This is a genomic window from Mesorhizobium sp. BHbdii (assembly GCF_053848045.1).
This window is the reverse complement of sequence record NZ_JBSPKX010000004.1, coordinates 452,501-565,493: the sequence shown is the minus strand read 5'-3', so window position 1 is coordinate 565,493 and position 112,993 is coordinate 452,501. Positions and strand designations below refer to the sequence as shown.

The following is a 112,993-nucleotide window of genomic DNA, read 5'->3' as shown; positions in this document are numbered from 1 at the left end:
GCGTCGGCGCCGAAGGCTTTGACCCAGGCGCAAGGACCGGCGCTTCGACCACGCCGAGGGTAATCATCAGACTGTCGATCGCGCGAGCGGTAATCGCCATCGTGTCGACTGTGGCGGTGCCGCCGCCGCCGAACTCGCCGCTGACGCCAATGGCACCGGCCCGGCGGGCTGCGCCCATGGAGGTCGGCGAGGCCCGGCCATTGTCGGCCACGAACCCATACGGCATGCCGAGCGCCCGCATCAGCTCAACCCCGCGCCCCTGCCGGTCGGGATCGGTATTGCGCTCGACAAGCGCCGTGGGAAGATGCTCCATCGAGGTGCCGCCCGAATGAATATCGAAGATCACGTCTTGGCGGGGAAACAGTTCCGTCTCCAGGAAATTGGCAAGCCGGCTTGTCGGGGTACCCAACGGATCGCCGGGAAAGGCGCGGTTGAGATTGCCGCCGTCAAGCGGCGAACAGCGTTTGGCGGCCATGACCGCCGGTGCGTTCGCCATCGGCAGAATGGTGACACGGCCCTTGATCCGCTTGGGATCGAGCCGGCGGATCAGCTTTGCCAGCGACAGCTCGCCCTCATATTCGTCGCCGTGATTGCCGGCCATCAGAAGCAGCGATGGGCCTTCACCGTTGCGAATGAGGCAGATCGGGACTTTGACCTGGAAATAGGGCGAACGGTCTGTCGAGAAGGGAATGCTGAGATGGCCTGATGTCTTGCCGTCCCGGTCGAAGTCGAGCGTATGGGTGAGGCCGGTGTGCATGGCGACAACTCAGACGGCGGCAACCGCGGTGACCTCGATACGGAGATCGGGGTCGGCGAGACGAGCCTCGACGCAAGCCCGCGCCGGCAGGCGTTGAGGATCCACCCAGGCATCGTAGATGCTGTTCATGGCGTCGAAGTCGCCGATCTGCGGCAGGAAAATGTTGACCGCCACAAGCTTCGACTTGCTGCTGCCGGCCTCGACTAAGAGCGCCTCGATCTTTGAGAGCACATCGCTGGTCTGGCCTTCGATACCGGCCTTGCGATTGTCAGCCACTTGGCCTGCGATGTGGACGAGGCCACCATAGACGACCGCCTGCGACATGCGGGAGCCGGACTGGAAATACTTGATCATATTGGATCCTTTCGAGGTTCTCTTGGGGCCGCCGCAAGATCCGGTCAGCCGAAATAGGTGGGAAAGGCGTGGCGGACATGGCCGGCCGCGTCGACGCCGAAGATCACGCGATAGCGATCGAGGCAGGTGCAGGGATGGGAGATGCCGAATTCAATGATGTCGCCAACGGCAATGTCGTCGCTGGGTGCAATCGACAGGAAGGCGTGCTGGTCGTTGAGCTTGAAGACCTCGGCGTGCGGTACCGGCAGCGGCTTGCCGGTCCGGAAGACCGCGAGCACCATCGGAAACCCCTGATCGAACGACACGTCGCGCATGCCCATGCCGCATATCGCGAGGCCGGGCTCCGGCCGCGACAGCACTTCGGCCCATAGGCGCAAAGCCGGACGAAACGAGTTTCGTGCGGAAACACCAACGCCGCCGACTGCAAAGCCCTTGCGGGCATCGAGTGCGCTAAGCGAGCGATCATAGATGCCATGGTCGTGGAAGAAGATGGCGCCGCTGCGCAACACCAGCGTTGCATTGCCGTCCCTGGAAACGGCGGGCGAAAGCGCGGCGACCACTTTGTCGAAGAACACCGAGCCGCCGGCCGTGACGACCAGCGGCGCAGCGCCGCCGACGCGGGCGCGAAGCCGCAGCAACATGTCGGCGGTCATCGCCAACAAGTCGGAGATCACCTCCTCGGCGCGGCCGGAGTCGGGTTGCGCCGCGGCACCTTCGTAGGTTGCGACACCGGCAATCAGCAGCCGTCCGCCGGCTGCATCAACTGCATCGGCGATCGCCTCAGCTTCGCCAGTAGTCCGCGCGCCTGCCCTCCCCGCACCGAGTTCGACGAGCACGCGCAACGGCGGCAGCATCGCATTGGACCGCCAGGCTTCGGCGAGCGCATTCACGGCGACGGCAGAGTCGGCGAAGACGAAGAGCTCGACGCTTGGCCAGGCGCCAACCAGCGCGGCGAGCCGGTTCGCACCGCCTGATCCACCAACCTCGTTGGCGATGATCAGCCGTGTGAGGCCGGCCCTGAGCATCACCGCGGCTTGTCTGATATCCGCGACGGTCGTGCCCCATGCTCCGGCCTCTACCAACGATCGAGCAAGGTCCGGCGCCATCGGGGTCTTGGCATGCGGCGCGATCATGGCACCATGTTCACCTGCATAGCGCAGAAACAGGTCACGATTGGCGATGAAGGCCTCCTCGTCGAGGGTCAGCACCGGCAGCGACATGTGCCCATCAGCCGGGTGCCAGCGCTCAGATGCGACAAGGCTGCTGTCCAGCCCGAAGGTGCCGGGCGGCACGCCGCGGATGCAATCATCGAGCAGGAACTTTTCACGGGTCGCGAGCGACGGTACGGGTGAGTTTTCGGTCATCCGATGCTATTCCTTCCGCCTTCGCACGATGAAGTCCGGATCGATTTCCGATGCCGGCCACAGCATGAGAGAGATGCGTGCCAAAGCTTTACTCCGGACCGATCATCGATGCCCACCATCATCTTTGGGATCTCGGCCTCGGCCGGCACCCCTGGCTCGCTAGAACGGCTGGCGAACGCGGCGGCCTGGGCGAGGTTGGCCCCTTGCGGCGAAACTATCTTCCAGAGGATTATTTGCGCGACGCCAGCCGGCACAATGTCGTCGCCACCATCCATGTCGAAGCCGGTTGGGCCGGGGATGACTGCGTCGGCGAAACGCGGTGGCTTGAAACGCTCGACAAGTCGCGTGGCGTGGCCGCCCGCTACGTCGTTCACGTCCCGCTGGCGAACCGCCATGCGCCGGCGCTGGTCGAGGCGCAGGCGGCATTCGACCGTGTCGTCGGCGTGCGCGACATACTGAGCTGGGATCCTGACCCCGCCCGCCGTTTCGCTGCCCGTGACGGCATCATGGACGATCCGGGCTGGCGGGCCGGCCTGTCCCTGCTTGCCGGCCATCGGCTGGTTTTCGATCTGATGGTGTTTCCGCGCCAGCTCGCCGGTTCGGCGCGCCTTGCAGCGGCCTATCCGGACCAGTTCTTTGTCCTCAACCACTGCGGCAGCCCGATCGATCGCAATTCCGACGGAATGCGGGCGTGGCGCGAAGGAGTTCGGCGTTTGTCCCAGTGTGACAACGTCGCCATCAAGATATCGGATCTGGTCGCCTACGATCATGACTGGACGCTCGACAGCCTGAAGCCGGTTGTCATGCATTGCATAGACTGTTTCGGCACGCGGCGCGCGATGTTCGGCAGTGACTTCCCGGTGGCCGGTCTGCACGCGTCGTTCGATGCGGTATATGACAGCTTCAAGGCCATTGCCTGCGAGCTTTCCGCAGACGAGCAGACGGCGCTGTTCTTCGGCAATGCAAGGCGCATCTACCGGCTGGACGGTATGTCATCGGCGGGCCTGCTCCCTGCCTGAGAGAAGCAGCAGCCCAAGGATCAGCGAACCGAACAGAATGCTGCGCCAGCCGGGCGATGCGTTGACGACGGTGATCAGAGCCGTGATTGTGACCAGCAGGATGGCGCCGGGGATGGTGCCGGCATAGGTGCCGAGCCCGCCAAGGATCGAGGTGCCGCCGAGAACCACGGCGGCAATCGAGGCGAGGAGATAGGGATCGCCGATCCCGACATAGCCCTGTCCGTTCATGCCGAGCACCAGCACGCCCGCAAGCCCTGAAGTGAAGCCGCTGATGCCGTAGACCGCCAGGGTGGTCGAGGCGACGGGAACGCCGGAGAGTGCCGCGGCGAGTGGGTTGGCGCCCATGGCGAAGAGCCGTGCTCCAAAGGATGTGGCATGCATTGCGGTCAGTACGATCACGGAGACGGCCAACCACAAGAGCACACCTGCGGGAATACCGGCCGGCCGCGCATTGCCGAGCCATCGAACCAGCGGGTTTTCGGCGGTCACGGCGCTGCCGCCGGCGATGATGATCAGCAGACCCTGCAGGAATGTCGCCATTGCCAGGGTCATGATCATCGGATGAACGCGCAACAGCGCCACGCCTAGCCCGTTCACCAGACCGATGGTCGTCGTCAACGCAAGGACGGCAAGGACGGCGGTGAGCCCGGTCGGATCCGCCTGCCACGACAGCAGCGGCAGGCTGACGGCGCTCACTGTGACGATCGCCGCGACGGAAAGGTCGATGCCGCCGGCGATGACTACAAAGGTCTGGCCCGCCGCAACCAGGCCGATGACCGCGGCCAGTTCGACCAGATAGCGCAAATGGCCATAGGCGCCGAAGCCACGCGAAGCGAAGCTCGCCGCGATCCACACCCCTGCTACGATGGCGACCGTGAGGAAGGGCCGGCTGCGCAGGATTGTCAGGGCGCGTCTGCCGCCAACGGTCTCTTTCCATGCTGTCATTGCTGCACCTTGCGGAATTGCGGGATGGCGACCGCCCCGATGATGATGAGGCCCTGGGCGACATACTGGGCGACCGGCGTGAAGCCGAGGAAGAACATGACACTGATCATCAGGCTGAGCAGCAGGCTGCCGGCAAGAGCGCCGCGCATCGTGCCTTGCCCGCCGAGGAAACCGATGCCGCCGAGCACGGCGGCGGCGATGGAATTCAGCGTGAACGCCGTGCCGATGACCGGATCGCCCGAACCCGTTTGCGCGGCGACGAACAGGCCGGCGCCTGTGCAAAGCAGACCGCTGATCGCGTATGCGGCGATCCGGGCACCGTCGACCGGCACGCCGGAGCGGTAGGCGCCGACCGGATTCTCGCCGGCGGCATAGAGGCTCAAACCAAGCGGCATGGCGAGGTAGAGCTTCCACAGAAGGACGATGAGCACCAGCAGCACGAAGGCCGCGGGCGTGTTGCCGGCAAGCAGGTCCGACAGCCACTCCGGAATGGCGCCGCCGGGTCTCGGCAGGATGAGCAGCGCAGCACCGCCGATGATGAAGGAGCCGGCGAGCGTCACCACGATCGCCGGCAACCGAAGTTTTACGACGATCAACCCGGTCGCGGCACCGATGCCGAGACCGGTCAGCGCCACCGCAGCGGCACCGCCGGCTACGCCCAGCGGCCCAGTCATTATCGTCGCGGCGATCACCGCGCCCAGGCTGACCATTGCGCCGATGGCTAGGCTGATGCCGCCGGTAAGCATGAGGATCGCCTGGGCCATGGCGACCAGCGCCAGCGGAAACCAGCTCTGGGTGAATTTGGCGAAGCCGGAACCGGTCAAGAGGCCGGGAAAGAGGACGCCATAGGCGATGAGGAATGCCATGACCACGGCGAACAGGCCCCGCACGCCGACATTGCGGCGCAGCTGAACCGGCCAGTAGAGAGCGCCGGTTTGCCTTGAGGAGCCCACCGTACTCATGCCGCCACCTTGCGCTGTTCGGCGCCCATCGCGGCGGAAACGATCGCTTCCTCGCTCAGTGCGCCGCGCTCGAGCATGGCCACGATATGGCCCTCCCGGACCACCGCGACGCGGTCGCAAAGGTGCACCAGTTCGGGTGTGTCGGAACTGAGCAGCACGACCGCCTTGCCGGCGGCGGCGAAGTTGCGAAGCATCATATAAATTTCGCGCTTGGTCTCGACATCGACGCCGCGTGTCGGGTCATTGAGGAGAAGCACAAGCGGGTTGTGCGGCATCCATTTCGCCAGCGCGACCTTCTGCTGGTTGCCGCCCGACAGGGCCTGTGCCGGCCGGCCGAGGTCGCCCTTGATGGCAAGCTGGACGGCGAGACCTCTTGCCGTCTCACGCTCGGCACGGCGGCTGCGCAGCTTCAGCGCCGGCAGTCTTGCGAAAGCGGGCAGCATCATGTTGGTGATGATGGAATGGATCAGGTGCAGGCCTTCGCGCTTGCGGTCGGCCGGGACATAGGCGAGGCCAAGCGCGTTGGCCTTCGGCACACCGGCGGGCAGACCCGAAGCACCGTTGACGGTCGCGGATGCCGTCCTCGCCGGAATGGCACCGTAGAGGCCGAGCAGCAAATCTTCTTGCCCTTGCCCAACCAGGCCTCCGATGCCGAGCACCTCGCCCGTCCTGATGTCGAGATCGACATCGCGCATCAGGCCGGCCGAAAAATTGCGAACCGAGATGGCGCTGGCAGCCGATGCCGAAGGCTGCCAATGCGGAAAGAGGTCGCCGGGGTCGCGGCCGACCATCAGCCGTACCAGTCCGCTGGCGTCGGTTCCTTCCAGCGTGCGGTCCGCCGTGCAGGTGCCGTCCTTCAGGACAGTGACATGCTGGCACAGCGCCATGACTTCGTTCAGCCGGTGCGAAATGTAGAGAATAGCGATGCCCTCGCCGCGCAGCCTCTCCAGCAACTGCGTCAGGACTTTCGTTTCGGTTGCCGAAAGCGACGAAGTGGGTTCGTCGAGAATGAGCACGCGCGGCCGGCGGTAAAGCGCCTTGGCTATCTCCACCATCTGCCGGCGGCCAAGCGACAAATGTCCGACCGGTATCGAGAGCGGTTCGTGAAGCCCGACAAGATCGCATGCTGCCCTGGCCCGCACGGCGAGTTCGGGATAGTCGAGCAAACCGAACCGGCGCGGATAAGCGCCAAGGCCGATGTTCTCGGCGATGGAGAGGCTGGCCGTCAGGCTGAGTTCCTGCTGGACAACCGCGATCCCCGCCTGTTGCGCATAGGCGGGAGTCATGCGCGACACCGGGCGCCCATCGACCTCGATCGCCCCCCCGTCCGGGCGCAAGGCACCGGACAAGAGGTTGATCAGCGTCGACTTTCCGGCGCCGTTCTCGCCGAGCAGCGCATGCACGCGGCCCGGCTGGAGAGCGATGGACACGTCGCGCAGGACGGGGTTGCCGAAGAAGGACTTCGACACCCCCCGCGCGGCAAGAAGCGGAGCCGTGGCCACCAATTTCTGCGACCTTTCAGGCTTATTGTTCAGCCAGCAGCTTCTTGAACAGTTCCTCGTCGTAGGGCGAATAGATGTAGCCGTCGGCCGGAAAATCGGCCGCCCGGCCGAGGTACTGATCGATGTTGGAATTGTCGATCACCGGCAGCGGGATCTTGACGAAAGCCGGCACATCCTTGCCCTCCAGCGCCTGGACGGCGGTGTAGGCGGCGAAGGCGCCGAGCCAGTTCGGCTGCATAGTCGCCCAGCTCTTGAGGTCCTTTTCCTTCCAGAGTTCGAGGAACTGACGGGCATTCTCGCCGGTGATCGGCACCTGTTCGCGGCCCTGCTTGTCGAGGGCGAGTACCGCACCCGCCGACAAGGCGCCGCCGAGCGACAGAATTCCGTCGATCTCGGAATTGGCGAACAGCAGGCTGGTGACGGCTTCCTGTGCAGGCGCGACGTTGTAGGGCGTGTTGGTCTCGGCAAGGACCGTCACGTCAGGATGGGCCTTAAGCGCCGCGTCAGCGCCTTTGCGACGATCGTCGCTAACCGAAACGCCGGCCGGGCCGTTGAGGATCAGAATCTTGCCCTTGCCGCCGATCGCGTCGATCAGGAACTTGGCCGCCTGATCGCCCCACTGGGCGGAATCGGTGTTGACCTTGGCGGTCACCTGGTCGGTGTCGACGAGGCTATCGAAGTTGATGATGGCGATGCCCTTGGCGCAAGCGTCCGCCAGCACACGCGCCGGCGCGGTCGACGAGCCGGCAATCAGGATGATGGCGTCGACGTCGGAATCGATCATCGACTGGATCTGCTGGATCTGAACGTTGGCGTCGCCCTGGGCGTCGGTCACGACAAGCTTGTCGACCAGTCCTTGCTTCTTCAACGCCTCGACTTCGGCTTCGATAGTGCCCTGTGTCTGCTTCATCCAGGTCGGCACTGAATAAATATTGGCCCAGCCGATCGTGTACGGCGCCTTGCGGTCGCCCTTGATGCATTTGGCGGCCGCATTGGCCTGCGAGCCGGCGCCGAGGCTCAGGAGGAGACCGAAGCAAAGGGCGCTGGCGGATGCGAAAAACGATAATTTCGTCATGATTGTTCCCTTCTGAGGTTAGGCCTGGACGTGCGGGGTCCGGACGAAAAAGCTCGCCGGTTGCCGCATCCGGAAACCGCCTGTTTTTTTCGTCAGAATTTTCTGCGCCTGGCTCGTTATTGTCTGATATTTCAGACAGCATGTCTGTATATCGGACAAATCGGATGCTAGACTGAGCCTTGACATCTTTCAAGCGTCTTGAGACGAGGGCCGAATTGATTTTTACGCGGATGCGGCCGACATGAGCGATAGCGCCACTGGTCTGATCGAAACGGAAGCCGGCGCCGAGCCGCGTAATGGCGAACGGCGCCGCGGCATCGACCGCGTCATCATGCTGCTGGAAGCGCTTTTACGACACCGCGCGCCGATGCGCGTTGGCGACATCGCCAAGATGATCGGCGCACCGCGTTCGACCACCTACGAAATCGTCAACAGCCTGCTCGAAGCCGAAATGCTCGAAAATGTCGGGACGGAAGGCTGCGTCTATTTCGGGCGGGCTATGCATCTGTTCGGCTGGGCCTACTCGCATCACAACGCCCACTACCGGCGCATCATCGAGACGCTGGACAAGATGGCCGCTGAGACAGGCGAGACCGTGCAGCTGTGCGGCCTGCGCGGGAACAAATACATCGTTCTCGATTGTCGTGACTCTTCCGGCCCTTTCCGGATTTCAAGCGATGTCGGGGTCGAGGTGCCGATCCCGTGGACGGCATCCGGGCGGCTCTTGCTTGGCCATATGAGTGAGGAAGAGGTGAAGGACTTCATCCCGCCTGGCGACTACAAGCTGCCCGACGGCCGCGTCATTGCGCCAGCCGAATTCTTCAGCGATGTCGCCCTGGCCCGCCAGCAAGGTTTCAGCGAGACCGCTGCTCTGGCCGACCGCTTCACGTGGTGCATGGCCGCGCCTATCCGCGACGGCCACGGCGCCATCAACAAGACCCTTTGCTTCGTATTGCCGGTCGATACAGCGGAAACGCGGCGCAGCGAGTTGCTTGCCCTGCTGTGCGAACGCGCCCGTGGATTGTCGTTGGCGGGAAGCTAATTTTTGAAGAATCGGCCCTGACGCATTCGCCAAGAGAGCGCGGAAAAAAGGCCGGGCTCGAATCGGCCCGGCCAAAATGAAGGTTACAACCTTCAGAGGGGAACGCCGTTCAGCGGAATGGGAGGAAACCGTCGAACGGTCTTACCTGTTTGAGCTTGTTTGGGCGTGTTGGCGACGAACAAAATTCCAAAAGCCGGCGGGATGACGAAAATTCCTGTTCTATTTGCTCTGACGTTTTCAGACAGATGACGCCCTCGTCTCAAGGAGATCGGCATAATACCGGCGCGCCACGTCGGGGTGCGAGCGCAGGCGACTTTTCAGCACGTTGGTTCCGGCGTCGCGAAACAGCGGGTTGTCCGGATCGCTCGCCGGTCCGCGCGCCTCGGCAGCCAGTTCTTCAGGCAGTGTGAGCAGCGGGATCGTCGCATCGAGCCGGGCGCTGAAGAAGAAAGGAACGGATACTCGCTCGACACCGGCCGGCGGTGTGACGACACGATGGACGGTCGCCCTGAGATAACCGTTCGATGCCAGTTCGAGGAGCTCGCCGATGTTGACCACCAGCGTTCCGGGAATGGGATCCACATTCACCCAGCTTTCGTCATATTCGACCTGCAGCCCCCTGTTGTCGTCCTGGAGCAGGAGCGTCAGGAAGCCGCCGTCCTTGTGCGCGCCGACGCCCTGGTCACCACCGGTTGCGTCGCGTCCGGGATAGCGCACGATCTTCATGCGATGGTTGGGCTCACCGCAATAGATCGGATCGAAAGCGTCCTCGGCCTGGTTGAGCGACAGCGCGAAAGCCTTCAGCAGGCGGATCGCCACCGCCGTCGCCTTGGCCTGCCATGCCAGCAGCGCCGGCTCGAGTTCCGGCAGGGCCGAAGGCCATTGGTTCGGCCCTTGCAGCCGCGTCCAGGCAGGAATGCCCGGCCCCTGTGGTATGGGTCGACGCTCGACGCCGATGTCGAGTTGTTCGCGCCAATCGGCCTTGCCCTTGGTCAGTTCGCCACCGCTGCGCGTGTAGCCGCGGAATTGCGGGGATTTGACCATTTCGATGGCCAGCTTGTCGGCTTCCGGCAAGGCAAAGAACCGACGCGAGGCGTCGAGCACCTCGTCGATCTCAACAGCCGAAATTCCATGCCCGCTGAGATAGAAGAAGCCGACATCGCGGGCCGCCGTGCGCAGGTCGAACAGAAAGGTCCGACGCTCCAACGCGCCCTGTTCGAGACGGCTGAGATCGAGCACGGGTACAATCCTGGCCATGGTCAACCTCCTCCTGCCTCAAGGCTTGGATCAGGCCTTACGGTGACACGCAGGTCGTTGCGGTCAAAGCAATGGTCGATCCAATCTCGACGCCAATGGAAGAAAGTCAGCGCTGCGTTTGGCGGCCGGCAGGCAAATAACGTCCGAACGGGTATTCCATGGCACGAAGGCATCACGGCAACCATATACGCGAATTGCAGTGCGGCCGACGCTCAGAAATTCTCGAGCCATGGCCTGAGTTCGAGCTCCCAAGTCCAGGCGCTGCGATGCTGCCGGTGGGTTGCGAGATAGGTTTCGGCGATCGCGTCCGGAGATAGCCGGCGATCCTGCCGGTCGGGTTCGCTGGCCTGTCCGGGCCTATTCTGTCCGGGCTCGTTCGGCGCGATCACACCGTCGATGATGAAATGCGCGACATGGATGTTTTTCGGGGCAAGTTCGCGGGCCATGGATTGGGCCAGTCCGCGCAGGCCGAACTTTGGCATGGCAAAGCCGGCCGAACCCGGAAACCCCTTGACGCTGGCGGTGGCGCCGGTGAACAGGATCGAGCCGGAGCCACGGGAAAGCAACCGGCGCGCAGCCTGCTGGCCGACCAGGAACCCGCCATAGGCGCCGACCAGCAACGCCTGCCTAACCGATTCGGGATCGAGGTCGGCGATCGGTCCTCGGGCGCGGCCGCTGGCGTTGAAAACCACAAGCGACAGAGGACCGGCTTTGTCGGCGACGTCGAACAGGTTTTCGACTGACGCGACATCGGCAACGTCCGTTTCGACCGCCAGCGCGCCGGTCTCGTCGACCAGCGTGCTCAGCTTGCCGAGGTGGCGGGCAGCCAGGACCACGCGAAAGCCCTCCTTGGTGAGAAGACGTGCAAGCGAGGCGCTCAGCCCCAGCCCTGCTCCTGCGATAACTGCCACGTCTGATGTCATGGAGCTTCTCCCTTAGGATTCTGGTGTGGTACGGATTCTAGTGCGGCGGATTGGCGATTCAGGCCCTACCATTCGTGTTCTGAGGCAGACCGTCGGTCAGATCGTAAAAGTCCGATTGGCCCGCATGCCATGGGACGCATCAGTCATGGAGTTCCCTCGAGATCGCCGGGCCGACCGAAAAATCGCTGAATGTGACTTCGAAACCTTCACGTTGCGGCGAACAGCACATCATGCCGATATCGACTGTTTTCGAGGGCGGGAAATAGGCGAGCCGCACCGGCTTCCAGTGATGGTCGGAGGCATCAAGATACTGAACACGGATTGTCTCGGCATGGCGGGTCAGCCGGATCCTGACGCCGTCCGGACCAGCCGGGATGCTGACCAACGACCAGTCGGAAGCATCATTGGTGACGACGACAGAAAAATACGCCAGCCCGTCGGTGAACTCGATGCCGGCCTTGACCCAGTGCGTCTCGCTCAGCCGGACCATCAAACCGGCCTGATCATAGAGCACCTTGTAGTCCCCCTTGACGGTGACCTCGGCGCTGAAGTCGCCCTCGACCTGCTGGTACAGGAGGTGGCCATTGTCGCGCCAGAAGCCGTAGAACGTCTCACGCCAGAAATCGGTTTCCTTGCCGGTGCGCACATGCACGGTGCCGTCGGCAAAAGCATGATGCGGTGGCGGGTTGAGCCAGGTCAGTTCTGCATCCTGAGATGTCATCGTTGCTCGCCTCTCCGGTTCGTGTTGCGTTATCCGTCGAGGCGGCTACGCCCTCATCTGGACCATTGTACGCGGGTTCAACCGTTTCATTTCGGCATTTGGTAAAGCTCGGACGCGGCCTCTCTCAGCGCGCGCCGGCTCTCTGGCCTGAAATACATCATGTGGCCGCCTTCCAGCAGGTCAATGCGGATCGGCTTTGCGCCAGGAAGCGAAGGAATCTGGCCGACAAGGTAGCGGGATGCCAAATAGGGTGTCACCAGGTCGGTGTAGCCGTTAACGATCAAAACGCCGAGGCCGGGGTTCAGCGCTCGCGCCTGCTGAAGGTCATCCATCACGCCGACATAGCCCTGACGCGTCGGGCTCGTCCCGTAATCCCAATTGCCGCTGACTTCACGGTTGAGAAGCCGGTAGCTTATATCGGTGCGGAATTTCAATTCCTCACGCACATAGCTGACAAAGGCGGAAGTGAGCACCGGCACGCTTCGGTCGAGGACCGGATCAGGACCGCGAGGCCTTGGACTTTCCGGGGCGATGTCCGCCGTTTCGATCGTGCCGTCATAGGCGCTGAGAACATTGCCCCTTGCCCGCGCAAACTCCTTCGCGAAGAGTTCGGTGGGAATGCGTGCAAAGTTTCGTTTGACGAGTTCGAGCGGCAGGCCGGTGATTTCGGCCACGCGCGGGCTCGCCAGGCGCCCACCCTGTTCCAGCCCGCTGGCAAGCGCGACAAGATAGTCGCCGAGGGCATAGCGTTCGACATCGGCCAACCGCTCCTGCAGCTCGGAACCGGTGACGCCTTCGCTGCGCAGGCGCACCGCCGCCAACGACGGGAGCTCAAGCGCCCAGTGGAGCGGCTGGAACTCGTCTGGGCGCACGAGCGTGAATTCGAGCGCCGGCGAGATGAGCACGATGCCGCGAGGACTGACGCCGATATCATCCTGAAGCGTCTTGGCGAGCAGTGCAGCCCGAAACCCGCCATAGCTTTCGCCAGCAAGAAACACCGGTGACGCCATGCGGCCCGCCTGTGCCAGATAGAAGCGAATAAAGGCGCCCATCGAGGCGGCGTCCTGGTTGACGCCCCAGAAGCTGCGCGCCTCGGTCCCGGATGCTTCGCGGCTGTAACCCGTTCCGACGGGGTCGACAAAGACCAGGTCGGTCATGTCGAGCCATGTGTTCGGGTTGTCCAAAAGCCTCTGCGGCGATGGGAGAAAACTTCCATTATCCGCCGTCGCCATCACGCGGGGACCGAGCGCGCCGAGATGCAGATAGGCGGAAGCCGCTCCTGGACCGCCATTGAATACGAAGGTAACGGGACGCCGGGGGTCAGGTTCCCGGCTTGGCTCGGGACGTAGCGTGTAGGCGACATGAAAAATTTCCGCCGTGACGTCGCCCTTACCGGATAGCAACGAGAGAGTGCCGGCCTTTGCCTGATAGTTCAGCGTACGTCCCGCGATCACGATCGAATGATCAGAGATCTGGGGAGGCGGAAGCAGAGACAGAACTCCACCCGAAGGCGACGGCCGCCCGGCCACTTCCGCATGGCCGGCTGGAAGGCCGCCAGCCAGCAGCAACATAGCAAGGGTGATTTCTAGCAGCTTGGTACGCATGGCCACTCCGCAGCGGAAACAACTCGAAGCTATCACGCTGATGGCTCAGCCGAAATCACAGGATCGTGCAGCCCTTCGCTGCTGGAACGAGACCGATGGCTTTCAACGCACGATCTTCACACACATGGGCTTGCCGATATCGATGGATCGCCCGGTGTCGGCCAGCCGGCCCGTGGCGGCGTCGCGGGCAAAAATATTGATGCGATCGGCATTTTGGTTGGCGGAGAGAAGGTGGCGGCCCGAGGGCGTCAGCGCCAGATTGCGCGGCGTGGCACCCCCACAGGGCGTGTGATCGACTAGCGCAAGCGTGCCTGTTTCCTGGTCAACCGAAAACACCGCAACGCTGACATGGCCGCGGTTGAACCGTAGAGGAAGCGGCCGTCGGGCGAGATCTGGATGTCGGCGCAATGATTGCCGCGCGCGCCGCGGCCGGCACGGCCGGTTTCGCGTCGATGACCGAGAGCCTTTCCTGGCACATCGTCGAGCTCAAGCGACACCATCGTTGAATCCAGTTCGTTCATGACGAACACGAAGCGCCCGCCCGGATTCAGCGCCACATGGCGCGGGCCGGCGCCGGGCGCAAGCGCCTGCTCCGCCAGTCTGGTCAGACTGCCATCAGGCCCGATGCGGTACGAGACAAGCCGATCGATGCCGAGATCGGCGACGATCGCCACGCCACCGGCGATCGTCTCGGTGACGCTGTGAGCATGAGGGCGTTCTTGGCGGGCTGTGTCAGGCCCGTTTCCCTTGTGCGCGACGCTCGACAACGGCGCGGTCAGGCGGCCATCCTCGCGCAGCCCATAGACCACGACCGAGCGATCGGGACCGCCTTCGCCTATGCCGCAATTGGCGACCAGGAGCCTCGTCCCGTCGCGCGTGATCGGTGTTGTGCGCCGTGATGCTGCCGAGGGTCGGCTGCTTATTGATGTAGGAAAGCGCGGCGGTTTGCCTGTCGAAGCGGTAGGCCGAGACCACGCCCTCGCGCCAGGCGAACACTTCGGAGTTGGCATAGATATGGGAGCCTCCGGCGTTACCGACGGAAAGGTCGGATTGTCGACGTCCCCGTCTCGGCCAGTTCCTCGTCTCCAGCGTCTCCTCGTCGGAACTGTAGACACCAAGCCCGACGCCGCGCGCCTTGAAAATAAGGCACCTCGCGGTTGAGGCTGCCAACAAAAACCAGACAGGCATTCTGCGCCTGTTCACGCTTGCAACATAAGCCCATATGTGAAAATACTATTCACAAAAGAAGATTGACGGGAGGATTGCGAGCACCTGCAGACGGTGAAGTACAGCAATCCGGCCGATTTCGCCGGGAAGACGGAGAAATAGGCGATGGCCGCCACTGCCGAATTGCCGCTGACCGGGCTCGTCGTCGTCGACATGAGCCAGTTCCTGTCCGGACCCTACTGCTCGCTGCGGCTGCTCGACCTCGGCGCCCGCGTCATCAAGATCGAGCGGCCGGATGGCGGTGACCTGTCGCGCCGGCTTTATCTCAGCGACACCGAGATCGGCGGCGATTCCACCATCTTCCATGCGATCAACCGGGCCAAGGAAAGTCTTGCCATCGACCTCAAGGAGGCGGCCGACGTTGCGGCGCTGCGCGGCCTGCTGGCCAAGGCCGACGTACTGATCCAGAATTTTCGGCCCGGCGTCATCGAGCGCCTGGGTCTCGATTACGAGGCGGTGCGCAAGATCAATCCGCGCCTGGTCTACGCCTCGATCAGTGGCTATGGCGAGGAAGGCCCCTGGGTCAAGCGGCCCGGGCAGGATCTGCTGGCGCAAGCCCGTTCCGGCGTGATGTGGCTGAACGGCGACGAGGACCAGGGTCCGGTGCCCTTCGGCCTGGCGATCGCCGACATGCTGGCGGGCTCCGCCGCCGCGCAGGGGATTCTTGCCGCACTGGTGCGGCGCGGCGTGACCGGCACGGGCAGCCATGTCGAAACCAGCCTGCTGGAGGCGCTGGTCGATTTTCAGTTCGAGGTGCTGACCACGCATCTTAATGACGGGCGCCGCCTGCCGCGGCGATCAGCCTTCCGTAGCGCCCACGCCTATCTGTCGGCGCCCTACGGCGTCTATCCGGCGAAGGACGGCTATTTGGCGATGGCGATGACGCCGATCTCGAAGCTCGCCGATCTGCTGGGGCTCGAAGAACTTGCGCCGTATCGCGATCAGCCGTCGACCTGGTTCACGGCCCGCGACGAGATCAAGGCGATCATCGCGCAAAAAATCGCGACGAAGACGGTCGAGGAATGGCTTGCCATCCTCGAGCCTGCCGACATCTGGTGCGCCAAGGTGCTGGCCTGGCCGGAGATGATGGCCAGCGAGGGCTTCCAGGTTCTCGACATGCTGCAGACGGTGACTCGCGAGGATAACGTTTCAATCCTCACCACGCGCTCTCCGCTCAGGGTCGATGGCGTCCGCGCGAAAGTCGAACGGGCCGCGCCGCGCATCGGCGAGCACAGCGCAAAAATCCGCAAGGAATTCGGGCTGTGAGCGACGTGACGCTCAAAGGCATGACCTGGAGCCATCCGCGCGGCTACGACCCGATGGTTGCCTGTTCGGCGCTGTGGAAGCAGCGCACCGGCGTCGCAATAGAGTGGGACAAGCGCTCGCTGCAGGATTTCGAATCCTTTCCGGTCGAGGAACTGGCCCGTGCCTATGATCTGATCGTCATCGATCATCCGCATGTAGGCCAGATCACCGCCGAGAATTGTCTGGCGCCGCTCGACGTCGTGGGCCGGGAAGCGGAACGTGCGGCGCTGGCGGCGGGCAGCGTCGGCCGCTCCTATCCGAGTTACAACTGGCACGGCCGGCAGTGGGCGTTTCCGATCGACACGGCGAGCCAGGTGCAGGCGTGGCGGCCCGACATGCTTTCTGCCGCCCCGGCGAACTGGGCCGATATGCTCGAGTTGGCGCGACAAGGCCGTGTGCTGTTGCCGCTCAGGCCGCCGCATTCGCTGATGGTGTTCTACACGCTTGCCGGCAATCTCGGCCGGCCCGCCGCCGAGGAGCCTGGCGACCACGTAAACCCTGACATCGGCAGCCGCGTTTTCGAGATGATGCGCGAGATCGCGGCTTTCGTCGATCCGGCCTGCCTTGGTATGGACCCGATCGACGTCCTGGAGGAAATGGCCAGGCCCGGCTCGCGGATCGCCTGTGCGCCGCTGATCTATGGCTATGTCTCCTATGCCATTGCCGGATTCCGGACCAACCGCCTTGCCTTCGCGGACATTCCGGCTGCGGGCGATGCCGGTCCCGCCGGCTCGGCGCTCGGAGGAACCGGTATTGCCGTGTCGGCCTTTTCGAAGGCCAAGCAGGCGGCCACCGACTTTGCTTACTGGATCGCAAGCGGCGACGTGCAGCGCGGCCCCTATGCTGCGGCCGGCGGCCAGCCCGGCCATGCCGCAGCCTGGGACGATGCAGCCGTCAACTCAGCCGCCGGTAATTTCTACATGAACACCCGCGCCACCCTCGAAGGTTCCTGGGTCAGGCCACGGCACGACGGCTACATGGCCTTCCAGCAGGCCGCGTCCGATCGCATCAATCTCGGCCTGGCCGAAAAGCACCATGCCGGCCGTGTCGTCGCCGATCTCAATCGCCTGTTTCCGGAGAGTTTCCCGGCACCCGGCGCTGCCGGTTGAGGAGCCTGAAACAGCTTAAATGGAGGAGAACATGAACAGCCTGATCCGCGGCAACTCACGCTGCTGATCGGCCTCGGCTTCCGGCCCTCGACCGTGCAGACGGCACTTGGCCTGGTCATCGTGCTGCTGGTTCGCTCTACGGCCGCGAGCGGCACGAGTCGGCTACTATCTGAGGCGGCTTACAAACGCCAAAGCCGCTTCGCGTTGGCGGAAAGCAGCTTTTCCCGCTCGTCGACGCTGGCACCGGCAAGCAGCGTATGCGTTGCCGCCACCCAGGTCGCTAGTCCGCCGCCAAGCGTGCAGACCGGCCAGTCGCTGCCCCACACGACGCGATCCCAGCCGAAGCATTCGATGGTGTGCTCCACATAGGAACGCAGCGTTTCGACAGTCCACGATCCAGCCTCCGCATAGGCGACCACACCGGAAATTTTGCCGACGACATTCGGGCGCCGCGCAATCTCCGCCATATGCTCGCGCCAGGGATGCTCACTGCTGCCCTTGATGTCGGGCACGCCGCAATGGTCGAGCACGAACTGGACGCCAGGCGCGAGATCGGCGAGTGCGATCGCTTTAGGGATTTGATGCGGCAGGACAACGAGATCGAATGTCAGCCCGGTGCCAGCAAGCCGCTTGATGTTTTCGCGAAACAGCGCGCCTTCCGAAAGTTCGTCCGGCATGACGTGGAGTACGCGCCGAAAACCCTTGACGAAGGGATTGGCTTTCTGACGCTCGAGATAGGCGGCAAAGTCCGGCGCTTCCGGACGGCACGATGCGATCGCCCCTCTCAGCAAACTGTCCTTCTGTTGTGACAGCGCCTTCACATGGCTGGTCTCAGCCTCGATATCGGCCGGATCGACATCGACTTCCATATGCAATGCGCCCTCTATGCCGGCCCGGCGAGCTTGGACTGCATATTCGTCGTGGGAAAAATCGCGGTTTAGTGCCGGCACGCCGGAGAGCCAGGGATAGCGCAGCGCCGACTGGTCGATCAGGTGTAGATGGGTGTCGAAGATCATGACAAGGCTCTCCTCCTCCGGCGTTTTCGAATCATCTCACGGAGAAATTTTTCATTCAAATAAGAATTTACTTCGCCTGCTTGACCGTTGATCCCGCCAGTTGCGACAGCTTTTCGGTCGCCGCCAGCAACAGCTCTATCGTCCTGGTGATATCGGGCGCCTTGGGTGCGTTGACCAGGGTTATGTAGGGGATCGATAGTGCTGCGATTGCCTTGCCGTCGGATCCGAGAACGGGGGTCGACAGGTTGAATACGCCGGCGGTCTGCATTGACGCCATCATTTCGTAGCCGCGTTCACGTATCTGGTCGAGGCGGGCAAAGAATTCCGGCGATTGAGGTGGCTTGTCGGTGCTGCGCAGATGCTCGGAGATCATCATCTGCCGCTCTTCCGGCGAGCGGAACGCCAGCAGCACATGTCCGGATCCAGTGTCGAACAGGCTGATATGCGAGCCGACGCGTATCGAAATGCCCCAGTAGTCCGGCGCTTCCTGCTGTGCGATCACCACTGCGGAACCGCGGTCGAAGACGACAAGCTGGTTTGCCTGCTGCGAGGTTTCGGCAAGTTCACGCATCAGCGGCGTCGCATAGGAAACCAGCCGCCGCACCGGCGCGTGCAGCTGCGCTAGGCCAAACAGCTTGAGGGTCAGCGAATAACGGTCGCCGTCTGGCCGCGTGACGTAGCCGCGTCGCACCAGCCGGTCGAGCATGCGATAGAATTCGTTGGGGCTGCGATCGAGTTTCTTGGCGATTTCCGCCTGCGTCAGGCCGCCGTCGACGCCGGCCAGAAGCTCGAGGATGTCGAGCCCCTTGTCGAGCGCCGGGGCGCGATAACGGTCGTCGTCCTCGTCGCCTGCCATAGTCACTTCCCGGTGAATTTCGCCTTTCATATATGCACAATCACCTGCTTCCGGAAGAACTTTCAACTTGACGCCTCTATGAATACTTTGTTTATAAATGAATAACGCTGAACTGGATCGATACGAGTCCCGGACGCACCCTTGAGAGGAATCAAATGACAGGCTGTTACGGCTTATCAGCCGGCGTGGCGCTGCTTGCACTTGATGCAGGCGATTCTTCTGCTGCCGATCTGTCAAGCAAGTTCGATGACGTCATCAGCCGGAGTTGCCGATGATGGTCACCGAACCGCTCGGCAACGAGACGCTGGTGTTCGCCGAATTCAACGGCGGTGTCTGGGTATCGCGTATGGTCAATCCAAAACAGCTAAAGGCGGGCGACCGCGTGAAAATGAGCCTGGACCTGTCGCAGGCCCATCTGTTTTCTGCCGATACCGGCAGGACATTGCGAGGTTAACGTCATGGCAAAGATCGAAAAAGCCGAACTGGGGATGGTCGACCTGGTGCCGAAGGTCAAGCGCACTGATGCGATCCAGAGTTTTGTCAGCCAAGAAACGCCGATCGTTACCATCACCGACGCCGACGGCGCGGTCGGCACCGGCTACAGCTACACGATCGGACCGGCGGCTCCTCGGTGATGCGGCTCCTGGCCGATCACCTTGCGCCGCGGCTGATCGGCCGCGACGCCGACATGATCGAGGCGATCTGGCACGAGCTCGAATTCGCCACCCACGCGACGACGATCGGTGCCATCACGGCAATCGCGCTGGCGGCCATCGACACGGCGCTGTGGGATCTCAGGGCAAAGAAGCTCGGCCTGCCGCTGTGGAAGCTGGCCGGCGGCGCCAAGGACCGCTGCCCGCTCTACACCACAGAGGGCGGCTGGCTGCATATCGAGACCGAGGCGCTGGTCGAGGACGCGCTCGCCGCCAAGGCAAAGGGTTTTCGCGGTTCTAAGGTCAAGATCGGCAGGCCGCACGGCTCCGAGGATCTCGCCCGGCTGACCGCGGTGCGCCAAGCAGTCGGCTCATCCTACGAGATCATGACCGACTGCAACCAGGGCTTTTCTGTCGACGAGGCGATCCGCCGGGCTGAGCGGCTGCGCGATCTCGACCTCGCCTGGATCGAGGAGCCGCTGCCGGCCGACGACATCGATGGCCATGTGCGGCTGTCGAATGCGACGTCGACGCCGATCGCCATCGGCGAGTCGCTCTATTCGATCCGGCATTTCCGCGAATACATGCAAAAAGGCGGCTGCTCGATCGTGCAGGTCGATGTCGGCCGCATCGGCGGCATCACGCCGTGGCTCAAGGTCGCGCATGCGGCCGAGGCATTCGATATCCCGGTCTGCCCGCATTTCCTGATGGAACTGCATGTCAGCCTGACCTGCGCCATTCAGAACGGCCGATATGTCGAGTATATTCCCCAACTCGATGAACTAACTGGCAAGAAAATGCGCATCGAGGACGGCCAAGCACTGGCACCGGACGAGCCCGGCATCGGCATCGACTGGGATTGGAATGCCGTCAAGGCGAAGAGCATTGCGGAATTCACCACCGAAATAACAAAATAGGGAGCCGGACATGCAGCGGATGGGAATGGTGCTCGGCCTCAAGCCGGAAAAGGTCACCGAGTATGTGCGGCTTCACGCTGCCGTATGGCCTGACGTGCTTGCCATGATTTCCGCCTGCAACATCAGGAATTATTCGATCTATCTTAAGGAGCCGGAGCACCTTTTGTTCAGCACTTTCGAATACCACGGCACCGATTATGCCGCCGACATGGCGAAGATGGCCGCCGATCCCAAGACGCAGGAATGGTGGGCGCTGTGCATGCCTTGCCAGGAGCCGCTGCCGACCCGCAAGGAGGGCGAGTGGTGGGCATCGATGGACGAAGTCTTCCATCATGACTGACGGCGTTTTCGATCCTGACTCGCTCTCCCAGTCCTGGGCGAAGCCATCGAAGCCGAGGCCGATCGTGATTTTCGGCGCCGGCTCGATCGCCGGCGATGCGCATTTCCCGGCCTATGGAAAAGCCGGCTTTCCGGTCGCCGGGCTTTTCGATCCCGACCATACCAAGGCGGAAAGACTGGCGCAGAAATGGGGCGTCGCCACTTACCGGTCGGTCGGGGAAGCCGCAGCGATCAAGGACGCCGTCTTCGACCTGGCGACGCCGCCGGCTCATCATGCCGGCGTGCTCAGGGCGTTGCCAGATGGTGCAGTGGCGCTGATCCAGAAGCCGATGGGCAGCGATCTCAGCGAGGCGACCGAAATCCTCGAAATCTGCCGCTCCAAAAAACTGAAGGCGGCGGTGAACTTCCAGCTCCGCTTCGCGCCGATGATGCTGGCGCTGAAGGATGCGATCGCCAAGGGTTGGCTGGGCGACGTGGTCGATTTCGATGCATGGCTGGCATTGGCGACGCCGTGGCAACTCTGGGAGTTTCTGGTGAAGGCGCCGCGCGTCGAGATCGCCATGCATTCGATCCATTATCTCGACCTGATCCGGCAATTGCTCGGCGATCCCCGGGGCGTTCACGCCAAGACGCTCGGCCATCCCGGCCACAAGGTCGCGCAGACGCGCACCAGCGCGATCCTCGACTATGGCGACACTGTGCGATGCGCACTGTCGATCAACCACGATCACAAATTCGGCCGAAAACATCAGGCCTGCGAATTCCGCATCTGCGGCACCGAGGGCGCCGCCTATCTCAAACTCGGGCTCAATCTCGACTATCCGCGCGGCGAGCCTGACATCCTTGAAATCTATCCGAAGGGCGGCTCCGACTGGGTTGCTGTGCCACTCATCGGCGAATGGTTTCCCGACGCCTTCGTCGGCCGCATGGCCAATGTGCAGCGCTATGCATCAGGCGAGGACACCGAGCTCGTCAGTTCCGTCGAAGACGGCTGGAACACGATGGCGCTGGTCGAGGCCGCCTACCAATCGAGCGCGGCGCCGGCAACACCAATCGCGGCGAGGCCCTGACATGGAGCAGACTGTCTATTTCGAAGACTATCAGATCGGTTCGTCGCGCATGACCAGCGGGCGCACCATCACCGAGACCGACTTCGTCGTTCATGCCGGCCATACCGGCGATTTTTTTCCCCATCACATGGACGCCGAGTTCATGAAGACGACGCCGTTCGGTCAGCGCATCGCCCACGGCACGCTGGTCTTCTCGGTCGGCGTAGGGCTGACGGCAAGCGTCATCAACCCGGTCGCCTTCTCCTATGGCTACGACAGGTTGCGCTTCATCAAGCCGGTGTTCATTGGCGACACGATCAAGACCCGCACCACCATTTCGGCCAAGGAGGACGACCCGAAGCGGCCAGATTCGGGCCGGGTCATCGAGCGCTGCGAGGTGATCAACCAGCATGGCGATGTGGTTCTGGCGGCCGACCACATCTACATCGTAGAGCGCCGCGACAAGCCGAAGCCGGGCTGAGCTATTTGCAGAGCAGTCATATCCGGTTGACTGGATATAGCGGCTTCCCGCCGCGCAGGACGGATGCGACATCGGCAAACACCTTGTTGCGAACCTCGGCGTAAGACTGGGTCGAGTAGTGCGCCGCGTGTGGACTGACCAGGACGGCCGTCGCCGTGATGCCGCAAAAGCCCATCTCGTCATGCTCCGACGCGAGGATGGCGACCGAGCCCGCCACCGCCCGCATAGCCTGCTTGAAGGCGCGCGGATTTATGGCGTGGTGCCCATGCAGCCCATGTCGTCGGAATGGCGGCCGCCGGCGTCAATTTACGCGAAGCCCGGCCTGGCGCATCAGCGGCAGCACGCGGTCACAGAAGAAGGGCAATTCGTAGGTGTAGTTGACGGAGGATGGCGACCGAGCCCGCCACCGCCCGCATAGCCTGCTTGAAGGCGCGCGGATTTATGGCGTGGTGCCCATGCACCCATGTCGTCGGAATGGCGGCCGCCGGCGTCAATTTACGCGAAGCCCGGCCTGGCGCATCAGCGGCAGCACGCGGTCACAGAAGAAGGGCAATTCGTAGGTGTAGTTGACGAATGTGAGGGCGGCGCCGGAATAACCCTGGTCCATGATTTCAGTGAGATCGTCGACGATTTTTTCCGGTGTGCCGATGAGCGGGAACGTTCCAGCACCACCGGCGAACCTTTGCCGATATTCGGTGAAGGCTTTTGCGTCATGCGAGTTGGCGAATTCCTTCTTCTTGCGCATATGCTCGTCGACCGCGCCTTCGTCCGCGCATTCCAGCGCGTAGTGCCGGTAATAATCCTCGGCTTCTTGCTGGGTCTCGCGGCAGACGACGTGGCAGACCGTATAGACGCCGACTTCGCGTCCAACTTCAGCCGCTCGGTTCGTGATGTCGACCACATGCGCGCGGCCATCGGCGATTTCGGAAAAAGTCGAAAACAAATAGTCGCAGTGGCGCGCCGCATAGTTGCGCCCCGGTGCGCCGAAGGCGGCGTTCATGGTCACCGGGCGCGGCGCCTGCAGGCTTGGCGGGCGGCTGACAACCCCCTTCAGATCATAGAACTCGCCGCCGAAGTCGAACGGCTCCCTGGATTGGTAGGCACGCTCGATGATGTTGATCCATTCTTCGGCCTGATGGTAGGTCCGGTCGCCGACCGTCTGCCCGAACATGGCGAACTCGTCCGGGTTCCAGCCGCAGACAATGTTCAAGCCGGCACGCCCGTTGGAGATGTGGTCGACGGTCGCCAGCGCCTTTGCAGCCTGCAGCGGATGAACCAGCGGCACATGCACCGTCATGAACAGACCGATGTTCTCCGTCGCGACGGCGAGACCCGCCGCCCAGGTGAAAGTCTCAAACGACCATTCCCGCACATGCGTCAAACCGCCGAAGCCGCGCCAGCGCGCGATCGGCAGCAGAAACTCCAGGCCGGCGCGATCGGCGATGCAGGCAGCATTGAGGTTGTCTTCCCAGCGGGCGCGCCAGCGCTCGGGAACGGTGGTCATTGCCAGGCCGCCATCGGCGTTCATCGAGAAGACGCCGAGCTTGAACCTGTTCGGTCCTTTCAGCGGATGCTTTCTGATCATGATTTTCCCTGCCGCGGGACGCTCTCAGCTTCATCGTCGAACTGTTGCAACGGTGGGCTCAGCTTCATGAACGCTCCTCGGAGCCTCGCCTTGGCCGGCGGATGGCTCTCACCTTGCCGCTGTTTCCGCCGCCGCAGAAGAACTGATCGCCACCATCGGACTCGAGCCCCGACACGCCTGTTCCAGGGGGCATATCAAGCTTCTCCAGGACCTTTCCGGTTTCAGGATCTATCCGCCTGACGTCGCTCTCGTCACCTTCCCAGGTGCCGTGCCAGAGTTCGCCGTCGATCCAGGTGACCCCTGTGACGATCCGGTTGGAATCGATTGTGCGAAGAACTGCCCCTGTCTGCGGGTCGATCTGATGGATTTTGCGACCGCGATTCTGCCCCACCCAAAGTGAGCCTTCGGCCCAGGCGAGCCCGGAGTCGCCGCCGCCACCTGGCGCCGGAATCGTGGCGAGCACGCGGCCTGTGTTGGGATCGATCTTCTGGATGCGATCTTCGGCGATCTGGAACAGGTGCTGACCGTCGAAGGCCGTTCCTGCGTGCGAGGCGACCTCAATCGCGCGAACCACTTTCCCGCTCGCAGGATCCAAGGCGTTCAGCCTGTCTCCGGACGCAAACCAGACATGCTGACCGTCGAACGTAACCCCAGCCACCTGGTCGACACCCGGAAAGGGTCCATATTCGCGGAGGACTTCGGCTGCAGATCGTTTCATGCTTTTCCTCCAGGCTCAGATCTGTTGAATTATCCCGACACTAGTAGCCAGATAGTGAGCCGGGGAGTAACAAGATTGTCGGGAATCCCGGCACGGGCGGGGTCATCCAACGGCGCGCTCGCCCGCGACCGAACGATTGCACCTTGCCTGCTGCCGCAAGCTGCTCGAGCGATCGCTGCACGGTGCGCGAGCTGGCTCCGAGCGCAATTGCGAGCGCCGAGCTCGACCACGACTCGCCATCAGCGAGGAAGGCGAGCACCGCTGCATGCTGCTCGTCGACGGGCGGTGCCAGAACCACCACATCGCGTGGGCGGCGCGGCTTAAGCGCAAAGCCTCGCTTGGTCGCGCTCACATCCGCCAGTGACCGCAGCTCCACGCGAAGCCGACCGACTTCGACCCGCAACCGGGCGCGATGCGATTCATCGGCGTGCTTGCCGCCGAACGCGCGGGCGACGAGCGTGCTCCGCGGCACGTCCGCGGGCCAGGCTTCGCCCAGCGTGCGGGCAAGCGCGAACAAGACCGGGCGCGTCGCGAGCGGGACGATCATGCCGGCGGCCCGCACGACATTGCGGCAGGCGTCGACGACGAGCGCTCCCGACGCCAGCAGCGCTTCGACCTCCTCAAGCAGGAGCGGGTGCTCCTCACCACGCGCGATCAGGCGCGCCGCGGGCGTGTTCATCACGAGGGATGCGCTTTCGACCTCTGCCGTCAGCGCCGGGATGTCCGCCTCGCGGGCGGCATGCTCGGCCCGAGCGAGCGCAGCGCGCGCCGCCTTGGTCCGGAGGCGTCGAATCGCGATCCCCGCAATCACCAGCTCGTGGGCGGCCCTCGACGCGGGTGGGAGCGGTGTGGGATCGAACCCGGCCAGCCTGCGCTCGGCCTCGTCGAGGCGTCCGATCAGGAGCAGGCGCCGGACTTCGAGATTGCGCGCATGCGCGGCATTAAAGCGGTCGCCGTGGTTTTCAAGCGTCGACCGCGCGGCGTCGAGTGCCTTCGCCGGCCAGCCCAGGTCGCGCGAGACGAGTGCGATCTCGGCTTCGGCGACGACGCACCTAGCGCGGGCCACGGCCTCTTTCGGACCGAAGGCGCGCGCAGCACTTTTGAGGAGAGCCTTTGCTCGAACGAGATCGCCGAGCTGCGCCATGGCGATGCCGCGCAGCGCAAGCGCAGGCGCATCGTCACGCAGGGCGACCCGCTTCAAAGCGCCGAGGGGATCACCCGTTGCGAGGGCGCGCGCCGCAGCGGTGATCAGCGAGTCCATCGGAATCCCGTCACGTTTGTAACTCTCACCATTCGATGTCCGGTCCTAATCTATCTCAGGACCAACAGCCAGCGCGCTGTATCGAAACGCGCCGTATCGAAAACGGTGCGAACATCGAGGAAGGAGACGAACGATGCCGACACACAGAACCGGAAGACGTGAGGAGTGGCTGGCGGCGCGACGTGATCTGCTCAAGGCGGAGAAGGAGCTCACGCGCCAAAGCGATGAGGTGGCGCGGCGGCGGCAGGCATTGCCTTGGGTTCGGATCGACAAGGATTACCGATTCGAGACCGATGAAGGCAGCGCCTCACTGGCAGACCTTTTCAGGGGACGCTCGCAGCTCCTCGTCTACCACTTCATGTTCGGGCCCGATTACACGGCGGGCTGTCCGGCCTGCTCAGCGATCGCGGATGGATTCGACGGCTTCGTCCTCCACCTGGCCAACCACGACGTCACGCTTTCGGCGGTATCGCGGGCACCGCTCGCGAAGCTGCAGGCGTACAAGCGGCGAATGGGATGGACGTTCCCGTGGGCGTCCTCACACGGCAGCGACTTCAATTTCGACTTCGACGTTTCGTTCACCGAAGAGCAGCAGCGCGAGGAAGGCATCGAATACAACTATGTCCGCGAGGCACCTCTCGCCGAGATACCCTCGCGTACGACTGCCGACGGCTCCGAGACGTTCGCTGCAATGAGCGGAACAGACATTGCCACGTACACGCGCGAGAGGCCAGGCATGAGCGCGTTCGTGATCGAGGACGGCGTCGTCTATCACGCTTATTCCACCTATGCGCGCGGATTGGACGGCCTCTGGGGCATGTATCAGTGGCTCGACCGCGCGCCCCGAGGGCGTAACGAAACGGGCGTGTGGTGGCGCCGCCACGACGAGTACGGCCAGGGCTGACGTCCGATGACACTGCACTCCAACCACACGCAGAAGATGCCGCCCGCAGGCAGCGGATCTGCCGATTTCCCAAGCGACAATGTCGCCGCCCGCGGCGCGGCCGACTGGCTATCCCTGGCAGCCGCGCCAACCTTCGCAATGATGGCGCTGCTGACGGCCGTCACCGGTGATGCGGACATGATCTGCTCGGCGGCGCAAGATGCGTCGCCGCTGAGCGGAATGGTCATGATGTACTTGCTGATGAGCGCCTTCCATTTGGCGCCTTGGCTGAAGCTGGTCGCCAGCCGACGAAGCGCTGTCCGCCGGTCGTGATCCAGCGTTCGCAAAGCCTCTGGGATTGGATTGCTGACACCGCGTGTAGGAAAAGGACCTGGGCCCGAACGCTCCCCTAGGCGGCGCTCCACGGTCTTGCCCCGTCGATAATCTCTTGAGCGCGTACGGCAAAGCGGCCGGCTAGAGGCGACGTGCTGGCGGCATCGGCCGACGCCGCGCTGCCTTCCCGCGCCCGGTCGGCGATGCCGACGAAGATCACGGCAAAACGGAACAGCGAAAAAACCAGGTGGAAGCGTTGCAGGGGCGCGGTGGGCACGGCATGGGCGAAATAATGGTCGAGGAATTCGGGCTGGCTGGGGATGCCGAGTGCCTCGTGATCGAGGCCGAGGATACCGCCATATTCGTCCGGGGCCGAATGCCAAGTCATCGAGCAAAAGCCGAGATCGGCGAGCGGATGGCCGATCGTCGACAGCTCCCAATCGAGAATGCCGATCACCTGCGGCTTGTCGGGATGGAACAGCAGATTTCCGAGGCGGAAGTCGCCATGGGCGATCGACACGCGCCCATCATCCACGGGCATATGCTGCGGTAGCCAGTCGGCGACCGCTTCGAGTGCCGGAATTCTGTCGCTCGGCGATTCCCTGAGCTGCCTGGTCCAGCGGCCAATTTGGCGCTCGAAATAGTTGCCGGGCCGGCCGTAGTCGCCGAGACCGACCTCGTCGGGACGGACGGCATGCAATTTGGCCATCGCTTCTGCCATGCCGAAATAGATGCCGCGTCGCTCGGCGGGCGAAAGGCCAGGCAGCGAACAATCGTGGAAGACGCGACCATCCAGCCGCTCCATCAGGTAGAAGGGCGTGCCGAGCAGCTCGGCACCGTCGTGATAGAGCACCGGCCCGGGCACCGGGACGTTGGTCGGTGCCAGCGCTTCAAGCACGCGGAATTCGCGATCGACGGCATGCGCCCCGCGCAGGATCGGCCCGGCCGGCTTCTTGCGCAGCACCATGCGATGCGCACCATAGTCCACGAAATAGGTAGGATTGGACTGTCCGCCGCCGATCCGCTCGAGCGACATTGCGGCATCGCCGAAGCGGCTCGCGAGAAAACCCTTCAATGCCGCAGGATCGAAGTCCGCATTCAACGGCTGCGCCATCTTTCCTCCTGAGCGCGCCCCTTATGCCTCGCCTTCGACAGTCCAGCGCCAGAAGCCCCTCTCTTCCTCATTGAGGAAACGGTTCAGCACCATCTTGTGGACCTCATCGGCACCGTCGACCAGCCGCGCCTGGCGAGCATAGCGGTAAATCCATTCGAGCACCGTGTCCTTCGAATAGCCCCGCGCGCCATTGATCTGGATCGCCACATCGGCCGCGTCATGCAGCACATTGGCGACCTGGACCTTGGCCATCGACACTTCCTTGCGGGCAAAGCCGCCGCGGTCCAGTTCCCACGCAGCCTTCATCACCAGGATGCGGCCAATCTCGATGCGCATGGCGAGGTCGCCGAGCTTCAGCTGGACGCTTTCGCGGTCGGCGAGACGCTGGCCGAAACCATGGCGCTCGGCAGCGTAGGCGCGCGCGATCTCGACGCAGCGCCTGGACAGTCCGAGCCAGCGCATGCAGTGGGTAAGTCGTGCCGGGCCGAGCCGCACCTGCGTCACCTTCATGCCCCTGCCTTCGCCGACCAGCATGTCTTCGACAGGGATTTCGAGCCCATCGAATTCCAGCTCGCAATGCCCGCCGTGCTCCTCCGGGCCCATGATCTCGATGCGGCGCATGATGCGCCAGCCCGGCTGGTCCTTGTGGAACATCAGGGCCGACAGACCATGGCGCGGGTCGTCCGAGGTTCGCGCAATCAGAATGAAATGGCTGGCTTCCTCCGCGCCGGTGATGAACCATTTGCGGCCGGTCACCACATATTTGTCGCCGCGCCGCTTCGCACGCGTCATAATCATCGAAGGATCAGAGCCGCCGCCGGGGTGCGGTTCGGTCATGGCAAAGGCCGAGCGCACCTTGCCCTCGACGATCGGCTTCAGCCATTTTTGCTTTTGCGCCGGTGTGCCGAGCGCCTCCAGAACCATCATGTTGCCATCGTCGGGCGCTGCCGAATTGAACACCACGGGTCCGAAGATCGACCGGTTCATCTCCTCGTAGCAGACCGCCATGTCCATCTTGCCAAGACCGGCGCCGCCGGTTTCGGGCTTGAGCTGCAGGCACCACAGGCCCGCCATCCGCGCCTTGGCGCGGAGTGCCTCCAGCAGCGGCAAGGCGATATTTCCGTGCGCGTCATAGGATGCCTTGTCGGCCTCGAGCGGCAGGATCTCCTGCTCGACGAAGTCGGCAATGCGGACACGGTAATCTTCGGTGCGGGCGGGAATGTCGAAATTCATGGAAACCTCACAGCGATGAAACGAGGTGGCCGCCATCGACCCATGGACGAGATCGCCGAAACGCATTGCGTCAACATGTAGAAATCGAGCAAGCGCTCGTTTCTTCGTTCGCCTCTATCCTCTTTTGCCGCCGCCGTCATCCGGCGAAGCGCGGTTCCGCGGCGCCTTTGATCCCAAGGCCGGTTATGGCGAACAGGCTGCCGCGCAGAACGCCGTCGCCGGGGAGGCGCGGCAGCGGCGGTTTCCGCCATCGAGGTCACGTAAAGGGTGTCGAGCTTCGGTCCGCCGAACATGACGCTGGTGATCTTCTTGACGGGCATGTCGATGATCCGATCGACGCTGCCGTCGGGCGCATAACGCACCAGCCGGCCGTCGTAGACGAGGGCGTTCCAGAGGAACCCTTCGGCATCGACGGTTGACCCATCGGCAGCGCCACCGTGCGGCGATAGGCGAGCCGCCTCAGAACGCGACCTTGTCGCCGCCCTTCAGTGACAGGATCTCGCGCGCCTCGTCGGGCGTCGCCACCTCCATGCCGAGGCCTTCGATGATCTTGCGGGCAAGTACCACCTGCTCGGCGTTCGTTTTGGCAAGCTTACCCTTGCCGGCCCACAGACTGTCCTCCAGGCCAACCCTGATGTTGCCACCAAGGGCTGCCGACTGCGCAGCGATGCGAAGCTGGCTGGCGCCGGCGCCGAGCACCGACCAGCGGAACTGGTCGCCGAACAGCCGGTCGGCGGTGCGCTTCATATGGGCGACGTCTTCGGGATGCGTGCCGATGCCGCCAAGCAGACCGAACACAGACTGCACGAAGAACGGCGGCTTCACCAACCCGCGGTCGGCGAAGTGCGAGAGATTGTAGAGATGGGCAATGTCGTAGCACTCGAACTCGAAGCGCGTGCCGTTGTCGTAGCAGGTTGCCAATATGTATTCGATATCCTTGAACGAGTTGCGGAAGACAAGGTCGCGCGTCGCTTCCAGATGCGGCCTTTCCCAGTCGAACTTGAAGGTCTCGTATTTGTCGACGAGGTGGTAGAGCCCGAAATTGATCGAACCCATGTTGAGCGAGGCGACCTCGGGCTTGAACTCGGCGGCCGGGCGCACGCGCTCCTCGACCTTCATGTAGGGACTGCCGCCGGTGGTGATGTTGATGGCGGCGTTGGTGGCCTGCTTGATGCGCGGCAGGAAGCGGGCGAAGGCCTGAGGCGTCTGGTCTGGCTTGCCTGTCTGGGGATCGCGGGCATGCAGGTGCAGGATCGCCGCACCCGCCTCCGCCGCCGCGATCGCCTCGGAGGCGATCTGGTCCGGGGTGATCGGCAGAAAGGGCGACATGGTCGGCGTGTGAATCGCCCCCGTCACCGCACAGGTGATGATCACCTTGCCTTTGGTCTGCTGGGCGCCGGGCTTGCGGCTTGTTTCCGTCATCTTCCAAACTCCTGATCCGATTTTTTCTTATGCGCTGCCAGCGCCATCAGCCGGCGGTCGCGCCATACCTGCCGTTCGACGAGTTCTTGCCGCGGCAGCCGCTTGCGGCGGTCGGCCTCGACGGTTGCCATGACCTCGCCCGCCCAGTCGACGCGACGCAGCATCTGCGGAAAGATGTTGGCATAGATCGTCTGATAGCGCTCGACATAGTCGCGCACGCCGCCCGGCGCATTGAGGTCGATGGTCTCGAACGGCCCCATGAACGACCAGCGCAGCGCCAGCCCGTCGCGGATGCCGATATCGACATCCTCGACGCTGGCATAGCCGTCGGCGACAAGCCGGAAAGCCTCCTCCAGCAGCGCGCCCTGCAGGCGGTTCATGATGAAACCGTCGAGCTCGTGCTTCATCACAAGCGGCGCGTGGCCCGCGGCGACGAGGAAGGTGCGAGTCCTTTCGACCGTTTCGGGGGAGGTCCATGGCGCCGGCACGACTTCAGCGGCCGGGATGAGATAGGGCGGATTGATCGGATGCACGACCACACAGCGGTGCCGCCCTTGCAGATGGTCGGTGAATTTTGACGGCAGCAACGCCGAGGTGGAACTGGCGATCACCGCGTGCGGACCGGCCAGTGCGTCGACCAGGGAGAACACCTCGCGCTTCACGTCGAGGTTTTCGGGCGTGTTCTCCTGGATATGGACCGCATCGGCCAGCGCCTCGCCCAGTTCCGCCACCACGGCGATGCGATCAAGCACGGCGTCGATTGCCTGTGCCCGCAGCAGATCGTTCGCGGCGAGGTCGCCCAGCACGCCGGCGATGTAATCGTGCGCGCCAGCCGTCGCGGCCGGCGACTGGTCCCACATCCGCACATCATGGCCGGCGCGGGCGAAGCTGATCGCCCATGCCCGTCCGATGAACCCGCTGCCGACAATTGCTACCTTCATCATGCTCCGTTCCTCAAAGTGTTTCGACATTGCCGTCGACGCCGAGCGACTGGCCGGAAATGTTGATGCCCGCATCGGACAGCAGCAAGGCGACCATCGCGGCGACGTCATAGGGGCTGGTCATGCGGCGCAGCGAGATGTTCTGGAGATAGCGCTGCGTCATCTCCTCGTTCGAAACCCCGAGCTGCCTGGCCCGGTCGGCGATGACCTTGTCGATGCGTGGTCCCTCGATAATGCCGGGCAGGATGGCGTTGACCCTTATGCCGTGCGGCCCGAGTTCCTTGGCGAGGCTTTGCGTGAAACCGATGACGCCGAACTTGGCCGCCGAATAGGGGGTGCGGAAAGCGTAGCCGTGGCGGCCGGCGGCGGACGACATCGAGACGATCGAGCCGCCGCCCGCCGCCTTGATCAGCGGCACGGCACGCCGGGCGCACAGGAACTGGCCGGTCAGGCAGATGTCGATGCAGCGCCGCCAGTCCGCCGGATCGATTTCATCGACGCCGCCGGTCGGCCCGGCGATGCCGGCATTGTTGATCAGCGCGTCGAGGCCGCCGAGCTTTTCCTTCACGGTCTCGAACAGCCGGTCGACGTCGTCTTCGCGCGAGACATCGGCCTTGACTGCGGCAACGAGGGCGATCTTGTCCGGAGCAGCGGCCAGAGCCTCGTCCGAAACGTCGCAAACGACGATGCGCGCGCCGAGCCGCGACAGCGTGTCGGCAATGGCCAAGCCGATACCGCCGGCACCTGCCGTCACCAGCACGCGCTGCCCCTTCAGCCCGGTCAGAAAATCGTCCGCCGATGTCGGCGCCCCTTTACTTATCGCCGTCGCACTCATCGTCCCGTCCTTTCTCATTGCAGCCGCCGTTCGCGCAGCGCCATGACAGCGCCCAGAACGACCAGGCCGTACAGAATTGCCCTTGTGGCATAGGGCAGCTGAAGTAGTGACGAAAGCGCTGCCTCGCTGGTGGCTTGGCAAGCAGAAGCAGTTCTAACCTGCTCGGGCACGCCAATACTCTCGAGTTTCCAGATAAGCCCCCTTGGATTTGCATTGATCTCCAAGACCACGCCATAATGCGCGGCTAGCTCGCATAGCCCCTAAGGGCGCCCTGGAGGCTGCTCCTGCGGAAAATTGGTTTCGTCTATGATTGCCACGGCCTGTTTGATGCTGTCTCTCACCTCGAAACCGATCCAGTGTCCGTCCATTAGATGCGTTTGCCTCCCGCAGGCGAGGAAATAGCTCCCGGCCTGCTGCGCAACAAAGTTGAGTTGCCTCCTCTCATTGATTTTAATTCCCTCTGGCGGATCGGTGTACACCCCCCAGATCGCATCCTCGGCCGTCAACTTCACTGGCATCTCTGACGGAGCGTAGACCCTGGTCACCATCAGGCTGTGCCGGAAAGACGAGGAGCCATTGATGAACTCGATCTCTACCGACCATTCTGCTGGCACGACGATGGTGAGATTGCCGCCCCAGTAACCGTTGAAGTCAATAATGTCGGTCCGGATGTTGTCCCTGCGATACCGCTCGACTTGGTTCCAATCGGCAACAATCTCTATGGCCACTGTCTTGGCTGCAGGATCGTTGTTGATCCAGCTCGGGACGAAAGGCTCCCCAGCCAGCGCAATTCCAGGCAATAATGCCAAGGCGACGGCGAGAAGGGCAAGGTGAGCAAAGCGCGCCATCGCAATCAGAGGCTCCTCCCGAGCGGAGCGGCCGAGCGCAAGCGACCACCAATCGAGGTCGACCTGGCTTGTTCCCTAAGGAAGAGAATACGCTCGAAATAGCATCCACACCAGCAAACCCAGAGTGCGCTATCAGGAACAACGCCATTGTTGCTGCTATGTCATCGGGTTGGATGCGTGTTGGAATGCCTGCGGTGCGTCAATGCGAGGGCGACGGGCGATTCCCTAATGTGAAGTTTCTGCCTCAGCTATCGCGAAGGGTCTGTTGCGCAATTCGCCACGCCTGCTCCACATGTCGCCGGGCCGCGGCTTCGGCATCATCGCCGTTGCGCGACCTGATCGCGTTCATGATGTCGGTCATTTCGGCGATTGCGGCATCGCGACGATTCACCGAAGCGATGGTCATGGAACGCAGTTGGTTGATGCGGACGTTCAAACCCTGGACGATCTCCCAGGCGATGCGCTTGTCGGCGGCATCGAAAAGCACTTCATAGAATTTTGTAGTCGCCCGCATCACCTCGATCGGATTGGCTGAGGCCCACGCCGTGAGCAGCACATCCAATGCGCCCTCAAGCGCGGCGATCTGGTCCTGCGTCGCCGTGAGCGCACAGGCACGCGCTGCGATGCCCTCCATCAGAGCGCGCAGTTCGTAAATCTCGTCGGTGCGGCTGAGATCTGGGCGGGCAACGGCAGGTCCGTGGCCAGGTATCATCTGGACAAGCCCCTCGGTCTCCAACTGCCGCAGAACTTCGCGCACCACCGAGCGACTGACGCCGAGCTGGTCGCAAAGCGGCCGTTCGACCAATCTTTCGCCGGGCTGGAAGTGAAACCCCATGATCGCGTCTCGCATGCGCTCCAGCGCCAGTGTTCTGAGCGTCTTGGTGGATCGTTCGATCCTGAGCGTGTCGTCGGCCAATTCTTCTCTCCCAGCATCCGCAAAGAAACAGATTCGACGATCCGTTGACAAGGGATTTGGTTTTCAGTAGCATGGTATACCATAATATTGTCGAGGCAAAAGGAACTTTTCCGGATGTCTCGGCCCGATCCACCACCGAGGATTCGATGAAGCCGGCCATCCGAAAGATCGTCACCTATGTCGAGAACACGCTGATTGAAGGCGGCAAGGTGGCCCCCCGGGCGCTGCGCCTGATCGGCGTGGCGGCAGTGCTCGACAATCCCTGGGCCGGGCGCGGTTTCATCGAGGACCTTTCTCCCGAGATCCGCGCCTATGCGCCGGTTTTGGGGGAGATGCTGACCCATGAAATTCTCGCAGTCGCGGGATCCGGCGAAGCGATCGAAGGCTACGGCAAGGCCGCAATATGCGGCACTTCGGGCGAGATCGAGCATGCCTCCGCGCTCATCCACACGCTGCATTTCGGCAACCACTATCGGCGTGCCGTCGGCGCCAAGACCTATCTTGCCTTCACCAACCTCCGTGGCGGGCCGAACACACCCATCATGATCCCGCTCATGGACAAGAACGATGAAGGCCGACGTTCGCACTACCTGACAGTGCATTTCCAGATCGGCGATGCACCGGCGCCGGACGAGCTGGTGGTGGCGCTTGGCGCCTCGATTGGCGGACGACCTCATCATCGCATCGGCGACCGCTATCAGGATCTCAAGGAGGTCGGCGACCTGCATGGCTGAGCTGACCGCCCCTGGCTGGCATCGCGGAACGGCGCCTGACGGCACTGGCTTCATCCGTGCCGGATCCGGCGCGCCGGTCCTCCTCATACACGGCGTCGGCATGAATGCGGCGGTCTGGGGCCCACAGATCGAGCTGATGAGGGGCAAATGGGATGTGATCGCGATCGACATGCTGGGACACGGCCGGTCGCCGCTACCACCCGAGGACGCCAGCCTTGCCGACTATGCCGGACAGGCGATCCGGCTTCTTGATCACCTTGGCTTGGGTGCCGTCTCAATCGTTGGCCATTCAATGGGGGCGCTGGTCGGGCAGGAAATCGCGCTTGATGCTCCCGAACGGGTCCGCAGCATCGTGTCGCTCAACGCGGTCTTTCGCCGCCCGGCGGCCCTTGCGCAGGCGGTGCGCGAACGCGCCGCCGAATTAAACGGCGCGAAAAACCCGTCAGGAACGGACGCAACGATCGCGCGCTGGTTCGGCAATCCGGTCCCCGACAGCCTGGCAGAGGCCGCAAGGACGACGCGCGCGGCACTGCAAAGCGTCAACCGCGAAGGCTATGCGCGCACATATCGACTTTTCGCCCATGCGGATGCGGCGCATGGCGATCGTCTCTCGGGTCTCGCGGTGCCGGCCCTGTTCATGACCGGCTCGCAGGACAGGAATTCTTCACCTGCGATGTCGGCAGCGATGGCCCGCCTCGCGCCGCGCGGTCGCTGCGTCGTTCTGGAGGGCGAACGACACATGATGGCCATAGCCTCGCCCGACGCGGTCACACGGCGCATTGTCGATTTTCTCGAGAGCAACGACAGCACAAGCACATCAGAGCTACCGGCGATGGACACAGCCTTCGACGTGGGCGAATTCAGGCGGGCGCTCGGTTCCTTCCTGACCGGCGTTACCATCGTCACCGCGATCGGGCCGGAAGGGGAGCCTCGAGGCTTTACTGCCAATTCGTTTACATCCGTTTCGCTCGATCCGCCGCTTGTTCTGGTCTGCATTGCCAAGAAAGCGCTGGGTCATCCTGTGTTTTCGACCTCGAAGTGCTTTGCCATCAACGTGCTCTCGGAGGAACAGAGAGCTGCGTCCGGCGTCTTCGCTTCGAAATCGCAGGACAAGTTCTCGGCTGTCGAATGGCGCTTCGGCCAGACCGGCAGCCCGCTGCTCGGTGGATCGGTGGCGACGTTCGACTGTGACATGGAGCAATTGGTCGACGCCGGCGATCATTCGATCCTGATCGGCCGCGTTCGCGAATTTTCTCACAATTCATCGCAGCCCCTCGGCTATTGCCGTGGCGCCTATGTCTCGCCCGGTCTCAGCCAGGAAGCGCTGGCGGCCGCGCCACCCGACATGGAGGTCGGCGCTATCCTCGAAGATGAAGGCCGCGTGCTGTTCTTCGAAACTGTCGATGGCTTTTTCGAATTGCCGGCGGGCCGAGGACTGGGGACGTCCGGCGATACACGAAGCCTTAGGGGACGCCTCGCTGCGCAGGCCATCGAGGCTCATCTCGGGTTCCTGTTTGCGGTCTGGGACGACGCAGCAAGCCCATCGCGAACGCATGTCTACTACCGCGGCACGGTAGACACGCCCCACTCCAGCGATGGCCAGGTCCAGCTCGTCGACATCGACAGGATTGCCGGACTGAACATCGCCGACACTGCTGTGCGCTCGATGCTTGCCCGCTACGTTCGCGAATGTCGGGAGGATGCGTTTGGAGTCTATGTCGGCAACGAGGTCGAAGGTGAAGTCCGTCCGCTCGCCAAGCCGGCACCCATGAACACTTCTAATCCGGGTGAACAGATATGAAGTTCTCGCTCTTCGTCCATATGGAACGCTCGGACTCGGCAAAGCCGCATGCCGAGCTCATCGACGAGCTTGAGGAACTGGTCCTGATGGCCGAGGCGGCAGGCTTCGAGACGGCCTGGATCGGCGAACACCACGGCATGGAGTTCACCATCTCGCCAAACCCGTTCATCAACATCGCCTATCTCGGCGCCAGGACGAAGCGCATCCGGCTCGGCACAGGAACGGTCATCGCGCCGTTCTGGCATCCGATCAAGCTTGCCGGCGAAGCAGCCATGACCGACGTCATCACGGGCGGCCGGCTCGACATCGGCATCGCGCGCGGCGCCTACAGCTATGAATACCAACGCCTGTTCCCGGGGCTCGACGCCTGGGGCGCGGGCCAGCGCATGCGCGAGATCATCCCCGCTATCCAGGGTCTCTGGCAAGGCGACTTCGAGATGTCCGGGGAGTTCTGGTCGTTTCCATCGACCACCTCGTCGCCCAAGCCGGTGCAAAAACCGCACCCGCCGATCTGGGTGGCGGCGCGCGATCCCAACTCGCACGACTTCGCCGTGTCCAACGGCTGCAACGTCCAGGTGACGCCGCTCGCCTCGGGCGATGGCGAGGTCACCAGCCTGATGGAACGCTTCAACGCGGCGTGCGCAGCGCATCCGGACATGGCCCGCCCCGACATCATGCTGCTGATGCACACATTCGTTGCCGAGGACGCCGCCGATGCGGAGCAGCTGACGAAGGACCTGTCGCTGTTCTACTGCCAGTTCGGCGCCTGGTTCCAGAACAAGAAGCCTGTTCGTCAAGGCATATTGGAGGCGCTCACCGACGACGAGATCGCAGCCATGCCGCAATATGCGCCGGACAAGGTCCGACAGAACCTGGTTATCGGCGAAGCCGAAGAGGTGATCGCCCGGCTGAAGGCGTACGAGGCGCTCGGCTACGACCAATATTCGATCTGGATCGACAGCGGCCTGCCACACGAGCGCAAGAAAAAGTCGCTGCAGCTGTTCGTCGACAAGGTGATGCCGGCCTTTCGGCATGGGAGGCCGCAATGACCCTTGCGGCCTTCAGGAACTTCATAGATGGGGCGTTCGATACGCCGACAGCCACCTTTGAAAGCATTGATCCATCCACCGGAGCGCCCTGGGCGACGATGCCCGCCGCAACCGAGGCCGATGTTGACCGCGCCGTCGAGGCGGCGCACCGGACGCTGCGCTCCGCCGCGTGGACATCGCTGACGGCGACGGCGCGCGGCAAGCTGCTGGTGCGCCTCGGCGAGCTGGTCGTCGCCAATGCCGGCCGCCTGGCGGAACTGGAGACGCGCGACACCGGCAAGATCATCCGCGAGACCCGCGCCCAGATCGCCTATGTCGGCGACTACTACCGTTACTATGGCGGGCTTGCCGATAAGCATGAAGGCTCGCATGTGTCTATCGACAAGGCTGATATGGATGTCACCATCCGCCGCGAGCCGATCGGTGTCGTCGCTGCCGTCGTGTCATGGAACTCGCAACTCTTCCTTTCGGCCGTCAAGCTCGGCCCGGCGCTGGCGGCCGGCTGCACGGTCGTCCTGAAAGCTTCGGAAGACGGCCCAGCGCCGCTGCTGGCCTTCGCCGAACTCGTTCACGAGGCCGGATTTCCCGCCGGAAGCGTCAACATACTGACCGGGTTCGGGCACGATTGCGGCCGGCGCCTGACAAGTCATCCACTGGTTTCACGCGTCGCCTTCACCGGCGGCCCTTCGACCGCTCGTGCGGTCGTCCGCAACACGGCGGAAAATCTCGCCTACACGACGCTGGAGTTGGGCGGGAAAAGCCCTGTTGTCGTTTTCGCCGACGCAGACCTGGACAGTACGGCAAACGCGGTCGTGGCCGGGATTTTCGCGGCTTCTGGACAAAGCTGCGTCGCCGGCTCCCGACTGCTTGTCGAGCGGTCGATAAAGAGCGAGTTCCTGGACAGGCTGAAGCACAAGGCCGAGGCCATCAGAATCGGCGATCCGCAGGATCCGGCCACCGAAATGGGACCACTGGCCACGCCACGCCAGCGGGAATGGATCGAGAAGATCGTTGCCGAGAGCCTCGCCAAGGGCGGGACGCTGGTCACCGGCGGAAAAAGGCCCGACGAGCATCCGCGCGGTTTCTACTACGCACCGACCATTATCGACGCCGAGGACACAGGACTGCCTTGCGTGCGGGAGGAATTGTTCGGTCCGGTGCTCAGCGTTCTCACCTTCGACACGGAAGCTGAAGCCCTGGCGCTTGCCAACGATACGCCGTTCGGCCTGGCCTCAGGCGTTTTCACCACCAATCTCGCCAAGGCGCACCGCATGGCGCGCGACATCCATGCCGGCGTCGTCTGGGTCAACACATACCGCGCCGTTTCGCCGCTCGTGCCGTTCGGCGGCTATGGTCAGTCGGGGCTCGGCCGTGAGGGCGGGCTCGACGCCATCCGCGATTACACGCGCTCGAAATCCGTCTGGATACGGATATCCGACGAGCCGATCCCGGATCCGTTCGTCATGCGATGAGGCAGCGCCGCGATCGCGCAATTTCATAACAACAAGAAACCAAGCAACCAACAGAGGAGAATGACATGAAACTGATTTTGACCGGCATTTTGGCCGGATTCTTGGCAGCCACTGCCGCGCACGCCGATGAGATGGTGTTCACCAGCTGGGGCGGAACCACCCAGGAAGCGCAGACCAAATCCTGGGCTGCTCCGTTCGAAGCGAGTTCCGGCATCAAGGTCCTGCAGGACGGCCCGACGGACTACGGCAAGCTGAAGGCCATGGTGGAAGGCGGCAGCGTCGCCTGGGATGTCGTCGATGTCGAAATGGATTTCGCCATCAAGGCGGCCAAGGACGGCCTGCTGGAGCCGATCGATTTCAACGTCGTGCCGAAAGCCGATCTCGATCCTCGCTTCACCACCGACCATGCGGTCGGCAGCTTCTACTACTCCTTCGTTCTTGCCTGGAACAAAGGGGCAGTGTCGGGCGAACCAACGGGCTGGGCCGACATGTTCGACCTGACGAAATTTCCCGGCAAACGCACGTTCTATAAATGGTCGGCGCCGGGCGTCATCGAAATCGCACTGCTGGCCGACGGTGTGCCGGCAGACAAGCTCTATCCCCTCGACCTCGACCGGGCGTTCAAGAAACTCGACACGATCAAGTCAGAAATCGTCTGGTGGGATAGCGGCGCGCAGTCGCAACAGCTGATCGCCTCCGGTGAAGCGGCCTTCGGGCAGCTCTGGAACGGACGTGTCTTCGCCCTCAAGCAGGACGGCGCCGATGTCGGCGCATCCTGGAATCAGAACATGACCGCCGCCGACGTGCTCGTCATCCCCAAGGGTTCGAAGAACAAGGCGAGCGCCATGAAATTCTTGGCCACAGCGACAAGCCCGAAAAGCCAGGCAATGTTTGCTGAAGCAAGCGGCTACGCACCCATCAACAAGGCAGCCAAGGCCGAAATGCCGGCCGATGTCGTCAAGTCGTTGCCGGACGCCTATGTCGACGGGCAGATCAACCTCGACATGAACTACTGGGCTGAAAACCGCGACACGATCGCGGAGCGTTGGTACGCCTGGCAGGCCAAATAGCCGCCGACCTCACCATGAACCGGCGGGGCGTCGCTAGGCGTCCCGCCTGAGCTGCGGGATCATCGCCATGTCGGGCAATTTGCTTCATCGACAGCCAATCCTCCGACGGCCAGATGGCGTCGGCGGCGCCCTGCCAGCGCTGACCCTCATCACCCTGTTCTTCGTGGTGCCGGTTGTTGCGCTGCTGTTGCGCAGCGTAACCGAACCCGTACCGGGCCTGCAGAACTACGCAATCCTGTTTGGCGACGGCACCTATGCGCGAGTCTTCTTCAATACGTTTCTGGTCGCCACCGTCGTCACCGCCGTCACCGTGATCGTGGCGTTTCCAGTCGCCTGGATGCTGGCGATCATGCCGCCTGCCCTCGGCTCGATCGTCTTCGGCATCATCATCCTGTCGATGTGGACCAATCTGCTCACCCGCACCTATGCCTGGATGGTGCTGCTTCAACGCACCGGCGTCATCAACCGGACGCTGATGGAGATCGGCCTGATTAGCGAGCCGCTGCCGCTGATCAATAACCTGACCGGCGTCACCATCGGCATGGTCTACATCATGCTGCCCTTCATGATACTGCCACTGGTCGGAACCGTGCGCGCCATTGATCCGATGACGCTGCGCGCCGCCGCTCTGTGCGGTGCGAGCCCCTTCGAGGCCTTCCGCCGCATCCTGCTGCCATTGTCGCTTCCGGGAATAGCTGCAGGCGGCCTGATGGTTTTCGTCATGTCGCTCGGCTATTTCGTGACACCGACGCTGCTCGGCGGCACTTCCAACATGATGCTCGCCGCAATGATCGCCCAGATGATCCAGTCCTTGCTCAACTGGGGGCTCGGAAGCGCGGCGGCTTTCATCCTGCTTTTGGTTACCATGGCGCTCTACGCGCTGCAGCTGCGCCTCGTCGGCGCCAAGCGCATGACAGGAGGCATCTGAGATGCTGCTCGACTACGACCGGCTGGGCTGGCTGCGTGCAGCACTTCTCGGTTTCACCGGCCTGGTTGCCGCGTTTCTGCTACTGCCGGTGGTCTTCATTGTGCTTCTGTCGTTCGGATCGTCGCGGTGGCTGGCTTTTCCGCCGCCCGGCTGGACGCTGAAATGGTATGAGGAGCTCTTCGCCGATCCGGCCTGGCTCGAAGCGGCGCTGACCAGTGCGCGCATTGCTACTATGGCTGCGATCCTTGCCGTCGCCATCGGGCTCCTGGCGTCTTTCGCCCTGGTCAGGGGACAGTTTCGCGGGCGCAACACGCTTCGCGGCCTTCTGCTGACGCCGATGGTGCTGCCGGTCGTGGTCTTCGCCATCGCCATCTACGCATTCTTCCTGCGGATCGGGCTTGGTGGCACCACGGCAGGATTCGTCATCGCACACACAGTCCTGGCACTCCCCTTCGCCATCATTCCCATCACCGCGGCACTCGAAGCGTTTGATAAATCCATCGAGGATGCGGCGATCGTCTGCGGCGCAAGCCCATTCGAAGCAAAGCTCCGGGTCACTTTGCCGGCGATCAAGATCGGGATTTTCTCGGCGGCGATCTTCGCCTTCCTCGCCTCATGGGACGAGGTGGTGGTCGCGATCTTCATGGCCAGCCCCACCTTGCAGACCTTGCCGGTCAAGATCTGGGGCAGCCTGCGCCAGGATCTGAGCCCGGTCATCGCCGCGGCCTCCAGCCTCCTCGTTTTCCTGACGCTGAGCCTGATGATCGTAACCGCACTCATTCGGCGGAAATTGTCGAAATGACCGAACCCTTCCTCTCCATTCGCGACCTGCGCAAGGCGTTCGGCAGCTTCGTCGCCGTGCACGATGTCACGATCGATATACCCAGGGGCCAATTCCTGACCTTTCTCGGCCCTTCCGGCTCTGGCAAGTCGACGACGCTCTACGCAATCGCCGGCTTTCAGCATCCGACATCCGGCGACGTTCTTTTCAAGGGCAGGTCGCTGCTGTCGGTGCCGTCGCACAAGCGCAATATCGGCATGGTGTTCCAGCGCTACACGCTGTTCCAGCATCTCACCGTCGCCGAGAACGTTGCCTTTCCGTTGCGCGTGCGCCGCCGGCCGGACGCCGAGGTCAAACGAAAAGTCGCCGAGATGCTGTCGCTGGTGCGGCTGGAGAGTTTCGGCGGCCGATATCCTGGCGCGCTTTCCGGCGGACAGCAGCAGCGCGTGGCGCTTGCCCGGGCGCTGGCCTACGATCCGCCGATCCTTCTGATGGACGAGCCGCTTTCGGCGCTCGACAAGAAGCTGCGCGAGGAAATCCAGGCCGAGATACGACGCATCCATCGCGAAACCGGCGTAACGATCCTTTACGTCACCCACGATCAGGACGAGGCCCTGCATCTTTCGGATCGCATCGCCCTGTTTCGGGAAGGGCGCATCGAGCAGATCGGCACCGGTGAGGACCTCTATCTGAGACCGGCGAGCGAATTCGTGGCCAGCTTCATCGGAAATTCCAATTTCCTGCCAGCCGAGCATCTTGAAACCATCAACGGCTCCGCCACGATCCGCCTGGCCGATGGCTCGGTTGTCTCGGGCGTCAGGATCGATCAGGACTTCAGCCATGGCCAGAAGACCAGGCTGATGGTGCGGCCGGAAGCGTTTCGGCTGAGACCCGGCCCGGCCACTGCCGGGCTTGCGGTCGAATTCGTCGACACCGCTTTCTTCGGCGAGCGGCGACGCGTCATCGCGCGAACGGCCGCCGGTCAGGAGATCGACGTCAGGCCGACATCCGACATGGCGGAAGCACAGGAAGGCATCGCCTCGAGCAGACAGCAGATTTTTTTCGATCCCGCTGCCGCATTTCTGTTTCCAGCCTGATAGACGACAGTTGACTTCAGCACGGCGTAACTCGCGCTAGGGCCTCGCCAGGTCCGAGATGTTCATCGCCACATGCTGCAGCAACACCACGTCGACGCACCAAGACCTGTCTTCCACGGTCAGAATTTGCGGTTTTGACTTCAAAAGGGAATTGGGCGGGTTGAATTGTCCTCGGCTTTGTCCACTTTCGGTATCAATTGCCCGCGTGGTGCGACTTCCGGCGAAAACAACGCGATCGAATTGACGAGAAAAATACCGTCAGCGGTGCTGGAGACAACGTCGAAGAGCGTGGCGGCCTGAAGCGTACCGAGAGGTGTTGCGTACCGAGGCTACGTCGGCTGCGAGGTGAGTTTTGGCCGCAAAAGCATCGCTTATGTGGCCGTGAGACGGGCAGCCTCGGCCCGCAGCGCTAAGTGGCAGAGACCGCCGGCATTGCGCCGGTTCTTATTCGCCATATCTGGAGCATCTGATGCCGACCCGACCCTATGCCATCCTGGAAGCGCCTTCTTCGCTGGGTCTCGCGACCGACGGCGTCGAGGGCTTGCCCGGTCGGCTGCTGGAACTGGGCCTCGCCGACCGCATCCATGCGCGCCATGCCGGGCGACTGGCCGTCCCGCCGAAAGACCCGAAGCCCGACCCTGCCACTCTGACGCTGAATGCCAGCGCGATCGCGGCGTGGTCGCCCAAGCTCGCCGACGCCGTGGAGGAGGTGCTGGATGCGGGCGAATTCCCGGTGGTGCTGGGCGGCGACTGTACGATCGTGCTGGGCCCGATGCTCGCGCTGCGCCGGCGCGGCCGCTACGGCCTGTTCTTCATCGACGGCCACGCCGACTTCTTCCAGCCCGAGGCCGAACCGAATGGCGAAGGCGCGTCCATGGACCTGGCCTTCGTCACCGGCTACGGGCCGGCGCTGCTGACCGATCTGGAGGGTCGCCGCCCGTTGGTGCGTCCCGAGGACGCTGTCGCCCTCGCATTTCGCGACCATCAAGACCAGGCCGAATTCAGCAGCCAGCCTTTGCCAGCGGAGCTCATGGCCTACGATCTGCACGCCATCCGCCGCCTGGGCGTCGAAGCCGCCGCTCGGGCGGCCGTTGGCCACCTGACGCGGGCGGAACTCGACGGCTTCTTCATCCATCTCGACGCCGATTGTCTCGACGATCGGATTATGCCGGCGGTCGATTTCCGCGTACCGGGCGGGCTGTCGTGGGACGAACTTTCGGCGGCGCTCCGGATCATCCTGGCGAGCGGAAAGGCGGTCGGGCTCGAGGTCGCCATCTACAATCCGCGCCTCGACGTCGACGGCAGCGCCGGCCGTGGCCTTGCTGATGTCCTAACCGTAGCTCTCGGCACTGCCGCGCCCGCTTAGTATTGAAACCATAACAAATAAATTTGCTGACGGCGGTCAATCCGACACCGTGACCCATTCACCTGGACCGGCCTTTTCCCTGTTGATGAAATCAAGGATCAGGTGAGCTGCCGCTTCCGCACGGGTTTCGAGCAGGAGATGACCAGCGTCGAGGATATGGGCGTCCATACGGGGAAGCGCCTCGATCCAACTCATGGTTTCGGCGAGTTCGAAGAAGGGGTCATGGCGACCCCACACCATCAGTGCAGGCGGCTGGTAGGTTTGCAGATAGCTCTGGATCTCTGCGAAGCGGCGCACATAGTTTCCATAGTCCGCCACGAGGGCACGTTGTGCCTCGAGCCGTCCCGGCAGGCTCATCACGCGCCAGTCCTCATCCCAGTTTTCGGCAGCGATGGACTTTGCAATATCGTCGGGCAGGCCCCCGACATACTGATACCGCATCCCTTCCCAGGTCAGATGAGCGGTGGCGGGGCCTCATTCTCCGCGGTGGGGTTCGACCAATAGGCGATGGTATCTGCCCATTGGCGGCCGAACCCACTGGTATGAGCATTGGCATTCTGGATGATCAGACCCGTCACCAGTGCGGGCGCATACATCGCGACATGAAAGCCGACTGGCGCGCCGAAATCGTGAAGATAGATGAAGCGGGGACCGACGGAGAAGTGGTCGAGGACTTCGAGGATTGCCTTCCCCATTGCTTCGAAGGAGGTCGAGGCGAGGACATCGGACTCCCCGAACCCCGGAAGATCGGGAGCGATGACGAACAGGTCGTCGAGGAGCATCGGGGCCAGATGCCGGAACGTGCGCGCTGAACTGGGAAAGCCGTGCAGCAGCAATAGGGCGGGACTGGAGGGATCCCCTCCGACATCCACCGCGAGACGGCTTCCGCCCATGACACGAAGATAGTGCCGGATCATCGCAGGCCTCCTTCTCTCGCCGAGCCATTGCTCGGTTCGCCCGCCGTTCTCCCGGATTTATTCTAAATCAGTGGGTTACGTGGCGCTATAGCGTGCTTGCGGATACGCCCGGACGGGCAAAAATCACCCCCAGTCGATTATTTTTGAGGGACAATTTGTTCCTCAAACACAATCGCCGTCGGACTCTTCGGGGTTCCCAGCCTTCCACCTGTGTTCCCGACGAGATCCCGCGCCTTACCCGCCCCCTGGATGGTGGCAAGCAACCAGGCGACCGTCTCCCGTGCTCTGCAGAAGCGGCCGCTCGTTGCGGCACGTGGAGGTAGAGGCCGGGCAACGGGTGTGGAACCGGCACCCGGAGGGTGGGTTCATAGGGCTCGGCAGGTCACCCTTCAGGACGAGCCGCCCGCGCCGCGCCCGATCGACACTAGGTATCGGCACCGCGGAACGGAGTGCCGCAGTGTAGTGGTGCCTGGGTGCCGCAAAGACCAGATCGGTCGGCCCGCTCTCCACGATGGATCCCAGATACATGACGGCCACTCGCGTCGAAATCTGACGCACCACGGAGAGGTCATGGGCGATGAATACATAGGTCAGGTTGAACTCCTCGCGCAGATCGGCGAGCAGATTGACGATCTGGGCCTGGATCGAAACGTCGAGCGCCGAGACCGGCTCGTCGGCCACGATCAACCGTGGCCGGAGCGCCAGCGCGCGAGCAATGCCGATACGCTGGCACTGGCCGCCCGAGAATTCGTGGGGATAGCGCGACGCGTGCTCGGGGGACAATTCAACCCGGCGCAGAAGCTCGGCGACGCGGTCCGCCATTTCGGATGCCGAGAGGCGCTCATGGATGCGGAACGGGTCGGCCAGCAGATCGCCGACGCGCCGGCGCGGATTGAGCGAGGCGCTCGGATCCTGAAAGACCATCTGCATCTGCCGCCGCAACGGACGGAGTTGGCGCTGGGACGCGTCGGTAATGTCGCGGCCCTCGAACTCCAGCGAACCGGAGGTGATGTCGGTCAGGCGCACCAGGCATCGGCCGAGAGTGGATTTACCGCAACCGGACTCCCCGACGATGCCAAGCGTTTCCCCGAGCCGGATATCGAGCGATACCGTGTCGACCGCCTGGACCGTCCGGCGCTGCGCCGGGAAGATCGAGCGGCCGACGTGATAGTATTTAGAAAGGTCGCTGGTCCGGAGCAGCGGGCGCATCCGACGGTTTATCACACCATGAACGGACCCAATGAATTTCACGTCATCGGTACCATGCGGAACTGGACCATCGTCGACCGCCTGCATCTGATCGAGGCGCCGACCTTGGCGTTCCGCGGATTTTACGACGAAGCGACCGAAGCCTGCGTCCAGCCCTTTCTCGATCATATTCCCGACGTCGAAGGTATGGTCTTCCCGAATTCCAGCCACATGCCGCATGTCGAGGAGAAGGACGATTGCTTCGCCGCCGTCGGACGCTTTCTGGCCAGATACGACTGAGGTCCATACCCCCACAGCAGCCTATCTTTGCGCAAGCTTATTGTGCAGGGCTTTGCTCATAATCTCTCCACGATCAGCCGCGATGGCCGCGTCCCATCGAGAAAAACCGTGTTGCGCGCCACTTGCCGGCTACGGCCGAGGCCAGCCGGCGCACCGGTATTCGGATTGACGTCGAACTTCGGAAAATTGCTCGAAGAGATGTCCAGCCGCAGCCGATGGCCGGCACGGAACAGATTGGCGGTCGCAAATAACTCGATGCGAAGCCGCATGATCTCCCCAGGCTTCACGAGCTCGGCTCTTTCGAATGAATGCCGGAAACGGCAGCGGAAAATCCCGTCTGTCAGGTTCAGGGCAAAGCCCGTCGGATAGTCTGCGCTCGGTGGATAGACGTCGATCAGTTTCGCCGTGAAGTCGGTGTCGGTTGCATCGGTCGCCGCCCAGAGCTCCACCGCCACCCGTCCGAGCACGGTCAAATCGTCGGCAAGCGGCTCGGTCTCGAAGGAGAGGACATCGAGACGGGCGGAAAGCGGCAAGCCGAAATTGCGGCAGCCGAAGAACCTGTCCTCCTCTCTCTGGTCGAAGCCGCCGCCGGCGAAGATCGGCTGACCGCTGGTCAGCGCCCCGCCGATGGTCGGGACGGGATCGGCGGGATCGAAATCATAGGTCAGCGCGACGGCGTCGGCCACAGGAAAGGCCTCCGAGAGCCTGCCGTTGGGGTGCAGATAATAGCTTTGCTCCGTCACGCGCGGCAGCGGCCACCGCTTGGCTTTTATCCAGCGCCCGCCGTGATCGAGACGGCCCGTTTCATTTTTCGTGCCCTTTCCCCCGCCCATGACAAAAAGGCGGATCGGCTCCTCGTCGAGATCGCCCTCCGGCCCGCTCTTCAGCCAGCGATCGAACCAGCGGCGACGAAACTCCAGCCAGCTCGCCGCCACATTGCCGCCGAGCGGAGCGTTCGGTCCGAAATCGACGTCGCCGGCAAAGGACAGATTGCGGTCGCCGTGCAAGCCCGGACCCATGATCAAGGCGAGCGGTCGTTTGCCATTGCTGGCAAGGCCAGCCAGATTCTCGAACGTCGTCGGGACATAGACGTCGAACCAACTCGACATCAGCGCGATCGGAATGTTGGGAATGGCATCGTAAAAGCCCGCTGCATGAATGCCCACCTGCTTCCAGAAATCGTCGAAGGTCTCGTGCCGCCACTGCTCGAGCAGATAGGCCTCGTATTGCGGAGCCCAGCGGAGCGGCGAACGTCCCTCCGACCACGGCATTCTGCCGAACCAGCGATGCAGGTTTTCCGCTCCGAGCGCCTTTTGGCCCAACTCGTCGCCGGCGGCAACGGCGCTCTCGCGGGCTTCCCGGTAGGCCCAGGTCGCCTGCTTCAGCTCGAACGCGCCACCTTGGCGGATGCCGCAGGTGAAGGCGTTAGAGAACCCGCCGGAATCAAGGATCATGGTAGCAAGAGCCGGTGGCGCAAGGCACGCCGCCGCCATTTGGGTATGTGCGGCATAGGAAAGGCCCATGGTGCCGATCCGGCCGTTGCACCAGGGCTGGGCTGCGATCCATGCAAGCGTGTCGTAGCCGTCCGGACCTTCGGAGCGATATTTGACGAACTCGCCTTCCGAGCCGTAGCGGCCGCGGCAGTCCTGATAAACGACGATGTAACCATGGCGCACGAAATGCTCGGCGACCGTCGCGCGATCCATCGGTTCGGTCATACCGACCTCGAGCTCGGCGCGCGACGCCATCGCCTTGCCATAAGGCGTCCGCTCAATGATTACGGGAGCTGGCCGGTCCAGCGCGCGGCCTCCCCTTGCCGGTCCGTAGATGTCGGTCGCCAGTCTTACCCCATCGCGCATCGTCACCATGACGTCGCGGCAGAGGACCATGTCATCGGTCACGGACTGGAACGCCTGGAGGTCGGTCATCGCTAAAAATTCCAAGGCGTTCAGACGGCAGCGTCATTGAGGTGGCATGCGCTCTTGTGTCCGGCAGCAACCACCTTCAGTCGCGGCGCTTCGGTCCGGCAACGAGGCATCGCGTGCGGGCAGCGCGGGTGGAAATGACAGCCGCTCGGCGGCGAGAGTGGGCTCGGCAATTCACCCTTGATCGCGGCAAAGCCGCGTTTGGTGGTTTCGATCCGCGGCACCTCGGCGAGAAGCGCCTGCGTGTAGGGATGGTTGGCCCGGGCAAATATCTCCTCGGACGGGGCCTCTTCGACGATGCGGCCGAGATACATGATCGCCACCCGATCGGAGATGTGCTCGACCACCCCGAGATCATGGCTGATGAACAGGTAGGTGAGGTTCAGCCTCTCGCGCAGGTCCATGAAGAGATTGAGGATTTGCGCTTGGATCGAGACGTCCAGAGCGGCAACGGCCTCATCGCAGACGAGAAATTCCGGCTGCACGGCGAGCGCGCGCGCAATGCCGATCCGCTGGCGCTGACCGCCGGAAAACTGATGCGGAAAGCGGTGCTTCAACGCCGGATCGAGGCCGGCACGTCGGAACTGTTCATCGACAAAGGTGCCGAGATCGCCGCCGACCAGCCCGTGAACGCGCGGGGCCTCGCCGACGATATCGGCCGCTTTGCGGCGCGGATTGAGCGAGGCATAGGGGTTCTGGAATATCATCTGCACGCGCAGCTTGGCTTCACGCCGCTCGGACGGCGGGAGCGCCTTCATATCCTTGCCGCGCCACGATACCGATCCCCTGGTAGGCGACACAATGCCGGCGACGATCCGCCCCAGCGTGGACTTGCCGCATCCCGACTCGCCAACGAGGCCCAGAACCTCACCCCTGCGAACGGCGAGACTGACACCGTCGATCGCCTGCACCCTTGCCGCCGGTTTGGCAAGTTTGAGCGAGATCGCCAAACGAGCAGCGAAATCGGGCCGTGTGCCGAAGCTGTGAGAAATCTCGTTCAGTTCGATCAGCGGCACCATCCCGCCAGAACCCGGTGAGGAGCTTTGAATGTTTGCCGCAACCGGAGTCGAGGAGATCATACGCGGAGCTCCGGCAAGGGATGGACGCAACGGTGCTCGCGCGGGCCAGCAGCGAACAGCGGCACCGCCTGGGCGCACACCGCATCGGCACGTGCGCAGCGCGGGGCGAAAGCGCATCCGGTCGGCAGCCGCGCAACACTGGGCGCCATTCCGGGGATCTGCCGAAGCCGCTCGCCGCGCTGGTTGCGGCTGGGAACGGAGTCGATCAGACCTGCGGTATAAGGGTGCAGCGGACGGGCGAGAACGTCCGACACCGGACCGGATTCGACGATGCGGCCCGCATACATCACGGCGATCCGGTCGGCGAGCCGCGAGACGACGGCGAGATCATGCGTGATCCAGATCAGCGACGTGTTGTTCTGCGCCACGAGCTTTTGCATCTCGGCGAGAATCTGCGCCTGGATCGTCACATCGAGCGCAGTGGTCGGCTCGTCGGCAATGATGAAGTCCGGCTGGTGCAGCAGCGCGATAGCGATAACCACGCGCTGGCGCATGCCGCCGGAAAACTGATGCGGATAGGCCTGCAGCCGCTCGTCCGGGCTCGGAATCCCGACCATACCGAGCGCGTCGCGCGCCCGCGCCCTGGCATCGGTGCGCGAGACGTTTTCATGCGCCTGCACCGCCTCGATCATCTGCGTATCGATGCGCAGGACCGGGTTCAACGTCATCATCGGATCCTGGAAGATCATGGCCATGCGGCGGCCGCGCAGCGCTCGCATCTCCTCGCGGCTGGAGCGGGTGATGTCGCGGCCGTTGAAGACGATCTGACCGCCGACGATCGTCCCGGGCGGATCGACCAGGCCGATGATGGAAAAGCCAGTGACCGACTTGCCGGACCCGCTTTCGCCGACGAGACCCAGAACCTCGCCGCGCGCGACGCTGAACGAGACGCCGTCGACGGCTTTTGCTTGTCCGAAATGGGTCCTGAGATCGCGGACTTCGAGTACGGTCGCATTCATTCGCGCCCCCGCGGGTTGAGCACGTCGCGCAGCCGATCGCCGACGAGGTTGATCGCAACCACGGTAATCAGCAGTGCTACGCCCGGATAGAAGCTGATCCAGGTCATGCCGGAGAGCATGTACTGGTAGCCGTTGGCGACCAGCAGGCCGAGACTGGGCTCGGTGATCGGCACACCCAGGCCAAGGAAGGATAAGGTCGCCTCCAGCGAGATGGCGCGCGCCACCTGCACCGTCGCGATCACGATCAGCGGCGGCAGGCAGTTGGGCAGCAGATGGACGAACAGAATGCGCCATCGTGGAATAGCGAGCGACTCCGCTGCTTCCATGTATTCCTTGCGCCGCTCCACCAGCGCCGTGCCGCGCGCGGCACGCGCGTAGGTCGCCCATTCGACGATCACCAGAGCGAGTACAACGTTGAGGATTCCTTTGCCGAGAAAGGCGAGGATCATCAGCGCAACGAGAATGGAGGGGAAGGAGAGTTGCAGATCGACGATGCGCATGATCGCCGTCTCGGTCCGACCGCCGACATAGGCGGCGAGCAGGCCCAACGAGGCGCCGAACAGCGCTGCGAAAAGCGCCGAGCTGACGCCGACGCCGAGCGATATGCGCAGGCCATAGATGATGCCGGAAAGCATGTCACGACCCTGGTCGTCGGTGCCGAGCCAGAACGTCGTGCCCGTCATCGATTGCGAGCCGGGCGGCAGGCGACTGTCCATGATGTCGAGCTGGTTCAGGTCGTAGGGATTTTGCGGCGCTATAAGCGGCGCAAGCAGCGCCAGCCCGATGATCGCGGTCAGCAGCACGAAACCGGTAACGGCGGCGGGCGAGCGGAAGAATGCCCGCACGAGCACTTGAAACGGCGCCTCTTCACCCTTTTCGGCCTCGACCGGCATCGGCGGCGGCAAGGTGTCGACGCTCATCTCACGATCCCTCGCCCTGGAGCCGCACCCGCGGGTCGAGTGCTGTATAGGTCAGGTCGACCACGAGATTGATGATGACGAAGAAGGCGACGATCGCCATCAGGTAAGCAGTGATGATCGGACGGTCCAGCACGTTGATGCTGTCGATGATCAACTTGCCCATGCCCGGCCAGCTGAAGACGCTTTCGGTGACAACCGAGAAGGCGACGATAGAGCCGAATTCCAGGCCGATGATGGTCACCACCGGGATCATGATGTTCTTCGAGACGTGGACGCCGATCACGCGCGTTTCTTTGAGGCCCTTGGCCCGTGCGAACTTGACGAAATCGAGCGGCAGGACTTCGGCGACGCCGGCGCGCGTCAGGCGTAGAATGAGGCAGGCGTCGAACAAGGCGAGGTTCACCGCCGGTAGGATCAGGTGGGCAAGGCCGTCTTTGGTCAGGAACGCCCATTGGACACCGAACAGTTCGGCGGTCTGGCCGCGCCCGCCGCTCGGCAACCAGCCGAGTTGCACGCCGAAAAACATGATCAGCACCAGCCCGACCCAGAAGGTCGGCAGCGAGAAGCCGAGGATGCTGACGGTCATGATGACGCGGCTCAAGATGCCGTCCGGCCGCAGCCCGGCATAAAGCCCGAGCGGCACGCCGACGACGATGGCGATGAGGATGGCAGAGACGGCCAGCTCGAGCGTCGCCGGCAGTCGCTCCAGGATCACCTTGATCGCCGGCTCGTTGTAGACGTAGCTCTCGCCAAGGTCGCCATGCAGCGCCGCCCAGAGGAAGCGGAGATACTGCTGCCAAAGCGGCAGGTCGAGCCCGAGGGCCTGGACGACGCGCGCGCGCTCGATCTGATCGGCGTCGGGCGAGATCAAAATGTCGACGGGATCGCCGATGACGTTGATCGCGATGAAGACGATGACCGTCATGGCGAACATGACCATCACGGCCTGGAGCAGCCGGCGCACGACGGCTGCGGTCATGGCATCGCTCTCCAGCCTGATTGCCGGAAAGGCTCGTCGGTCGTCTGTGCGCGGCACATCACGCCGGCACCGCCATCGCCATGCCGTCGCGCTGCGGATCGGCACCGCCGCGGCAAACTCCGTCTTCGATCTGGATGCCGTGAAGGGCGGCAAAAGCGTAACTTTGCCAGGAGCGCTTCACCTCGTAGCCCCTGCCCTCGATTTCTTCAGTGACATAGCGCGGAATGCGATTGGAGACGTCGATTGTATTCGACACCGCCACGATCCTCGGGGCGGCCACCGCTTCCGGCATGCTCATATTGAAATCAATGAGGTTCATCAGGCCCTGCGCCATGGACGGCGCGATATAGCTGCCGCCGGGCGCTCCCATGACGATCACAGGCCGGTCGTCCTTGAAGACGATGGTGGGCGCCGCAGAGCTGGCCCGCCGCTTGCCGGGAGCCAGCGATCCGGCCCTGCCCGGCCTTGGGTCGAAGCGGCTCATCGTTCCGTTGTACATGAAACCCAAGCCATCGGTGATCGCCCCCGACGGACTGCCCAGCGTGTGGGTCAAGGCGACGGCGTTGCCCTCCCGGTCGACCACCGAAATATGAGTCGTCTCGCGCGGCGACCGGTCGTCGACGCGTTCGATCCTGGCGCGCAGCCCAGCCTTGATCTCGGCGGCAAGCCCGCCGCAATAATCGCGGGACAGCAGCCGCCCGATCGGCACGTCAACATAGGCAGGATCGCCGAGGTGGCGGTCCTTGTCGATGGTCATGCGCTTCATCGCCTCTGCCAGCAGGACGATGTGCTCGGCACCGCCATGCTCCATGGCTCCGACATCAAAATGCGCGAGGATGTGGAGCAATTGCAGCATGGATATGCCGCTGGCGGGCGGCGGGCTGGTCGCGATATCGTAGCCGCGATACTCGCCCCAGAGCGGTTGCGCGGTAGAGAGCTCGTAGCACGCCAGATCATCCGTCCCGATGAGGCCTCGGTTGGCGGCCATGTCGGCGGCGATTTCTTCGGCGATCTCGCCCTTGTAGAAAATGTCGGGACCGGCCGCCGCGATGCGCTCGAGCGTTTGAGCGAGATCGGTGTTGACGACGACGTCACCTGGCAGCTTCACCGTGCCGTCAGAGCGAAAATAGATTGCGCGCCCCGTGTTGCTGAAGCGCAGCTTGTCAAGTGTCCGCACTTCGCCGGTATCGACGCCGTCCTGCGACCAATACCAGTGGACATGCGGGCGGACCATGAAGCCTCGCCTCGCCTGCGTGGCGGCGGGTGCGACGACGTCGGCCCATTCAAAAGTGCCATATCTCGCCAGCGCCTCGGCATAACCCTTGATACTGCCCGGCGTGCAGACGGCGAGGTAGCCGATCTCGCTGATGCCGCCTTCCAGCAGAAAGGCGAAGCCATCGCGAGACTGGCCGACCAGGAGGTCGCTCCACATTTCGGGCGATGCTTTGAGCGGCGCCCTGGCGTAAAATTCAAGCACCTCATGCACGCCGCGTCGCGGCATGTAGACCTGCATCGAGCCAAACCCCCCGATGCCGGCCATTTGAGGGTCGACGACGCCTTGCATGAAAGCGCAGGCGATCGCCGCATCGACGGCGTTGCCGCCGCGTTTGAGCACCAGCGCGCCCGCCTCGACCGCCTCCGGCTGCGGCGCAACGATCATTGCGTTCATCTTGAGGCGTTCCGTCGTTCCTTGAGCGCCTGGGCCAGGAAATCCTTGACCGGATCGAGAACCGCGTCGCGTTCGTGGGATACCCCGGGCAACAAATCAAAGCGTACGCGCACACCGGCTTCCTCGAACGATCGACACAACGTCCTGAGGCGTTCCGGCCTCGTTTGTCCTGCATCGTTGGCGCCCGGCATCCAATGGGTGCTGCCTTGGACATGCGTGATTTCCCAGGTCTCCAGGTCGGCATCGCCGACGATCATCTGGACCGGCACTTTTGCCAGCGCTGCGGCGTCGAAGGTGATGCCGAACCTCTCCGCCAGGTCGCGAATGCCCACCCACCAGTCCCGCGTGGGATCGAGCAAGGTCACCGAGCCTGGCGCACCGATCGACGCCGCCCAGAGCCTGTCGGGATGGAGGATGGCGAAGCGATGGGTGAAGTGCCCGCCGCCGGAAAATCCGAACATGGCGAAACGGGTCCAGTCCTGACGGTATTTCGCGACAACTTCCTCGACTATGGCGAGCAGCACCTGATCGTAGCGGATGTCGCCCTCGATCATGTATTTGTATCCGCTGCGGGCGTCGTCGCCGAGAACGCCCATTGGAAACACCGGGCACAAGATGGCGCAGTCGTTCCAGCGTCCGAACTCGGCGAACGCGTCGCGGAAACCCAGGAACGAGGTGCGGCCAGTGCCATGGACGGCCACCAGCAGGTCGACTTGGGCGCCTTCCCCAACCGCGGGCGGTACATACAGGCAATAGTGGAAGCGTGGGTCTGATTTGGAAGCAAAGATGGCGGTCGCGCCAAGATCGTATGTAGCGCGACCGCGATCCGCGACGGATCCCGTGGCGATGCTCGTCAAGTCTACAACTCCTCAGACAGTCTTGGCATTCATCGCCAGCGTATACTGGTCGGCCCGCGTCGTGAACTGAAGGTCCTTCCGGGCAGCCACGACGAGGACCTCATGGTGCATCGGAATCAGGGCGACGTCGTTGAAGACGATCTCGCTGAGCTCCGAGAGCATCTTTTCGCGTTTGGCATCGTCCAGCGTCCGCTTAGCCACAGCCAGTTTGGCATCGAGATCGGGGTTGGAGTAGCGGCCCGAATTGGCAATACCCATACCGGCATCCGGGTTCTGCGTCGCGACCAGCGCTGTCATCGGGTTAGAGGTTTCGCCCGTGTTGACGCCCCAGGAGTCCAGATTGATGCTGAACTCATGGGCATCCGCCTTGTCGGCATAAACCGACCAGGGCATGACCTCGACGCTGACTTCCAGGCCGATGCGGGAGAACATCTGGGCCACGGCCTGCACGATCTTCGAATCGTTGACGATACGATCATTGGGCCCGTGGATCGTCAGTCGGAAGCCCTCGGGGTAGCCAGCCTCGGCGAGCAGGGCCTTGGCTTTTGCAGCGTCGAATGGAACGGGTTTGATAGCAGCCGAGGTGCCCGGGGCGCCGGCAGGCAGAAACTGCGAAGCGACAATGGCATTGCCCTGCATCAAGCGCTCCACAATGGCGCTGCGGTCGATCGCCATGGACAGCGCCTGCCGCACGCGCAGATCCTTCAGCGGGTTGCGGTCGAGCGGCTTGCCGTCCTTGCCAGTGATGAAGGGCGTGACGTCCCGGAACGTGTCCAGCGAGAAGAAGACGACCCGGCTCGAGACGCCGCGAATGATGTGAAAGCGCTCGTCTTTTTCGACGCGAGCAACACCCTCGTAGGGCACCTGTTCAACGAGATCGAGATCGCCGGCGAGCAGGTTGGCAAGCCGCGCGCCGGCATCGGTGACGATGCGGAGCTCGACGTCCGGCAAAGCAGGCTTCGGTCCCCAGTAGTTTGGATTGGCGGAAAGCGCGACACGGTTGCCGGAAACATATTCCTTCAGCACATACGGGCCGGTGCCGATCGCCGCGGTGCCGTTGTTGAACTGATCGCTAGGGGTATCCTTGAACTTGGCGCGGATGATGCGAATGCGACTGAGGGAGTTGGGCAGAAGCGGCTCCGGCTGTTTGGTTTCGATGAGAAGCTTGCCGCGTTGGGGCGAGGTGATCGAGTTGATGTTGCGCGTGTAGGTCCGGAACGACGCCGTGCTTTCGATGGTGTTGGCCCGGTCGAATGAGACGACGATGTCGTCTACGGTGAGCGGCTCGCCGTCGCTGAAGCGCACGTCGGGCCGCAGGTCGAACTCCCAATGGGTGTCGTCGACCACGCGCCAGGCCGTCGCGAGCCCCGGTCTGGAGATCGATTTTTCGTCGTTGATGACAAGCGTGTCGTAGATGTGGGTGGCAAGCGCGTTGTTCGGCGCATTGCTCTTCAGATGCGGGTCTAGCGTCGTCGGCGGAGCAGCCATGCCGATCCGCAGCTGGCCATTTGCCGCGGCCTGGGCAAGCCCCGTCCAGCTAATGCCTTGCAAGACAGCGGCACCCCCGAGCGCCCATTGCATCAGCGCACGGCGCGATATTGTCCGGTTCATCATTGGTTCTCTCCGTGTCCACTCTGGATAGTTCCGTCGGAGGAGTTCTTTTCCGCTGCCGCTTGCCATCATCGAGCCCAGCCTAGGATCCGCTGACGGTGCCGGCCTCCTTCCTGACGGCGAGTTGAAACTAAAGCTTCTCCGTTTGTCAATACAGATAAACCGTCGTTTCACTAGACGAGACACATTTTCTCGTTTAGGCTTCAGCATGAGAGTTTTGGCGAGGAAACGAGAAATGACCAATCAGGCAGACACCCGGTACACAGTCGATTCCGTCGATCGCGCGATCAGCTTGCTGCAGACTGTGGCCGGAGAGGCCGATCTTGGCGTTTCCGAAATCGCGCGGCGTTCCGGCGACAGCAAGGCACGTGCTTTCCGGCTTTTGCAGACGCTGGTGCGACGCGGTCTCCTGGCGCGGTCATCGGATGGAAAAGGCTATCGTCTCGGCCTCGCCGCGCTGATGCTCGGCCACGCCGCCAGCGAACAGATGGACCTGATCCGCATTGCAAACCCTGTTCTGGAAGAACTCGGTCAGGAGATCGGCGAAACCACCCAGCTGCGAATCCGCGATGACCAGGAAAGCCTTTGCGTCGCCAAATGGGAGCCGAAGCGGGACCTTCGCGTCAATGCGATTGTCGGCCGCCGGCGTCCGCTACATGCCGGTTCGAGCAAGGCGTTCCTGGCCCATATGGATGATGAGGAGCGCGAGGCCATTCTTTCCGGCCCGTTGAAGCGCTTCACCAAAAAAACTGTGACCGATCCTCGGCTTCTAAGGGGCGGGCTCGAGCAAATCCGCAAGGCGAAGTTTTTCGTCAGTCGCGGCGAGATCAACGACGATCTGATTTCGATCACCGCACCGGTGTTCGTGGCACCGGGCAAGATAATCGCGGCGCTGAACATCGCTGCCCCGGAAAACCGGGTGCCGGAAGAGCGCATAAGCGAACTGGGCGATATGGTAGCCGGGGCCGCCCATCGTATTTCTGCCGCCCTTGGCTTTCGCTCGCCGGCCAATGAGATGGCGAGTTGAACCGGTGCCAAACATCACACGACTTCCTTGGCGGATTGTGACGAGGGGTGTATCTCCGGAACGGTGAAAATCGACACCTCGCCCTTGAAGCCTTGGAGTTCAAAGGCGCCTGCCTGCACAACCGGCATCGATGCTCCTTGCGCAAATCCGGGACCAAGCACCAGAGGGATGCGCAGCTTTTTGGTGGTTGACTCGAGCCGTGCCGCGCGGTTCACCGGCGAGCCGATCGCAGTGTAATCGAAGCGCCGTTCGGAGCCGAAATTCCCTACGGAGCAGATGCCAGTCTCGATGGCGACGCCGATTTGGATAGAGGGGTGCCCGCGCGCGGTGAACGCGGCGTTTTCGCGCTTCACCCGTTCGATCAGGGCAAGCCCCGCTTCGAGCGCACGCTCGCGATGATCTGGCTGGTCAAGCGGCGCGTTCCAGAAGGCTAGCACGGCATCGCCCATGAACTTATCGATGGTCCCGTCGCGCTTGAGTATCTCATCGGTCGCGAGGCCGAGGAAGTGGTTGACCACCTTTGCGATTTCTTGTGCATCGAGTTGTTCGCTCATCGCCGTGAAGCCGCGTATGTCACTCAGCAGGATTGTGATCTCGCGCTTCTCTCCGGACAGGATCGCTTCGGTATCAGAATTTGCGAGGCGCTGCACCACGGAGGGCGACAGATATTGGGAAAACTGCCGTGCCAGGGTGGACCGGCGCTGCTCGCTGCGCCGGTAGAGGACATAGCCTTCGAAGCCTGCTAAGAGGATCGTCGCAAGCGCCGGCTGTAGTGGGTCGTAGAGCTTACCCTGCAGGCTGTATTCGAGAGCGCCGAACGCGAAGGGCGTAGCAACAAGGAGCGCCAGAGCGAGGGCGCCAAGCATGACACGCTGGGCGAGAACTCCCGAAAGTCCGATGAAAACGATGCCACTGAGGACCAACCACAGCCGCTCCAGCGTACGCGCTTGCGTTGGCTCTGCAAGATAGCGCGCGGCAAGCATCTGGCCGATTGCATCAGCGTGGATGTCCACGCCTGGTCGCGCCGGACGCGTCGGGGTTGGCAGGTACTGCGTCAATCCCACGGCCGACAGGTCGACAATGGCGATGGCGTTCCGCAGCAGCGGATCGCCGCGGCCCGAAAGAATACTACCGGCAGATATGCGCGGCGTATTGGTGTCGGTTTCCCAGAGGCGGATGCTGCCCTGCGGCTCGAGTGGCACGATGGTCCCGGCCATCCTGAGCGCGTCAAACCCGGCGGCATTCATCCGGGCTACGTAGCCGTTCTCTCCGGCGTAGAGGCGCAGGAGTTCGAGCGCGAAGGACGGCCAGAGCTGAACGCCTTGAGCCGTATTTCGGAGCCAGAGCAGCGGCACATGGCGTAGTACGCCGTCGGTATCGGGCAAGGTGCGAATTACGCCGAGGCCCGCAGCGGCGCTCGAGAATTCGGCAAGCGAGCCGGTCAGGCCGGTGAAGCCGGGAAGTGTGTCGGGTACTTGCCCGACAATCGACCAGCCGGCTTTGGGCTCTGCTTCTGAAACCGTCGCCTCGTTGCCCAGGCTGACGGCAAGCGCCGTCCGGTTTTTCGACAGCGCCGTTGCCAGGCGCTTGTCTCCGGCGATACCGTCAGGCGAGGTGTCGGCCTCGGGCAGCACCAGCGCAAGCCCGATCACCGCGGCACCAGACCCGCTGATGCCATCGACCAGATCAGCCAAAAGGCCACGGTTCCAAGGCCATCGCCCATGTGCCTTGAGGCTGGCGTCGTCTATCGAGACGATCACGACAGGATTGCTCGTCGCCTGGCGCGGGGCGAGAAACTGGTAGAAGTCGTACGTGCGTTCGCGGAGGCGCGACAGCGGCCCGTCGAAAGCCAAATGGCAAGCGAGCAGCAAGAGCACGACCAGGAGACCGGATATTTTGCGCCTGGCAGCTTGCCGCCAATCGAACTCGGGGCTCATGCCGGTCGGGCGGGTCTACCTGCAGTCTGGATAGCAGCAACCCTCACCCTCACACCCACCGTTATCCCCGCCGCCGCCCACGGGTGGTGTTAGGCTGTCGGGGAACTCCATGACCACGCCTGGCAATGCGCCGTCGGTGGACTCGCAGGCTTTGAGCGAGCCGCCGAGTGCCGACGCACAAATCGCGCTTACGTCCAATCCAGGACCCGGTGCGCCTGGCAGACCGGTGCCGGCTATCCGGTCGATGCTGTCCAATATCGGGAACGTGTCGATTCCGCCGTAGCCGGTCAGCAGCTTGCCATTTTCCGATGTGCAGGCGTAGCCCGGGTTGGTGATGACCAGCCGTTTGCCATTCATCGTGCAGGTCATGCGGCCGGCGCGCAGTATGCCGACGGTCTGGCCGGCTGCCACCAGTACTTCGATGATGCCGCCTCTGGCCCCGAGCACCATATGCGGCGTCGCAACCTGCATGACGCCGCCTTTGGAAATCTGGCCGCCATAAAAACGGGCCAGGCCGCTGTTCATCCCGACGTCGATCTTTCCCGATCCGGAGCCCGGATTGTAGACGAATTCATCGATCGTCAGGCTGGTGTTCGGACCAATCTTGGCGCTCGATTCGTCCCGGAACACCAACATTCCAAGACCAGTGGGATTGCTGCGCAACTGATCGCCGAGTTCGACGCCGGCACCGACACTCATCGTCCCGCTGTCATTGCGGACGATGTTGGTCTGGTAGGCCGTCATCGACCCGATCGTTTCAGCGGCGGATGGTGCCGCAAAGGTAAGGCAGGCGACAAAAATGGCGATCTGACGGTACGGGTTCCTCATCGCGGCCTCTTTCAATTGAGCGTCAACGTGTAGCTCATGAGCATTTCGAACGATTTTCGGTCGCGGCTGGCGATGTCGAAGTTGATTTCGCGATAGGCGAGATCGACGCTGATCTTCTGCGACTCCGTGAGCTGAAAATCGCTTTCCGAGGCAATGCGCCAGAAGTCGCTCTTGATATTTGTGCCGACGCCAACGGACAGATCGGGAGTGTCGCTGTGGCCGGCCGAGAAGGCGACCTGGTGCGACCATGCGAAAAGATCCGGTACGTTCATCAACAGGCCGCCGTAGCGGATCTCGCTCATGTAGCTGTGGCCGATTTCGCCAGATCCGGAGGCGAAGTCATTCGAGCCGACCAGGCGCAATCCGAGCGCCTGGCCATTGCGGAAGCGGTAGCTGCCGCCTGCCTCATAGAAAACCCTGCTATCGGCGAAAATGCCTTGCGAGGCGCTTAGATCGATGTAGCCGCCGCCTGCAAAAAGCGTCGTCTCGACGGTCGGGCGCACAAGAAAGCGCCCACTGAGGCCGATGCCGGTTTCGTGGATATCGCTGTCGAAACGATCTGTAACGGTAAACGCCGAAAGCAGCAGGCGCAGCGAATCGATCCCACTGTTGGGCAGCCCCTTGTCCCAGGTGATCGCGGCGTTGCCGTGGATGAAAGTCTCCTTGCTGCCCGGAACCGACAGGTCTGGCGTGAAAAAACGCTGTGTCGCCGTCAACGACCCTGAAAGAAGGAGAGCGTCGGCACTTGGCGTGCCGAGGTCCCATCGCACAAAGCCTTCCGCCCGCCCATAGGGCGAGACGAAGCTGTCGTCGTCCTGGGCCCCGCCGGGCTCAAAATCGGTGAATGCGCTGAACACGCCGCCGGTCAGGGCGAGTTCCCAAGTGACGCCACGCAACGCGCGCTCGATGCGGGCAAGCAGGCGAACAGCTTCCTGCTGCTCAGCCGCGGACAGGCCCCCGACCTCGATGCCGTATTGCACCTGCCGCCGGGCCAATTCATAGGAGCCGACATGATAGTACAACCGGCTGGCCGCAAGCCGGGCGCGGGCATCGCGGGGATATTTGATCAGATACTGCTCGATTGAGGAGATCGCCTGATCGTACTGCCCGGCGTTGACGGCAACCGTGACGAACTGGGCGAGCGTTCCGTTGTCGGCCGGACTGGCGATGCGGGCTGAAAAAGCATCGTCATAGGCCGGATAGAGACCTTGTGCGCCGGCCGGCGATATGCCGGTGCAAAGCAGCGCCGCGGCGAAGCCGAAGATCATTGAAAACGAGGAATGCATGCCGAGAACCCCACCCAACCCGACTAGTGCAGCGATCTAGCACGCCTGCACGAAAAAAAGCGACAGAACTGTCACAAAACCTTCCGAGTCTTCAGCAGCTGTTGCAGCTGCGCAACAAACTATCGGGTTCATTCGCATTTCGCCTACCCTGGTTGGCCAAGCATCTTCTCAGCGTTGCTGGACTTCGAGAAGTATTCTCTACAAACGGCAACTAAGCCAAATCATAATCAGCCGTGGATCGCGCAGCCGACAAGATCAATATTGTTTGCGCGATTCTGCGCATATCTGGTCGCCGCCTGACGCATCAAGTGTCACATGTAGCTCATCCGAAGGTCTTCCGTCGCGTTGCGCAAGCGGTCGGAGAGCTGGCGGGCGATGCTTCTCAGGACGGCCTGCGCAATGTGCGGCCTAGCCTTTGTTATCTTGTTGAACGCCGACGAGGTCAGCTTATGGGCAACAACGTCCTCGTCCGCGATCACGTCCGTCGAGCGTGGTCGCTCGGTCAGGAAGCCCATTTCCCCCACTGTGCATCCAGCCCCGATGCTCGCCAGCCGGCGCCGCCCACCAGGCGTAGTTACCCAGACGCTGATACAGCCGCGCGTCAGCATCCACAGTCGGTCCGCCGGATCGCCAGCGCGGCACAGCACGGCGCCTTTGGGGAATTCGACGTGGTCGAGATAGCTCATCAGCACCTTCAAATCTTCCGGCTGCGTGGTCATGCCGAAATCGGTGCGTTCGAGTGGCACCTCTATCACCGAGCGGGCTGCACTGTCGGTCCGCTGCACGATTTCCTCCTCGAAGCGCTCCAGCGCTGTTTCGAGGTCGGGGTAGATATTCGGTCCATTAGGTTGCGACGTGCACTCCTCCAGAACCTGGGCATCCTTGAGGTCACTGAAGAACAACCGCTGACCACGCCTGGCGCACCGAGCGGCGATCTGCTCCAATGTCAATGCGCCGGAGGCGTCGATGTCGCTGACGGCGCGGAAATCGAGAATGATCACCCGCACGGCGATGGGCAGCCGGTCGATCTCCTCCGCGAGCTCATCGGCATTGCCAAAGAATAGCACCCCCTGCAGCTCGAAGACTGCAAGCTCCCGCTCGTGGGCCGCCAGCAACTCGTTCTGAGCTGTGGAACGGATGCGCCTGGAGCGCGTCTTGCCGACTATCTCCTTTCGCCGCACCACGGGCCGGTTCATTTCGATCATGAAGACGATGCAGGCCAGCGCCACGCCGACCACGGCGCCGACAACGGGTTGGCCAAGCACTGTGGCGAGCGCCACCGTAGCGACGACGCCGATATTGCGCTGTGCCTGGATGCGGCCCGTCGCATCCTTGCCGAAGAGTGCCTGGCGCGCGGTCCGCAGCGCCCAACGGTCTATGGTATTGATGCCGACGAAAACCAGAATGGCGGCCAGCACAACCAGCGGCATCGAGAAGATCAGACCCGGGAACGCAAGGATGGCCGCAAGCAGCACCGCCCGGCTCGCAAATGTCGAGGCGCGCGTGCGCCCACCGGCACGATGGTTGGCGGCAGTCAGCGAGGCTGACGTGGAGACGAACAGCCCGCCCATAATAGGGGAGACAAGGTTGGCGATGCCCAGCCCGACAAGGGCGCGGTCCGGACCGATCTGAATGTCAGCCAGATTGCGCGCTGTGCGCAGGGTGAAGACCGTGTCAAGCGTTCCCACGATCGCCAGGGTCAACGAGCCGGCGATCAGGGTCCACCAGATATCTCCGAACCCCAGCCGGAGTGCGATGGCAGCGTCGTGTAGGCCTATCGGCGCCCAACCGCCCAGATCGATCGTGCCGACAACGGGGCCGAGCTCAATGCCGGGCGCCCACAGACGGGCAGCATGGTAGATCAGATAGCCGATCAGCAGGCCGGCAAGCAGCGCCGGAATCCTGGGTGCATGTCGCGTGATCACCACCATGGTCGCGATCAGCGCAAGACCGAAGGGAAGTCTTGTCAGAGTGGCGAGGCTGAAATCTGCCGCTGCGACCCCGCTCCAGGACGAGACCGCGAGAAGCACCGGGGTCTGACTCTTGATGATCAGGATGCCAACGCCCGAGATGAACCCGGCGACAACCGGGTGGGGGGCAAGCTTGACGATTCGGGCGAGTCCGGTCGCCCCGATGAAGATCATCCAGAAGCCGGCCAGCATCACGCATCCGACGAAGGCAAGCAGCGCCTGGGTCGTGTTGCCGTCGAGAGCGACGAGCAGCGATCCCAGCAGGCTGGCCTGGATCAGTGAGTTGCTGGGCATGGTCGTCACGAAGGACGACCGTTGAAACACGGAAGCGACGATGCCGCCGACAATGGCCGCGATGACGCCGGCAAGCGCGCCTTCCGCCACCCGATCCTCGCCGAGCGGCGAAAGGGCAAGGACGCCGGAGGAGATGCACATTGGCAGCGCTACGCCAGCCGTCGTCACACCTGCGGTCAGTTCCTGGGCCAGAACGCCCAGCCCGGCGCTCAAGCGGTGCGCAAAATCCGTCTGTGTCCCAACCTGCTCAACCACCATTCAAAGCCCCTACAACCTCGCGGCGGTGATCCCGCCCACGCCATCCTTAATGTCGGCACGCGTCCGCGGCCGCGACCCACTACAGCACGAGCGTAGTGGCCAGCCCCAGCATCAGGCCCATGCCTACAATATCGGTCACCGTGGTAAGGAAGATCGCGGAAGCCACGGCCGGATCGGCGCCAACCCGCCGCAGGCCCAACGGGATCAGCACGCCGGAGATCCCGGACATGAGGCACGATCCGGACATGGCGAGCAGGATCACAAGTGCCAGCATGGGCGCCTGGGATGCCGACTCCGGTTGCTGCGAGGCGTAGAACCACATGGCCGCGGCCGCCACGAGACCGACGAGCAGGCCGTTGGCGATCCCGAGCGCTCCCTCCCTCAGCACCAGGTGCAGCTTCGGTCGTTTGTCCACATCCCCTAAGGCGAGGCCACGCAGCGTAATAGCCAGCGCCTGGCAGCCGGTGTTTCCGCTCTGTCCGGCCAACACCGGAAGGAACGCCGCCAAGGCGACGATCTTCTCGATCGTGCCTGTGAACGAGCCGACCACGAAAGCGGCTATGAAGGCCGTCAGCAAGTTGAGCTGCAGCCACGGATGACGTTTTAAGAAGGCTGAAAACAGCGGCGTGAAAGAACGCTCCTCCTTCTGGACACCCACCATCTGGCCAGGCTGGGCAGAAATCTCGATGATTTGCTGCTCGAACAGCCGCCAGCCACGAACCTGCCCGAGCAGCCGTTTCTCCGCGTCCACCACGGGATAGACAGGGTAGTGACGGCGTACCGCCGCCTTGCAGGCTTCGCTCAAAGGCATATCCACGTGAAGGGCGAACGGACTTGCCAGCATGATCTGATCCACCGTCGCGTCGGCCTCGCTCAGCATCAGATCGCGCAAGACCACCAGGCCAACCAATTTATCGCCCTCGTCAGTGATGTAGAGGTAAGTCAACTCGGTCGGCACCTGCGCGCGCCTGACGGCCTCGACCGCGGCGGCTACCGTCGTCCCGACAGCAACGCTGGCGGGGATCGGGTCCATCAGCTCGACGATGGCCTCGGGGATCGCGAGATCCTTTCCGTCGGTATGAGATTTGATGGGCCTCCTTTGCGATGGCAAATACTCCGCCACCTTCCGGGCGTGCCTATCCGGTAACAACTTTAGTGCGTCGCGGATGAACTCGGGAGACTCTCGGGCTAGCAATTCAGCCGCGTCGTCAGGTGCTCGAGCACGCAGCGTGCGCACCAACTTCTGAATGTCGTTCTCTTGCCTCATCTGTTCCCCCAACCTCTAATGTTGCGCCTTGAGCTTAAAGACCGCACCGGTTCGCTCTGCCCAGGCGCACGGTGGCCCAAGCGCCTCGATCCGGAAATCTTCGCCTTCTCAGGGCGCCGAGTAGACCGAACCCAGACAAATCTGAGCCATTGCGTGGGTGCATACAGGCGGGCTGTAACGTCAGCGTGTCGCCAAGAGAATTGTCGTGTTGCCGAAATTCACCGTCGATCCCTGGGCTCCGCGAGCACGTCGCAACCCAGCGGCGAAGTAAGGTCGGCATTGGGCCGTCGTGGCCCTGCTCATTGGGGTGCGCTCAGCCCGACAGTTCGCGGTGTGAACGGCCGCGCTTTAACCTGGGAAGATGGTGAAACCGCCATCGACGCGAATGACCTGCCCATTGATGAAGCGCGCGCGCGGACCGGCGAGGAAGGCGACCGCTTCGGCGATCTCTTCGGGCTCGGCATATCGGTTCAGCGATTTCTTGCTCGAGTCCATACGCTCCGGATCGACGACGCGGCTCGCCTGGAAGCGTGCCGTCTTGGTGGCGCCGGGGCTCACCGCATTGATGCGCACGCCATCGTCGATCAATTCCTTGGCCAGGCAGCGCGTATAATGGACGACGGCAGCCTTAAGCGTGGAGTAGACCACCTCCGGCGAGCATCCGATATGCGCTGCCGCCGAGGCAATGTTGATCACCGAGCCTGAGCCGCGCTTGACCATAGGCGGAATGAACGCCTGGCAGACCAGCATCGTACCGATAAGATTGTTCTCGGTCAGAACCTTGATGTCATCATAGTCGATGTCGAGCGCGTTGTTGGGACTGGGCTTTACCCCCTTGGCGCCGATGTCGCCGCCGGCGCAGTTGACCAGAACATGCACATCGCCGAGGTCCGCCTCGATCTTCCTCTTCATTTCGGCGACGGCTTGCTTGTCGCCGATGTTGCCCGTGACCGCGGTCACTCGTGTCCCATGCTTTTCCAAACCCCTGGCGGATTCGCCGAGGTCTGCGAATTCGCCATATTGGGATGGCCGGGTCCAATCGAGATCGTGAATCGCGACGTTTGCGCCAAGTTCGGCCAAGCGTTCGGCCATCACACGGCCGAGGCCGCGTCCCGAGCCAGTCACGAAGGCAGTCAGGCCGCTGAGTTCTCGGGCAGTCATGCTGATTTCTCCATTGCAATGAAATCGAACTTCTTCATGTTGGCGGCGCTGCGCCGGATCATGTCGAGCTCATACGAAACGAGCGCGCCGTCATCGTCGCGCTCCCATGGCGTCCGGTAGTCGGCGTCGTCCGCAAGGCGGTTCACGCGCGCAGCACTCAGGCAGGCCGCGAACTCGCGCGCGGTTTTCGGCGCATATCCGTTCCACCAGTCGTCGGTGAGACAGCGAACGTGACGGGCCTCCAGCGCGCCTGGCTCGAGCACGGCCGTCAGCGTATCATGGTGCTCGGCGAGGATGGCTGCCAGTTCGGCGAATGGCACGGCGCCATCGCCGATCGCGCAGCGGACCAGACGGTAGCCCTCATCCGTGAACTGCACGCGATAGTCCTTGAGGTGAAGGTGGCGGACATGCGGCGCGATCCGCCGGGTGAAGGAAAGCGGTGCCTCGCCGACAGGGAACGCGTTGCCTGTATCGTAGGTGATGCCGACACCGGGCCCGCCGAATTCGCAGAACGCGACCAGTTCGTCGCTGCCGAAATCCTGATGGTTCTCGATGCCGAGCACGCGGCCCTCAGCCGCCGCACGCGGTCCCCATTCCGTCAAGGCAGCGCGGATCGTCGCGTTGAACTCGCTCCATTTCGCGCCCCAGACGTTGCGGTCGCCGCACAGGACTGGGGTCAGTGCGATACGGATCGTTGTCGCCTCGAGCAGGCGCGCAGCCCGAAACGCGTTGTCCAACGGACCTGCCACGAGAAGTCCGCCACTTACCACCGGGACGATGTCTAGCGCGGTCAGACGCCTGCGCAGATCGACGACCTCGGCGTCCGGCAAATCGGTCAACCACGGTTCGTAGATCTCGAGCGTGCGCGCGCCGAGTTCCTGCGCGAGCGCTATGAAGCCTTCCAGCCCCGCCCCATCCGGATTGTGCCGCAGCGTACCGCGGCCCTGCAAGCCGAGATGGTAGGTCAGTCCGTAAGGATTGAGGCCGAGACGAAGCATCAATTTGGTAGTCCCTTTGAAAGATGTGGAAGCGATCGCATCAGCGCAGACCCGCATCCACGGCGATGGACTGCTTCGTGATCATGCGACTGTCATCGGCGGCAAGGAAGAGCACGGTCCGTGCAATCTCTTCGCCCAGCAGGACGCGGCGAATCAATTGCCGCTGCACCGTCTGGTCGATCGCGTCCTGCGTCTTGAACCACAACTCGCGCTGCCGCTCGGTGATGACAGCGCCGGGTTCGACTGCATTGACGCGGATGTTGTCGGATCCGAACGATCGCGCCAGCGCGCGCGTCAGCGCCACCACAGCGCCTTTGGCGGTGGCATAAGCCACCATCTGGTCCGCCCCGAAACGCCAGGCGATGGAAGAGAAGTTTATGATCGAGCCGAAGCCGAGTTCCTTCATATGCGGATGCACCGCCTGCGCGGCGAAGAAGTGATGCCGGAGATTGACGTCGAAGCTGCGATCCCAATATTCGGCTGTCACCGCGTCAACCGCATGGCGCTGATCATCAGCAGCGTTGTTCACCAGGACGGCGACCGGACCAAGCTGCGCGCGTACGCCTTCGACCGACGCCTGCAGCGCAGCGACGTCGGTCACGTCGCAGTGGAGGTACAACGGGGCCTGCTTGGCGGTACCACCGAGCTCGCGCACCAATGCCTCCGCGGGTTCATCCTGCACATCGAGAAAGCTCACGCGGGCGCCATTCGCCACGAAAGCACGGACCATATCGGCCCCGATCCCGGAGGCACCGCCGGAGATCAGCACGACGCGATCGGTCAAGCTCGGATAAGTCGCGAATTGTTTGGACATCAGATCACAGAAGCGCCTTGGTTGTTGGATCGAACAGACAGGCGCGCGACATGTCGATGCCGAGCGTTATCGTCTCGCCCATGATGGGAGCGTCATCCGGCTCGAAACGGCCAGTGATCTCCAGGCCGCCTAGCCTGAGGACGGCAAGTGTCTCGGCCCCGGTCGGTTCGACCAGTTCGACGGGCGCCTGCATCGACTGCACAGCCGGTTTGCGCGACTTCAAGTCGGTCGTGAAGCGGTAGATGTGTTCGGGCCGAACACCCAGCACCACGTCCTTTGGCGCACCGACAGGCAGCGGAGCGGCAAGGGCAAGAGTGGCGTCGCTGCCGTCAGCAGCGCGCACCGCGATGCTGGTTGTGCCGGTAAGCCGGGCGGGGATGAAATTCATCGCCGGCGATCCCATGAAACCGGCTACGAACATGTTGGTCGGCCGGTCATAGATCCGCTTCGGCGTGTCGAACTGCTGCACCGAGCCCTGGTTCATCACCGCAATGCGGGACGCGAGCGTCATCGCCTCGACCTGATCGTGGGTGACGTACACAGTCGTCTTGCCGACGCGGTGGTGAAGCTTCTTGATTTCGGTGCGCATGTCCACGCGCAGCTTGGCGTCGAGGTTGGACAAGGGCTCATCAAACAAAAACAGCTTCGGGTCGCGTACCAGGGCGCGCCCCATCGCAACGCGCTGCCGCTGGCCACCGGACAATTGCCCGGGCTTGCGGTTGAGCAACTGCTCGATCTGCAGGAGTGCGGCAACCCGCTTTACCGCTTCTGCCTGCTCCGCTTTGGGCACGCCTCGGCTTTCCATGCCGAAGGTGATGTTCTGGCGCACCGTCATGGTGGGATAGAGGGCGTATGACTGGAACACCATCGCTATGTCGCGGTCCTTGGGCTGCACGGAGTTCACCAGCCGGTCGCCAATCCAGATCTCACCCGACGTGACAGTTTCCAGGCCGGCGATCATGGCGAGCAAGGTTGACTTGCCGCAGCCGGAGGGACCGACAAGGGCGATGAATTCCCCGGTCCGCGCCTCGAGATTGATGCCGGCCAGAATCTCGAGGCCGCCATAGCTCTTGTGAAGGTCGCGGATCATCAGCGCGGACATGGGCGATGCCTCATTTGATGGCGCCCTGCGTCAGGCCGCGCACGAAGTATTTTCCACCGAACAGGTAGATCAGCAACGGCGGCAGCGCGCCGATCAGCACGGCTGCGCTCATCACATCGTAAGCACGGGCGGTCGTGCCGCCGGCAGTGAGCGCGACCAATGCCGCCGTAATCGGCTGCTGCTGGCCGGAGGTGAAGACGACCCCGAACAGATACTCGTTCCAGATGCCCGTGAATTGCCAGATGACGGTGACGATCAAAATCGGCGGCGACAGGGGCAGGATGATCTTGCGGAAAATCCGCCAGAAGCCGGCGCCGTCGATGCGTGCCGCCTTGATGAGGTCGTCCGGTATGCTGACGTAGAAATTGCGGCAGAACAGGGTCGTGAACGAAATGCCCTGGACGACGTGAATCAAGACCAGCCCGTTTGTCGAATTGGTTAGGCCGAGTTTGCCGAGCAGGAACGCCCACGGCATCAGCGAGATCTGGCCGGGCATGAAGACGCCGAGCAGCATCAGATTGAACAGAATTTCCGAGCCCTTGAAGCGCCATTTCGACAGCACATAGCCATTCATGGCGCCGAGAAGCGTGGAGATGACCGTCGCGGGAATCGTCATCCAGAGCGAGTTGAAGAAATTGCGCTTCATGCCTTCGCAGGTGCCGCTGACGCAGTAGGTACCCCAAGCCTCCGCCCACGCGTCGAGGCGGAAGCTGCGCGGCAGCGAGATGAGGCCGTTGCGGGCAATTTCCGACTGCTCCCGCAACGAGTTGAAGACCACGACCAGCAGCGGTGCCAGGTAGATCACAGCGAAAAGCGTCAGCACCGCATAGGTAAGAAAGCGGTTCCAGAAATATCGCCGCGTAGCCGCCGCCGCTTCGGGATCATGCCGGGGGTTGGGGGCAATTTCAGCCATTGCGGCCCTCCGCCCGCCTGCGCCAAACGATCCACAAGGAATAGGGCACCAGCACAACCGCAAGGGCGGCGAGCATCATCATCGCCGCAGCGGCACCCTCGCCGATCTGCCCGCGCTGGAACATCAGGTCGTAGACGTAGATCGCCGGGAATGTAGTGGACACACCTGGCCCGCCCCGCGTCAACGCCGCCACCAGGTCGAACGTCTTGATGGCGAACTGGATTTGAATGACCGCCACCGCCAAAAAAATCGGGGCGATCGTCGGCAGGATGACCTTCCGATAGGTTCGGGAAACCGACGCACCGTCGATCTGGGCTGCTTTGACGAGATCCGGATCGACGGACCGCAGGCCAGCCAGGAAAAGCGCCATTGCGAAGCCGGACGACTGCCAGATACCGGTTATGATCACCGCATAGATCGCGGTGTTGCGGTTGGCCGTCAGGGCGAAGCTGAAGTCGGTCCAGCCGAGCCCCCGCACGAAGGCTTGGATGCCGTCGACGGGATTGTAGAGCCAGCTCCACACCGTACCGGTGACGATGAAGGACACCGCCAGCGGGTAGAGGAAGATGGTACGCCAAACCGCCTCGCCGCGAACGCGCTGGTCGATCAGGATCGCCAGAAGCAGTCCGATGGCCATCGAGCCGACAATATAGAAGCCGCTGAACAGGAAGAGGTTGGTATAGGCGATGTTCCAGCGTCGGTTCGCCCAGAGCGAAGCATAATTGTCCAGACCGACGAACAAATAGGTCGGCATCAGCGACGAGTTGGAGAGCGAGAGATACAGCGTCCAAATCGTGAAGACGAAGACGTAGATGAAACTCGCCGCAAGCGACGGCGCCAGCACCAGAATGGGCACCATCGTGCCCAGGCGCTCTCGCCACGGGGTTATGGGAGACGCAATCGTTACAGTCAGGTCATGTGTGGACATGGGCTGCTCCGGCGAAGTCAGGCCGGGCGCGCCGGCGCCCGGCCATCATCGGCAGCTTCTTCACATTTGCGCTTCGGCCGCATCAGCCATGGCACTAGCTGCGTCCTGCGCGGTCATATCCGGCGTCGCGACGAATTCAGTGACGGTATCCATGATCGCACCGCGCACCTTCTGCGGGATCGTCATGTTATGCGCCATCGAACGGACAAGCGTGCCGCCATCGATCGACGCCTGCAGGTCCTTCTGGGAGAGCTGCTGGCAGGGGTTGAAGCCGTTCGAAAGATCGACGTCGAGACGGGCCGGGATCGAGCCCTTGGTCTGATTGAAAATCGTCTGGAACTCGGGCGACAGGATGGTGCTGGCGAGCAGTTTCTGCCCCTCGACATAGTCCGGATCCTTCTGCTGGAAGAACACGACCGAGTCGGAATTCAGGATGAACCCCGGCTTGCCCCAATCAGTCGGCGCCTGGGCGCAGACATAGTCGGTGCCCTCCTTGAAGCCGCCGGCCGTGAGCAGGCCGAGCGTCCAGTCGCCCATGATGTGAAAAGCGGCCTCGCCGCGGCCGACCAGATGCGACATGGTATCCCAGTCGCGCCCGTTCATGCCGGGGTCCATATATTTCGTCGTCATCGTGCGGAACTGCTCGAAGGCCTTGACCATGCCGTCGCTGCGCATTGCCTCGACGTCACCCTCGACGAAGGCCTTCTTGAAGAGATCGAGATCCATTCCGTAGACCACGACCTCGAAGACCGTCGAATCGGTCCAGTCGGCGGTCGAGTGCGAGATGCAGATTTTGCCTGACGCCACGATCTTGTCGCAGGCGGCGTTGAAGTCTGTCCATGTCTTCGGCACTTCGGCGACGCCTGCCTCCTGCATGACCTTCGGCGATGCCCACAGCCAGTTGATGCGATGGATGTTCATCGGCGCCGCTACCCAGCTGCCGGTCGGCTTCATCACCGGCAGCAATTCGGGAGCGACGACCTTCTCCCAATTTTCCGCTGTCGCCAGTTCGTCGAGATTGGCTGTCATGCCGGTCTCGTTCCATTCGGCGATTTCGGGTCCCTTGAGCTGCACCGCGGGGGGTGCATTGCCGGCGATCACGTCGGCGCGCAATTTCGCCAGCGTGTTGGCCGTGTGGCCCGCGATGGAGGTCTGCTGCCAGGTGCCACCCTTGGCGGTAAACATCTCGCCGAGCTTGGCGATAGCCTGGGCGTCCGATCCGGTCGCCCATTGATGCAACAGGTTGGTCTTGGGCTCTGCGAACGCGGCTCCCGCAACAAAGGTGTACGCCGTAGCGGCCGCAAGGGCCGTCCTCAGGTAATCCATCGTTTCACTCCCATGTGATGTTACGGTTCGTATCGACCGCCTGTGGACGCAATTTGAGCTCGTCGCAGACGGAGATGCAGTAATCTCCGTTCTTTCCAAGATGACATATTTGAGCTATCAGTCAACGTCCTTTGTGCTCATCATGAACAAACCTTCGCTTAGAAATTGGCTGATCGACAGACCCTCCGCATCACCGGAGAGCCTGATCGTTCTATGTCTACGTGAGCGCGGCGTGCTTTCTGCGTCGCAGATTACCCGCATCACCGGTTTGGCGCGATCGACGGTTTCAACCGCGCTCAATGGCTTGAGAAAGTCCGGAATGGTGATCGAATCCTCGACCCACCATGACGGGATCAGGGGTATCGGCAGGCCTGCGACGACATTGACACTCAATCCCGCTGCGGGCACCTGCATCGGGATCCACCTAGGCCTCGATGAGATGCGGTGCGTCGTCGCCGACGTGTCGCATTCTGTCATTACCGAACAAACTATCCCCATGGGCCTGGACTACCAACCCCAACAGGCGGCCCAGCTCGCCAAGTCAGCAATTGCCCAATGCTACGAAGAGAACGGTCTGCCGATGGCGGGGCTCCTGGGGGTTGGGGTTTCCGTCTCGGGCCCTGTCAGCCGCGAAGGAGTGGTGCAGCGTGCGAGTATTGTTCCGACCTGGGCCGGGGTCAACATCCGCGATGTGTTCGGGCCGGTTCTCGAACAGCCGATTTTCGCCGATAACGAGAGCAACTGCTCGGCCATTGCGGAGCTGATGTGGGGCGCGGCTGTCGGCCAAGATGATTTCGTGCTGTTCAAGATCGATCTGGGCGTCGGCGGGGCCATTGTCCAGCATGGCCGGCTGGTGACTGGCATCGCCGGCGGCGCCGGTGAATTCGGGCACATCAGCGTTGATCCCAGCGGCGATCTATGCCGGTGCGGCAATCGCGGATGCCTCGAGCTTTATGCGAGCTTTGCCCGGCCGCTCGAGCAGATTTCGCGCATCGTGCGGCGGCCGGTCACGATGGACGAGGTGATCATGATGGCTGAACAGGGCGACGTCGGGGCGCTGCGGATGATCGAGGACACCGCCGAGTTCGCCGGCCGTGGTCTTGGCTTGATCGGCTCGGTGATCAATCCGCCACTCATCATTATCGGGGGCCGCATGGCTTTGGCGGGCAATATTCTCCTGGCACCGCTGATCGCGTCATATGAACGCCACACGCTCATCAAGTCCCGCGATGTCGCGCCCGCCCTGCGCACGCGGATAATTGTTGGCAAGCACACGGAGAACGACGCATTGCTCGGCGCAGTCGGCCTCGTGCTGCGACACAACAGCCGACTGCAATGATCTGGCCTTGCTCGCCGAATAGCGCCGACCGATTGCCCCTTACTCCCACTCGATTGATGCCCAATCACGAGGATGAGGACAGCGATCCGGTGGGCTGCTCCGGTCCCGCAACGGTTCTGACGGGCCTGCCACGGACCATAAGGCGGCATGAACTCAGGTTGAACGTCCCATTCGCTGACAGCACGATCTATGAGATGGAGAAACGAGGTGAATTGCCGAGCAGCGCCGACAGACATATCTGGCCGGACGCGCGAAGCTTGCTCATGGCCCTGACCTCCCTCAGCGGAAAGTCCAGCCGGTGAAAGCGCAGCAGCCGGATATTTAGTAGAGGCAGCCAGAAGCTATCGCGCCATGTTTAAGCGCGATAGTTTCGGGCATTAACTGAGTTTGGCCAACGAGACAGATCTGCAATTGGCCCCGATTGTTGGGAGACGGGCAAATTGTTACAAAACCTCGGATATAAGGCCGCATGACCGAGAAATGATATAAGTTGTCACGGTGGTTGCGACCTAGAGATATTCCTCTCAATGGCCGCATTTCTGTTGACTTCGCTCCGGCTCCAGATGGCAAATTGTGCCACTTCGACCCATCTCGGTCGGCAACTTCGCGCCATGAGCCGACCTTGGATACCGTGATCCTCGACCATTTGTCTCACCTCGCTAGCGGACGAGATCATTGTTGATTGCCGCGAGCCCGGATTACGACCGCGAAGCGGTCAAAAATCCAAATCCATATCGTGATGATGATGCTCGTGACCGGGAAGCTCCGGCGGCGGCGGGCCAGGCACTTCGGCCACCATGGCCTCCGTCATGATGAGGAGGCCTGCCACCGAGGCTGCGCCCTGGAGCGCCGTTCGCACCACTTTGGCCGGGTCGATGATGCCCTTTGACACCAGATCCCCGTACACGCCCGATTGGGCATCGTAGCCATAGGCGTTGTCGTCGTTTTCGAGGATCCCGGCGATGACGACCGAGCCTTCCAGGCCGGCATTGATCGCGATTTGCCGAGCCGGCCAGGTGATCGCCTTCCTGACGATCGCGATGCCGACCTGCTGGTCCTCGTTGCTGCCCTTGAGCTTCTTGAGCGCCCTGCCGGCGCGCAGCAAGGCGACCCCACCGCCGGGGAGAATGCCCTCTGCAACCGCGGCTCTTGTCGCGTTCATCGCGTCATCGATGCGATCCTTCTTCTCCCTGACCTCGACCTCGGTTGCACCGCCGACCCGGATAACGGCGACGCCACCGGCGAGCCTGGCCAGCCGCTCCTGGAGCTTCTCGCGGTCGAAATCGGAGGTGGTTTCCGCAAGCTCGAGCTTGATCTCGGCGATGCGGGCCTCGATCCTTTCCCGTTTGCCGGCGCCGCCGACAATCGTGGTGTTTGCCTTGTCGACCATCACCTTCTTGGTGCGCCCGAGCATATCGAGGGAGGCATGCTCGAGCTTGATGCCCAAATCCTCCGAGATCACCGTTGCGCCGGTCATCAGTGCGAGATCCTGCAGCATCGCCTTGCGGCGGTTTCCGTAGGCCGGCGCCTTCACGGCTGCAACCTTGAGAGCGCCGCGCAACTTGTTGACCACCAGCGCCGCCATCACCTCACTCTCGACATCATCGGCGATGATGAGCAGCGGCTTGCCGGCCTGCACCACCTTCTCCAGCAGCGGCAGTATTTCGTTCAGACTGGACTGTTTCTTCTCGCTGATGAGGACATAGGCATCCTGCATCTCGACCCGCATCTTTGCGCGATTGGTGATGAAATGGGGCGAGATATAGCCGCGGTCGAACTGCATGCCCTCGACGAATTCGAGTTCGGTTTCGAGCGACGTCCCGTCCTCGACAGTGATCACGCCGTCATTGCCGACCCTCTTCATGGCGTCGGCGAGGCAGCGGCCGATCTCCCTGTCGCCGTTGGCCGAGATGGTGCCGACTTGCGCAATCTCGACGTTCGAGGTGACCTTCGTGGCATTTTTTTTGAGTTCCGCGACGACGGCTTCGACCGCGAGATCGATGCCGCGCTTCAGGTCCATGGGATTCATGCCGGCGGCCACCGCCTTGGCGCCCTCCCGGGCGATCGCATGCGCGAGCACGACGGCGGTGGTCGTGCCGTCGCCGGCCTGATAGGAGGTTTTTGTTGCTATCTCACGCACCATCTGGGCGCCCATGTTCTCGAACTTGTTGTCGAGTTCGATTTCCCTGGCGACGGTCACGCCGTCCTTCGTGACCCGCGGCGCGCCGTGTTCCCTGCCGATCGCGACGCTGCGCCCCCGCGGGCCAAGCGTGACGCTCACCGCATTCGCCAGGGTGTCAATGCCGCGCAGCATTCTGTCGCGAGCCTCGAACGAAAACATGATCTCCTTGGCAGCCATTTCCTTGATCCTTAAGACCTAATCTTCGGGGAACGGCAAAGCTTCATTCGGCCGCTCAGGCGAGATTGTCCCGTGGCAGCCCGAGCCGATTCCAGACATCGAACAAAGCTGCTGCGAGCCGATCAATCATGATGTCCTCATGACAAGGTGTCGGCGTGATGCGCAGCCGCTCAGTTCCCTTCGCCACGGTCGGATAATTGATCGGCTGGATATAGATGTCGTGATCGCTCAGCAGCAGGTCGCTCGCCGCTTTGCAATGCGCCGGATCGCCGACTGCCACCGGAACGATATGGGTGTCGCTCAGGATGACCGGCAGCGCAGCGGCACCCAGCGCCGCCTTGACCCGCCGGACGCGGTCCTGCTGGCGCTTGCGCTCCCACTGCGAGGTTTTCAGATGCCGGATCGCCGCTGTGGCCGCTGCGCAGATCGCGGGCGGCAACGCAGTGGTGAAGATGAAACCCGGAGCATAGGAACGAACCGCATCGATCAGCACAGCACTTCCCGTGATATAGCCGCCAAGGCAGCCGAAGGCCTTGGCGAGCGTGCCTTCGATCACATCGATCCGGTTCATGGCACCGTCGCGCGCGGCGATGCCCGCGCCGCGAGGGCCGTACATGCCCACAGCATGGACTTCGTCGAGATAGGTCATTGCGCCGTACCGATCGGCGATTTCGCAAATGCGATTGATTGGCGCGACGTCGCCGCCCATCGAATAGAGACTTTCGAAGACGATGAGTTTTGGCCGGTCCGGACCCGCCGCCTTCAACAATTCCTCGAGATGATCGACGTCGTTGTGGCGGAAGATGCTCTTCTCCGTACCGGACTGGCGGATGCCCTCGATCATCGAATTGTGGTTGAGCGCATCGGACAGGATCAGACAACCGGGGATCAGCTTGGCGATGGTCGAGATGCCAGTCTGATTCGAAACATAGCCGGACGTAAAGACCAGCGCCGCCTCCTTGCCGTGAAGATCGGCAAGCTCGCTCTCGAGCTCTAGGAGCGGATGGCTGGTACCGGAGATATTGCGCGTCCCGCCGGCCCCCGTTCCCAGGCGGGTAGCAGTCTCCACCATGGCAGCGACCACTTTTGGGTGTTGTCCCATCCCGAGATAGTCGTTGGAGCACCAGATCACGACGTCCTTCGGTCCATGCGGGGAATGCCACACGGCATTGGGAAAGCGTCCGGCAATGCGCTCAAGGTCCGCGAACACACGGTAGCGCCGTTCCTCCTGCAGACGCGCGATCGCATCTGCAAAGAAACTGTCATAACTCGTAATTCCTGGCTCGCCCGCATCTCCGGTCATCGGAGGTCCAAATTGCGGCAGCGCAATGACGTTCTTTACGCCGCCACGTTTGCCGGTGTGCAACGCTGTGGATTCCGCCATCGCCCGATTCCCCTGCTTGCATCCGAACTATGTCGAAGCGCGATGCGCGCCGATCCTAGCTCGCATCGTTCCTCACGACCCGCCTTCAGGAAGGTCGAAGTTGAGCTGCAACATTCGCGCGATGTTTATCAGTATCGTCTCGCAGACCTTATCTTGATTAGGATCCAGATATTTGACAGTCCAGTTTGCCCCGTTCTCCTTGGTTTCGAGCCGCTGAATCACAAAATCGGTAACGTGCCCGCACCCCGGCTCCTTATGAAGATCCGCGAGGATCAATGCCTTAAGCTCCGAAGCTTCCTTTGTATGCCTTTGCATCGCCGCTCTCCTTCCGGATGGCAACTTCTACGCATCGATCAACTTCATAATCGTGATCTCCATCATCCCGGGGCTCGCCAGCAGCCATTTGCCGCGATAAGTCTCATCGGTGAGCGTCGTTCCGTCCGGCGCCGTGAGCGTGAATGGGCCACCGACCGTCACAGGCGCCGTGTCAGCCCGCACGAGCGGTTGGCAGATCGACAGGGCCGCTGCGAATATGATGCAGAAGAGGGTTTGCGGACCGTAGGCCCAGGGGCGGAGGAATCCATGCCGTCGTTTCATCAAGTACCTCCGGCACTTCGAGAATGACACGCCAAAACCACCCCGTGTGTTTGTGATTAACAAACTCGCCTAAGCCATCCTACTTTATCATATTTTGTTGCTGATTGGCTAGACATGGTAGTGGTTTGGCTCTATATTTGAAAGTTGCCCCTCATCCCCCACGAAGGAGGTGGCTTTATGACCATTCGCGAATTGATGAGCGGGCTAGCGGCAATCGCTGTCGTTGCGACAATGTCCGCGCCTGCGCAAGCCTACGAAGTGGGTCCGGTCACGGGAGGCGGAACGATCGAGGGTACGATCGTCTACCGCGGCGACGTGCCGACAACAAAGATCATCCCCACCAAGGATATCGAGGTGTGCGGCGACCCCCGCGAGGAGCCGCTGATCGAAGTCGGCAGCGACCAGGCCGTGCTGAACGCGGCGGTGCAGCTGGTCGACGTGGCACAGGGAAAGGCCTGGCCGGAGCCCGGAAAGCCGCCTGAGCTTAACAACCTCAAATGCCGCTTTGAGCCCGCGGTTCAGATGATACCCGCCGGTTCGCTGGAGGTGGTCAACAGCGACCCAATGCTCCACAACACCCACGGCTATTATGGTAAGCGAACCGCCTTCAACCTGGCGCTACCCAATAAGGGCCAGCGGATACCCGTCGAACTGAAGCGGGCCGGCACTGTCCGCGTCGACTGCGACGCGCATGGCTGGATGGAAGGCTGGGTCTATGTGGTGGACAATCCCTATTACGCGGTCACCGGCGCCGATGGCAAGTTCAGCATAACCGATGTTCCGCCGGGCGACTACAAACTCGTGGCGATCCACCCCTTCACCGGGCCCATCGAGCAGCCCGTAAAGGTAGAGGAGAATAAGGCCACCACTCTGACGGTTGAACTGAAAAAATAAAGAAAATTTGCGACCCACTGATTCAACAGGGTCGCGCTCCTGCGAGAAGACCGACGCTTTAAGAACGGTCTGCACTGAGGAGGAACCGTGATGTCTGACGAGCTTGACCGCATTAGGCGCGAAATGCACGCGGTGCTGCAGCCGCCTGGAGTACGGCCCGACGACTCGCTCCAAATCACCCGCCGCACCTTCATTCACAGATCGCTGCTGTTTGGTGCTGCTTCCGTCGGCCAGACCTTCGCGTGGTGGCCGCTGCTCAACACTATCGACGTCGCTCACGCCGCCGAAGCGCCCTTCAAGTTTGCCTGGATTTCGGACACTCATCTCTACGAGAGATCCCTCAACACGCGCTTCGTCGACAAGGTGGTACGCGCGGTGCAAGAGGTCCAGGCCATGGATCCGCCGGCCGACTTCCTGATCTTCGGCGGCGACCTGGCCCAGCTCGGAAAGATCGAGGAACTTGAGCTTGGCGTTGAGCTCCTCAAGGATCTGAAGATCAAGAAGTACTACATCCCCGGCGAGCATGACTGGTATCTGGATATGGGCAAGAAGTGGGGCGAGTTGTTCGGCCAGCCCAACTGGACCTTCGATCACAAAGGCGTGCGCTTCATCGGGCTCGATACGGTCAGCCGGGGACCGGACTACTGGACAGCGAAGAAGATGACGCCAGAGGAGCGCATGGGCCACATGGCTACCCTCGACGGCACGGTTGCCGGCGCGTGGGCCGGTGTCGGCCGCGAGCAACTCGACTGGATGCAGAAGACACTCGCCGACTGGGATAAGTCCAAGCCGATCGTCATCTTCAGCCACAATCCGCTGTACGAGTACTACCCGCCCTGGAATTTCTGGGTACGCGACTGGCGCGAAGTGAATGACGTGCTGAAGCCTTATACAAAGGTCACCAACATCCACGGTCACGTGCACCAGGTGCTCTACAACGAGATCGGCAGCATGCGCTCGATCGGCATGCTGGCGACTTCCTGGCCGTGGCCGTATGCGCCGGAAGGCGTGCCAAAGCTGACCAAGCCGATGATCCGTGTCGATCCGGGCGATCCGTTCGACGGGGTCGGTTGGGAAACCGTGAACGTCAACGCCGACGACAAGGTCGATGTCGAGTACATCATGTGGGGGCGCAAGGAGGTGTTCGTCCAGTCGCCGGAGGACCACGACAAGAGCATTGAGGAGGTCATACGGCCACGCATCGCCGACAATCAATACCCGTGGGCAAATCCATAAAGGGTGGTGGCTATGATAAACACATCGACATTCCTCTGCATTCTGAGGCGTTCCACCGTCGCCGGAGCAGCCCTCGCAGCTGCCGTCGTCGTCGGGCCGGCCAGTGCCAACAAGGACCCGGTGACGCCAAAGCAGCTGAAACTCTATCAAGAGGCGTTCATGGAGGAGGTCAGGAAGGGAGACCTCCTGTTCCACGGTGATGCGGCGATGGCGGAGCAGTTGGGCGTCAAGCTATCGACCACCGGGTGGGCTTGCGCCATGTGCCATCCGATGGCCTCCAATACCCACCCGCAGGCGTTCCCGAAGTTCCAGCAGTCGATGGCCAAGTTCGCGACACTGCGCGACATGATCAACTGGTGCATCGAGAAACCGAACCAGGGCGAGAAGATCGATCCCGAATCGGAGGCGATGAAGGCGCTCGAGGCGTACATCACCTGGTCGAACACCGGCTCGGTGTTGGTGCCAGGCAAGTACTAGTCTCGTCGATAGCCGGGGCATCGGCTTCACGGGAGCGCGTCCATCGGGATGACACCTCGATGGGTGGGGTTGAAGCAGTCGTGCGGCCTGGGAACCGCGCGGGGAGGTCTATGCGTTGCCAGAGACGGGGATGAAGCTGCGCGGCAACTTCGCGAATGTGGACCTGGATGCGCTGGTCGACAACCGGGTCGTGCGGACCTGGCTTTATTTCGGCATGTTCTGGCTGATGGTGACGCCATCCGTCGGCGTTCTGATCTCGAGCACCTTCAACTATCCCGACTATCTTGGATCGGGAAACCTAGAGCTCACCTTCGGCCGGCTGCGCCCGGTCCACGTCAACGGTGTCATCTTCGGCGCCTTCTCGACGCTTTTCATCGGCCTTTGCTATTATCTCGTGCCGCGTCTGTCGGGGGTGCGGGTGATATGGTCGGAGTGGTCGATTCTTCTCGCATGGGTCTGGAACGTCGCAACGCTTGCCGGTTTGGTCGGCTTGCTGTTTGGCGACAGTGACGGTTTGGAAGCCGGAGAGCTTCCGCTCTATGCGAAGGTCGCATTCTTCATCGTAGTGGCTGTTGCTACCGCGCAATTCCTGATCACGATCAGTCGAAGGCTCGAGCCGGCGATCTATGTCGCGCTATGGTACTTGATCGCCACTTTCGTGTGGACGACGATGAACTTCGTGCTTGGAAGCTTCATCCTGCCGTACACGATCTCGGGCATCAACAGCGCCGCCTTCCATGGCCTCTATCTCCACTACATCGTCGGGCTGTGGCTAACGCCCGCGGGCTACGTGATCATCTACTATTTCCTGCCGATCAGCGCGCGAAATCCGCTCTATGCCCATAAGCTCTCGCTGGTCGGCTTCTGGTCCCTGGCATTGTTCTACCCGTTCGTCGGCATCCACCATTACCTCTACAGCCCGATCGCGGACTGGGCCGAGACCTTGGCCGTGGTCACGTCGATGCTGCTGATCATTCCGGTGTGGACGGTGCTGGTGAACTTCTTCGGCACCATGATGGGCAAGTGGCATGAGTTCGGCAGGAACCTGCCGGCGAAGTTCCTGATCATGGGCTCGCTCATGTATCTCGTCGGATGCTTCCAGGGCTCCACCGAGGCGCTGCGGCAGCTGCAGCAGCCGACCCATTTCACCGATTTCGTCATCTCGCATTCGCATCTCACCGTGTTCGGCACCTTCGTCGTCTGGGCGATGGGGGGTCTCGTCTATACTTGGCCGCGGCTGTTCGGGCGCGAACTCTGGTCCTTCAAGCTCGGCAACTGGTCGTTCTGGCTGATCACCGTCGGCATCACGACCATGGGCCTGGTCCTCACAGCGGGCGGGCTGCAGCAGGGTTATCAATGGATGAATGGGGTCGAATGGCTCGACTCGCTCGTCTGGGTGAAGCCCTACTGGCTGGCGCGGACCCTGGCAGGCATCAGCATGGATATCGGTATGTCGCTGCTGGTGGTGAATCTGATGCTGACCGCACTGACCAGCCCGGCGGCTGAGGCGCGACGCGTCCGCGGGCCGGTGGAGGCGCCTATCCCGGCCCCGGCCGGAGGGCCCGCGCAGTGAACGTTCGCTTCTTCGCGCTGTTCGCCGGCGTCTTCTGCATCACCCTTGCGGTGATCACGCAGGGCGTGCTGCCCTTCGTGGAGCCGTCCTCGCGAACTACGCGCGTGACTTCGGTGGTGCGCACGGATTTCGGCCAGCTGAAATGGACGGTTTCAGAGGCGACGGACTACACCGAGCAGCAGCGTCGCGGCCGCAACATTTACCTGCGCGAAGGCTGCTGGTACTGCCATTCGCAATTCGTGCGGCCGGTGACCGGCGAGATCCGCCGCTGGGGACCGGTCAGCGAGGCGGGCGAATACGCCTATGACGTGCCGCACCTGTTAGGCACACGCCGGATCGGGCCGGACCTGACGCGCGTCGGCCTGAAATACAGCGACGAATGGCACCTGGCGCACTTCTACAATCCACGGATGCTGGTGCCGGACTCGATAATGGCGCCATATCGCGGCCTCTTCCAGGAACCCGATGCAGCCGTCCGTATCGTTGACGACGGCACTGGCAATCGGACCCTGGAAAGGACAGAGGTCACCCAAGGCCTGTTCGACTTCGACAGCCAGCAAGCGATCCAGCTGACGCCGAATGCATATGGGTTGCTGTTCGTGCCGCTGAAGGCGCGCGAAAGAAAGCCGATCATCCTGACGCCGAACGACGAATACACAGGAGAAACCGTCAGCATCGCGGCGGAGACGGAATCGGTGGCGGCGCTCGTTTCCTATGTCCAGAAGCTCGGCACGAACCGGGGTAAATGGCGCGATCTTTTCGAGCCGCAGAGCCTGGAGGTCATGGATGCGACGATGCCGCGCTCCGAGGAATGGATTGCCTATGGCAAGGAAGTCTATGAGCGCCGCTGCATCGGTTGCCACGGTGCCAAAGGCGACGGCAACGGGCCGGCCGCCACCTTTATGTTTAACCAGCGGCCCAGGGACTTCACGTCAGCAGTCTTCAAGTTCAGGTTGACAAAGGAGCCCCTGCCCACGGACGGCGACATGCTGCGCACCATTACTCGCGGCATCCGCGGCACGGCAATGCCCCCTTGGTACGAACTGCCGCTGAACGATCGGCTGGCGGTGATCCAATACATCAAGTATGAACTAGCGGTTGACCGTTCCGACCCCGCCAGTCCTTACGCTTTCTTCGTCGAGGAACCGCCTGGCCCACCGTTGTATATCGGGCGCCCGCCGACCCCGTCGCAGATGATGCTGGACCGTGGCAAGGAGGTTTGGCAGGTGGCGAAGTGCTGGGAGTGCCACGGCCAAGGTGGCAAGGGCGACGGCGAGAAGGCTGCCGGCCTCAAGGATGATCTCGGGTTCGCCACCGTGCCGGCCGACCTCACCAGCGGCCAGTTCAAGTCTGGCCCGGCCGTCGAAGACATCTTCCGGACGATAACTACGGGCCTCAGCGGCACGCCGATGCCGTCCTATCGGGATTCCTTTCCGGACGAGGACCGGTGGGCGCTTTCCTATTTCGTGGTGGCGCTTTCCGCCTATAAAGACCCGCTCTCGCTGCAGCCGCTCTCGATCAAGAAGGAGGCCCGCGCGGCGCTGAACGATCTGGAACTGGTCGCTGACAAGCCTGAGCGAGCCTATGTGCCCGATCCGTCGGTGCCGGCGTCCGGCCCGCCAGCGCCGCCTGGCGAGGAACAGGGGCCCGCAGGAGGATAGCCATGCTCGGTTTTGAAGTTACCGGACCCTATGCGGGCGCCATGATGATGAGCCTGGCGGCCCTGTTCTTGTTCATCTGGGGTGTCCTATCCGGCGCGTTGAGCGGCACCGACAAAGCCGCCAACGGGTTTTTTGAAAGGGAAATGGAAAATGAGCGATCTGCAGAGCAGCGATCCGGAGAGCCCGACGCATCCGGAACTGGAAGTGCGTCAAAGCTCGCACCCTGAACTGGAAGACTATGCCGGCGGCCTGATACAGGCGCGTGTGGGATTCATTCCCATATGGCTTCTCGTCGTCTACTGCCTGCTGTTCGCCTGGGGGCTGTATTACATGTATGTCTATTGGGGCGGGCTCGGTCCCGGCCGTCTGTTCTAAGAAGACTGTCGCAAGGCTGGTAAGGCAGGAGTGATGGAGATGTTGGTAGCCAGAATTCTTCTTGGGGTCGCCGCATTGAACCTCATTTTCCTGGCCTTCGAGGTGACGACAAACGTGCTTCGTCTTTATTTCGGCTAACATAGGAGCAGCGGATGCTACAGGACACCGTTTTCAAGCTCGCTGACGTTGGCTTGCCGCAGATGCTCGGCTTCCTCATCTATGGCGGCTGCACCGTCGGCTTTATCATCTATCTTGTCTATCTTGTGCGGCAATAGCGGCGCGGACGCGGTGCTGCGAAAAACGCCAATGATCTACTACCTCGTGATCTTCGCCGCTGGATTTGCAGGCAGCTTTCATTGCATCGGCATGTGCGGCGGCTTTGCCTGCGCACTGGGTCGCGATCAGCGAGGCGGAGGCGCAACGATCCTTCGCCACCTGCTCTATAATACCGGCCGATTGACAACCTATTGCTTTCTGGGCGGGCTCGCGGGTGCGATCGGTCAGGTCATCTGCACCACGCAAGGTCTAACGGCGGCGCCGCTCTTGAACGGCTCCCTAGACATCGCCCAACGAATTCTCGCGACCGTCGCTGGCCTGCTCATGATTGCCATGGCGTTGCAGTTCTTCGGCTTGCTGCAGGTCTTTCATCGCCTTGCGATCGGATTTGGCGGCAGCACATTTGCATTGTCCCTGCGCGGTCTGTTGGCCGCTCGGAGCAGCGCCGCACCGCTCGCCTTTGGCGTTTTCAACGGCTTCCTGCCATGTCCCCTAGTCTATGCCTTCGCCGCCCAGGCGGCGAGCACCGCCGGAGCGCTTCCCGGGTTTCTCGTCATGGCATGGTTCGGACTGGGAACCTTCCCCGCGATGTTGATGATGGGCGGCGTTGGCCGGATGCTCGGGCCAGCCTGGCGACGGCGCGGCGTGCGGCTGGCTGGTGGCTTTATTCTTTTGCTCGGTCTCATCACGCTCGGCCGTGGTCTCCTGCCTTCCGACGCGCATATCGGCCTTGCCTGGCTGGGCGGACATCCCGCATGACTGAGCATGGCGATATCCTCTGTAGCCATTGTTCGCTGCCCGTCGGCCTGCGCCCGATGGAGCGCAGGCTCAACGGTGAGGCTTGCGCGTTCTGCTGCTACGGCTGTTGCATCGCCTTTCAGGTGAAGAGCGGCAGACACGAAGAGTGGGAAGCCGCTTGGCTTCTGATCCAGCTCGGCGTGGGAGGCTTTCTCTCCATGAATATCATGATGTTCAGCCTCCTCCTCTATTCGGACGCGTTCACCGGCGTCGATGCGGGCGTGCTGCCGTGGATTCACCTTTTGCTCTGGATCTTCGCGACGCCGGCGGTGGTGATTCTCGGCGGGCCCTATCTGCGCGAAATGTGGCTCAATGGCATTCAGGGACGAGTGACGTCGTCGGCACTCATCGTGCTTGGCGTCGCTGCCGCTTACCTCTATTCGGCATTTGCCGTGTTCGAGGGCAGCACGCATGTCTATTTCGACACCGCCGTGATGGTACTGATGCTATTCACCGTTGGCCGCTATCTCGAGGCTGTTGGCCGCGCCAGGGCGGCGCGCGACCTCGAACCTCTTCTGGCCGCAGAAAGCGAGAGCGCGACCGTGGTCGATGGCGCGGCAGAGATCCGCCGTCCTGTGCGGGAGGTGTCGGCCGGCATGCTGGTGCGGGTCCGGCCAGGCGAGCGCATTCCGGTCGACGGCGTGGTTGTCGAGGGGGAATCGAACACCGATGAAGCCGTGATTACCGGAGAAAGCCGGCAAGTGACAAAGGGCGCCGGCTCCAAGGTGATTGCCGGCAGTATCAATATCGACGGCCCGCTCCTGATCCAAAGCAGCGGTGAAGGAACTGCAACCCGCTGGGCGCGGATTTGCCGGTCGGTGCGCGAAGCGCTGAGCCGTCGCAGTCCAACCCAGCGCCTTGCCGATCGGATCGTTGGCGTGTCCGTGCCGCTCGTCCTCGCCCTCGGCGGGCTGACGATCGTTTACTGGGCGCAGTCATTGCCGTTCGATGGGGCGTTGCTGATTGGCCTCTCGGTACTGGTGGTTGCTTGTCCTTGTGCCGTCGGCCTCGCTGCTCCGATGGCGACATCACTCGGCATCGGCCGGCTGGCGCGGCACGGCTGCCTCGTCCGCGACCCCGGCGTGCTCGAGACCCTCGCGCGTGTCCGGCTGCTCGCCTTCGACAAGACCGGCACTCTGACGGCGGGCAAAGCGCGTCTCGTCGGCGTCAACTGCGAGGGGGTCGGCATCGACGAAGTACTGGCGCGCGCCGCCGGTCTGGAGCGCCTTTCCGAGCATGGTCTGGCGCGGGCCATCGCGGCAGCCGCCGCTCAGCGGGGCATCACGCCGCTCGTCACCCGCGATGTCCGGACGGTTCCCGGCCGTGGCGTCCGCGGCAGTGCCGAAGGCCGGCCCGTGGCGGCAGGGAACGGCAGACTGATAAATGATCTGGGCTGGCCGCTTCCCCCGTCGCTGGCCGAGCGTGCGCGGTCGCTGGAGGCGAGCGGTCATTCGGTGGTCTATCTCGGTTGGGGCGAGCAGGTTCACGCCGTGCTGTCACTCGATGATTCACCGCTTCCCGAGGCGCAGGCCGCGATCGCGGCCCTGCGTGAGCGCGGGCTCGACGCCACCCTGTTGACCGGCGACTTGGCGCAAGCGGCGGAGCGGATCGCGGCCCTGGTCGGGATCAAGGACATCCAAGCGGGCCTTTCGCCGGAGGCCAAACGGCTGGCCCTGGATCGGCTCCGCCATGACCACGGTTCGGTGGCGATGGTCGGCGATGGACTGAATGACGGGCCGGTCCTGGCCGCCGCAGATGTCGGTATCGCCGTCGGCTCCGCCACCGATCTCGCCCGCGAGACTGCGGCGCTCGTGCTGCCTGCTGACGGATTGTGGATGCTGCCCTGGATCGTCGACGTGGCCCGCGCGGTCCGCAGGACCATTTTGACCAACCTTATGTGGGCGTTCGGCTACAACCTCGTCGCCCTGACCTTCGCAGCATTCGGACTTTTGCAGCCGATCCTTGCGGCGGCGGTCATGGCCGGCTCGAGCATCCTCGTGGTGGTGAATTCGCTGCGGCTGGAGCGGCTGCCCGATCCTGTTCCAGCGCTGATCCCGGAGCAACGATTCGGTACCAAGGCGGAGCGTACCCAGCATGGTGCCGGCATTTCCGCAATGGCCGGCCCGGCCGTCGAGCGGAGTTGAGTTTCGTTTCAGCCAAAAACGTCGTGCGTGAACGCGTCATACCAGCCTTCCGCCGCGCGCGCAGCCTGCCGGCGGACCTCGGAGCTTTCCTCGACCTTGCTGATGAAGCTAATGACGCTCTTGAGCTTCCCGTCGACGGGCTTGAAGCTGATGGCGTTGCTGAATGCATCGTCCGGGGCGAGATAGGTGTAGCAGGTGTTGAACAAATGCGCCGGGAAACGCGCTGATCCGGTGAGATCGGCCGCGATGGCAAAGGCGCAGGCTTTGGCCTGGCTGTTGGCGCAGAAGGCGGATTTCGGCATATCCCAGCCGATGATCGCGTCGCCGACCAGATGGACACCGGGCTGCAGCGCCGATTCGAAGGTGACCGGATCAACCGGACACCAGCCCGACTGATTGGCGAGCCCTGCCTGCTGCGCCAAGCGCCCGGCCATTTGCGCCGGGATGACATTGGCCACCGCGGCCTTGAATGTTGCTCCCTCGGTGATCACCGACCGGGTCTTCGCGTCGATCGCCGTGACCCCGCCAGTGAACTGGGCCGGTAGCCATTCGATCATTCCCGGATAGTGGCGGTTCCAAGCGTCCTGGAACAGGTCCTGCGCGTTGAAGCTGTCTTTCGCATCGACGATCAGAATTTTGGCCTTGGGTTTGCGGCGCTGGAAATAGGATGCGACGAGCGAAGCGCGCTCGTAGGGGGCGGGCGGGCAGCGAAACGGATTCGGCGGAGCAACGAGCACGAACAGCCCGCCGTCCTCCATACTTTCCAGTTGCTGGCGCAACAGCCTGGTTTGCTGCCCTGCATTCCAGGCGTGCGGCATGATCTCCATCGCCGCTTCGTCATAGCCCTTAAGCGCCCGATCCCTGAATGCGATGCCTGGCGCAACAACGAGACGGTCGTAGCTGAGCTTCGACCCGTTGTTCAGCGCAACGGATTTCGCCGCGGGGTGAATAGCCGCGGCGGACTCATGAATGACGGTGATGCCATATTGTTTTGCCAGCGCTTCATAACCGTGACTGAGCGATTCGAACGGGCGCAGCCCGGCGAGATAGAGATTGCTGAAGAAACAGGTCGCGTAGCTCTGCCGCGGTTCAACCAGGGTCACTTCGATAGCCGTGGCGGTGGCGGCGAGATATTTGGCGACCGTTGCGCCGCCGATGCCGCCGCCGATCACGACGACACGCGCCTTGGCCTGACCCCGGGCCTTCGGCTGGTTGAGCGCCGTTAGCAACGCTGCTCCGGTGAGGCGGCCGAACTCGCGACGCGTCCAGGATTTCATGGCGCGTTACTTTCCCTGCGCTGCGACATAGCGCGCGACGCTCGCGATCTCCTCGTCGTTGAGCGACAGCGCGATAGCGTGCATGATGTGATTTGGACTCTCGCTCGCCCGGTAGGCAAGCAGGGCGTTGGTGAGCCTCTCCTCACCAAGCCCGATGATGCTGGGAATGACTGTGCCGCCGCCATCGAGGCGATGGCAGGACGCACAGGTCGCGGCGAGTTGAGCGCCTTGATCCGCCTCCGCCGCCGCGCCGGATTGGCTGACGAGCAGCACGAGGCCCGTGGCAATCGCAGATCTCGCGACGGGGCGCATGCTGAATACCCGTCTGCTTCGGAGTTTTCGGGTCACGCTCCTGCCCAGCTCTTCACATCAATTCGCGCAGCTGAATTGCGCAACCACCTCAACCGACCGTGAGCTGGTGCGACAACGCAAAGACGGCACCGCCATCTTCTTCCCAAACGAAATCGAGCCGGCCGCTCTCCGTCGCGCGCAAGGAAAATTCGAAGAACGGGTTGGCCGAAATCGCCTCGTGGAGATCGACACTGAACACCACGGTTTCGTTGTAGCGGCAGACAAACTTGTTGATGATCTTGCGCGGGATCACATTGCCTTGATCATCATCGCGCAGCCCTGTTTCCATCTCATGGCTGATGATGGTCTTGACCTGAAAAATCTCTCCCTTCGCCGCGGCGCTCGGCACGATCACGCGTGGTGTCGGGGTGGTCACTGTCTCGCTCCGATCTCAGGCACAGCCATCCGTGGCGACACGGACCCACGTCGTGGTCATCAGCAAATTGCCGTCATTCATTTCGGCAACAGCGATGACATGTTGCGGTCTGGCTAGACGGATGCGTGTCGACACGCGAGGTAGACTGCGTTGGGGGACGAAATGGAAACTGGCGACTTCGATAAGCGGGTTCCGCGGCGCGAACACGCGCATTTGCCTCACATGGTCGGCCTCAGTCATTGGGCTGTCGATGTAAAGGCTCATGGGCACGGTATAGCCGGTCGGGAAGTCCGTTGGCATTATCAGGTGCAGGCGATCCGACACGGTGGCCGTCCGTCCGGTGAGCTGTTCGACGAGATCCAGCGCTTCATCGTTCGCGCGCGCGCTCTGCAGCGAGAAGAGGGAAACCCCGGCAAACCCTACACTCCCGGCGATCAAGACCTCGCGGCGCGTCAAGCTCATCGTCCCGGTCTCCAAACCCTGCCACTCTTTAGGCCACTCCAAGAACACATCGGCGGCGGCGGGCGGCGCACTCGGACACATCAGTGCGGCTGCTTCTACCAAATTTAGCACCGACAACCGCTGGGAGCAATCTCGGGGAAGTTGGACACAGGACTGCGAACTCGGGTTAACGGGCTTTAGGGATTGCGGTTGATCTGATTCCATGGGGCTTCGTCGATCTCGACAAGGGCCATGGCCGCATCGGAGGAGCGCACCGTCACCGTCTCGCGCGAGACTGGCTGGCTCGAAGGCCAGCGCCGCTTTCTCGGCGAACTGCGCCTGCCAGACGCCACAACCATCGTGCGCGTCAGCTCGCGCATCGGGCTGAAGGACAAAAGCCGCTTCGACACGCGATACTTTATCGCCTCCGCCGAACTGACGGCCGAACGGGCCGCTCATGCCGTGCGCGGCCACTGGCTGGTCGAGAACGCTTTGCACTGGACCCTCGACGTCGTCTTCAACGACGACCAGTCGCGTCTCAGAAAAGGCTACGGCGCTCTCAACATGGCGATCGTGCGCCATTTCGCTCTCAACCTCGTCAGAGCCGTCAGCGACAAGCGCTCCATCAAACTCAGACGCAAAAAGGCAGGGTGGAGCACTGACTATCTCGCCGCAATCCTCGGCGAACTACGCCGTTAACCTGGATTCGGAGCCCTGAAGTTGTACATGAGAGCCGCGCGCTTGCCGCACCGCGATGACATCCTCAACCTCGCCTGAACGCGGCTGTGGCCCTCATTCGATAACTCTTGGCGTTTCGGTCTAAGAGACCAAGGTCCGCCTTCCAGCTGACTTCAGACGATACATAGCCGGCCTAAACGGACTGCAGCTATCCACTCTTCTGCGACCTTCCCTCGCCGATTTTTAGGAGGTCAATCGGAAAGAGCAACGAGCGCCAATTCCGGACCAACATCGACCCTGTCGGTCGCCTCTCCGACCCGTTGGCCGGCCTTCGTGTTGCTTCGCTGCAAGGACCACACAGGGGGTTAGCGGTTCGACGTCGCTGCGGGCGAACATAGTAGAACGGGGTCGGCCGATCATAATCAAAGATCTGACCGTCATCGAGCTTTCCTGAAAGACAAAGGTCGCTTGGACGTGGGTGCGAGATTGGCATTTTCCAGTGTCGCTCGCGATGCCGTACGCAGAGGTCCAACTTTGTTTTTCGTTCTTGACGATCGATGATCATCGGCAGCGGTCCCGTGAAACTCATCAAAAGTGTCGCGCTTCTCGCCATTCCCGGCTGCGGCCGGTAAAGCGCCGCGCCCTGGACTTATTCTCGACGGAAAAACGCCTCGAAGGGCCCGGCAACCGACCGATTGGGAACAATCTTACCTGTTTCAAGGTTGGGGATGCGCAAGGGACTGCTCTACGGAATCATTGTCCAGATGAAACGCCATTTTCGGATTCTTGTCGGTGCCACGGTCGGCCTCACATTGACACCTGCTCCGCTTCCCGCACTTTCGCGCGACGCCCAGCCGCTCGCGGCACCCGTCATTCTGGCCCAAGCCCAGTCGTCCGAAGAGGAAGAGCTGCTGCGCAGGAACAAGAGAAAGGGGGCCAAACGCGACGAGCAGCGGACTCCCCAGGCAGAAAGGCCGGCGCAGCGCGAGCGGGCCAAGCGGCCTGCGGCGCGGGAGCGCGAAGCCATCAAACGGCGTGCCGCCGAACCTGAGCCCGCGATCACCGAGGAACGCCAGAAGCGGCGCAAGGAGCGCGAAACCGTCAAACGGCGTGCCGCCGAACCCGAGCCGGCGATCACCGAGGAACGCCAGAAGCGGCGCAAGGAGCGCGAAGCCGTCAAACGGCGTGCCGCCGAACCCGAGCCGGCGATCACCGAGGAACGCCAGAAGCGGCGCAAGGAGCGCGAAGCCGTCAAACGGCGTACCGCCGAACCCGAGCCCGCGATCACCGAGGAACGCCAGAAGCGGCGCAAGGAGCGCGAGGCCGCCAGACGGCCTGCCGCCGAACCCGAGCCGGCGATCACCGAGGAACGTCAGAGGCGGCGCAAGGAGCGCGAGGCCGCCAGACAGCGCAACGCCGAACCCGAGCCGGCGATCAGCGAGGAGCGCGTGAAGCGGCGCAAGGAGCGCGAAGCCGCCAGACAGCGCAACGCCGAACCCGAGCCGGCGATCACCGAGGAGCGCGTGAAGCGGCGCAAGGAGCGCGAAGCGGCGATGCGTCGTCCCGAAAACGCCGCCAGGCTCTTCGACAGCGCCAAGGAAAAGCCGGTGAGGCGCAAGCCGGGCGGCGCCGAGCCGGATCAGCCCGCTCGGGCCAGAGCCGAGCGGCTGCCCGAAAGCGACGCCGCGGCGCAGGCGCGAGCCTCGAGAGATCCAGTGCAAATCGGCTCCGTCATCTCCGAGGAAGGCCGCCGCATCGAACGCCCGCGCAGGGAGCGTCCCGAGGTTCCGGAGGGCGCAGAACTCGTGCGCGAGGTCAACAACCGCTTCATCTTCCGAACCGACAACACCTATTTCATCGAGCGGCCTCGCGAGGAGCGCTTCATCAACGACGCGCGCGAGGTCTACTACGAGGAACTGCCGCGCAGCCGGCAGCGCGAGGTTGTGGTCCGTCCCGACGGGACGCGGATCGTCACGATCCGCAACCGCTGGGGAGATGTCGTCCGCCGTGTGAAGATCCTGCCCGACGATCGCGAGATCGTCCTCGTCTATGTCGAAGACGACTATTACGACGAGGTGCTGGAATGGCGCGATCCCGGCCTCGACCTGCCGCCCCTCGACCTCGACATTCCGGTTCGCGACTACATACTGGACGCGGAATGGGTTGAGGACCCCGAAGACTATTATACATTCCTCGACCAGCCGCCGGTCGAGCAGGTGGAGCGCACCTACTCGCTTGACGAGGTCCGGCGTTCGGCGCGCATCCGCGACAAGGTCAGGCGCATCGATCTCGATATCATCAATTTCGAGTTCGGCTCGGCCCAGATCCCGGAGAGCGAGATCGGCAAGCTCGAAGGCGTCGCCGAGGCCATGCAGCGCCTGCTCAAGGAGAACCCGGGCGAGACCTTCCTGATCGAGGGTCACACCGATGCGGTCGGGGCGGAGGTGGCGAACCTGGCGCTGTCGGACCAGCGGGCCGAGGCGGTGGCGACCGCGCTGACCAACGTCTTCGACATAGCGCCCGAGAACATGGAGACGCAGGGCTATGGCGAGCAGTACCTGAAGGTTGAAACCCAGGAGCCCGAACGCGAGAACCGGCGCGTCGCGATCCGCCGCATCACGCCGCTGGTCGCACCCGTGGCGAGCTCCGAATAGGCCCCACCCTTGTTTTGAGCCTGCCGGGAAGGTAGCGCCAGGCTCAGCGTATCGAGCGGGCCAAATAGACGACACGCATCCAGCCCGGTCAAGATCCGCTTCCGCCACCTGTTGCGATATTGAGGTCGAAATCGAGTAACAACTGGGTTGAGTCAAGCCCTGCCCTGCTTGAGTGAACCGGATTAATTGACGCCGAGGAAGTGGGCGGCGCTCGGGCGTGTTAGAGCTGGCGAAGACCTTGCCGGGCGGGCCGATCTCGTGGATGCGGCCCTCATGAAGGACGGCGCGGCTGGCGAAACGCATTGCATTGAGGGACCAGCGTTATGCCGTCGGGACGAGGGCGAGCACCTCGGCAACCAATTCGGGGTCAAGTGCGGAGATCGTCGATGGCGCCCCGGTTAGGCGTGAAGAACCTCACGACCGGAAAGGGATCGTGGTTCGGAACCGATTTGCAAGCAAGGCTGGGGCGACAAGATAAAGGACCATGGCGATCATCACGACGCCGGAGAACCCGATATGCATTGCAAGCAGCGTGGCGAGAATCGCGCTCAGCACGGACGCACAGCCGTTGATTCCCCACGCCCAGGGAATGAATGTTTCCGAACGCGCGCCGACATGCCCGAGGCCGAGGGGAAACGGCATGCCCATAAAAAGAGCGAGCGGCGCTATGAGAAGGAGCGCGATCGCGATCTTCGCGGCGTCCGGGAACGCCAGCAGCCTTTCGAATACTGAGGGTAGCGCGAGAAGGTAGGTGGCAGCCAGGACCGCGATAACCCCGACAGCGAGGGCGATGCCGCGCACCGCCGATCCGCGCCCGACAGCCGCTGCCCAGCGTGCGGCAACGGCGCTACCGAGACCGGCGAATGCGAGGAAGCCCGCAAGCACGACAGCGACAGCGTAGAACGGATGGCCGAGGAACAGCACAAAGCGCTGGATGAAGGCGATTTCGATGAAGAGGAAGGCTAGCCCCAAGGCAAGGAAGTAGAGCCCGAAACGCAGCCGGTGCAAAGCTTTCCCGAGCGCGTGTCTGCGAATCCATAGCGGCAGGAGGATCAGGACGGCGCTGAGGATGGCAGCCTGGACCAGAGTCGTCACGAGGATCAGGTAGCTCCAGTCGAGCATCGCTGCCCCGCCCTGGGTGCGCAGGGCTAGGAGTTCGGGCAGGGCGCGCCAGCGGAAGAAGTCGAAGAAATGGGGCCGATTGTCGGTGGCCGGTGCGATGGCGAACTTGTAGCGCTCGATGAAGTCGGCGCGCTCAGGGCCGAGGAGGGCGAGGGCTCCCTCGTAAAGATATTCCTGATCGAGCTGGTTGAAGTGGTTCACATCGCTCGCGGAGATGCCTGGCACCCAAGAGATGTCGAAGAAGTTCTCGGCCGCGAAGCTGCGAATGGCCGCAATGTCTTCGCCTTTGAAGGGCGACTTGGCGACGAGCAAAGTAGCGGTATTCCAGCTCCGGATCAGCGCCAGGTGCCGGCCCGGTTCGCCCACGCCTTCCGCCTCGAGCGCTGCTATGGCGGTGGCGAACAGCTTAAGGCTGTCACGCGGCGGCACTCGCAGCCATCGTGTGATAGCGACGACACCATCTGGTCTGAGAATCGCGAGGTAATCCCGCATTGCCTCCACGGTATAGGTGTAGTTTTCATGCAAGCTCTGCACGCCGGCCGCGGCCGCGCTGAAGGAGTCAAGGAGCGGCATCTGGATCAGGTCGTAGCGCTCGCCGGCAGTCGCAGCGAAGGCGCGCGCCTCGGCCAAATGCAAGCGCAGGTTCGGTCGGCTGAAGATACCGCCAGCGAAGTCGGCGAAGCGATTCCGAGCCAAGTCGATCATTTGCGGGTTGACCTCTACCGCATCCACCGTATCGGCCCCGGCGCGCAGCGCCAGCAGCACCTGCTCGCCGCCCCCGGCGCCGAGGATTAGTACCCGCGGCCGCTCGAGGATGCGGTACGGCAGCGCCGCCGTTGTCCGGTCGAGATAGGCGACCTTCGCCGGATCGCCTCCATAGGCGGTAATCGCCGCAATACTGTCGCCATCGGTGAAGACGGCGAGTTGCGCAGGCGGCTCTTGGGTGTTGGCTAGGCTGAGGCCAGGCGCGTAACGGAAGGGGACGGTCGGACTCTCGACAACCGTCAGCAACCCGAGCGGGCTCGACCGCTCCTCGATCACCCGCGCGTTCGGAACCTCCAGGGCCATGCGGAGGCCCTTATACTGCGACATATGCGGCTCGGGGGCCACCCAGGACGGCGGTAGCGATACTGCAACGAACGCCGCCGCAAATCCAAGGCCGCCCGCTGCGAGCCAGCGATGGCGGACCATGCCGAACGCGGCAAGGGCAGCCGCCGCGAATGCCAGTGCTGCAACGAAACGCAGCGCCGTAGATGGGAAGACCAGGAACAGGAGCCCGACGATACCCAGCGCACCGATCCCTGCGCCGGCCAAGTCGAAGGCGTAGACGCGTCCGATCTGTCCGGGATGGCGGCAGAAAGCAAGGCCGACGCAGGTCGCGCCAAAGAAGAACGGCAGGATCAGAAGCGCATAGCTGGCCGCGAGCCAACCGAGCTGTCGCGGATCCCAGATGATCTCGAGCGCGTTGAACGGCAGACGTTCGGCGATGGCGAAGCTGGCTACCGCGGTCATGCCGAACAGCGCTGCCGACGCCGCGAAAGCAGCCGGGTACCGCTCCACTAGCCAGCGCTGGGCGAGCGCAATGAACGTACCGCTCGCGCCGAAGCCCAAGAGCGCGATGCTGATGATCATGTAGGCAAAATGGTGCCATTGAACGATCGAAAACAATCGCATCAGCAGCAATTCGTAACCGAGAACCGCTGCCGAAATGAGACCGACTGGTAGCATGCGGCCCGCTCTCACCGGGAGGGACCTCCCCGCAGCGGAACGAAGCTCACCGGCAGCAGCTGCCGGGTCGTGATGCCTCCGCCTAGTCGCTTCTCGACGAGCATGAGAAACTGGGTTGCAAAGGGGCCTCCCACGGGGATGACCATCCGACCTCCTTCAGCGAGCTGCTCGACAAGCGGCGGCGGGATATGGCTGGCAGCCGCGGTCACGACGATGCCGTCGAAGGGCGCGTGCTCAGGCCAGCCGTAATAGCCGTCGTCCACCTTCACCTGAACGTTGTCGAAGCGGGGCACCGCAAGTCGTGCCGCTGCCCTCTTGCCCAGTTCCGGGATAATTTCGATCGAGTAAACCTTGGCGGCGAGGGGCGACAGGACGGCTGCCTGATAGCCCGAGCCGGTGCCGATCTCGAGGACGGTGTCGCCAGGCCGGACATTGATCAGGTCGGTCATAAGCGCGACGATAAAGGGCTGCGAGATTGTCTGACCGTGCCCGATCGGCAGGGGCCGGTCATGATAGGCCGCGCCGCGCTGCGCCTCGGGTACGAAACGGTCGCGCGGCACGGTGCCCATTGTCTTGAGCACCGCCGGATCGATACTGTATGCCGCGGAGCGGGCGTGTCCCTTTATCGTCTCGATCATGGCCGCACGCTCGGCTGCGCGGTCCTGCGCGGGCGCCGATGTCGAAACGAAGGCGGCGACACTCGCGAGAAACGCGGCCAGCAACGCTCGGCACTGGGCTAGAGCACTCATGAACCTCTCCTGGCCCACGACGTCGAGAACAAGGGCGGCGGCTTTTTGAAGCAAACGCCGCTCCGATCTCACACCAAACATGTCGCGGCACCAGGTCCGGATCAACCCCGTTGGAGGTTGGTGGTGCGTCAGAAGGCGTCTTCCGCCTCAGGCGGCGACCGCAAATGGGACGGCAAGCAGCCTGGCTGCATTATGCACCCTTCACGGGTACCAGGGACCTCGCGGTTACCTGCCTGCAAGTCCGCTATCCACTTTATTGCAGCCCCTCCGACGAATCGACACAAACGTCCGGAGCTGGTCATGTCGAGACCTCAAGCAGGACTCGCCAAGCGGCTTTGGCGCAGACCAAATCAGCCGATTTGCACGCCAGAGTACGCCGTAGCTCCCCCACGACGGTAATGCCTCTTTACACCCGGCTCCGACCGGGCTCGAGATAGTCTAGTCGCTGGAAGGAAGATGAGAGCCGTAAGAGCAGCCAACATCGAACGGAGACCCAACTGGGCGCCGAATCTGCGCTATCACCGCCGTTTGCCCCTACTCCCACTCGATTGTCTACTGCCCTCATAGCTTATTGATTATGCGATAGAATTCTAATTGGCGTTCCTTCGAATACCGTCAACAATACCGTCACAAAAAGGCTTAAATCCAAATCTGCGACGGAGCACCTCGCAGTATCCGAAACACCGCCGATCGCCGCACGGCCGTGCAGTGTCCTGAGATACCATCTTTCTGTTGGCCTCTGCTGTAGGGATGCCTGTCAGATCGTTAGCTCGGGATCGTGTTGCTTGCCAACCGGGTTTTTGTGCTCTGACGGGTCGATGGGCTGTAGCGCGGCTTTTGTTCCCATCGCAGCTGAGGAAGCGGGTCGTCAGTCAGGAAATGACCGATAGCATTGACAATGCACCAAACCCTCCTCGCCTTTGGTCCGTTGGACCGATGGCGCTGCCGAGATTTCCCCATTTCTCGTCTGCGTTGTCGGTCTCTTTTTTGGCCGGGCGGGCGGCAACTCGTTCGGATTGCCCTTTAGTGGGGGAGCGTCACCTGCTCCGATTAAGCGGTTCAGTGCCCTGCGTTCTGGCCCTTAGGAATGTGTCTCGTGCCGAATGCCGTTGTTGAACGGTAAGAAGGGGGCTGTTTGTGGAGGCGTTCAGTATTAGGCGCTGGGGCCATCTGGTCCCGTCGTTGCGTGCCATTGCTCGATGTGCGGGCCTGTTTGAGCGCCAAGCGACACACACCATGGCCAGCAACGGTAAGACTGTGATACCATTGCACAAGTTGCGTCGCCGCCGGCAGACTGTCGTTTCCGCGAAGCCGGACAAGCGCAGTGCTCAGTATCGTAAGTCTCAACCCGATGAACAAGTAGCCGCGGATTATGGAACTTGTCGTCGCCCTTGGCCTGATCGCCTTCAAGGTCGCGTTGCTGATTGCGATCCTGCTGCTGCTGCCTTTGCCGCTGACCTGGGTGGAACGCAAGATCGCTGGGCACATCCAGCAGCGCATGGGGCCGATGCGCGTGGGGTGGCACGGGCTGCTGCAGCCGGTGGCGGACGGCATCAAGCTCTTGACCAAAGAGGACCACATCCCGGCCGAAGCCGACCGCTTCCTGTTCAAACTGGCGCCGATCCTGGCGCTCGCCCCGCCCTTCGTGGTGTTCGTCGCGATCCCCTTCGGCGAAAGCGTCTCGGTCCTCGGCGCCGAGATCACGCTCTACGTCTCCAACATGAACGTGGCGCTCCTGTTCGTCTTCGCGGTGATCGGGATCGAGGTCTATGGCGTCATCTTCGGCGGCTGGGCCGCGAACAGCAAATACGCGGTCCTGGGCAGCCTCAGGACTTGCGCGCAGATGATCAGCTACGAGATCCCCATGGGGTTCGCGGTCATCGGCGTGGTAATGCTGGCGCAATCCATGAGCCTGCTCGAGATCGTGCGGGCGCAGGCCGATGTCTGGAACATCGTCTACCAACCGGTCGGGTTTTTCGTATTCTTCGTCGCCGGGCTGGCCGAAGCGCAGCGCATTCCATTCGACCTGGCGGAGGCGGAAGGCGATCTGGGGGCCGGGTTCCATACCGAATACAGCGGCATCCGCTTTGCGTTCTTCATGGTCAGCGAATACGCCGTCATGCTGCTGGTGTCGGTCCTGTCGGTCATCCTGTTCTTCGGCGGCTGGAACGGCGTGCTGATCCCGTTGCCGCCGCTCCTCTGGTTCGCGCTCAAGGTCGCGTTCTTTCTCTATGTGTTTATGTGGTTCCGCTTCACCTTCCCGCGCTATCGATACGACCAACTGATGGCGATCGGGTGGAAAGTCTTGCTTCCACTGTCACTGGCGAACATAATAGTAACAGGAGTTGCTTTCCTTTGAGGGCCACTCCAAGCGAGGCGGCGATGTCGCGCGCACTGCACGTACGTGGAACATGGATCGGCTGGGCATTCTTCGCCGATCTAGCGGGCGCTTTGGCGCTGACCTTCGGCTACATGTTCTCCAGATCCGTGACCATGCAGTATCCTGACAAGGAAAAATGGTTGCCCTATTCGCGTTACCGCGGGCATCACTTCCTGACCCGCGACGAAGAGGGCGAGATCAAGTGCGTGGCCTGCGAGCTCTGCGCGCGCATTTGTCCCTGCGACTGTATCGAAGTCATTCCCTACGAGGACGAGAAGGGCAACCGGCATCCAGCAAAATTCGAGATCGACATGGCCCGCTGCCTGTTCTGCGGGCTGTGCGAGGACGCCTGCCCGGCCGACGCGATCGCGCTTGGCCAAGAGTACGAATTCTCAAGTTTTTCCTCGCGTGACCTGGTGGTCGGACGTGACGATCTGCTCGGCAAACCGGGCAAGGCGACGACCGGCGGCGGTGTGGTCGCGGCGCGTCTGAACACCGAACAGGACGTGCTGGTCGAGACGAGTGAGCCGCAGGGATACAACTGGTGGCGGAATATCCGCCGAACGTGAACGCGCGGTAGCCGTCAAGCCGGAGCACAGGAGGCTCAGATTGCTTGTCTGCCAAATCTTGAAGACCAAATCTCCCGAGCTCATCTCGGTCACACCAGATCAGACGGTCGTAGAAGTCCTGCGGCTGTTTCGGGACAACAACATCGGATTCGTGGTCGTCAGCAGTTCGCCCGGGGAATGCCTGGGCACGCTGTCGGAGCGGGACTGCTGCTATGCGGTGGCTGAATACGGAATCGAGGCGCCCACAATGCGGGTCGCCGACATCATGAACCGCAGTGTGGTGACCTGTTCGACACAGGATTTGCTGCCCTTTGTGATGTCGCTCATGACCGACCGACGCACGCGCCATGTGTTGGTCATGGACGGCGACGCTTCTGTCGGCGTGGTGAGCATCGGCGACGTGGTCAAGCACCGGCTCGACGAATTGCTCCGTACCGAGCAAGCGTTGAGCGATTACATTGCCGGGACCCCTTATCACTGAGGATACAAACCCGGGGGAGCCGATTAGGGTGAACTGCCCGGAAGCTCGGCAATGCCTCGGCCGCGACTTTCAGGGCGCGCCTCGACTCCGGTGGCGAAGGCAGCGTGCGCCTTTTGAACCTCCACCGGACAAGGGTATTCGCCCCGCCGCATAAGGCTGTTGAGACGCAGGTCTCTATAGTTTTCCGGCACGAACACGAGCCTCCCGGGAAAATGCCTATTGACCTTGAGCTGCGCCCTCAGTTCGCCCTGGGTGGATCGTACGATCACCTGATCGCGATCCGAAAGGCCAAGCTGCGCGGCGTCCCACGCGCTCATCTCAACATATGGGTCATCCGCCACCGTATTTAGGATCTCCGAGCGTTCGGAAAGATATCCATTGTGGAACAGGCAGTTGCCGGTGACCAACATGAGCCGGTCGGCCGCATTCGGGTTAGGCGGAGGGGCGAAGAACTCGCCAGCCGGCGGCGTCGGGTCCGCCGTGGTGAATGCTCCGTCAGCGCCAAGCCCGTCCTGCGTCAGCCCTTGGTAGGCCGGAACCAGCCGGGCAATCTCGCGGAAGATTTCGCCTTGCATCGACGGTTGCATTGCCTGGTTGCGGAGCGCTGCGACGAAGTCCAAGATCGCCAGATTGCCCCGCGCCTCGAAGGCGGGTTCGCGGAACTTGCGGACCGCCTGGATCCGGCCCTCGTTGTTGGTGAAGGTGCCGGATTCCTCTCCATAACCCGCCGCAGGCAGGACGACATCGGCCAGACCCACGGTATCGGTGAGGAAGGTGTCCTGCACGATCAGGAGATCGGTGGCATCGAGCGCCCGCTTGACGAATCCCCGGTCGGGATAGGTCATCAGGGGGTCGCTTCCGACGATATAAAGCGCGCCTACCCACCCCTTGTCACAAAGCGCCAGCATTGCGTCGAGATCCGCGCCCGGCTCAGGCGGAATTTCGGCGCCCCAGGCCCGTATGAGAGCTGTGCGCGCCGTGTGATCGCCGACCGGGCGCAGCCCCGGCAGGGCCGCCGGCAGAACCCCCATGTCCCAGGCGCCCAGCTGGTTGGCTCGGTCGAAGAGGAACTGCATCGCCGGGCCCTTGCCGAGCACGCGGAGAACCCGCAGCAGGTTGGTGAGCTGCTGCAGCGTTGCGCGCGCTTCGGAAAGCCTCAGGAGGTCGGCGCTGACAAGCACAGCGACGCTCCCGCCGTCCAGCAGCGCAGCGGCTAGACGGTCCGGCCCGTCGCTGCCGGTAGTCGCTGGTGCCCAGCCGGTTGCCGCGCCGCCGCCCGCAAGAACCTCGCTCGGCAAGGCTTGGCCGGCCGCCGCCACGAGACCGGCCACCACTGCGGCAAGGGCCGCAGCCTCAGCGCCCGGAGCAACACGAACGACCGCTCGGGCATCGGTGTCCAGCCGGGATGGCCTCGCCGAGAGCATGAGCAACCTGGTCTGCCTCCGCCGCGCCGCGTCTCGCAGCAGGTATTCAGTGACCGGGTTCTCGTCGGTCACGTTGCCACCGACGACAAGCACGCAGTCGTTGCCGATCACCTCCTCCAGCGGCGCGCGGCTGTAGAAGCCCGCCACCAACGGGCCGAGCGTCTCGAAGGGCGTGGACCAGCGCGACGAGCAGTCGATGTTGTTGGTCCGGAATACCGTCCGCATCAGCTTCTGGAACTGATAAAGCACCTCGTTGGGCAGGCGCGGCGAGGCCAGCCCGCCCGCAGCCTTGCTCTCGACGGCCGACAGGCGCCGGCGCAGGTAGTCCCCGGCTTCGTCCCAGGAAACCGGAACCAGTGCACCGTCACGACGGATCATCGGCCGCTTGATCCGGTCCCGGCTCCCGACGAAGTCGAGGCCGAAGCGCCCCCGCACGCAGAGCGTTTCGCGATTGACGCCATGCTCCCACTTCGAGCGGACCCGCATGAACTCGCCCTTGCGCGCGCCGACGGTGAGCTGGCAGCCGGTGCCGCAATGCGGGCAGACCGTGTCGGTCTCGACCAGATCCCAGGGCCGTGCCTTGTAGCGATAGGGGAAGCTCATCAGCGCGCCGACCGGGCAGACCTCGACGCAATTGCCGCACTGGTCGCAACTCGCGAGACTGCCCTCGAAGCCGGTGACGGCGGTATCCATGCCTTTTTCGATGGTGCCCAAGGCGACCGCTCCGACCACGTCCTCGCACATCCGGACGCAGCGCTGGCACTGGATGCAGCGGTTGACGTTCATGATGATGACGGGGCTGAGACGGATGTCCTCGGAGTGGAACACACGTTTGGCATCGCGGAATCGGCTTTCCCGGGGCCCGTATGCCATCACCATGTCCTGAAGCTCGCACTCGCCGCCCTTGTCACAGATCGGGCAGTCGAGGGGGTGGTTGGCAAGCAGCATGTCGAGCATGGAAGAGCGCGTTTCGTCGATCAGCGGCGTGTTAGTCCGCACCACCATGCCGTCGGTGACCGCGGTGGCGCAGGAAGGCTGCAGCCGCCGCTGCCCTTCGATCTCCACTAGGCACATGCGGCAGGAGGCCAGCGCCGGCAGCCGCTTCAGATAGCAGAAGGTCGGGATTTCGATGCCCAAACGCTCGGCAGCCTGCAGCACCGTAGAGCCTGCGTCCACTTCCAGCGTTTGTTCATCGATCGTGACGCTAACCATGACTTCTTGCGGCCTTCTCCCTGCGCGCTCCTTAGTGAAACGAGCACCTGCCCTCCTCGATATGGGCGACGAATTCATGCTCGAAATGCGCCAGTGCCGCCCGCAGCCCCATAGCCGCGCCGTCGCCCAGAGCGCAGAACGTGTTGCCGAAAATGCCCTTGCAGAGCGCTTCCAGCTGTTCCAGATCGTCCGGCGCGCCCTGCCCTGCCTCGACCCGGCGCAGCACTTTCACCACCCAGTTCAGCCCTTCGCGGCAAGGCGTGCATTTCCCGCAGGACTCGTGGTGGAAGAACTCGATGATCCGGGTGGCGACCTTGACCATGCAGGCCGAGTCGTCGATCACGATCACTCCAGCCGAGCCAAGCATCGAGCCGACCGCAGCCAGCGAGTCGAAGTCCATCCCGACATCCAGCCCGCGCTCCGGGATCAGCGGCGCCGAGACCCCGCCGGGGATCACCGCCTTGATCCTGCGCCCCGGCGGCGGCCCGCCGGCGCGGTCCTCGACCAGTTCACGCAGCGATATGCCCATCGGCAGTTCGTAAAGGCCCGGGTTCCGCACGTGCCCGCTGAGGCAATAAAGCTTCGGACCGGGGCTCTTGTCAGGGCCGATGCTGCGAAACCAGTCCGGCCCCCGCGCCACGATATGCGGCACGCAGACCAGCGTCTCGACATTGTTGATCACGGTCGGGCTGGCGTAGAGCCCCGCGACCGCCGGAAATGGCGGTTTCAGACGGGGCTGCGCCCGTTTGCCTTCGAGCGAGTCGAGCATCGCCGTCTCCTCGCCGCAGATATATGCGCCGGCGCCGCAATGGATGTGCACGACGAAATTAAAATCCGAGCCCAGAATCCGTGTTCCCAGATAACCCTTCGCATGGGCCTCGGCGATCGCCTGCTTCAGCCGGTGGATCGCCAGCACGTATTCCCCGCGGATGTAGACATAGGCGGTTTCCGCCCCGATCGCGTAGGCGCTGATCACCATGCCCTCGATCAGTTGGTGCGGATCACGCTCCATGATGATCCGGTCCTTGAACGTGCCGGGCTCGCCCTCATCGGCGTTGCAGCACAGGTATTTCGGCTTGTCGGCCCGTTTCGGCACGAAGCTCCATTTCAACCCGGTCGGGAATCCGGCGCCGCCGCGACCGCGCAGGTTCGATTGCTTGACGAGGTCGATGATCTCGTCGGGCGTGTGCTCGCGCAGCGCCTTCGCCAGCGCCTGGTAGCCGCCGCCGGCCTCATAGCTCGAAAGCAGATGGCCATCCGGCACGTCCATGTTTCTGAGAAGGACCGGTTCGAACATGGCGGCTACTCACCCGGCGGTCCTGCGGCGGCGAGTCCGGCGCCAGTCGTTTGCCCCGCCGCCGCGCGCAGCCTGTCCAAGAGCGCGTCGATCCGCGCAATGTCGAGGTCGCCGTGATAGTCGTCGCCGACCTGCATCACCGGGGCCATCTCGCAAGCGCCGAGGCATTCGACGGTCGAAAGCGTGAACAGCCCGTCCGGGGTCGTGCCGCCCTTTTCGATCCCCAGCACAGTCTCCAGATGCCTCAGCAGGTCCTCGGATCGGCACAGCATGCAGGAGAGGTTGTCGCAGAGTTGCAGGTGGAACAGGCCCACCGGCTCGGTGTGGAAGAGGGTGTAGAAGGTCGCCAATTCGTAGACCCAGACCCGCTCGACACCGAGGATGTCGGAGACCTCTTCCAACACCGGGCCGGGCAGGTGGCCATGTTCCTTCTGCGCGATCAGAAGCGCGGGCATGATCGCCGAGCGCCGGTCGGGATACCGCGCCGCCGCCGCCTCGATCTTTTCGCGCATGTTCATCGCGTCAAATCCCCTGCTACTTGTCTACCTCGGCCATCACAGGGTCGAAGCTGCCCAGCACGGCGATCATGTCCGCCAGGTAGCGGGCATTGCTGACCCCGAACAGTCCCTGAAGGTTGACGAATGACGGCGCCCGCACTTTCATCCGGAACGGTTTTTGCGACCCGTCGCTGATGATGTAGAACCCGAGTTCGCCCTTTGGCGCCTCGATCGCCGAATAGACCTCGCCCTTCGGCACCTTGAAGCCATAGGCCGAGAGGTCGAAATGCTGGATCAGCGCCTCCATCGAGCAGTGCACTTTGTCCTTGTCCACCGGGAAAGCGATTGTCGGCATGTCGATCTGGAATGGCCCCTCGGGCATCTGGTCGAGGCACTGTTCGATGATCCGGACGCTCTCGCGCATCTCCTCGACGCGGCATCGCCAGCGCGCGTAGCAATCACCCTCATCGCGGGTAATGACGTTGAAAGCCAGCCGGTCGTAAATCTCGTAAGGCTCGTCGCGGCGGATGTCCCAGTCGACGCCCGAGGCCCGCAGGTTCGGGCCGCTCAGGCCAAGGTCGATACCGTCTTCGGCCGAGATCACGCCGATGCCCTGCGTGCGCTTCAGGAACACCCGGTTGTTCTCGACCAGCCGTTCATAGTCGCGGATCCGGTTCGGGAAGATGCCGCAGAACTCCCTGATCTTGGGGAAGAACCCGCCGGGCAGGTCCTCGCGCACACCGCCGACGCGGCAGAAGGAGGTGTGCATCCGCGCCCCGCTGATCATCTCCAACAGGTCCATGATCATTTCACGCTCGCGCATGGCGTAAACCAACGCGGTCATGGCGCCCAGGTCCATCGGCAACGCACCGGTGATCAGGAGGTGACCGGAGATCCGCGCGAGTTCGGCCATCAGCACGCGGATATATTGCGCGCGGATCGGCGCTTCGATGCCCAGGAGCTTCTCCACCGCCAGGGCGAAAGCGAGGTTGTTCGAGGGCGGGCAGAGGTAGTCGAGCCGGTCGGTCAGCGGAAAAATCTGGGTGTAAGTGAAGCTCTCGGCCAGCTTTTCGGTGCCGCGGTGGAGGTAGCCGATGTGTGGGTCCACGCGCGCGACATACTCGCCGTCCAGCTCAAGGACGAGCCGCAGCACCCCATGCGTGCTGGGATGCTGCGGGCCGAGGTTGAGAAGCACCTCCTTTGTGTCGAGCGCTTCACCTGCCGGCCTGCTCAGTTCCGTGACTTCGGTCATCTCACTTCCCGGCGTCGAACGGCCTCCCTTATGGAATGTCCTTGGTGGCGAGATCGGGCTGCGTCGGCGGCGGGCCTTCCGCGCCAAACGGGTTCAGCGTATCCTTGTAGCCCCGGAGCGGAAAGTCCTTGCGCTGCGGAAAGCCCTCGAAGCCTTCCCACATGTAGATCCGGCGCAGGTCGGGATGGCCCTCGAACTGGATGCCATACATGTCCCAGGCCTCGCGCTCGTGCCAGTTGGCGGTCCGCCAGACCCCCGTCACCGACGGGACCCGCGGCGGATCGCCGAGGCGGCATTTGATCCGAACGCGCCATTTGTTCGGCAGCGAATAGAGGTGGTACACCGCCTCGTAGCGCAGCGTTTCGGGATAATGGTCGACCCCGCAGATGTCGGACAGGAAATCGAACCGCAGCGCCGGATGGCCCTTCAGGAATTGGCAAAGCTCGACGATCATGTCAGGCGGTGAGGCGAAAGCGTGAACCCCATGCGAGAAGCCAAGCTCCTCGATTTTCCCCCCGAAACGTTCCGCGATCAGGGTGCGGATGAGGGACGTCTCCACGCTCATGAGGCTGCAACCCGATCCAGAGGCGTCCCGGCCAGCGCGCGGGACCTCTTGATCTTCTCTTGGAGCAGAAGGATGCCATGCATCAGTGCCTCGGGCCGCGGCGGGCAGCCGGGCACATGCACGTCCACCGGCACGAAAGTCTCCGCCCCCTGCACCACGGCGTAAGTGTTGTAGACCCCGCCCGAGATCGCGCAGGTGCCCATGGCGATGACCCAGCGTGGCTCCGGCATCTGGTCGAAGAGCCGGCGCACGACCGGAGCGAACTTCCGCGTCACCGTGCCGGCGATGATCATCACGTCGGACTGGCGCGGCGAAGGCCGAAACACCACGCCGAAGCGGTCGAGGTCGTAGCGGGCGCAGCCGGCCGAAATCATCTCGATGGCGCAGCAGGCAATCCCGAAGGTCTCGGGCCAGAGCGCCGACCGCCGGCTCCAGCTGATGACGCTGTCGGCGGTGGTGAACAGCACGCTGTCGCGAATCGTTTCGCCTACTCCTCCCATTCCAGCGCTCCTTTTAGCCAGGCGTAGGCGAAGCCCACGATAAGCAGCAGCATGAAGACAAACATCTCGACATAGCCGACGAGCCCGATCTCCTTCAGCACGACGGCCCAGGGAAACAGGAACATCGCCTCGACGTCGAACACCACCAGCAGGATTGCTAGGATGAAGAACTGCACCCTAAAGCGGCCCCCGGCGGCCTCGCCGGCCGGGTCCATACCGCACTCATAGGGCATGTTCTTCGCGGGATAGGGGTTGGACGGGCGCAGGAGCGAGGAGACGAACAGCGTCGCCACGGCCACCAGGACAATTCCGGCGACCATGAAGAGAACCGGCAGGAATTCCATTCCAGTCATGTCGCGCTGCCCCGGTCACCCACCGAGGGCTTGCTCAAGCTGCGACCGACCAATCTTCTGGCCGGCGGTGCGGCCCTCGTGCAGCGACTAGGGCATCCTTTCGTAGCGCCAAGAGTATTCGGTTGGCCGGTTCATTGCAAATCCAATCGTAGTCAACCGCCGAACACGGAACTCTGGGCAAGCCTCAGAAACCACGCCGGAAACAGTCCGATGCCGATGGTGCCGGCGGCGGTCAAGGCGAGCGTGGCGCGGACGGATGGCGTCAGGGCAGGCTCGAACGCGCGCTCCGGCTCGCGCATGTAGATCACCATGACGATGCGGATGTAGAAGTAGGCGGCGACGGCGCTCAGCAGCACCGCGATCACCGCCAGCGTGACGAAACCCCGCTCGACGAGCGCCACCAGCACGTAGAACTTGGCGAAGAACCCGGCTGTCGGCGGAATGCCGGCGAGCGAGAACAGGTAGAGCAGCATCAGAAGCGCCAACCCGCGATGCGACTTGGCGAAGCCGGCGTAGTCCTCGATGATCTCGCCGGAGAAATCGCCATTCCGCATCACGATGACGATGCCGAAGATACCGAGATTCATGAAGGCGTAGATCAGCAGGTAGAGCATCACGCCGGCAATCCCGTCGGCGCCACCCGCCACCACGCCGAAGAGCGCGAAGCCCGCATGGGCGATGCTGGAATAGGCGAGCAGGCGCTTGAAATTGTCCTGCACCAGCGCCACGAAGCTGCCGAGCGCCATCGTCACCACCGCGATCACCGCGACGATGGTCCAGGCGTCGGAAGCGGCGACCAGCGGGTTGAGGAACACGCGCAGGATCACCGCGAACCCCGCCGCCTTGGGGGCGACCGACATGAAGGCCGTGATTGTCGTCGGCGCGCCTTCATAGACGTCCGGCACCCACATGTGGAACGGCACCGCGCCGACCTTGAAGACCAGCCCCGCGACGATGAAGACCACCGCCAGGAGCAATCCGGGATCGAGCGGGTCGCCGGTCACCGCCGCAGCCATCCCGTCCAGCTGCGTCGTGCCGGTGATCCCGTAGATCAGCGAGACGCCGTAGAGGAAGATTCCCGTCGAGACCCCGCCGAGAACCACGTATTTCAGCGCCGCCTCGTTCGACCGCCGCTCCTTCCTGAGGAAGCCGGTGAGCACATAGGTCGAGAGCGCCATCAGCTCGAGGCCGACATAGATCGACAGAAGATCGGTTGCCGAGGCCATGACCATCATGCCGGAAAGCGCAAAGAGCAGCAGGACATAGTATTCGCTCAACGCGATCGCCTCGATCTCGGCATATTTTCGCGACAGGAGGAACGTCAGGATGGTCGAAAGGTAGAACACCATCTTGAAGAAGACCGCGAAGCGGTCGGCGATAAACATGCCCGAATAGGCCGGCCGCACCTCGCCCGCCAGCATGAGTGTCGCCAAGCCGGCTATCAACACGACCGCGACGGAAGCCCAGACAAGGAAATGTCCCTGCCCCTTCCGCACAAGCTGTCCCAGGATCAGCAATATGCAGGCCCCAGCGACCACGACGATCTCGGGCAGGCTCGCAAGGATCGACTGGTAGAGCGCGGCGTCGGTCATGGGCCGTCCCCCCTGCCGTGCACCTGCGCCAGCAGATGCTTCGCCGATGCGTCGATGATGTCGAGAAAGGGTTTCGGATAGAGCCCGACCCAGAGCACAAAGGCGGCCAGTGGCAGGATCGCCACCATCTCGCGGGCGTTCACGTCGCGTATCTTGAACCGCGCGCCGACGCTGGCCGGACCGAGCGCGACTTTCCTGTACATGCCAAGCAGGTAGGCCGCGCCCAGCAGAGCACCCAGAACGGCGGCGGCGCCGACAGCCAGATTGGCCGCAAACGCGCCCGACAGCACCAGCAACTCGCCCACGAACGAATTCGTTCCCGGCAACGCCATCGACGACAGGGTGAACAGCGCAAGAAACGCGGTATAGACCGGCGCCGCCTTCATCAGCCCGCCATAATCCGCGATGCTGCGGGTATGGGTCCGCTCGTAGATCAGACCGACGAACAGGAACAACGCGCCCGTCGTTACGCCATGATTGAACATTTGCAGGATGCCGCCCTCGAGCCCACGGAGGTTCAACGTGAAAATTCCCAGCGTCACGAAGCCCATGTGGCTGATGCTGGAATAGGCAACCAGCTTCTTGAGGTCATCCTGCGCCAAGGCAAGCAACCCGCCATAGACGATCGCAAGCGCCGAAAGGGCCAGCATTAGCGTCGAATAATGCAGCGACGCCTCCGGCAGCATCGGTAGCGAGAATCGCAGGAAGCCGTAGGCGCCCATCTTCAGGAGCACTCCGGCGAGGATGATGCTGCCCGCCGTCGGCGCCTGCACATGGGCGTCCGGCAGCCAGGTATGGACCGGGACCATCGGCACCTTGACTGCGAAGGCGATCAGGAAGGCAAAGAACAGCCAGGACTGAACCCGGAACGGCAAATCCTGCGCCGTCAGGGCGAGGATGTCGAAAGTCTCGCCGCCGTGGAAATAGAGCACGATGACACCGATCAGGAACAGAAGGCTGCCCGCCAGCGTGTAGAGGAAGAATTTGAACGCCGCATAGACCCGGCCGTCGCCACCCCAGACGCCGATGATCACGTACATCGGGATCAGCATCGCCTCCCAGAAGACGTAGAACAGGAACAGGTCGAGCGCGCAGAACACCCCCAGCATCAGCGCCTGCATGGCCAGCAGGCTGACCATGAACTCCTTCACCTTGCGGTCGATCGCGACCCACGAGGCGAGCACGCAGATCCAGCCCAGTAACGCAGTCAGGAATAGAAAGAGCGCGCTGATTCCGTCGATGCCGAGCGCGTAAGTGATTCCGAGCGCGGGCACCCACGGGCGCGTCTCGGTGAACTGCATCTCGTGGGTAGTGGTGTCAAAGCCGGCCAGCATAGCGATGCAGAGAGCGAGGTCGAGGACGGTGACACCTAGCGCCGTCCACCGCACCTGATCGTCGCTGCGGAGAAACATCAGAACCGCTGCCCCGGCGGCGGGCATGAACACGATGAGGCTAAGCAGCGGGAACGCCATCGCACCCCTACCGCCACACCACAGCGAAGACGGCGATGGCTGCGATCACACCGACGATCATCGCCAGCGCGTAATGGGTCACGACGCCGGTCTGCAGCTTGCGCAGCGCACCGCCACCGCGCAGGATTGAGCGGGCGACGCCGTTCACGACGGCGTCCACACCGTTGAGATCGATCCGCAGTCCGGCCCGTGCGGTTCCGTGCAGGAAGGGCAGCACCGCGGTCTCGGACACGTCGCTCACCGCCTTCTCGTAGCGCGCCAGCGGTCTTTCGGCGAGCCACATGAAATGCCGCGCGCCTTTGCGGTAGAACCAGTCGGTGTCGATGCTGATCGTGTTGTCGGGGTCGAGCGCCCTGAGGAACAGCACGAAGCCCAATGCGGTGAACATCAGCACACCGAGGCTCTCGGTGACATGGACGCCGGTGTAGGGTTCGAAGTCGACCCGATAGGGCAGAAGCGCGTAAAGCGGCTGGGGGAAAACCCCGATCGCAATGCAGAGCACCGCCGCCATGCCCATCGCAACGAGCATGTTGCGGGGCGGCTCGCGCGCCTGAAGCCCCCGGTCGGTGCCGAAGAACATGTAGTAGGGCAGCTTCAGCCCGGTGTGCAGGAAGGTTCCCGACGACGCCATGGTGAGCGCTAACACCACCAGCGCGCGGTGGTCCTGCCCGGCGGCGGCGACCACCATCGACTTGGTGACGAAGCCCGAGAAGAACGGAAATGCCGAGATCGCGAAGGCGCCGACCATGTAGAGCGCCACGGTCAGCGGCATGGTCCTGTAGAGCCCGCCGAGCTCGGTGAGCTTGCGCAGCCCGGTGACATGGATCACCGCCCCCGCGCCCATGAACAGGAGCGCCTTGTAGAGGATATGCGCGAAGGCATGGCTGGAGGCCCCGTTCACCGCCATCTCGGTACCGATGCCGACGCCCGCCACCATGTAGCCCACCTGGCTGACGATGTGATAGGCCAGGAGCCGACGGCAGTCGTTCTCCAGCACCGCGTAGATAACGCCGTAAAGCGCCATTGCCGTGCCGAGCCAAACGAGAAGCTCGGTGCCCGGAAACGCCCGGGCCAGCACATAGACGGCGGTCTTGGTGGTGAAGGCGCTCATGAACACCGCTCCGGTGACGGTCGCCTCCGGGTAGGCGTCTGTCAGCCAGGCGTTGAGAGGCGGCACCGCGGCGTTGAGCATGAACCCGGCAAGGATCAGGTAGGCGGCGACGCCCATCCCCCCCTCGATCGGGCCGAAGAGCAAGGAGCCGGTGGCGAGCCCGTGGAGAATGACGCCGCCGAGCAGGGCGACGCCGCCAGTGATATGGACCATGAGGTAGCGGAACGCGGCGCGGATCGCCTGCTCGCCTCCCTGGGCGAAAACCAGATAGGCAGAGGCAAACGCCATGGCTTCCCAGAACAGGAACAGGGTCAGGTAGTCGCCAGCAAACACCACGCCGAGCGCGCTGCCAGCATAGACGAACGCCGCCACATGCTCTCCGGCGCCCGTCAGGTGCAGCGCATAGACCATGCCGATCAGCG

At 62.8% G+C, this 112,993-nt stretch carries 101 protein-coding genes and 7 pseudogenes (2 of these 108 cut by a window edge); 38 read left to right on the top strand and 70 right to left on the bottom strand.

All coding sequences use genetic code 11. The features are described from left to right. The 3 genes in view from ACWTU8_RS23335 to ACWTU8_RS23325 are tightly spaced (at most 44 nt apart) and all read right to left on the bottom strand, a layout consistent with a single transcriptional unit that may run on beyond the window. Window positions 1-757, bottom strand: partial view of a succinylglutamate desuccinylase/aspartoacylase family protein gene (locus ACWTU8_RS23335; protein WP_455850000.1) — the 5' portion only. It extends 254 nt beyond the left edge of the window; only the first 757 of its 1,011 coding nucleotides appear in the window; its start codon is at window positions 755-757; its stop codon lies off the left edge, out of view. A gap of 9 nt (window positions 758-766) precedes the next feature. Continuing rightward, entirely contained in the window at window positions 767-1,111 is a 345-nt protein-coding gene (locus ACWTU8_RS23330) for a RidA family protein (RefSeq protein WP_036267438.1), read from the bottom strand. Window positions 1,112-1,155: 44 nt separating this feature from the next. After that, window positions 1,156-2,475 (bottom strand): alanine racemase, encoded by a 1,320-nt coding sequence (locus tag ACWTU8_RS23325; RefSeq protein ID WP_455849999.1) that lies wholly within the window; start codon window positions 2,473-2,475, stop codon window positions 1,156-1,158. Window positions 2,476-2,552: 77 nt separating this feature from the next. Between ACWTU8_RS23325 and ACWTU8_RS23320 the strand changes: the two genes are divergently transcribed. After that, window positions 2,553-3,494 carry an amidohydrolase family protein gene (locus ACWTU8_RS23320; RefSeq protein WP_455849998.1) on the top strand — a complete coding sequence of 314 codons (942 nt, stop codon included), beginning with the start codon at window positions 2,553-2,555 and terminating at the stop codon, window positions 3,492-3,494. Here the strand turns inward: ACWTU8_RS23320 and ACWTU8_RS23315 are convergent. From ACWTU8_RS23315 to ACWTU8_RS23300, 4 genes are read right to left on the bottom strand one after another with little or no spacing between them, the layout of a single operon-like run. Continuing rightward, window positions 3,468-4,439, bottom strand: coding sequence for an ABC transporter permease (locus ACWTU8_RS23315; protein WP_095518504.1), 972 nt, complete (start codon window positions 4,437-4,439; stop codon window positions 3,468-3,470). The genes ACWTU8_RS23320 and ACWTU8_RS23315 overlap by 27 nt on opposite strands. Continuing rightward, window positions 4,436-5,401 carry an ABC transporter permease gene (locus ACWTU8_RS23310; RefSeq protein WP_455849997.1) on the bottom strand — a complete coding sequence of 322 codons (966 nt, stop codon included), beginning with the start codon at window positions 5,399-5,401 and terminating at the stop codon, window positions 4,436-4,438. Before ACWTU8_RS23310 ends, ACWTU8_RS23315 begins: the two co-directional genes overlap by 4 nt. Continuing rightward, window positions 5,398-6,906, bottom strand: a complete 1,509-nt coding sequence (locus tag ACWTU8_RS23305) for a sugar ABC transporter ATP-binding protein (protein WP_455849996.1) — start codon at window positions 6,904-6,906, stop codon at window positions 5,398-5,400. Before ACWTU8_RS23305 ends, ACWTU8_RS23310 begins: the two co-directional genes overlap by 4 nt. 19 nt (window positions 6,907-6,925) lie before the next feature. Beyond that, window positions 6,926-7,978 (bottom strand): substrate-binding domain-containing protein, encoded by a 1,053-nt coding sequence (locus ACWTU8_RS23300; RefSeq protein WP_455838941.1) that lies wholly within the window; start codon window positions 7,976-7,978, stop codon window positions 6,926-6,928. A gap of 241 nt (window positions 7,979-8,219) precedes the next feature. Here ACWTU8_RS23300 and ACWTU8_RS23295 point away from each other — a divergent pair, with 241 nt between their 5' ends. Continuing rightward, window positions 8,220-9,020 (top strand): IclR family transcriptional regulator, encoded by an 801-nt coding sequence (locus ACWTU8_RS23295; RefSeq protein WP_455849995.1) that lies wholly within the window; start codon window positions 8,220-8,222, stop codon window positions 9,018-9,020. Window positions 9,021-9,257: 237 nt separating this feature from the next. Here ACWTU8_RS23295 and ACWTU8_RS23290 read toward each other — a convergent pair whose 3' ends face one another. The 5 genes and pseudogenes from ACWTU8_RS23290 to ACWTU8_RS23270 all read right to left on the bottom strand — a co-directional run bounded on the left by ACWTU8_RS23290 (window position 9,258) and on the right by ACWTU8_RS23270 (window position 14,535). Further along, window positions 9,258-10,277 carry an isopenicillin N synthase family dioxygenase gene (locus ACWTU8_RS23290; protein ID WP_455849994.1) on the bottom strand — a complete coding sequence of 340 codons (1,020 nt, stop codon included), beginning with the start codon at window positions 10,275-10,277 and terminating at the stop codon, window positions 9,258-9,260. 212 nt (window positions 10,278-10,489) lie between these two features. Next, the gene (locus tag ACWTU8_RS23285) at window positions 10,490-11,200 is read right to left on the bottom strand and encodes an SDR family NAD(P)-dependent oxidoreductase (RefSeq protein WP_455849993.1); all 711 of its coding nucleotides are present in this window, start codon (window positions 11,198-11,200) and stop codon (window positions 10,490-10,492) included. Between the two features lie 139 nt (window positions 11,201-11,339). Beyond that, on the bottom strand, window positions 11,340-11,921 hold the full coding sequence (locus ACWTU8_RS23280; RefSeq protein WP_455849992.1) for a DUF1349 domain-containing protein: 582 nt from the start codon (window positions 11,919-11,921) through the stop codon (window positions 11,340-11,342). Between the two features lie 86 nt (window positions 11,922-12,007). Further along, on the bottom strand, window positions 12,008-13,525 hold the full coding sequence (locus ACWTU8_RS23275; RefSeq protein WP_455849991.1) for a S10 family peptidase: 1,518 nt from the start codon (window positions 13,523-13,525) through the stop codon (window positions 12,008-12,010). Between the two features lie 102 nt (window positions 13,526-13,627). Beyond that, window positions 13,628-14,535, bottom strand: a pseudogene (locus ACWTU8_RS23270) (lactonase family protein). A gap of 322 nt (window positions 14,536-14,857) precedes the next feature. Between ACWTU8_RS23270 and ACWTU8_RS23265 the strand changes: the two are divergent. Together ACWTU8_RS23265 and ACWTU8_RS23260 are read left to right on the top strand one after the other, a co-directional pair. After that, on the top strand, window positions 14,858-16,018 hold the full coding sequence (locus ACWTU8_RS23265) for a CaiB/BaiF CoA transferase family protein (protein ID WP_455849990.1): 1,161 nt from the start codon (window positions 14,858-14,860) through the stop codon (window positions 16,016-16,018). A gap of 20 nt (window positions 16,019-16,038) precedes the next feature. Then, window positions 16,039-17,166, top strand: a complete 1,128-nt coding sequence (locus ACWTU8_RS23260) for an extracellular solute-binding protein (RefSeq protein WP_455850036.1) — start codon at window positions 16,039-16,041, stop codon at window positions 17,164-17,166. Between the two features lie 179 nt (window positions 17,167-17,345). On the opposite strand, the gene ACWTU8_RS23255 is transcribed toward ACWTU8_RS23260, so the two are convergent. Both ACWTU8_RS23255 and ACWTU8_RS23250 read right to left on the bottom strand, forming a co-directional pair. After that, window positions 17,346-18,182, bottom strand: a complete 837-nt coding sequence (locus ACWTU8_RS23255) for an amidohydrolase family protein (RefSeq protein ID WP_455849989.1) — start codon at window positions 18,180-18,182, stop codon at window positions 17,346-17,348. Between the two features lie 67 nt (window positions 18,183-18,249). Beyond that, complete coding sequence (locus tag ACWTU8_RS23250) at window positions 18,250-19,038, bottom strand: IclR family transcriptional regulator (protein WP_455838933.1); 789 nt, start codon at window positions 19,036-19,038, stop codon at window positions 18,250-18,252. 253 nt (window positions 19,039-19,291) lie between these two features. On the opposite strand from ACWTU8_RS23250, the pseudogene ACWTU8_RS23245 reads away from it, so the two are divergent. The 5 genes and pseudogenes from ACWTU8_RS23245 to ACWTU8_RS23225 all read left to right on the top strand — a co-directional run. Beyond that, a pseudogene (locus tag ACWTU8_RS23245) lies at window positions 19,292-19,492 on the top strand (sugar ABC transporter ATP-binding protein); the annotation flags it as partial. 4 nt (window positions 19,493-19,496) lie between these two features. Further along, a pseudogene (locus ACWTU8_RS23240) lies at window positions 19,497-20,608 on the top strand (mandelate racemase/muconate lactonizing enzyme family protein). Between the two features lie 10 nt (window positions 20,609-20,618). After that, window positions 20,619-20,948, top strand: a complete 330-nt coding sequence (locus ACWTU8_RS23235; RefSeq protein WP_455849988.1) for an L-rhamnose mutarotase — start codon at window positions 20,619-20,621, stop codon at window positions 20,946-20,948. Next, complete coding sequence (locus ACWTU8_RS23230) at window positions 20,941-22,017, top strand: Gfo/Idh/MocA family protein (protein WP_455849987.1); 1,077 nt, start codon at window positions 20,941-20,943, stop codon at window positions 22,015-22,017. The genes ACWTU8_RS23235 and ACWTU8_RS23230 overlap by 8 nt, the downstream gene beginning before the upstream one ends. A gap of 1 nt (window position 22,018) precedes the next feature. Further along, window positions 22,019-22,477: a MaoC/PaaZ C-terminal domain-containing protein gene (locus ACWTU8_RS23225; protein ID WP_287336619.1), complete on the top strand. Its 459-nt coding sequence runs from the start codon at window positions 22,019-22,021 to the stop codon at window positions 22,475-22,477. A 16-nt stretch (window positions 22,478-22,493) separates the two neighbouring features. Here the strand turns inward: ACWTU8_RS23225 and ACWTU8_RS23220 are convergent, their stop codons facing one another. The 4 genes from ACWTU8_RS23220 to ACWTU8_RS23205 form a co-directional block, all read right to left on the bottom strand. After that, complete coding sequence (locus ACWTU8_RS23220) at window positions 22,494-22,694, bottom strand: hypothetical protein (protein WP_455849986.1); 201 nt, start codon at window positions 22,692-22,694, stop codon at window positions 22,494-22,496. A gap of 273 nt (window positions 22,695-22,967) precedes the next feature. Beyond that, entirely contained in the window at window positions 22,968-24,062 is a 1,095-nt protein-coding gene (locus ACWTU8_RS23215) for an LLM class flavin-dependent oxidoreductase (protein WP_455849985.1), read from the bottom strand. A gap of 64 nt (window positions 24,063-24,126) precedes the next feature. Then, window positions 24,127-24,780, bottom strand: a complete 654-nt coding sequence (locus ACWTU8_RS23210) for a Vgb family protein (RefSeq protein WP_455849984.1) — start codon at window positions 24,778-24,780, stop codon at window positions 24,127-24,129. 40 nt (window positions 24,781-24,820) lie between these two features. After that, window positions 24,821-26,041 carry a helix-turn-helix domain-containing protein gene (locus ACWTU8_RS23205; RefSeq protein WP_455849983.1) on the bottom strand — a complete coding sequence of 407 codons (1,221 nt, stop codon included), beginning with the start codon at window positions 26,039-26,041 and terminating at the stop codon, window positions 24,821-24,823. A 133-nt stretch (window positions 26,042-26,174) separates the two neighbouring features. On the opposite strand from ACWTU8_RS23205, the gene ACWTU8_RS23200 reads away from it, so the two are divergent. Both ACWTU8_RS23200 and ACWTU8_RS23195 read left to right on the top strand, forming a co-directional pair. Continuing rightward, the gene (locus ACWTU8_RS23200; RefSeq protein ID WP_455849982.1) at window positions 26,175-26,945 is read left to right on the top strand and encodes a DUF899 domain-containing protein; all 771 of its coding nucleotides are present in this window, start codon (window positions 26,175-26,177) and stop codon (window positions 26,943-26,945) included. Between the two features lie 6 nt (window positions 26,946-26,951). After that, window positions 26,952-27,257: a hypothetical protein gene (locus ACWTU8_RS23195; RefSeq protein WP_455838919.1), complete on the top strand. Its 306-nt coding sequence runs from the start codon at window positions 26,952-26,954 to the stop codon at window positions 27,255-27,257. A 76-nt stretch (window positions 27,258-27,333) separates the two neighbouring features. Here the strand turns inward: ACWTU8_RS23195 and ACWTU8_RS23190 are convergent, their stop codons facing one another. The 9 genes and pseudogenes from ACWTU8_RS23190 to ACWTU8_RS23150 form a co-directional block, all read right to left on the bottom strand. Beyond that, window positions 27,334-28,371 carry a phosphotransferase family protein gene (locus ACWTU8_RS23190; protein ID WP_455849981.1) on the bottom strand — a complete coding sequence of 346 codons (1,038 nt, stop codon included), beginning with the start codon at window positions 28,369-28,371 and terminating at the stop codon, window positions 27,334-27,336. Between the two features lie 21 nt (window positions 28,372-28,392). Continuing rightward, window positions 28,393-29,604: an acyl-CoA dehydrogenase family protein gene (locus ACWTU8_RS23185; RefSeq protein ID WP_455849980.1), complete on the bottom strand. Its 1,212-nt coding sequence runs from the start codon at window positions 29,602-29,604 to the stop codon at window positions 28,393-28,395. Further along, window positions 29,601-30,011 (bottom strand): annotated as a pseudogene (locus ACWTU8_RS23180) (SMP-30/gluconolactonase/LRE family protein); the annotation flags it as partial. The gene ACWTU8_RS23185 and the pseudogene ACWTU8_RS23180, both read right to left, overlap by 4 nt. A 52-nt stretch (window positions 30,012-30,063) precedes the next feature. Further along, entirely contained in the window at window positions 30,064-31,026 is a 963-nt protein-coding gene (locus ACWTU8_RS23175; RefSeq protein WP_455849979.1) for a 3-keto-5-aminohexanoate cleavage protein, read from the bottom strand. Further along, window positions 31,023-31,970, bottom strand: a complete 948-nt coding sequence (locus ACWTU8_RS23170; RefSeq protein WP_455849978.1) for a 3-hydroxyacyl-CoA dehydrogenase — start codon at window positions 31,968-31,970, stop codon at window positions 31,023-31,025. Before ACWTU8_RS23170 ends, ACWTU8_RS23175 begins: the two co-directional genes overlap by 4 nt. A gap of 10 nt (window positions 31,971-31,980) precedes the next feature. Next, the gene (locus ACWTU8_RS23165) at window positions 31,981-32,802 is read right to left on the bottom strand and encodes an SDR family oxidoreductase (RefSeq protein WP_455849977.1); all 822 of its coding nucleotides are present in this window, start codon (window positions 32,800-32,802) and stop codon (window positions 31,981-31,983) included. A 14-nt stretch (window positions 32,803-32,816) separates the two neighbouring features. Beyond that, window positions 32,817-33,026 (bottom strand): hypothetical protein, encoded by a 210-nt coding sequence (locus ACWTU8_RS23160; protein ID WP_455849976.1) that lies wholly within the window; start codon window positions 33,024-33,026, stop codon window positions 32,817-32,819. Between the two features lie 36 nt (window positions 33,027-33,062). Then, window positions 33,063-33,650 (bottom strand): sulfocyanin-like copper-binding protein, encoded by a 588-nt coding sequence (locus ACWTU8_RS23155; protein WP_455849975.1) that lies wholly within the window; start codon window positions 33,648-33,650, stop codon window positions 33,063-33,065. A gap of 244 nt (window positions 33,651-33,894) precedes the next feature. Continuing rightward, window positions 33,895-34,566: a GntR family transcriptional regulator gene (locus ACWTU8_RS23150; RefSeq protein ID WP_455838912.1), complete on the bottom strand. Its 672-nt coding sequence runs from the start codon at window positions 34,564-34,566 to the stop codon at window positions 33,895-33,897. 146 nt (window positions 34,567-34,712) lie between these two features. Here ACWTU8_RS23150 and ACWTU8_RS23145 point away from each other — a divergent pair, with 146 nt between their 5' ends. The 9 genes from ACWTU8_RS23145 to ACWTU8_RS23105 all read left to right on the top strand — a co-directional run bounded on the left by ACWTU8_RS23145 (window position 34,713) and on the right by ACWTU8_RS23105 (window position 44,864). Then, window positions 34,713-35,300: an amino acid synthesis family protein gene (locus tag ACWTU8_RS23145; protein WP_065007144.1), complete on the top strand. Its 588-nt coding sequence runs from the start codon at window positions 34,713-34,715 to the stop codon at window positions 35,298-35,300. Continuing rightward, window positions 35,293-37,101 (top strand): alpha/beta fold hydrolase, encoded by a 1,809-nt coding sequence (locus ACWTU8_RS23140; protein ID WP_455849974.1) that lies wholly within the window; start codon window positions 35,293-35,295, stop codon window positions 37,099-37,101. The genes ACWTU8_RS23145 and ACWTU8_RS23140 overlap by 8 nt, the downstream gene beginning before the upstream one ends. Then, window positions 37,098-38,150, top strand: coding sequence for an LLM class flavin-dependent oxidoreductase (locus tag ACWTU8_RS23135; protein ID WP_455849973.1), 1,053 nt, complete (start codon window positions 37,098-37,100; stop codon window positions 38,148-38,150). Before ACWTU8_RS23140 ends, ACWTU8_RS23135 begins: the two co-directional genes overlap by 4 nt. Continuing rightward, complete coding sequence (locus ACWTU8_RS23130) at window positions 38,147-39,622, top strand: aldehyde dehydrogenase (protein ID WP_455849972.1); 1,476 nt, start codon at window positions 38,147-38,149, stop codon at window positions 39,620-39,622. The genes ACWTU8_RS23135 and ACWTU8_RS23130 overlap by 4 nt, the downstream gene beginning before the upstream one ends. Before the next feature lie 65 nt (window positions 39,623-39,687). Then, window positions 39,688-40,692, top strand: a complete 1,005-nt coding sequence (locus tag ACWTU8_RS23125; protein ID WP_455838908.1) for a polyamine ABC transporter substrate-binding protein — start codon at window positions 39,688-39,690, stop codon at window positions 40,690-40,692. 67 nt (window positions 40,693-40,759) lie between these two features. Further along, complete coding sequence (locus tag ACWTU8_RS23120; RefSeq protein ID WP_455849971.1) at window positions 40,760-41,620, top strand: ABC transporter permease; 861 nt, start codon at window positions 40,760-40,762, stop codon at window positions 41,618-41,620. A 1-nt stretch (window position 41,621) separates the two neighbouring features. Then, the gene (locus ACWTU8_RS23115) at window positions 41,622-42,422 is read left to right on the top strand and encodes an ABC transporter permease (RefSeq protein WP_455849970.1); all 801 of its coding nucleotides are present in this window, start codon (window positions 41,622-41,624) and stop codon (window positions 42,420-42,422) included. Then, complete coding sequence (locus ACWTU8_RS23110) at window positions 42,419-43,498, top strand: ABC transporter ATP-binding protein (protein ID WP_455849969.1); 1,080 nt, start codon at window positions 42,419-42,421, stop codon at window positions 43,496-43,498. Before ACWTU8_RS23115 ends, ACWTU8_RS23110 begins: the two co-directional genes overlap by 4 nt. Before the next feature lie 469 nt (window positions 43,499-43,967). Next, complete coding sequence (locus ACWTU8_RS23105; protein ID WP_455849968.1) at window positions 43,968-44,864, top strand: arginase family protein; 897 nt, start codon at window positions 43,968-43,970, stop codon at window positions 44,862-44,864. Window positions 44,865-44,900: 36 nt separating this feature from the next. Here ACWTU8_RS23105 and ACWTU8_RS23100 read toward each other — a convergent pair whose 3' ends face one another. The 3 genes from ACWTU8_RS23100 to ACWTU8_RS23090 form a co-directional block, all read right to left on the bottom strand. Next, window positions 44,901-45,305 (bottom strand): alpha/beta fold hydrolase, encoded by a 405-nt coding sequence (locus tag ACWTU8_RS23100; protein WP_455849967.1) that lies wholly within the window; start codon window positions 45,303-45,305, stop codon window positions 44,901-44,903. A gap of 11 nt (window positions 45,306-45,316) precedes the next feature. Further along, the gene (locus tag ACWTU8_RS23095) at window positions 45,317-45,781 is read right to left on the bottom strand and encodes an alpha/beta fold hydrolase (protein WP_455849966.1); all 465 of its coding nucleotides are present in this window, start codon (window positions 45,779-45,781) and stop codon (window positions 45,317-45,319) included. Window positions 45,782-46,015: 234 nt separating this feature from the next. Further along, a complete protein-coding gene (locus ACWTU8_RS23090) occupies window positions 46,016-46,990 on the bottom strand; it encodes an ABC transporter ATP-binding protein (RefSeq protein WP_455849965.1) in 975 nt (324 codons plus the stop codon). A 3-nt stretch (window positions 46,991-46,993) separates the two neighbouring features. On the opposite strand from ACWTU8_RS23090, the pseudogene ACWTU8_RS23085 reads away from it, so the two are divergent. Then, window positions 46,994-47,269: pseudogene (locus ACWTU8_RS23085) on the top strand (proline iminopeptidase-family hydrolase); the annotation flags it as partial. Window positions 47,270-47,325: 56 nt separating this feature from the next. Here ACWTU8_RS23085 and ACWTU8_RS23080 read toward each other — a convergent pair. The 8 genes from ACWTU8_RS23080 to ACWTU8_RS23045 are packed head-to-tail and all read right to left on the bottom strand — an operon-like array spanning window position 47,326 to window position 57,271. Continuing rightward, entirely contained in the window at window positions 47,326-49,197 is a 1,872-nt protein-coding gene (locus ACWTU8_RS23080) for a CocE/NonD family hydrolase (protein ID WP_455849964.1), read from the bottom strand. Window positions 49,198-49,217: 20 nt separating this feature from the next. Continuing rightward, window positions 49,218-50,213 carry an ABC transporter ATP-binding protein gene (locus ACWTU8_RS23075; RefSeq protein ID WP_455850035.1) on the bottom strand — a complete coding sequence of 332 codons (996 nt, stop codon included), beginning with the start codon at window positions 50,211-50,213 and terminating at the stop codon, window positions 49,218-49,220. A 56-nt stretch (window positions 50,214-50,269) separates the two neighbouring features. After that, window positions 50,270-51,232, bottom strand: a complete 963-nt coding sequence (locus ACWTU8_RS23070) for an ABC transporter ATP-binding protein (RefSeq protein WP_065007061.1) — start codon at window positions 51,230-51,232, stop codon at window positions 50,270-50,272. Next, complete coding sequence (locus tag ACWTU8_RS23065) at window positions 51,229-52,152, bottom strand: ABC transporter permease (protein WP_455849963.1); 924 nt, start codon at window positions 52,150-52,152, stop codon at window positions 51,229-51,231. The genes ACWTU8_RS23070 and ACWTU8_RS23065 overlap by 4 nt, the downstream gene beginning before the upstream one ends. Window position 52,153: 1 nt before the next feature. Then, window positions 52,154-53,131 carry an ABC transporter permease gene (locus ACWTU8_RS23060; protein ID WP_455849962.1) on the bottom strand — a complete coding sequence of 326 codons (978 nt, stop codon included), beginning with the start codon at window positions 53,129-53,131 and terminating at the stop codon, window positions 52,154-52,156. Between the two features lie 58 nt (window positions 53,132-53,189). Next, window positions 53,190-54,800 (bottom strand): gamma-glutamyltransferase, encoded by a 1,611-nt coding sequence (ggt, locus tag ACWTU8_RS23055; RefSeq protein WP_455849961.1) that lies wholly within the window; start codon window positions 54,798-54,800, stop codon window positions 53,190-53,192. Further along, entirely contained in the window at window positions 54,797-55,657 is an 861-nt protein-coding gene (locus tag ACWTU8_RS23050; protein WP_455838898.1) for an alpha/beta hydrolase, read from the bottom strand. Before ACWTU8_RS23050 ends, ggt begins: the two co-directional genes overlap by 4 nt. Window positions 55,658-55,669: 12 nt before the next feature. Next, window positions 55,670-57,271 (bottom strand): ABC transporter substrate-binding protein, encoded by a 1,602-nt coding sequence (locus tag ACWTU8_RS23045; RefSeq protein ID WP_455849960.1) that lies wholly within the window; start codon window positions 57,269-57,271, stop codon window positions 55,670-55,672. Window positions 57,272-57,503: 232 nt separating this feature from the next. Here ACWTU8_RS23045 and ACWTU8_RS23040 point away from each other — a divergent pair, with 232 nt between their 5' ends. Further along, the gene (locus tag ACWTU8_RS23040; protein ID WP_455849959.1) at window positions 57,504-58,295 is read left to right on the top strand and encodes an IclR family transcriptional regulator; all 792 of its coding nucleotides are present in this window, start codon (window positions 57,504-57,506) and stop codon (window positions 58,293-58,295) included. 14 nt (window positions 58,296-58,309) lie between these two features. On the opposite strand, the gene ACWTU8_RS23035 is transcribed toward ACWTU8_RS23040, so the two are convergent. The 12 genes from ACWTU8_RS23035 to ACWTU8_RS22980 all read right to left on the bottom strand — a co-directional run bounded on the left by ACWTU8_RS23035 (window position 58,310) and on the right by ACWTU8_RS22980 (window position 73,377). Next, the gene (locus ACWTU8_RS23035; RefSeq protein ID WP_455849958.1) at window positions 58,310-60,232 is read right to left on the bottom strand and encodes a CHASE2 domain-containing protein; all 1,923 of its coding nucleotides are present in this window, start codon (window positions 60,230-60,232) and stop codon (window positions 58,310-58,312) included. A 15-nt stretch (window positions 60,233-60,247) separates the two neighbouring features. Next, entirely contained in the window at window positions 60,248-61,075 is an 828-nt protein-coding gene (locus ACWTU8_RS23030) for a FecR family protein (protein WP_455849957.1), read from the bottom strand. Continuing rightward, window positions 61,072-62,346, bottom strand: coding sequence for a tetratricopeptide repeat protein (locus ACWTU8_RS23025; protein WP_455849956.1), 1,275 nt, complete (start codon window positions 62,344-62,346; stop codon window positions 61,072-61,074). Before ACWTU8_RS23025 ends, ACWTU8_RS23030 begins: the two co-directional genes overlap by 4 nt. 311 nt (window positions 62,347-62,657) lie before the next feature. Then, on the bottom strand, window positions 62,658-64,823 hold the full coding sequence (locus ACWTU8_RS23020; protein ID WP_455849955.1) for a SulP family inorganic anion transporter: 2,166 nt from the start codon (window positions 64,821-64,823) through the stop codon (window positions 62,658-62,660). Window positions 64,824-64,947: 124 nt separating this feature from the next. Beyond that, complete coding sequence (locus tag ACWTU8_RS23015) at window positions 64,948-66,135, bottom strand: magnesium transporter (protein WP_455849954.1); 1,188 nt, start codon at window positions 66,133-66,135, stop codon at window positions 64,948-64,950. Between the two features lie 348 nt (window positions 66,136-66,483). Then, the gene (locus tag ACWTU8_RS23010; RefSeq protein ID WP_095484126.1) at window positions 66,484-67,296 is read right to left on the bottom strand and encodes an SDR family NAD(P)-dependent oxidoreductase; all 813 of its coding nucleotides are present in this window, start codon (window positions 67,294-67,296) and stop codon (window positions 66,484-66,486) included. Continuing rightward, entirely contained in the window at window positions 67,293-68,294 is a 1,002-nt protein-coding gene (locus ACWTU8_RS23005; protein WP_455850034.1) for a sugar phosphate isomerase/epimerase family protein, read from the bottom strand. The genes ACWTU8_RS23010 and ACWTU8_RS23005 overlap by 4 nt, the downstream gene beginning before the upstream one ends. 40 nt (window positions 68,295-68,334) lie before the next feature. Next, complete coding sequence (locus tag ACWTU8_RS23000; protein ID WP_455849953.1) at window positions 68,335-69,108, bottom strand: SDR family NAD(P)-dependent oxidoreductase; 774 nt, start codon at window positions 69,106-69,108, stop codon at window positions 68,335-68,337. 4 nt (window positions 69,109-69,112) lie between these two features. Then, window positions 69,113-70,210, bottom strand: a complete 1,098-nt coding sequence (locus tag ACWTU8_RS22995) for an ABC transporter ATP-binding protein (protein ID WP_455849952.1) — start codon at window positions 70,208-70,210, stop codon at window positions 69,113-69,115. A 10-nt stretch (window positions 70,211-70,220) separates the two neighbouring features. Beyond that, complete coding sequence (locus ACWTU8_RS22990; RefSeq protein ID WP_455849951.1) at window positions 70,221-71,123, bottom strand: carbohydrate ABC transporter permease; 903 nt, start codon at window positions 71,121-71,123, stop codon at window positions 70,221-70,223. Next, window positions 71,116-72,051 carry a carbohydrate ABC transporter permease gene (locus tag ACWTU8_RS22985; protein WP_455849950.1) on the bottom strand — a complete coding sequence of 312 codons (936 nt, stop codon included), beginning with the start codon at window positions 72,049-72,051 and terminating at the stop codon, window positions 71,116-71,118. The genes ACWTU8_RS22990 and ACWTU8_RS22985 overlap by 8 nt, the downstream gene beginning before the upstream one ends. A gap of 60 nt (window positions 72,052-72,111) precedes the next feature. Continuing rightward, the gene (locus ACWTU8_RS22980) at window positions 72,112-73,377 is read right to left on the bottom strand and encodes an ABC transporter substrate-binding protein (RefSeq protein ID WP_455849949.1); all 1,266 of its coding nucleotides are present in this window, start codon (window positions 73,375-73,377) and stop codon (window positions 72,112-72,114) included. Between the two features lie 109 nt (window positions 73,378-73,486). Between ACWTU8_RS22980 and ACWTU8_RS22975 the strand changes: the two genes are divergently transcribed. Together ACWTU8_RS22975 and ACWTU8_RS22970 are read left to right on the top strand one after the other, a co-directional pair. Then, window positions 73,487-74,716: an ROK family transcriptional regulator gene (locus ACWTU8_RS22975; RefSeq protein WP_455849948.1), complete on the top strand. Its 1,230-nt coding sequence runs from the start codon at window positions 73,487-73,489 to the stop codon at window positions 74,714-74,716. A 116-nt stretch (window positions 74,717-74,832) separates the two neighbouring features. Further along, window positions 74,833-75,041: pseudogene (locus ACWTU8_RS22970) on the top strand (hypothetical protein). A 390-nt stretch (window positions 75,042-75,431) separates the two neighbouring features. Here ACWTU8_RS22970 and groL read toward each other — a convergent pair. The 4 genes from groL to ACWTU8_RS22950 form a co-directional block, all read right to left on the bottom strand. After that, window positions 75,432-77,075 (bottom strand): chaperonin GroEL, encoded by a 1,644-nt coding sequence (gene groL, locus ACWTU8_RS22965; RefSeq protein WP_455849947.1) that lies wholly within the window; start codon window positions 77,073-77,075, stop codon window positions 75,432-75,434. 55 nt (window positions 77,076-77,130) lie between these two features. After that, window positions 77,131-78,378, bottom strand: coding sequence for a 5-aminolevulinate synthase (gene hemA, locus ACWTU8_RS22960; protein WP_455850033.1), 1,248 nt, complete (start codon window positions 78,376-78,378; stop codon window positions 77,131-77,133). 153 nt (window positions 78,379-78,531) lie between these two features. Next, window positions 78,532-78,774, bottom strand: coding sequence for a hypothetical protein (locus ACWTU8_RS22955; RefSeq protein ID WP_455849946.1), 243 nt, complete (start codon window positions 78,772-78,774; stop codon window positions 78,532-78,534). Between the two features lie 27 nt (window positions 78,775-78,801). Continuing rightward, window positions 78,802-79,056, bottom strand: coding sequence for a hypothetical protein (locus ACWTU8_RS22950; RefSeq protein ID WP_455849945.1), 255 nt, complete (start codon window positions 79,054-79,056; stop codon window positions 78,802-78,804). 195 nt (window positions 79,057-79,251) lie between these two features. Between ACWTU8_RS22950 and ACWTU8_RS22945 the strand changes: the two genes are divergently transcribed. From ACWTU8_RS22945 to ACWTU8_RS22905, 9 genes are all read left to right on the top strand, one after another. Further along, on the top strand, window positions 79,252-79,950 hold the full coding sequence (locus ACWTU8_RS22945) for a carboxypeptidase regulatory-like domain-containing protein (RefSeq protein ID WP_455850032.1): 699 nt from the start codon (window positions 79,252-79,254) through the stop codon (window positions 79,948-79,950). A gap of 90 nt (window positions 79,951-80,040) precedes the next feature. Then, window positions 80,041-81,186 (top strand): metallophosphoesterase family protein, encoded by a 1,146-nt coding sequence (locus ACWTU8_RS22940; RefSeq protein WP_455849944.1) that lies wholly within the window; start codon window positions 80,041-80,043, stop codon window positions 81,184-81,186. A 12-nt stretch (window positions 81,187-81,198) separates the two neighbouring features. Next, window positions 81,199-81,663, top strand: a complete 465-nt coding sequence (locus ACWTU8_RS22935) for a c-type cytochrome (RefSeq protein ID WP_455849943.1) — start codon at window positions 81,199-81,201, stop codon at window positions 81,661-81,663. A 130-nt stretch (window positions 81,664-81,793) separates the two neighbouring features. Continuing rightward, complete coding sequence (locus tag ACWTU8_RS22930) at window positions 81,794-83,236, top strand: cbb3-type cytochrome c oxidase subunit I (RefSeq protein ID WP_455849942.1); 1,443 nt, start codon at window positions 81,794-81,796, stop codon at window positions 83,234-83,236. Further along, window positions 83,233-84,897 carry a cbb3-type cytochrome c oxidase subunit II gene (locus ACWTU8_RS22925; RefSeq protein WP_455849941.1) on the top strand — a complete coding sequence of 555 codons (1,665 nt, stop codon included), beginning with the start codon at window positions 83,233-83,235 and terminating at the stop codon, window positions 84,895-84,897. Before ACWTU8_RS22930 ends, ACWTU8_RS22925 begins: the two co-directional genes overlap by 4 nt. Window positions 84,898-85,047: 150 nt before the next feature. Next, window positions 85,048-85,272: a hypothetical protein gene (locus ACWTU8_RS22920; protein WP_065007038.1), complete on the top strand. Its 225-nt coding sequence runs from the start codon at window positions 85,048-85,050 to the stop codon at window positions 85,270-85,272. A gap of 152 nt (window positions 85,273-85,424) precedes the next feature. Beyond that, window positions 85,425-85,547, top strand: a complete 123-nt coding sequence (locus ACWTU8_RS22915; protein WP_281409489.1) for a hypothetical protein — start codon at window positions 85,425-85,427, stop codon at window positions 85,545-85,547. A gap of 31 nt (window positions 85,548-85,578) precedes the next feature. Further along, the gene (locus ACWTU8_RS22910) at window positions 85,579-86,307 is read left to right on the top strand and encodes a sulfite exporter TauE/SafE family protein (protein ID WP_455850031.1); all 729 of its coding nucleotides are present in this window, start codon (window positions 85,579-85,581) and stop codon (window positions 86,305-86,307) included. Between the two features lie 56 nt (window positions 86,308-86,363). Further along, on the top strand, window positions 86,364-88,490 hold the full coding sequence (locus tag ACWTU8_RS22905) for a heavy metal translocating P-type ATPase (protein WP_455850030.1): 2,127 nt from the start codon (window positions 86,364-86,366) through the stop codon (window positions 88,488-88,490). 8 nt (window positions 88,491-88,498) lie between these two features. Here ACWTU8_RS22905 and ACWTU8_RS22900 read toward each other — a convergent pair whose 3' ends face one another. From ACWTU8_RS22900 to ACWTU8_RS22885, 4 genes are all read right to left on the bottom strand, one after another. After that, window positions 88,499-89,767, bottom strand: a complete 1,269-nt coding sequence (locus tag ACWTU8_RS22900) for an NAD(P)/FAD-dependent oxidoreductase (protein ID WP_455849940.1) — start codon at window positions 89,765-89,767, stop codon at window positions 88,499-88,501. A gap of 6 nt (window positions 89,768-89,773) precedes the next feature. Beyond that, window positions 89,774-90,079: a c-type cytochrome gene (locus ACWTU8_RS22895; RefSeq protein ID WP_455849939.1), complete on the bottom strand. Its 306-nt coding sequence runs from the start codon at window positions 90,077-90,079 to the stop codon at window positions 89,774-89,776. Window positions 90,080-90,167: 88 nt separating this feature from the next. After that, complete coding sequence (gene soxZ, locus ACWTU8_RS22890) at window positions 90,168-90,470, bottom strand: thiosulfate oxidation carrier complex protein SoxZ (protein ID WP_455850029.1); 303 nt, start codon at window positions 90,468-90,470, stop codon at window positions 90,168-90,170. Window positions 90,471-90,509: 39 nt separating this feature from the next. Beyond that, a complete protein-coding gene (locus ACWTU8_RS22885) occupies window positions 90,510-90,956 on the bottom strand; it encodes a thiosulfate oxidation carrier protein SoxY (protein WP_455849938.1) in 447 nt (148 codons plus the stop codon). A 215-nt stretch (window positions 90,957-91,171) separates the two neighbouring features. On the opposite strand from ACWTU8_RS22885, the pseudogene ACWTU8_RS22880 reads away from it, so the two are divergent. Together ACWTU8_RS22880 and ACWTU8_RS22875 are read left to right on the top strand one after the other, a co-directional pair. Beyond that, window positions 91,172-91,634 (top strand): annotated as a pseudogene (locus ACWTU8_RS22880) (ISAs1 family transposase); the annotation flags it as partial. Window positions 91,635-92,377: 743 nt separating this feature from the next. Then, window positions 92,378-94,267, top strand: a complete 1,890-nt coding sequence (locus ACWTU8_RS22875; RefSeq protein ID WP_455849937.1) for an OmpA family protein — start codon at window positions 92,378-92,380, stop codon at window positions 94,265-94,267. Window positions 94,268-94,681: 414 nt separating this feature from the next. On the opposite strand, the gene ACWTU8_RS22870 is transcribed toward ACWTU8_RS22875, so the two are convergent. Both ACWTU8_RS22870 and ACWTU8_RS22865 read right to left on the bottom strand, forming a co-directional pair. Next, the gene (locus tag ACWTU8_RS22870) at window positions 94,682-97,021 is read right to left on the bottom strand and encodes a spermidine synthase (protein ID WP_455849936.1); all 2,340 of its coding nucleotides are present in this window, start codon (window positions 97,019-97,021) and stop codon (window positions 94,682-94,684) included. Window positions 97,022-97,128: 107 nt separating this feature from the next. Further along, the gene (locus tag ACWTU8_RS22865) at window positions 97,129-97,920 is read right to left on the bottom strand and encodes a protein-L-isoaspartate(D-aspartate) O-methyltransferase (protein WP_455849935.1); all 792 of its coding nucleotides are present in this window, start codon (window positions 97,918-97,920) and stop codon (window positions 97,129-97,131) included. A gap of 1,318 nt (window positions 97,921-99,238) precedes the next feature. Between ACWTU8_RS22865 and nuoH the strand changes: the two genes are divergently transcribed. The 3 genes from nuoH to ACWTU8_RS22850 are packed head-to-tail and all read left to right on the top strand — an operon-like array spanning window position 99,239 to window position 101,296. Then, entirely contained in the window at window positions 99,239-100,225 is a 987-nt protein-coding gene (gene nuoH, locus ACWTU8_RS22860) for an NADH-quinone oxidoreductase subunit NuoH (RefSeq protein ID WP_455838532.1), read from the top strand. A gap of 23 nt (window positions 100,226-100,248) precedes the next feature. Then, window positions 100,249-100,815 carry an NADH-quinone oxidoreductase subunit I gene (locus tag ACWTU8_RS22855; protein ID WP_455838531.1) on the top strand — a complete coding sequence of 189 codons (567 nt, stop codon included), beginning with the start codon at window positions 100,249-100,251 and terminating at the stop codon, window positions 100,813-100,815. A gap of 40 nt (window positions 100,816-100,855) precedes the next feature. Then, window positions 100,856-101,296 (top strand): CBS domain-containing protein, encoded by a 441-nt coding sequence (locus ACWTU8_RS22850; RefSeq protein WP_065007029.1) that lies wholly within the window; start codon window positions 100,856-100,858, stop codon window positions 101,294-101,296. 23 nt (window positions 101,297-101,319) lie between these two features. Here ACWTU8_RS22850 and nuoG read toward each other — a convergent pair whose 3' ends face one another. From nuoG to ACWTU8_RS22800, 10 genes are all read right to left on the bottom strand, one after another. Beyond that, complete coding sequence (nuoG, locus tag ACWTU8_RS22845) at window positions 101,320-103,932, bottom strand: NADH-quinone oxidoreductase subunit NuoG (protein ID WP_455849934.1); 2,613 nt, start codon at window positions 103,930-103,932, stop codon at window positions 101,320-101,322. A gap of 31 nt (window positions 103,933-103,963) precedes the next feature. Continuing rightward, window positions 103,964-105,229, bottom strand: a complete 1,266-nt coding sequence (gene nuoF / locus ACWTU8_RS22840; protein WP_455849933.1) for an NADH-quinone oxidoreductase subunit NuoF — start codon at window positions 105,227-105,229, stop codon at window positions 103,964-103,966. A 5-nt stretch (window positions 105,230-105,234) separates the two neighbouring features. After that, entirely contained in the window at window positions 105,235-105,747 is a 513-nt protein-coding gene (locus ACWTU8_RS22835; protein ID WP_455849932.1) for an NADH-quinone oxidoreductase subunit NuoE, read from the bottom strand. Between the two features lie 16 nt (window positions 105,748-105,763). Further along, window positions 105,764-106,978, bottom strand: a complete 1,215-nt coding sequence (nuoD, locus tag ACWTU8_RS22830; protein WP_455838526.1) for an NADH dehydrogenase (quinone) subunit D — start codon at window positions 106,976-106,978, stop codon at window positions 105,764-105,766. A 28-nt stretch (window positions 106,979-107,006) separates the two neighbouring features. Next, window positions 107,007-107,543 carry an NADH-quinone oxidoreductase subunit C gene (locus ACWTU8_RS22825; protein WP_455849931.1) on the bottom strand — a complete coding sequence of 179 codons (537 nt, stop codon included), beginning with the start codon at window positions 107,541-107,543 and terminating at the stop codon, window positions 107,007-107,009. Then, the gene (locus tag ACWTU8_RS22820; protein ID WP_027152448.1) at window positions 107,540-108,043 is read right to left on the bottom strand and encodes a NuoB/complex I 20 kDa subunit family protein; all 504 of its coding nucleotides are present in this window, start codon (window positions 108,041-108,043) and stop codon (window positions 107,540-107,542) included. The genes ACWTU8_RS22825 and ACWTU8_RS22820 overlap by 4 nt, the downstream gene beginning before the upstream one ends. Continuing rightward, window positions 108,031-108,396 carry an NADH-quinone oxidoreductase subunit A gene (locus ACWTU8_RS22815; protein WP_023800384.1) on the bottom strand — a complete coding sequence of 122 codons (366 nt, stop codon included), beginning with the start codon at window positions 108,394-108,396 and terminating at the stop codon, window positions 108,031-108,033. Before ACWTU8_RS22815 ends, ACWTU8_RS22820 begins: the two co-directional genes overlap by 13 nt. Window positions 108,397-108,548: 152 nt before the next feature. After that, on the bottom strand, window positions 108,549-109,988 hold the full coding sequence (locus ACWTU8_RS22810) for an NADH-quinone oxidoreductase subunit N (RefSeq protein ID WP_455849930.1): 1,440 nt from the start codon (window positions 109,986-109,988) through the stop codon (window positions 108,549-108,551). Beyond that, window positions 109,985-111,460, bottom strand: coding sequence for an NADH-quinone oxidoreductase subunit M (locus ACWTU8_RS22805; protein WP_455849929.1), 1,476 nt, complete (start codon window positions 111,458-111,460; stop codon window positions 109,985-109,987). The genes ACWTU8_RS22810 and ACWTU8_RS22805 overlap by 4 nt, the downstream gene beginning before the upstream one ends. A 7-nt stretch (window positions 111,461-111,467) precedes the next feature. Beyond that, a protein-coding gene (locus tag ACWTU8_RS22800) for a Na(+)/H(+) antiporter subunit D (RefSeq protein ID WP_455849928.1) crosses the window boundary here: on the bottom strand, window positions 111,468-112,993 show its 3' portion. It continues 235 nt past the right edge of the window; 1,526 of the gene's 1,761 nt are visible here — the last part of the coding sequence; the start codon falls outside the window, past its right edge — the gene reads right to left on this strand; its stop codon occupies window positions 111,468-111,470.

What these genes read in the sequence shown, in the direction of transcription:
- ACWTU8_RS23330 (WP_036267438.1), bottom strand. Translation starts at nt 1,111, where the DNA reads ATGATCAAGTATTTCCAGTCCGGCTCCCGCATGTCGCAGGCGGTCGTC.
- ACWTU8_RS23325 (WP_455849999.1), bottom strand. Translation starts at nt 2,475, where the DNA reads ATGACCGAAAACTCACCCGTACCGTCGCTCGCGACCCGTGAAAAGTTC.
- ACWTU8_RS23315 (WP_095518504.1), bottom strand. Translation starts at nt 4,439, where the DNA reads ATGACAGCATGGAAAGAGACCGTTGGCGGCAGACGCGCCCTGACAATC.
- ACWTU8_RS23310 (WP_455849997.1), bottom strand. Translation starts at nt 5,401, where the DNA reads ATGAGTACGGTGGGCTCCTCAAGGCAAACCGGCGCTCTCTACTGGCCG.
- ACWTU8_RS23300 (WP_455838941.1), bottom strand. Translation starts at nt 7,978, where the DNA reads ATGACGAAATTATCGTTTTTCGCATCCGCCAGCGCCCTTTGCTTCGGT.
- ACWTU8_RS23295 (WP_455849995.1), top strand. Translation starts at nt 8,220, where the DNA reads ATGAGCGATAGCGCCACTGGTCTGATCGAAACGGAAGCCGGCGCCGAG.
- ACWTU8_RS23290 (WP_455849994.1), bottom strand. Translation starts at nt 10,277, where the DNA reads ATGGCCAGGATTGTACCCGTGCTCGATCTCAGCCGTCTCGAACAGGGC.
- ACWTU8_RS23285 (WP_455849993.1), bottom strand. Translation starts at nt 11,200, where the DNA reads ATGACATCAGACGTGGCAGTTATCGCAGGAGCAGGGCTGGGGCTGAGC.
- ACWTU8_RS23280 (WP_455849992.1), bottom strand. Translation starts at nt 11,921, where the DNA reads ATGACATCTCAGGATGCAGAACTGACCTGGCTCAACCCGCCACCGCAT.
- ACWTU8_RS23275 (WP_455849991.1), bottom strand. Translation starts at nt 13,525, where the DNA reads ATGCGTACCAAGCTGCTAGAAATCACCCTTGCTATGTTGCTGCTGGCT.
- ACWTU8_RS23265 (WP_455849990.1), top strand. Translation starts at nt 14,858, where the DNA reads ATGGCCGCCACTGCCGAATTGCCGCTGACCGGGCTCGTCGTCGTCGAC.
- ACWTU8_RS23260 (WP_455850036.1), top strand. Translation starts at nt 16,039, where the DNA reads ATGACCTGGAGCCATCCGCGCGGCTACGACCCGATGGTTGCCTGTTCG.
- ACWTU8_RS23255 (WP_455849989.1), bottom strand. Translation starts at nt 18,182, where the DNA reads ATGATCTTCGACACCCATCTACACCTGATCGACCAGTCGGCGCTGCGC.
- ACWTU8_RS23250 (WP_455838933.1), bottom strand. Translation starts at nt 19,038, where the DNA reads ATGGCAGGCGACGAGGACGACGACCGTTATCGCGCCCCGGCGCTCGAC.
- ACWTU8_RS23235 (WP_455849988.1), top strand. Translation starts at nt 20,619, where the DNA reads ATGCAGCGGATGGGAATGGTGCTCGGCCTCAAGCCGGAAAAGGTCACC.
- ACWTU8_RS23230 (WP_455849987.1), top strand. Translation starts at nt 20,941, where the DNA reads ATGACTGACGGCGTTTTCGATCCTGACTCGCTCTCCCAGTCCTGGGCG.
- ACWTU8_RS23225 (WP_287336619.1), top strand. Translation starts at nt 22,019, where the DNA reads ATGGAGCAGACTGTCTATTTCGAAGACTATCAGATCGGTTCGTCGCGC.
- ACWTU8_RS23215 (WP_455849985.1), bottom strand. Translation starts at nt 24,062, where the DNA reads ATGATCAGAAAGCATCCGCTGAAAGGACCGAACAGGTTCAAGCTCGGC.
- ACWTU8_RS23210 (WP_455849984.1), bottom strand. Translation starts at nt 24,780, where the DNA reads ATGAAACGATCTGCAGCCGAAGTCCTCCGCGAATATGGACCCTTTCCG.
- ACWTU8_RS23205 (WP_455849983.1), bottom strand. Translation starts at nt 26,041, where the DNA reads ATGGACTCGCTGATCACCGCTGCGGCGCGCGCCCTCGCAACGGGTGAT.
- ACWTU8_RS23200 (WP_455849982.1), top strand. Translation starts at nt 26,175, where the DNA reads ATGCCGACACACAGAACCGGAAGACGTGAGGAGTGGCTGGCGGCGCGA.
- ACWTU8_RS23195 (WP_455838919.1), top strand. Translation starts at nt 26,952, where the DNA reads ATGACACTGCACTCCAACCACACGCAGAAGATGCCGCCCGCAGGCAGC.
- ACWTU8_RS23190 (WP_455849981.1), bottom strand. Translation starts at nt 28,371, where the DNA reads ATGGCGCAGCCGTTGAATGCGGACTTCGATCCTGCGGCATTGAAGGGT.
- ACWTU8_RS23185 (WP_455849980.1), bottom strand. Translation starts at nt 29,604, where the DNA reads ATGAATTTCGACATTCCCGCCCGCACCGAAGATTACCGTGTCCGCATT.
- ACWTU8_RS23175 (WP_455849979.1), bottom strand. Translation starts at nt 31,026, where the DNA reads ATGACGGAAACAAGCCGCAAGCCCGGCGCCCAGCAGACCAAAGGCAAG.
- ACWTU8_RS23170 (WP_455849978.1), bottom strand. Translation starts at nt 31,970, where the DNA reads ATGATGAAGGTAGCAATTGTCGGCAGCGGGTTCATCGGACGGGCATGG.
- ACWTU8_RS23165 (WP_455849977.1), bottom strand. Translation starts at nt 32,802, where the DNA reads ATGAGTGCGACGGCGATAAGTAAAGGGGCGCCGACATCGGCGGACGAT.
- ACWTU8_RS23155 (WP_455849975.1), bottom strand. Translation starts at nt 33,650, where the DNA reads ATGGCGCGCTTTGCTCACCTTGCCCTTCTCGCCGTCGCCTTGGCATTA.
- ACWTU8_RS23145 (WP_065007144.1), top strand. Translation starts at nt 34,713, where the DNA reads ATGAAGCCGGCCATCCGAAAGATCGTCACCTATGTCGAGAACACGCTG.
- ACWTU8_RS23140 (WP_455849974.1), top strand. Translation starts at nt 35,293, where the DNA reads ATGGCTGAGCTGACCGCCCCTGGCTGGCATCGCGGAACGGCGCCTGAC.
- ACWTU8_RS23135 (WP_455849973.1), top strand. Translation starts at nt 37,098, where the DNA reads ATGAAGTTCTCGCTCTTCGTCCATATGGAACGCTCGGACTCGGCAAAG.
- ACWTU8_RS23130 (WP_455849972.1), top strand. Translation starts at nt 38,147, where the DNA reads ATGACCCTTGCGGCCTTCAGGAACTTCATAGATGGGGCGTTCGATACG.
- ACWTU8_RS23125 (WP_455838908.1), top strand. Translation starts at nt 39,688, where the DNA reads ATGAAACTGATTTTGACCGGCATTTTGGCCGGATTCTTGGCAGCCACT.
- ACWTU8_RS23120 (WP_455849971.1), top strand. Translation starts at nt 40,760, where the DNA reads ATGTCGGGCAATTTGCTTCATCGACAGCCAATCCTCCGACGGCCAGAT.
- ACWTU8_RS23115 (WP_455849970.1), top strand. Translation starts at nt 41,622, where the DNA reads ATGCTGCTCGACTACGACCGGCTGGGCTGGCTGCGTGCAGCACTTCTC.
- ACWTU8_RS23110 (WP_455849969.1), top strand. Translation starts at nt 42,419, where the DNA reads ATGACCGAACCCTTCCTCTCCATTCGCGACCTGCGCAAGGCGTTCGGC.
- ACWTU8_RS23105 (WP_455849968.1), top strand. Translation starts at nt 43,968, where the DNA reads ATGCCGACCCGACCCTATGCCATCCTGGAAGCGCCTTCTTCGCTGGGT.
- ACWTU8_RS23100 (WP_455849967.1), bottom strand. Translation starts at nt 45,305, where the DNA reads ATGCGGTATCAGTATGTCGGGGGCCTGCCCGACGATATTGCAAAGTCC.
- ACWTU8_RS23095 (WP_455849966.1), bottom strand. Translation starts at nt 45,781, where the DNA reads ATGATCCGGCACTATCTTCGTGTCATGGGCGGAAGCCGTCTCGCGGTG.
- ACWTU8_RS23090 (WP_455849965.1), bottom strand. Translation starts at nt 46,990, where the DNA reads ATGCGCCCGCTGCTCCGGACCAGCGACCTTTCTAAATACTATCACGTC.
- ACWTU8_RS23080 (WP_455849964.1), bottom strand. Translation starts at nt 49,197, where the DNA reads ATGACCGACCTCCAGGCGTTCCAGTCCGTGACCGATGACATGGTCCTC.
- ACWTU8_RS23075 (WP_455850035.1), bottom strand. Translation starts at nt 50,213, where the DNA reads ATGGTGCCGCTGATCGAACTGAACGAGATTTCTCACAGCTTCGGCACA.
- ACWTU8_RS23070 (WP_065007061.1), bottom strand. Translation starts at nt 51,232, where the DNA reads ATGAATGCGACCGTACTCGAAGTCCGCGATCTCAGGACCCATTTCGGA.
- ACWTU8_RS23065 (WP_455849963.1), bottom strand. Translation starts at nt 52,152, where the DNA reads ATGAGCGTCGACACCTTGCCGCCGCCGATGCCGGTCGAGGCCGAAAAG.
- ACWTU8_RS23060 (WP_455849962.1), bottom strand. Translation starts at nt 53,131, where the DNA reads ATGACCGCAGCCGTCGTGCGCCGGCTGCTCCAGGCCGTGATGGTCATG.
- ggt (WP_455849961.1), bottom strand. Translation starts at nt 54,800, where the DNA reads ATGAACGCAATGATCGTTGCGCCGCAGCCGGAGGCGGTCGAGGCGGGC.
- ACWTU8_RS23045 (WP_455849960.1), bottom strand. Translation starts at nt 57,271, where the DNA reads ATGATGAACCGGACAATATCGCGCCGTGCGCTGATGCAATGGGCGCTC.
- ACWTU8_RS23040 (WP_455849959.1), top strand. Translation starts at nt 57,504, where the DNA reads ATGACCAATCAGGCAGACACCCGGTACACAGTCGATTCCGTCGATCGC.
- ACWTU8_RS23035 (WP_455849958.1), bottom strand. Translation starts at nt 60,232, where the DNA reads ATGAGCCCCGAGTTCGATTGGCGGCAAGCTGCCAGGCGCAAAATATCC.
- ACWTU8_RS23025 (WP_455849956.1), bottom strand. Translation starts at nt 62,346, where the DNA reads ATGCATTCCTCGTTTTCAATGATCTTCGGCTTCGCCGCGGCGCTGCTT.
- ACWTU8_RS23015 (WP_455849954.1), bottom strand. Translation starts at nt 66,135, where the DNA reads ATGAGGCAAGAGAACGACATTCAGAAGTTGGTGCGCACGCTGCGTGCT.
- ACWTU8_RS23010 (WP_095484126.1), bottom strand. Translation starts at nt 67,296, where the DNA reads ATGACTGCCCGAGAACTCAGCGGCCTGACTGCCTTCGTGACTGGCTCG.
- ACWTU8_RS23005 (WP_455850034.1), bottom strand. Translation starts at nt 68,294, where the DNA reads ATGCTTCGTCTCGGCCTCAATCCTTACGGACTGACCTACCATCTCGGC.
- ACWTU8_RS23000 (WP_455849953.1), bottom strand. Translation starts at nt 69,108, where the DNA reads ATGTCCAAACAATTCGCGACTTATCCGAGCTTGACCGATCGCGTCGTG.
- ACWTU8_RS22995 (WP_455849952.1), bottom strand. Translation starts at nt 70,210, where the DNA reads ATGTCCGCGCTGATGATCCGCGACCTTCACAAGAGCTATGGCGGCCTC.
- ACWTU8_RS22990 (WP_455849951.1), bottom strand. Translation starts at nt 71,123, where the DNA reads ATGGCTGAAATTGCCCCCAACCCCCGGCATGATCCCGAAGCGGCGGCG.
- ACWTU8_RS22985 (WP_455849950.1), bottom strand. Translation starts at nt 72,051, where the DNA reads ATGTCCACACATGACCTGACTGTAACGATTGCGTCTCCCATAACCCCG.
- ACWTU8_RS22980 (WP_455849949.1), bottom strand. Translation starts at nt 73,377, where the DNA reads ATGGATTACCTGAGGACGGCCCTTGCGGCCGCTACGGCGTACACCTTT.
- groL (WP_455849947.1), bottom strand. Translation starts at nt 77,075, where the DNA reads ATGGCTGCCAAGGAGATCATGTTTTCGTTCGAGGCTCGCGACAGAATG.
- hemA (WP_455850033.1), bottom strand. Translation starts at nt 78,378, where the DNA reads ATGACCGGAGATGCGGGCGAGCCAGGAATTACGAGTTATGACAGTTTC.
- ACWTU8_RS22955 (WP_455849946.1), bottom strand. Translation starts at nt 78,774, where the DNA reads ATGCAAAGGCATACAAAGGAAGCTTCGGAGCTTAAGGCATTGATCCTC.
- ACWTU8_RS22950 (WP_455849945.1), bottom strand. Translation starts at nt 79,056, where the DNA reads ATGAAACGACGGCATGGATTCCTCCGCCCCTGGGCCTACGGTCCGCAA.
- ACWTU8_RS22945 (WP_455850032.1), top strand. Translation starts at nt 79,252, where the DNA reads ATGAGCGGGCTAGCGGCAATCGCTGTCGTTGCGACAATGTCCGCGCCT.
- ACWTU8_RS22940 (WP_455849944.1), top strand. Translation starts at nt 80,041, where the DNA reads ATGTCTGACGAGCTTGACCGCATTAGGCGCGAAATGCACGCGGTGCTG.
- ACWTU8_RS22935 (WP_455849943.1), top strand. Translation starts at nt 81,199, where the DNA reads ATGATAAACACATCGACATTCCTCTGCATTCTGAGGCGTTCCACCGTC.
- ACWTU8_RS22930 (WP_455849942.1), top strand. Translation starts at nt 81,794, where the DNA reads ATGAAGCTGCGCGGCAACTTCGCGAATGTGGACCTGGATGCGCTGGTC.
- ACWTU8_RS22920 (WP_065007038.1), top strand. Translation starts at nt 85,048, where the DNA reads ATGAGCGATCTGCAGAGCAGCGATCCGGAGAGCCCGACGCATCCGGAA.
- ACWTU8_RS22915 (WP_281409489.1), top strand. Translation starts at nt 85,425, where the DNA reads ATGCTACAGGACACCGTTTTCAAGCTCGCTGACGTTGGCTTGCCGCAG.
- ACWTU8_RS22910 (WP_455850031.1), top strand. Translation starts at nt 85,579, where the DNA reads ATGATCTACTACCTCGTGATCTTCGCCGCTGGATTTGCAGGCAGCTTT.
- ACWTU8_RS22905 (WP_455850030.1), top strand. Translation starts at nt 86,364, where the DNA reads ATGGAGCGCAGGCTCAACGGTGAGGCTTGCGCGTTCTGCTGCTACGGC.
- ACWTU8_RS22900 (WP_455849940.1), bottom strand. Translation starts at nt 89,767, where the DNA reads ATGAAATCCTGGACGCGTCGCGAGTTCGGCCGCCTCACCGGAGCAGCG.
- ACWTU8_RS22895 (WP_455849939.1), bottom strand. Translation starts at nt 90,079, where the DNA reads ATGCGCCCCGTCGCGAGATCTGCGATTGCCACGGGCCTCGTGCTGCTC.
- ACWTU8_RS22885 (WP_455849938.1), bottom strand. Translation starts at nt 90,956, where the DNA reads ATGAGCTTGACGCGCCGCGAGGTCTTGATCGCCGGGAGTGTAGGGTTT.
- ACWTU8_RS22875 (WP_455849937.1), top strand. Translation starts at nt 92,378, where the DNA reads ATGAAACGCCATTTTCGGATTCTTGTCGGTGCCACGGTCGGCCTCACA.
- ACWTU8_RS22870 (WP_455849936.1), bottom strand. Translation starts at nt 97,021, where the DNA reads ATGATCATCAGCATCGCGCTCTTGGGCTTCGGCGCGAGCGGTACGTTC.
- nuoH (WP_455838532.1), top strand. Translation starts at nt 99,239, where the DNA reads ATGGAACTTGTCGTCGCCCTTGGCCTGATCGCCTTCAAGGTCGCGTTG.
- ACWTU8_RS22855 (WP_455838531.1), top strand. Translation starts at nt 100,249, where the DNA reads ATGTCGCGCGCACTGCACGTACGTGGAACATGGATCGGCTGGGCATTC.
- nuoG (WP_455849934.1), bottom strand. Translation starts at nt 103,932, where the DNA reads ATGGTTAGCGTCACGATCGATGAACAAACGCTGGAAGTGGACGCAGGC.
- nuoF (WP_455849933.1), bottom strand. Translation starts at nt 105,229, where the DNA reads ATGTTCGAACCGGTCCTTCTCAGAAACATGGACGTGCCGGATGGCCAT.
- ACWTU8_RS22835 (WP_455849932.1), bottom strand. Translation starts at nt 105,747, where the DNA reads ATGAACATGCGCGAAAAGATCGAGGCGGCGGCGGCGCGGTATCCCGAC.
- nuoD (WP_455838526.1), bottom strand. Translation starts at nt 106,978, where the DNA reads ATGACCGAAGTCACGGAACTGAGCAGGCCGGCAGGTGAAGCGCTCGAC.
- ACWTU8_RS22825 (WP_455849931.1), bottom strand. Translation starts at nt 107,543, where the DNA reads ATGAGCGTGGAGACGTCCCTCATCCGCACCCTGATCGCGGAACGTTTC.
- ACWTU8_RS22820 (WP_027152448.1), bottom strand. Translation starts at nt 108,043, where the DNA reads ATGGGAGGAGTAGGCGAAACGATTCGCGACAGCGTGCTGTTCACCACC.
- ACWTU8_RS22815 (WP_023800384.1), bottom strand. Translation starts at nt 108,396, where the DNA reads ATGACTGGAATGGAATTCCTGCCGGTTCTCTTCATGGTCGCCGGAATT.
- ACWTU8_RS22810 (WP_455849930.1), bottom strand. Translation starts at nt 109,988, where the DNA reads ATGACCGACGCCGCGCTCTACCAGTCGATCCTTGCGAGCCTGCCCGAG.
- ACWTU8_RS22805 (WP_455849929.1), bottom strand. Translation starts at nt 111,460, where the DNA reads ATGGCGTTCCCGCTGCTTAGCCTCATCGTGTTCATGCCCGCCGCCGGG.